This is a genomic window from Francisella sp. XLW-1 (genome assembly GCF_008711455.1).
GTDB classification, from domain to species: Bacteria; Pseudomonadota; Gammaproteobacteria; order Francisellales; family Francisellaceae; genus Francisella; species Francisella salimarina.
Genome location: NZ_VXKP01000005.1, coordinates 1 through 115,343, shown reverse-complemented (window position 1 = coordinate 115,343; position 115,343 = coordinate 1). Strand labels below are relative to the sequence as shown.

Genomic DNA, 115,343 nt, shown 5'->3' with positions numbered 1-115,343 from the left:
GTACCCTCAGCACCAACACCATCTTCTTCTCCTGCTTGTCCAGTTTCTAATGAACCAAGACATCCAAGCTCACCTTCAACTGATACACCACAAGCGTGAGCCATATCAGAAACAGTTTTTGTAACATTAACATTATACTCATAATCAGAAGGAGTTTTACCATCTGATTTTAATGAGCCATCCATCATTACAGATGAAAAACCTAATTGAATAGATCTTTGGCAAACAGATGGAGATGTACCATGATCTTGGTGCATACAAACTGGAATATGAGGATACTCTTCAATCGCTGCAAGAACTAAGTGTCTTATAAATGGAGCTCCTGCATACTTTCTTGCACCCGCAGAACCTTGTAGAATAACTGGTGAGTTAACTCTATCAGCAGCTTCCATAACAGCTCTTACTTGCTCAAGATTATTTACATTAAATGCTGGCAACCCATATCCATGCTCTGCAGCATGATCCAATAGTTGACGCAATGAAACTAAAGCCATGTTTATCTCCTTATCTTACTTGACCTGCAATTATTACTTTAATTTTATTTGTGCTTCCATGTACACCCATACTATCACCACTTGTTAAAACAAGAATGTCACCATCCTTGGCCAAGCCTCTGCTTTCCAACTCCATAGAAGCAGATCTATTGACATACAGCTTAGACATTCTAGTAGAGTCAAAATACAAAGGAACAACTCCTCTAAACAATGTCATTGCTCCTAATGTTGTAGCATTACGTGATAGTGCATAAATAGGTAAATCAGAATTTATACGTGACATCCAGCGTGAAGTATTCCCACCCTCTGTCAATACAATTAAACCTTTTGCTCCAATGTCATTGGCTATTTTAACAGCAGCGACTGATACAGCATGATCCACTCTATCACAATCAGCAATTTTTTGCTTTTTAGTAATATGCGTATACTTACTTCTTTCTGCAGACTCACAAATTCTTGACATTGCAGAAATAGTTTCAACAGGATACTTACCAACAGCTGTTTCAGCTGATAACATCACTGCATCAGTACCATCAAATACAGCATTTGCTACATCAGATGCTTCAGCACGAGTAGGAGATGAATTCTCAATCATTGACTCCATCATTTGAGTAGCTGTGATAGAACCCTTCTCATTTCTTCTGGCTGTACTAATAATTAATTTCTGTACAGTAGGGACATTTTCATCGCCGATTTCAACAGCTAAATCACCACGAGCCACCATCACAAGATCAGAAGCGTCAACAATGCCTTTGAGGTTATCTTCTAATACGGCTTCTGCTCGCTCGATTTTAGCAACCATTGCAGGCTTCCAACCAGCCTCATTAACAAGCTGGCGAGCATATTCCATATCTTTGCCATCTCTAACAAATGAAACAGCTAGAAAATCCACCTGAAGCATAGCTGCTACTTTGATATCTTGCTTATCTTTATCTGTTAAAGCTGGTGCAGTAAGTCCACCGCCTTTTTTGTTGATCCCTTTGTTATTAGAAACTTTACCGCCGATAACAACTTTTGTTACAGCTTTGTTACCTTTAACAGAATCAACTTCTAGAACAATTTTACCATCATCCACCAATAGTATATCGCCCTTCTTAACATCTTGAATAAGCTCTTTATAGTCAATACCAACTGTATTTTCATCACCATCTTCGATACCAAGATCTGCATCAAGTGTGAATTTTTGACCTTTCTTGATTATCACAGAACCATTCTTGAACTTCGATAGTCTTATTTTTGGACCTTGTAAGTCCGCTAAAATACCGACATAAGTATCTTGTTCTTTTGCAATTTGACGTATCAGATCAACTCTTTTACGATGATCTTCAGCAGATCCATGCGAAAAATTACATCTTACCGCATTAACACCTGCTTTAATCATCTCTGTCAACGCTTCTCTAGATTCACTAGCAGGACCAAGAGTAGCTAAAATTTTCGTTCTTCTCATATAAATAACCTACAGTTATATAGTTGCTTTCTCTTTCAATATTTCTACAGCAGGTAGTTTCTTACCTTCAAGAAACTCTAAAAATGCTCCACCAGCAGTTGATATATAAGACACTTTATCTTTAATATCAAATTTCTCAATCGCTGCGATAGTATCACCACCACCTGCAACAGAGAAAGCATCTGATTCAGCTATCGCTAATGATAGAGCTTTTGTACCTTCTGCAAAATTATCAAATTCAAACACTCCTACAGGACCATTCCATAGAATAGTGTTAGCAGATTTTAAAAGCTCTGCAATATTTCTTTCAGACTTCGGACCTATATCTAGTATCATTTCATCATCAGCAACATCAGCAACATCTTTAACTACTGCAACAGCATTTTCGCTAAACTCTTTGGCAACTCTTACATCTACCGGTACAGGTATGTTTACACCAAACTCTTTCGCTTTTGCCAAGATATCTTTAGCTTCACCAACTAGATCCTCTTCATATAGTGAATTACCAATATTAAATCCTTCAGCTTTTATGAAAGTGTTTGCAATACCTCCACCAACAATAAGAATCTCAACCTTATCAAGAAGATTGTGTAAAACAGATAACTTTGTTGAAACTTTAGATCCACCAACTATAGCAGCCATTGGTTTCTTAGGAGCCTTCAAAGCTTTTTCTAGTGCTTTGATTTCATTAGCCAAAAGTAGACCGGCACACGCTACAGGCACATACTTAGCTACTCCATAAGTCGATGCTTGAGCTCTATGAGCTGTAGCAAATGCATCCATAACAAACACATCACCAAGACTTGCTATTTTTTTTGATAGCTCATCGTCAGACTTTTTCTCACCTTTATTGAAACGTACATTATCGCACATAACAATTTCACCAGCTTTAGCATCAACACCATTTAGCCAATCTTTAGCAAATCTAACTGGTTTATTGATGATTTGGGATAATGCTTCAGCAACAGGTTCAAGTGAAAACTGAGAGTCATACTCGCCTTCTGTAGGGCGACCAAGATGTGACATTAAAATCACTGATCCACCTTGATCTAAAATATACTGAATAGTTGGAATAGCTGCCTCTATTCTGACTTTGCTTGTAACCTTGCCATCTTTGACAGGCACATTAAAGTCAACACGAACTAAGACTTTCTTGTTCTTAAGATCAACATCTTTTAATGTTAGAAAACTCATTTATACCACCTATAAGTGTTTACAGAGCTCCAAAGTACTCTACTACTCTTACCATTTGATTTGTATATGACATTTCATTGTCATACCAAGATACAACTTTAACTAGAGACTTATCTCCAAGTGAAGTAACTTTAGATTGAGTTGCATCAAATAATGATCCTTCAGAGATTCCTATGATATCACTAGATACTAACTCTTCTTCTGTATAGCCAAAAGATTCATTAGCAGCAGCTTTCATAGCAGCATTTACATCTTCAGCTGTTACACTCTTAGACACTACAGCAACTAATTCTGTTAATGACCCTGTAGGGACAGGAACACGTTGAGCAGCACCATCTAACTTACCTGCAAGATCAGGAATTACTAAACCAATAGCTTTAGCAGCACCAGTTGAGTTAGGTACAATATTTACAGCTGCAGCTCTTGCACGACGGAAATCATTTTTAGCATGAGGCGCGTCTAAAGTATTTTGGTCACCAGTGTAAGCATGAATAGTTGTCATAAATCCACTTTCAATTGTTGCCAAATCATGAAGACCTTTAGCCATAGGTGCTAAACAGTTAGTTGTACAAGAAGCAGCTGAGATAATTTTCTCATCTGCAGTTAATATATCATGGTTAACACCAAAAACTACTGTTGGCAAATCATTACCAGCAGGAGCTGAAATAACTACTTTTTTAGCACCAGCATCAATATGAGCTTGTGATTTTGCTTTTGATACATAAAAACCTGTACATTCTAATACTAGATCTACTTTCAATTCACCCCAAGGCAAATTAGCTGCATCTTTTTCAGCATATATTTTAATTTCTTTACCATCTACAACAATAGCATCATCTTTTGCAGTTGTAACAGCTGCTTTTGAAAATCTACCTTGAGCGGAATCATATTTTAATAAATGTGCTAACATTTTTGGATTTGTTAAATCATTGATCGCAACAATCTCTATACCAGCCTTGTCAAACATTTGACGAAAAGCTAAACGACCAATTCTACCGAAACCATTAATTGCAACTCTCATTTTAATCTCCTTAAGATATTATCTTTCGAAAGTTTATTACACATATTTAGCAACTATGTTGCTGATATTTTCTACAGTAAAACCGAAATGCTTAAATAAATCCTCAGCTGGCGCGGACTCACCGAAACTATAAATCCCTTTTACTTCACCACCAGCTTTAGGCATATACTTATACCATCCATCAGGCTGAGCCATCTCAACAAAAATCGCTGGAATATCATCTCTTATTACTGATTTTTTATACTCTTGAGTTTGAGTATCGAAAACGTCGACACATGGAATAGAAGCAACATTAACCTCCACCCCTTTGTCTTGATATTTTTTTGCTACTTTAATAGCTAACTCGACTTCTGAGCCAGTAGCTACAATAGTTAGTCTAGCATCGTTATTATTTCTGACTAAATATCCGCCTTTCACAATATCAGAAACTTGTTCTTTAGTCTGAACCACAGGCTCTAAACCTTGACGCGTTAGTACCATAACACTTGGAGTCTCATTAGACTTAACCGCTTCATTCCAAGCAACCATTGTTTCAATGGTATCTGCTGGTCTCCAAACATTTAAGTTTGGTATCAATCTTAAACTAGGAACGTGCTCAATAGGTTGATGAGTAGGACCATCTTCCCCTAACCCAATTGAATCATGTGACATCACATGCACAACAGGCTGTTTCATAAGAGCAGACATTCTAATAGCATTTCTAGAATAATCACTAAATACTAAGAATGTACCTCCGTATGGCTTTAAACCACCATATAAACTTAGACCGTTCATAATAGCAGCCATACCAAACTCTCTCACCCCATAAGAAAGATAGTTAGCTCCTTTATCAGTATTGTTCAGCCAAATTGACCCACTCCAATTAGTGTTATTTGATCCTGTTAAATCTGCTGAACCACCAAACATTTCTGGCATATTCTTACACAACACTTCTAAAGCCATCTGAGATGCTTTACGCGTAGCCACTTTTACAGGATTCGCTAATTGTGAAGCAATATATTGATTAACTTCTTGCTCAAGATTTGCAGGTAACTGTTTTTTCAATACTCTATCAAATTCTTCAAACTTAGGATTACTCTTATATAAATCCAATTGTTTCTGCCAATTTGCTTCTAAAGCTTGTCCTTTTTCTTTAGCATCCCAGAATTTGTATACATCATTAGGAATTTCAAAAGGAGCATAATTCCAATCAAGCTCTTTTGCAGCAGAGGTTCTTTCTTGCTCACTCAAAGGTGAGCCGTGTACAGAAGCAGTACCAGCCTTTTCTGGAGAGCCAAACCCAATAATCGTTTTACAACAAATCAAAGTTGGTTTGCTTTGTTCAGATTGTGCTTTAGCTATAGCTTTTTCAATAGCCTCAAAATTATGACCATCTACATCCTCAATCACATTCCAGCCGTAGGCTTTGAATCTCTCAACTGTATTATCAGTAAACCAACCTTTTGTATCCCCATCTATAGAAATACTATTATCATCCCAAAATGCTATTAGTTTATTTAGGCCTAAGGTACCAGCTAATGAGCAAGCTTCATGAGATACACCCTCCATTAGACACCCATCCCCTAAAAACACATAGGTATGATGATCTATTACTTTCAAGTCAGATGTATTGTATCTATCTGATAATAGTTTTTCTCCTAGTGCCATACCAACAGCATTAGCCACACCTTGCCCCAACGGTCCAGTTGTAGTCTCTACACCAGGCGCATAACCATATTCAGGATGTCCTGGAGTTTTAGAATGAAGCTGTCTAAAGTTTTTAATATCGTCTATATTCAAATCATAACCACTAAGATGCAGTAAAGAATATAAAAGCATAGAACCATGACCATTTGAAAGTACAAATCTATCACGATTCGTCCAGTTTGGATTTTGAGGATTGTGTTTAAGAAATTTGGTCCACAAAACTGTAGCGATATCCGCCATACCCATTGGCATACCAGGATGTCCTGACTTGGCTTTAAGTGTTGCATCGATAGATAGAAATCTTATAGCATTTGAAAATTCTCTAGGGATAGATAAAGACATTATTACTTGATCCTTTTACTGTATTGTCAATTTAAAAAAATATAACTAGTAAGATGATACAGTAGAGACTTTCATAAAACAAGAAATGTATATAGAATAGTATAACAATACGACAATGAAAATATAATGTATGAAAGGCAAACATAGCCAGGTAAATTATGGCATATATGCAAAGCAAAAAAGAGACTTAGAAAATATCAATATTGCTGTAGAAAATTTAAGCAACATTTCTAAACTTATAGCTAATACAACACACATATTTAACTGTTCATTCTCTTTTTTTGAAGAAAAAAATCATGCGTGCATTAAATATCACATAGACGGCTCACTTAAACTAATTTGCCAAGAATCACTCGAGCAATTTGACTACCCTATCTCCGTGTCAAACAGCATAATAATCACTGAGGATGATAGACTCGTACAAGACAGCTTACATGAACCGTTCATCTGTGAAAGCGCAATAATAGATTTACAAGATATTATCAAAGAAGAAATACTTTTAGAACTACCCATGGCGCCAAAAAAAGACTCTAGCTCTTGTAAAAAGACAAAAAAACATTCATACTATAGCGAGCAAGAAATTGTTACCGAAGAAAAAGTGAATCCTTTTGAGGTTCTCAAAAAGCTTAAGTAACACAGAATTTAAAATTAAATAAAAGAGGTTATCTAAAAATGGCTGTACAACAAAACAAAAAGAGCAGATCAAAAAGAGACATGAGAAGGTCTCACGATTCTTTAACAACTCCAACTCTATCTACTGATAAGTCTACAGGTGAACTGCACTTAAGACATCACGTTTCGCCAAATGGCTTTTATAAAGGTAAAAAAGTAGTAGATACAAAATCTGAAGACTAATATCATTCCAGTCAACCTTTAGAATCATCTCACACTATTACTTATGCCTTGGTTAGTGAGTATTTAGAAATATATCAATTAGCGACATAGGAAGTTTTATTTATTATGGGTTACAAAATATCTATAGATGCAATGGGTGGAGATAATGGTCTAAACACCACTATCCCAGCAGCTCTTGAAGCAGTTAAGAAAGACTCTAACTTACAAATAGTATTAGTCGGAGACCACCACAAGGTGAAAAGAGCTTTAGACAGATATTCAAAAGTCAAAAAAATAAAACTGCCAGTTTTACAAAGAATTGCCATTCATCATGCTAGCGAAACTGTCGGTATGGATGAGTCTCCATCAATTGCGGTAAGAAAGAAAAAAGATTCTTCAATGCGTGTAGCAATAAACCTTGTTAAAGATGGTACAGTGGGTGCATGTGTGAGTGCTGGTAATACAGGCGCATTAATGGCAACCTCCAAATTTGTCTTAAAAACTGTGAACGGTGTAGATCGCCCTGCTATAGTATATGCACTTCCAGCATTTAATAGAGAGACCAAACAGCTCAGCAAAACTTATATGTTAGACTTAGGTGCGAACGTGGTTTGCTCTTCTGAACAGCTTTTCCAATTCGCAATCATGGGCTCAATACTTGCTGCCAGCTCAAAAGGCTTAGCTGAACCCAGAGTATCTCTGCTAAATATTGGTGAAGAAGAGATGAAAGGCTTAGATAACATCAAAAATGCTTCAAAACTTTTACAGAGTTGTGATTTTATCAATTATCAAGGATATATTGAAGGAAAACATATTTTTGATGATAGTACAGATGTAATTGTATGTGATGGCTTTGTCGGCAATGTTTCCCTTAAAACAATGGAAGGTAGCTTAAGACTTATAGAATCATTAATTAAAAAATCGATTACAGAAACATCGCTACTTATGAAAATACCTGTAATCATGTCTCTACCTTTATTCAAAAAGATGAAAAAAGGAATGAACCTAGATAGTTTTAATGGCGCGTCATTATTAGGTTTAACGGGTATTGTCGTTAAAAGTCATGGTAGTGCAAGTGCTAATGCATTTGAAACTGCCATTTATGAAGCAATCAAAGAAATCAAACACAATATACCAAAAACAATTCAAGAATCATTAGAAAAAGTTCTTTAATCACATTCAATCATGATACAATATTTCAAGATAGTAGGCTTTCTTTGGATTGCTTGCAATAATAGTTTTTGTTACTAATCTAACTAAATAGGTATGACTATATAATGTTTTCGCAAATACTTGGTACAGGAAGTTACTTACCTGAAAAAATCTTAACCAATGAAGATATAAGTAAATTTGTTGATACTTCGGACGAATGGATTAAACAAAGAGTTGGTATAGAGAGACGCCATTGTGCAAATGAAAAAGAAACTACAAGTTTCATGGCAACTAAAGCTGCTGAAAAAGCTTTAGAGTCTGCTGAGATTAATGCTAATGACATCGATATGATAATAGTAGCAACGAGCACACCAGATTTTATTATGCCATCGACAGCATCAATGGTACACCAAAACTTAAAGATTGATCATTTTAACGTTAGATGTTTCGATATATCTGCAGCTTGCAGCGGGTTTGTATACGCACTTGACATAGCAAAACAATATGTAGAAACAGGAACATCAAAAAACATCCTAGTAATTGGCGCTGAGAAAATGACTCGTGTTCTTGACTGGAGTGACCGCTCTACCTGTGTACTTTTTGGTGATGGTGCTGGTGCTGTTGTTATCTCAACTAGTCATGAGAAGAAGATTTTATCATCTTTACTTTATACTGATGGTTCATGTCTAGATATGCTAAATGTGCCTAACAACCTTCCAACATCGAGGGGAGAAGCAATAAACATAGACCCATACTTAATCATGGAAGGAAATAAAGTTTTTAAATTTGCTGTTTCAAGACTTTCATCTCTTGCTGATGATTTAATTAAAGAAGCAGGGATACAGTCTAATGAAATTGACTGGTTAGTACCACATCAAGCAAACTATAGAATATTAAATTCAACTGCTAAGAAAATAGATATGCCTATGTCAAAAGTAGTTACAACACTTCAAGATCATGGTAATACATCGGCAGCATCAATACCTTTAGCACTAGACCATGCAGTCAGAACAAACCAAATTAAACCTGGCGAGACCATCATCTCAGAAGCATTTGGAGCTGGATTTGTCTGGGGTGGATTTATTGCAAAAATTTAATCTTTTTTTGAAAGTTACTTCAATATCATAAAGGAGAATTATTATGTCAAAAATAGCTGTGGTTTTCCCAGGTCAAGGCTCACAAAAACTAGGGATGCTTCAAGATTATTATGAAAAATTTGAAACGTTCAGAAGCATTATTGACGAAGCTAAAACACATTTAGGCTACGATCTATGGAATATCATCCAGAATGATGAGTCAACACTAAACAAAACTGAGTTTACTCAGCCAGCATTACTAGCTACAAGTTATGCTATATACAGAGTATTGAAAGAGCAAAATCCAGAACTCAAAGTAGAATATTTTGCTGGACACAGCCTAGGAGAGTACACTGCCCTTCTAGCAGCTGAATGCATCTCATATAAAGATGCCCTGCAGTTAGTATCAACTCGCGGAAAACTAATGCAAAATGCAGTAACTGATAAAGAATGTGCGATGAGTGCAGTCCTAGGACTATCAAATGAAGATGTTATAAGTAGCTGTGAAGAAGCTGCTGATGCTGGAGTTGTTGAAGCAGCTAATTTCAACTCAACTGGTCAGGTCGTAATATCTGGTGAAAAAGCTGCTGTTGAAAAAGCGAATATAATTGCAAAAGAAAAAGGTGCTAAAAGAGCACAAATTCTTGCTGTAAGCGTACCATCACACTGCTCACTTATGAAAAATGCTGCTGATAAGTTTGAGTCAGAGCTTGATAATGTAGAATTTAAAGAACCCACTACTGCTATAGTACAAAACTATGATGCAACATCACATGCAACTCCAACAGAGATAAAATCAGCCGTTGTTAAACAACTCTACAAGCCTGTACTTTGGACTCAATCAATAGAAGAGTTAGTTAAACTTGGCGTTACTGAAGTTATTGAATGCGGACCTAATAAAGTCTTGTCAGGACTAATAAAAAGAATCGATAAGTCATTAACTATCAAAGACACTAATAATGTTGATAGTTTAGAAAATATTTAAAAGGAGATTAACAATGTCTTTAAATGGTAAGATTGCTCTAGTTACGGGAGCTAGTAGAGGTATTGGTTTTGAAGTTGCTCAAGCACTAGCGACTAGAGGAGCTATGGTAATAGGCACAGCCACTAGCCAAGGCTCTGCAGAAAAGTTTGAAAATGAAATGAAAAACAAGGGTTTTCAAGCTAGAGGCCTAGTTTTAAATATCTCTGATATTGAGAGCATCAAAAACTTCTTTGCTGAAGTAAAAGCTGAAAAACTAGTTATAGATATACTAGTTAATAATGCAGGTATAACTAGAGATAATCTAATGATGAGAATGTCAGAGGATGAGTGGGAAGCAGTAATCAACACAAATTTAAGCTCAATTTTCCGCATGTCAAAAGAATGCGTCCGAGGCATGATGAAAAAAAGATGGGGTAGAATCATCTCAATTGGCTCTGTAGTAGGCTCAGCTGGTAACCCTGGACAAACAAACTATTGTGCTGCTAAAGCAGGTGTTATTGGTTTTTCAAAGTCATTAGCTTATGAAGTTGCTACACGCAATATCACAGTAAACGTTGTTGCACCTGGCTTTATCGCAACTGATATGACAGATAAGCTAACAGATGAACAAAAATCATTCATTTCAACTAAAATACCATCAGGTCAAATGGGTGAACCAAAAGATATCGCAACAACTGTTGCTTTCTTAGCTTCTGATGATGCAAAATACATAACAGGACAAACTATCCACGTAAATGGTGGGATGTATATGGCTTAAATTTTGCAAAGTTATTGCAAAACTGATTAAAAAATAATATCATTGGATTTGAATAGTAATTTTAATTTTTTCAAAACAAAAATAAGAAGGAAAAAAACATGAGCGCAAATGAAGTATATGCTAAAGTAAACTCTATTATCGTTGAGCAACTAGGTGTTAAAGAAGAAGATCTTAAACCAGAAGCTTCTTTCATCGATGACTTAGGTGCTGACTCTTTAGATACAGTTGAACTTGTAATGGCTCTGGAAGAAGAATTCGATACTGAAATTCCAGATGAAGATGCTGAGAAAATCAGAACTGTTAAAGATGTTTACGATTATATCGACTCTAAAGTAAACTAATCAAAATTAATCTCCAAGTCCGTACGATATATTCGTACTTTTTTCTAAATGAATATAAACAGGTTAATTTAAATTATGAAATCTAATCGTAGAGTAGTTGTTACTGGCCTTGGTATGGTAACACCTTTAGGAAATGATGTCCCTACAACTTGGGCTAATATTTTGGCTGGTAAGAGTGGTGTAGAAACATTAACCGGTTTCGATACACCTGCTCCAGATATTAGCGAATTTAAAGTTAGGTTTGCAGCAAGGATTAAGAACTTTGATGTAAATGCACTTGTAGGCAAGAAAGATGCCAAAAGAGTAGATCCTTTCTGCTACTATGGTATTGCTGCTGCTAATGAAGCTTTAAAAGATGCTGGTATTGATAAGGTATCTGAAGAAGATTCATATAAGTTTGGTGTTTGTGTCAGTTCTGGTATTGGTGGTATCGAAACATTAGAGACTACTAAATCTGTAATAGATACAAAAGGACCTTCTAAAATATCACCATTCTGTATTCCATCGTCTATTGTTAATATGCTATCTGGCATTATTTCAATAAATCATGGTTTACGTGGACCTAATGTTCCTATAGTTACAGCTTGTACAACTGGTACTCACAACATCGGTATGGCTGCAAGATTAATTGCTAGCGGTGATGCAGATGCTATGCTTGCTGGTGGTTCTGAGAAGGCTAGTAACGCTATAGGTATGGGTGGATTCGCTGCAGCTAGAGCATTATCAACTCGTAATGATGATCCTCAAGGTGCTTCTAGACCTTGGGATAGAGATAGAGATGGTTTTGTTCTAGGTGATGGTGCTGGTGTTGTTGTACTCGAAGAGTATGAAAAGGCTAAAGCACGTGGAGCTAAGATATATGCTGAAGTACTTGGCTTTGGTATGTCTGCTGATGGCTATCACATGACTATGCCATATGCTCCAGGACAAGAGAGATGTATACAAAACGCTTTGGCAGATGCTGGTCTTGAAAATGATCCTGATGCTATTGACTATGTAAATGCTCATGGCACCTCTACTCCTCTAGGCGACGTACAAGAATCTCAAGTTGCAGAAAAAATAATTGGTCAGTATAGAAAAGATCTTGTAATGAGCTCTACGAAGTCTATGACTGGACACTTGTTAGGTGCTGCCGGTGCAATTGAGTCAATATTCAGTGTACTATCGATAAAAGATCAAGTAGCTCCTCCTACAATTAACCTTCAGAACCTAGACGATGGTTGTAATTTAGATTATGCTGCTAATGCTGCTAAGAAAATGAAGATTGATTATGTACTTAATAACTCTTTTGGGTTCGGTGGTACAAATGGATCAGTTATTTTCAAAAAAGTTTAATTTAGAAGTTTCTGATTCCATATTATCATAAAGCCACATTTGTGGCTTTTTTTATTTATAAGGAAAATATCATGCAAATCCATATTATAGATTTGAAATATATCGTTAATGAAAATCAGGTAGCAAATATTAGGCCTCAACATAGAGAGTTTTTAGATATTGGATATGACAAAGGCATCCTTCTAGCTTCAGGACCCAAATCAGATAAGACTGGAGGTGTTATACTAGCTAAAGGCAGCATTGAGGAAATTAAAAAATTTATTAAAAATGATCCTTTTTATGTTAATAAAATCGCCGAGTATAACTTTAGTACTTTTGATGCTGTCAAGCATATAAAAGAATTAGCTAAGCAATAAAAGTACCATACATCATTTCCCTCTTTTTACCGAACCCTGTATCTTTCTTAACTTCAAAACCATATTTCTGAAGTAATTTTCTAATTTTTGATGCTGATGTAAAAGTTGCAAAGCTAGTTTGTTTTTTAGATACTTTTGCCATATCTACAAAAAATGATTCATCCCAAATACTACTATTTTTTGCAGGTGAAAATCCATCAAGAAACCAGGCATCTATTGTATCTAAATCATAAGTACCAATGTATTTTGCGTCATCAATAATCAATTTTAGAATTATATTATTAAATTTAAGTATATTTAACCCAGGTTTGGGGTCATAAGTACTCAAAAGTTTTTCATGCCCTGCTATACCATTTAGTGCTATAAATATCTCTTTTAAATCACATCGTGAAATAGGATATTTCTCAAATGAGATATATTCTAATTTAGCATTATTGGGAGCTAAGTTTTCCCAGAGATTCATAGTTAGAATAAAATTTAACCCACTACCAAAACCTGTTTCACAGATTCTAAAGATTTGATGATTCGTTAAATTCTTAAATCTATTCTCTAAATGATTATGCTCTAAATAGTTATATGTACTTTCACCAATGCCTGATGTACTAGAAAAATAAAAATCATCAAACAATTCTGATTTTGGAGTGTCATCTTGCCATATTATTTTTGTATACATATCTTAATTACTTTTAAATAAAGTCTGCTATCAATTAACAAGACTCCTATCTTGCTAAAAGCAACTACTTGTGCAAAAATAACCATTCTATATCTTCACAATATAAAATCAACATGGAAAGTGGAATAAATAATTCATCATCATTCAAGAATAAACTACTAATAACTTTTATATGTTACCTTTGTTACTTTTATACTGCCAATGTCGTTCTAGTAACAGGGGCTGTCATGAAACCCCTATCTGAATATTTTAATAATAGTAATATTGGCTTTGCATTCACATTTATCAACGTAGCAATGTGGTTTGCTATATTGATTATTGGTATTTTGATGAATAGATTCTCAATAAAACTATTATTAATAGCAGCTGTGGCTATTGGTGTAGTTTCATCACTAGTTACTGCTATTGCTCCATCAATGTTTACTCTTAAGGTGTTGCTAACTTGTGTAGGTATAACAGGTGGGCTATTTATGGCAATAGCAAGCTACATGATTGTACATATCTATAACGATCATAAGATTAGAGCAATGAATGTTATTTTTACAGATTTCTTCTTTAGTTTTGGTGGAGCTCTGATTCCAATTTTTGCAGCCTACCTGATCACACAAAATTTTCAATGGTATACCATTTATTCAATACTACAAATAACTGCTGTCATAATTTTGCTTCTAGTTATCTTTTCTGATTTCACAATACTAAACAGACATAAGACTGAAAGCGATGTTAAAACAAACCTAAGCTTTTCATCATGGAGTTTAAGTTTATACTGTATAGCTTTTGCTGCATTCTTGTTTCTACTAGCTCAATTAACTATGACTAGCTATGCTCAATCTTATTTCCAAGAAATATTAGGATGGGGTACTATTGATGCAAACAAACCTCTTTCATATTTCTGGACAGCTCAATGTGTCGGATTGTTTATAAGCCCACTTATAACAAGATTCGTACCTTTAAAATATATTCTACCAACATTTATGCTAGTTGGATTGGTAGCATTATCATGCATATTATATATCCCTGATATGAGCACAGTAATAAAAGCGGCTATAATATTTGGTTTATTTAATTGTTATATATATGCTGGTTTACTTGCTTATGGAACTTTCCAAATGGAAAATGCTCCTCCAACACTTATTACAACAATTCTTTTATTTGGTACAACAGGTACGGCTCTATCTACAACTACAGGCGCCTTTATAAACAAATATTTTGGACTCACTAGTGTGATGCATGCTGTAGTGATCTTTTATATAATATCTTTCATACTTGTAATCCTTGCTGTTTTATTCTCAAAAGAACAAAAAAATGCCTAAATGCAACTGCATTAACTATAAGTTTTTCTAATAAAAGATATAAATACTTTTAGTTATAAAATGGTAATCTGGTAGTGTATATTTATACAAAATTTATTTTTAAAGTAACGATAGAGAACCATGAAAAAACATTTTACTCAACCAATGATCCTAGGCGTGCTATTAGTAGCATTTCTTGCTAGCATAGCTTATTTTATAGCGAAAATTCCTGCAATTGAAGACCTTGGAATTAGCCCACTAATTATAGGGATTGTACTAGGTATGGCCCTAACTCACACACCTGCAAGTAAGATTATTCACAAATGGAAGGAAGGTATTGTATTTAGTGCAAAAAAAATCCTTAGATTTGCAATAGTCTTTTATGGTTTTAACCTAACTTTTCAATTAATTGCTTCTGTTGGTTTAGCGGGTCTTTCAGTATCAATAATTATGTTGGTTTCAACTTTGGTTATAGGTATTGTGCTAGGTACTAAGATATTTGGATTAGATAGAGATAGCTCTATTCTAGTAGCTGCCGGTAGTGCTGTATGTGGTGCTGCTGCTGTATTAGCTACTGAAGGGACTTTAAAATCAGAACCATATAAAGCTGCTATGGCTGTAGGTACAGTTGTATTATTCGGCACTACAGCAATGTTCTTATACCCTATTCTAATGAAAGCTGGTCTTTTAGGTCATATGACTGATGCTCAGTATGGTATTTTTGCTGGTGGTTCAATACATGAAGTAGCTCAAGTAGTAGCTGCCGGTAGTGCTGTAAGTGCTCATGCTGAAGAAGTTGCCGTAACGGTTAAAATGATTCGTGTAATGATGTTAGCCCCTATGCTAATCGTGATAGGTATATGGATAGCTAAGTCTGCGGCAACTGTGAGTGGAGTTAGTGGTTCAAAACCTGAAAAAGGATCAATCAAGAAAATCATTCCTTGGTTTGCTATTGGTTTTATAATAGTTGCAGGATTCAACTCTTTAGACTTACTACCAGTAACAGCAGTTAGTAGTATAAGAGTAGCTGACCAGTTTTTATTAGCTATGGCGATGACTGCTTTAGGACTTGAAACTCATGTATCTAAATTTATCCAAGCTGGAATAAAACCTTTAGTATTAGCGTTAATATTATTCGCATGGTTATTTTTCGGCGGCATAGCAATCACTTATGGTATTACTAGTATAATATAGCCTCTTATTTGACCAAAGCTATCCTATTTTGAAGCTAAATAATGTATCATATCTAAAAATAATAATCTGATAATTTTCACAAACAATGAAACCTATTCTTAATGCTGTAACAACTATTGCTAGAAAAGCAGGTAAAATTATTCTACAAGCTCAAAATGATCCTAGTACTATCCAAATTTCTCAAAAGTCTGATAATACAACAGTCTCAAATATTGATGTGGCCGTAGAAAATTTTATCATCGATAATATCAAAAAATCTGGATTTAATGACTATTTCATAACTGAAGAAAGTGGTGAGTTTGGTAATAAAGACAGCCGCTTCACATGGATTATAGATCCTATTGATGGTACTAATAACTTTGTCCATGGTTTACCACACTGCTGTATCTCAATAGCTGCTAAAAAAGATGGAGATATTGTCTTAGGTGTTATTTATAATCCATTCTTAGATTTAATGTTTTGTGCTTATAAAGGACAAGGCGCTCTACTTAATGGCAAGAAAATTAGAGTTGCACAAAGTCAAGACTTGGAGAAGGCTTTGATTTCAGCATCTCTAAAATATTCACGTAGAATATTCAAAGATACTTATGTTGCTGAACTTATCAAACTTCAACAAGTGATTTCTGGCTATAGATATTCTGGAAGTATAGCTATGGACATGGCTTACTTAGCGGCTGGTTATATCGATGGATTATGGGCTTGTGGTAGTGTCAAAATATGGGATTTAGCAGCTGGATATATAATCATGAAAGAAGCTGGTGCTATAGTTACTGATATTCATGGTACTAGCAATCTTGAATCTGGTCTAATCGTAGCAGGTAATAAAAAAGTCCAACCTAAGCTTATCAAAATTTTAGCAAAACATATCAAATAATGAATACCCGTGCTATTGCAGCTAAGTCAATTTTAGATATCATTGATAACAAATACTCTCTGTTAACTATAGAACATAAGCTTATTGAACATAATTTATCAGATAAAGATAAATCGTTCGTAAAACTATTATGTTATGAATTCTTTAGAAATTATTATTCTTTAGAGAATGTAGCTAGTTTATATTTAGCTGAAAAAACTAAGCTAAAAGCTAAGATACTAATAATGCTTGGTATCCTACAGATTTTTGAGATCAATCAACCTCATTATGCTAGCATTAATGAAACCGTAGCAGCTTGTAGAAATTTAAAGATACTATGGGCAAAAAAACTTGTTAATGGCGTACTAAGACAACTAGTTCGTGATTTAGAGGATATAACGCCGAATTACACAGAGCATAAAAACCATGATCTTGGGCCATGGCTTAATAATATACTTAAAGAACAATACCCTATTGATTATCAAAAAATTGCTAAAGCTGTAAACTCAAAAGCAGATATGTTTGTTCGCCTGAACGAAGCAAAAGAGCCTCAATATGTTATTGATTATTTTGATAAAAACAATATTAGCTATTCAAAAACTGAGCTAAAGAACTGCATCAAATTAGATAAAGCGATTGATGTTAGAAATAATACTCTTTTTCAACAAGGTTATTTTACTGTTCAGGATATATCTGCTCAGTATATGGGTCATATCATTAATCCACAATCTAATGATATTATACTGGATGCTTGTGCTGCTCCTGGTGGCAAAACAACTCATATCCTAGAATTAGCTCCACAAGCTAAAATTACAGCTATAGATATTATTGATAAACGTTTAGAATTACTTAAAGAAAATATAACAAGAATAGCCAAAAATAATCATGTAAATGTAATCAAGCATGATCTGACACAACCTCTAGCGGAACAGTATAACAAAATTATCCTAGATGCCCCATGTTCTGCTCTTGGCACACTTAAGAGAAATCCTGACATCAAAGTATTAAGAAAGCCTCAGGATATAAAATCTATACAAATACTCCAAGCTCAAATACTTGATAATCTATGGTGTAATAATCTACTGACTGGTGGCTATCTGCTATATATTACATGCTCAATATTACAACAAGAAAATCAGTTACAAATAAAGAATTTCTTATCAAAACATCAAGATGCTGAGATTGTAGAAATTAAAATTCTAGAAAATTATAAAACTGATTATGGTTATCAGATATTACCTACAGAAGATAAGGGTGATGGATTTTATTATTGTTTGATTAAGAAGATTTCTTCTTAGCTGCAATTCTCTCAGCTCCTTCCTTTGGAGATATAGATAATTTTAGTCTATTCAGTTTATATCTATTATCAAAGAAAATATCATCTATTCTATCATCAATAATAAATCCTAATGCTGTATAAAATGCTAGAGAGTGCATATCAGAACAATAGACATAAGCAGTATCTATATCATGATTCTCAAATAAGTACTTAACCATTGCTTCACCAAGACCTTTACCAAAAAAACTTGGTAGTACAGGAGAAAATAGTAACTCCTTATCTCTGATGCATGCAAAACCGACGTTTTCATCATCTACAACTTGAACAAAACACTTGGTTTCTGGTGTATTTAAATATTTTTCTTCTAAAATTTCTACTTCTTTATTTATCTCACTTGTTGTAAGAAATTGACAAGTTGTAGATATGCATTCTTTCCATATATATAGCATATCTTTGAAGTCTTTAGATGTCGCTTTTCTTATTTTCATAGTAATCCTTAGGCTATTTTATAAGTGATTCAATAAAAAGTATCTCACAACCTAACTTGTATATCAAAATATAAAGTTACGCTGTTATTAAATACTACCTAAAAAAAATCGATGAGTAAACTTTTTATCTAATGATAAATTATTAGGATGTGAACCAGGTTCTCCTTGAGGGACTTTTAAACCATGCTCACCATAAAAATCTATCCAATATTTCGATACTTCAATATCGTTAAGTGCTATATAGTTAAGGGTATGCTGAGCAAAGTATTTATCCCCACACACACTGTTAAAAGCTAAATGAATTAACTCTGAACAATAGAGTTTGTCTTTTATATTCGGTAAAAATAAATCATTATAAGCAAAGCCAATAAATTCACTAGCATTATTAACTACTTCTTGTAAAAACTCCTCTCTCTCAGATACGCGAGCTACTAGAGTTTTTTTATTTGAGTATTTAGATAATTTAGCTTGTATAACTCCTGCAACTGGAATAGCTTCTATAATATTTCCATTGCCTATATATAAAGCACAATGATAGTAACTATAACCACCAAATCCTTTAGATAAACTAGAAATATTTTTCTCAGCGTCATCTACTATGAAAACTACATCACCCATTTTTAAGTTATTAATCTTCATAACAAATTTTGCAAATCTTCTTCAAAAATAACCTCAACACCTAAATCTTGAGCTTTGGTAAGCTTACTTCCTGCATTATCACCACAAATAACCATATCAGTTTTTTTAGAGACACTTGAGGTAACTTTTGCACCCATTGATTTAAGAAGTTGTGTCAATTCTGTACGGTTATAGTTTTCAAAAGTTCCTGTAATAACAATAGTTTTATTTGTAAAACTCTCATTATGCGCTTGCTCAATTTTTTCTGGATTTTGGATACTAATAGAATTACCTAATAGTTCATCAACAATTTGTGCATTTAGGGAATCTTGCCAAAATGAAACAATATTTTTAGCAATAATTTCACCAATATCATTAATCTCTATTAATTGCTCAAATTTAGCTTCACGGAAGCTTTCTAAATTACCAAAATGATTGGCTAAAGCTTCTGATGACACCTCACCAACATCTTTAATCCCTATTGCAAAAATAAATCTTGCTAAACTTGGCTCTTTACTTTTTGTGATAGAATCTAAAACATTTTGCGATGATTTAGTACCCATTCTTTCTAAGCCTGTCAATTGCTCAAAATTGAGCTTATAAATATCCGCTGGGTACTTGATCAAATCTGCAGCAACAAGTTGCTCAATTAGTTTAGCTCCAAGCTTATCAATATCCATTGCTTTACGAGAGACAAAGTGCTTCAAACGCTCAGTAGTTTGAGCCTGACAATGCCACCCTCCTGTACAACGATATATAGCCTGATCGTTGATATTCTCAATTGCTGAATCACAAACTGGACAATTTGTTGGCATCTCAACCATCTGTGCATCAGGCTTACGGTATTGTGGTAAGCTTTTGACTACTTCTGGAATTACATCCCCTGCCCTACGTACAATGACTCTATCACCGACTCGGATATCTTTGCGTTTAATTTCATTGATATTATGCAAAGTTGCATTTGAAACTATTACACCACCAACCGCAACTGGCTTAAGTCTTGCAACTGGGGTAATTGCTCCTGTTCTACCAACTTGGAATTCTACATTTAGAACTTCTGACTCTACCTCTTCAGCTGGAAACTTATATGCTATAGCCCATTTAGGCCCTCTAGCAGTGTAGCCAATAGTATCCTGTAATTTAATGTTATTAACTTTAAAAACTAAACCATCAATATCATAAGCTAAATCAGCACGCTGATGACTCATCTTATGGTGATACCTCTCAACTTCTGAGAAGTTTTTTGCCAAAAACATATTGTCACTGATAGTAAAGCCGAAACTCTGTAATAGGTTCATAAGCTCAAATTGAGTTTCAGGATGTACAAAGTCTTTAGAAAAGTAGCCAATACCATAGCTATAAAGCTTAAGTGGTCGCTTTGCTACAACTTTTGAGTCAAGCATACGAATACTTCCAGCTGCTGCATTACGCGGATTTGCAAAAGTTTTATTCTCATGCGTTTGCATATACTCATTAAGAGATAAAAAACTTTGCTTATCTAAGATAATCTCACCACGAACCTCTAGTTCTTCTGGAGGACTTGAAGTATTTAGTTTAAGTGGGACATTGCGGATTGTTTTGACATTTTCGGATACTTTTTCACCCTGAATACCATCACCACGCGTAACTGCATAATCAAACTTACCATTTTTATAAAAGATACTAATAGCCAAGCCATCCATTTTAGGTTCACATTCAAGCTCAATGTCATACTCTATCTTGTCATAAAAATCACGCAATTCCTCTAGACTAAAAACATTTGCCAGAGATGTCATTTTCTTCTTATGCTTGATAGTCTCAAATCCTGCTAAAACATCACCTCCAACACGATCTAATACTGAGTTTAATGGTTTAAGCTCCGGATTATTATCAACTAAATCTTGTAATAATCGGAATAACTTATCGTAGTCTGAGTCAGTAATAACTGGCTTATCTATAGTATGATACAAATAGCTTTGTTCGCCTAGATACTCTGCAAGATCATCAATATATGATTTTAATTGTGCTTTAGTTAAAGTTTTATAGTCTGTAGAAATAAAATCACTCGGAGTCATTACAAGAAAAGTTTATCATAATTTTTTATAGTGATTATTTTATACTAATTTAGTAGCTTTTGCATAAGAGAAAGAACTCTATATTTGTGAGCTTTCTTATTTAATTTACTTAGGTAAATATAATAATGCTATCAAAAGATTGTATGATTTTTTGCAATATGTTATAAATCTGCATTACAAAAATAAGACTGTATACGATTTTGTAACGGTACTTATGATTTGTAAACAATATTGACCTTTTAAAAAGGCAATAATCACAGTTTTAGTTTAATTAAAAAATGGACTTGATTTATGCAACAGGTACCTAGATATGTCATTGTCGGCAACGGCAATGTAGCAGCACATATGTGCTATTATTTTAAATGCTTAAAACTAGATTTCAGACAATGGTCTCGAAATGAATCGTTAGATCAGCTTGATAAATTATTAGATAATGCAACTCATGTTTTAGTCTTAATCAAAGACTCTGAGATACAAAATTTTGTAGATAAATATCTCACAAATAGATCAAAAAGGCTAATAGTGATTCATTTCTCTGGTCTTTTGGATATCGAAAATGCTTATTCAGCACATCCTTTACAAAGCTTCCCCGATAAGAACTTATACTCTTTAGATGAGTACAAATCGATTGCATTTGTAACTTGTGATAGAGATATTGCATTTAGTGCGCTTTTACCTAAGCTACCTAACGCTAATTTTTGTATCGATAAAAGTCAAAAAGCGTATTATCACGCAATGTGTGTTTTAGCTAATAATGTAAGCACATTAATCTGGCAAAAATTCTATACTGAAATGCAAAATCGCTTTGGTATAAATCAAGAGTATCTAACACCATTTTTAGAAACCACTTTTAAAAATATCAAACACAATCATCATGCCCTATCAGGACCTATAGCTAGAGGGGATAAACTTACGCTACAAAAGGATCTCAATGCTTTAATTGATGATGATTTCTATGATGTTTTTAGAGCCATTGTTAATCAATTTTCAAACAAGGAGAAAAGATGAAATGAAATCAGTTTTAGGCTTCAAAAAAGCTAAAGCGAATCGAGAAAAAATCTCGATGGTAACTTGCTATGACTATACTTTAGCTAAAATCATAAGCTCAACAGATATAGATTGTATACTCGTTGGAGATAGTGGTGGTATGGTATTACTGGGTAAAAAAAATACTACCTATACAACTCTAGCTGATATACAGTTCATGACTCAAGCGGTAGCTAATGGTGCTACAGATAAATTCATAATCGCTGATTTGCCATTTATGAGTTATCGTCAATCATTAGAAACAACAATGCAGGCTGTAACAACCTTGATACAGTCAGGAGCTCATGCGGTTAAGCTTGAAGGTAGTTCAGGAAATTTAGATATTATCAAACATATCGTAGATTCTGGTGTTCCAGTAATGGGTCATATTGGTATGACTCCTCAATTTATAAATAGTTTTGGTGGTTTTAAAGTTCAAGGTAAAACTGAAGAAGCTGCTAAGCATTTACTAGAAGAAGCTAAGCTTCTTGAGCAAGCAGGATGTTTTGGGATAGTTCTAGAATGTATACCAACAAATATTGCTAAAAATATTACACAAAATTTAGATATCCCAACAATAGGTATTGGAGCTGGTAGTGATACTGATGGTCAGATTTTGGTTCTCCAAGATATGCTAGGTATGAATACTGACTTTCAACCAAAATTTGTCAAGAAATATATAAGCGCATCTGAGATATTTTCCGAGGCTATAAATACGTATGTTAAAGAGACGAAAGCTAATATTTTTCCAACTAAGGAGTATAGCTATGATTATTGCTAAAAATATTGAGCAATTTAATTTGCTAAGAGAAAGTTTCACTAAAGATCAAAAAATAGGCTTTGTCCCAACAATGGGTGCGTTACATAGTGGTCATATAAGCCTAATCAAAAAAGCTAAGTCAGAAAATGATGTGGCTATTGTCAGTATATTTGTAAATCCAACTCAATTTAATAATCCAAATGATTATCAAACATATCCAAACCAACTACAGCAAGATATACAAATATTAGAACCTCTTGATGTCGATATATTATTTAACCCTAGTGAAAAAGATATCTATCCCAATGGTAACCTATTGAGAATACAACCTGAGCTTGAAATTGCTAATATCCTAGAAGGTAAAGCTAGGCCTGGACATTTCAGTGGTATGCTAACTGTAGTACTAAAGCTATTACAAATCACTAAGCCTGATAATCTCTACTTAGGCGAAAAAGACTATCAACAAGTTATGCTAATCAAACAACTTGTTAAAGATTTTTTTATCAAAACAAAGGTTATAGTTTGCTCAACACAAAGAGAAGCAACAGGGCTTCCTCTTAGCTCTAGAAATAAAAATCTAACATCTGCTGACATGGAAATTGCTAATAAGGTATACGAAATACTTAGACAAGATAATTTCTCAGACTTAGAAGAACTAACTCATAAGATTAATTCTACTGGTGCAACAACAGAATACATTCAAAAAATTAATAACAGAATATTTTTGGCACTTTACATTGGTAAAGTACGTTTAATTGACAACTTCCTAAAGGAGACAGGACCATTATGTTAATTTCAGTTTTAAAATCAAAAATCTCATACGCTACTGTAACTGGCAAAGATTTATTTTATGTAGGTAGTATCACTATCGATAGTGAGATAATGAAACAAGCAAATATTATTGAAAATGAGAAAGTACAAGTAGTAAACTTAAACAACGGTGAGCGTCTTGAAACTTATGTAATCAAGGGCGAGCCAAATAGTAAAACTATCGCACTAAACGGTCCTGCTGCTAGAAGATGTGAAATAGGTGATCAACTGTTTATAATTAGTTATGCACAAATTGATCCTACTAGAGAAAATATAAAACCTAAGCTTGTTGATCTAAAAACTGGAGAATAATAAATGATAGTATGCATAGATATTGGTAACTCACATATTTTTGGTGGAGTATTTGTAGGAGATCAAATTAAGCACAACTTTCGCTACCCTTCTACTACTCCGTGTACCTCCGATACGCTAGGCATATTTCTGTTATCATTCTTTGAGAGAAAAAAACTTGATATTGAAGATATTGAAGCAGTTGTACTTTCATCTGTTGTTCCTCATTTAGAGTATTCTGTTAATTCTGCTTGTAAAAAATATCTAGGGATTACACCTATTGAGTTAAAACCTGGCATAAAAACAGGATTAAAACTTGATATCAAAAACCCTCTAGATTTAGGTGCAGATCGTGTTGCAAACTCAGTTGCAGCTATCTCTAACTTTCCATCTAAGAACATTATCATTGTTGATTTTGGTACTGCAACAACTATATGCGCTATCAAACAAAATAAATCTTATATAGGCGGTGCAATTCTACCTGGAATTAATCTATCAATGGATAGCCTATCGCAAAAAACTGCAAAACTATCAAATGTAACTATATCAAAACCTAGCTCTGCTTTAGGTAAGACAACTATATCTCAAATTCAATCTGGTCTTATATATGGTCAATTAGGAGCCATAAAAGAGATAATTAGTAGAATCTCTCAAGAGAATTTCTCAGATAAACCGCCCGTGCTAATCGCAACTGGAGGGTATGCTCACTTATTTGAGAAAGAACAATACTTTGATGTAATTATCTCAGATTTATTACTTCATGGACTTAGAATAATATGGCAAATGAATAAGTAATTTCTAAGTTATTAAGTGCTCAAGCTAACCAATTCGCTAATATTTGAATTTCTCTTAATATCTTTCTGAGCAATATCTCTTAAGCTACTTTGTTCAGAAATAATCGTTAATAGATGTTTCGCTCTGGTAATAGCTGTATACAAAAGTTGCTTACTTAGCGCTTCATTATTTTCTGCTGGAAGAATAATCACAATTTCATCAAACTCTGAACCTTGCGTCTTATGAATTGTCATGGCATAAACACTTTCATATTTTGGTAGCATATTTAGACTAAAAGCCGTAGCATCTTTACCATCAAAATATGCTCGAAGCTTACCAGTATCATCTGGCCAGATAATCCCTACATCTCCATTGAATAATCCCAATGAATAGCTATTTTGAGTTATCATAATTGGTTTACCCTTATAGCTAGAATCTATAGGTTTAGACATAAATTTCTCAATTTTCTGATTTAACTTATCTGTACCAATTTCTAAATTTTTATTAGCGACAAGTATTCTAAATTTATTTAGCTCGGTAAGAGCCTCTTTGTAGTCACGGCACTTTTCAAGCTGTGAATATCTCTTTGCATAATCTCTTAAATAAGTATCTAAATTCCTTATGCTATGAAAATTAATATTCTCATTTTGATGACTATCAATATTAATATCACCTTTTAGAACTGAGGCTGCAAGATTATTTATATATTGTTGTGAACGATAGTTTTTGATAAGTAATGTTGTATATGGCGTAATATCGCCATCTCTGTGGTGTGTAAAGTTTGCCAAAAGACTACCAGCCTCAACTGATGGTAACTGATTAGTATCACCTATCAAAATTAGCTTAGTATTATCAGCTACTGCTCTAATCAACTTAATAAAAATATTCATATCAAGCATCGAAGCTTCATCAACAATAATCACATCGTATGGTGCTTTTGACTGCTCGTTATATTTAACATAAGTAGAGTTTGGTCTTAAGCCTAAAAATCTATGTATAGTTTGAGCTTCTAGATTAGATAATCCTAAGTAACTATCATTGTCTACCCTTTTACTTAATACACTATTTAAGGATTCCGTCATTCTCTGGGCAGCCTTACCTGTTGGTGCTAAAAGAGCTATTCTTTGCTGATTTTGATTACTCATTTGTATAGCAAGCAAAAGCTTTGCGACTGTAGTTGTCTTACCTGTACCAGGTCCACCTGAGATAATACTAAAATTATAATTTAGACTTTTGATAACTGCTTGCTTTTGCAAGTCTATCTCATCAGTAGGTTCAAATAGCTTATCTACAACTTCTTCAATATAGTTATCTTGTTGAGTATTTTGGATTGTTCTTGATTTTATAAACTTTGCTATTTCAACCTCATAATTCCACAATCTTTTGATATATAAGGAATCATACTCTTTAGCAAAATATATAGGTAATTTATCATAATCTAAAGACTCTAAAATACTTACAATTTCATCAAAACTTGGCATTTTAAAGCCTACTTTAGCATCGCTTTGATTAGTTTGCTCTGAAGCAAAAATAGTTTTATTTGATATATCGGCTATCTTCAAACAGCTATGACCATGGCTATATACATGCATAAGCTTTATCAAAATATGGAAAAATGCATTTTCACTATATTTTAGAGATTCCGGATCAAGTCCGGAATGACAATTGTTTTTTGAGCTTTTAGGTAAGTTTTTAGCCAAATCAAACACTTCTTTAGCAAAGAAAAAATCTATAGCTCTAATATCTGCTAATTGCTCACAAGCTTGATGGAAAGTTTTATACATGATAGTCATCCCCATTAAATAGATTAGCAATTTTGTTAATAATCTCTAAAGTTGGTCTAGCTCGATAAACCCCACAACCATCTTTCATACCTCTAAGATAGAAATAATATACTCCACCAAAATGCTTTTCATAATTATAATTTTCAATGTTTTGTCGCAGGTACTTATTCAAGGCAACGCTATATATTAGATATTGTAAATCATAAAAGCTACTTTGATTTTTCTCACTCATAGCAGCTTGATTATAATCTTCTAATTTATCACCTAGATAATTTGACTTATAATCTGCCACATAAAATTTGCCATCATATTCAAAAATCAAATCAATAAAACCATGATGCATACCAAAAATCTTTTGACTAGCAAACTCATCATAATCAATACTTTGATTACGATATTCTTCTAAAATTTTGATAATATTTTTCTTATATAGTTTTTCATTTGTTATAGGAAAATAAAACTCCGCTTCTTTTAAGGTTTTTGTATTTGGAATATCTTTTAAACAAAAGCCTTTATCCTTGATATCAAACAAACCATATTGAATATCATTAGAACTAAAATCTGCAGTTTCTATAGAAGGTATAGACGCGACTAAACACTCTTCTAACCATACTTTAAGCTTATCAAAATCTTCTGCAGCAACTACTTTGTATCTATCCATTTGCTCTTTTAAAAGATTTTCATCTATCTTGCCTAGGCTAAAATCCGTACGCTCTAAAACATTATGCAAAATATTACCAATATCTGCTCCTTTGGGAGCTGTAAATCTAAACTCTAATTCCTGCTGAGATTTTTGAGCACTATCATCTTCTGACTCATCGTTTTCTTTTTCTAATGCAGTATTTTGAACTTTTGACTTGGATATTTTTGAGAAAGACAGCATCTCCCAATTATCATTTGCTAACTTGTTAATATCATTTGCTTTGAGGTTTTGTAAAGCATCATGGTCAAATTGGTCATTTGTAATTAAATTCTCACTTTCATAACAATGACTTGTAGCTACATCTATAAGCGAACTTTGATTATCATGTTTTGCTGTTATATTTTGGATTTTCTCTAACCAATCATCATCTTTTTGATAATCTAAGAATCTTGCTAGCGGACTTCTAAATGAAATATCGGATTTTTTATCTTGATATTTTGCAACTCCAATATAGCATCTATGCTCTGCACGTGTAACAGCCACATAAAATAGGCGCATTAATTCCTCTATAACTTCATTTTCTATTTGTGGTTTTATACTGTCATCTTTACCAATTTTATAGACTGTCTGTTTAATATTTTTATCATAGTATTTAGAGAAATCACTCGCCTCAAATTTCTTTTTGCTTACATAACTTGCAAATGGTATAAATACAACTGAGTACTCAAGCCCTTTTGAACCGTGAATTGTAATTATCTTAATTAGATTATCATCACTCTCTAATCTAAGTTCACCCTCACTTGTAGCTGTACTATTTAGCTGTTGGCGATACCATTTGATTAGCTGATTTGGGTGTTTATATTTATTCTCAGCCACTTTTATCAGCTCGGCTAAATGGAGAATATTTGTGATAACACGTTCTTTTGAATCCGATCTTTGAGTGAAATTCTGATGTATAATTTGCATAATAAATGCCATAAAACCATATTTATGCCATTGTTGTCTTAGAGATTTTGCTTTTTCTATCTCTTCATCCCATGCTGAGACATCATTTTCATCAATATAACTAATAAATTTATCAGCTCTACCACCAAGTAAACTAGTTGATAACGCTCTTTTTAGCATAGACTTATTTTCAAGATCGTTTATACCCTCCATAAGATCTAATATCTCCGTAGCCTCTTGGCTATGATAGACATTATCGCGCTGACTTAGATATACCGAGCTCAATTTCTTAGCTTGTAGAGCTTTTTGAATAACCTTTGCTTGCTTACCATTCTCTACCAAAATTGCGATATCACTTTCTACAACTTTTTTAGAGTTTAATAGCCTGACAATCTCATTAGCAGTCCATGCTGATAAATTATTATCAATATCACTTTTGTTATCATCTTCAGCCACTTGATAATAGAAATAATTTATTGGTTTAAGGTTATCATCAAAGTCTTTTGCTTTCTTATCAGCATTTGGTGATGCTTTGACAAGCTGATAGCCAATACCATCACTAAAGATATTAGCTCCAATTTGACCCTCCTCTTCTGGCTGATAATCTTGTTTATAAAAAAGTCTATTATAAGCCTTTATCATCTCACTAGTTGAACGCCAGTTAGTATCCATGCTCCACTGATTGTCATTAGAGCAACTATCTTTAGCCTTTAGATATGTGAAGATATCACCACCCCTAAAACCATAGATTGCCTGCTTTGGATCGCCTATCATTAGGAGCAGAAGATTGCTATCGTTCTGATCAGAGCTACTGTCATACTCGCGTAGGCGGGTATCTTTTAAATTTAATCCATTCGTAAGAAGATTCCCACCTTCGTGGGAATGACTACTATTCTTCAAAGGGTATATAGTATCCAAAATCTCATACTGCTCAGCATCGGTATCTTGAAACTCATCGATAAGAGCAACTGGATATTGATGTTGCAAAGTCTTGACTAAATCTGGTGACTTTTTGACACTATGACAAAGTTTAGTAATTAAATCATCGAAGTCTAAAACACCTTTTTGCTCTTTTGCTTTTATAAAATCTTGACGTATTTTTAGGCAAGCTTGTTTGATAAATTGGGCTGCATTTGCTTTCTTTATTTCTTCCTGTAAGTCTCTTAATTCTTTAATGCCAGTAAATATAGGCTTTACCCTAGCTCCTTTAATCTTATTACCATTTGTGATTATAGATATATTATCTGGAAATGGATCTTCATTATATAATCTCAACCATTCTAAAACTCTATGATACTCATCTACTCTCTTGCCCTGTGGCTCACCTTTTCCTAATTTAGATAAGAAATCATCTACGATATCATGATTATTTAAAAATAACTCCAGCTGTTGCTTTTTAAGTATTTTAAATTCATCTAAGCTTATAGCTTGCTTTGTTAATAGTTCATAACTAGACCTAACAACATTCCTTAGCTTATCCAAAAACTTGTCTGGAGTATGTAGCTTATAAGCCTCCAAATATTCAAAGTTTGTTTTGTTTTTATTGATATGTCTTCTAAAAAAATCCTCTACTACTTTTTGCAAAATATCTGAAGTATCGACCTCCATAGAGACATCCATCTCGATACCACTAGCAAATGCTTGCTCACTTAGGACTTTTTTACAAAACCCATGAATAGTAAATATAGCTGCTTCATCTATCTCAAGTAATGCTCGTTTTAGATGCTTATAATTTTCATCACCTTTTTGAATCAGAATATCTCGTCCTTTTATAGAAACTTTGACCTCTTTCCCTTCAGAAATATCCTCTAATACATCTCTAATCTTAGCTTCCACTCTACCGATAATCTCTTGGGTAGCATCTTTGGTAAAGGTCATTACAAGGATATCTTTGGGTAATAATCTATTTCCTAACCTCTGCTCAAGAAGTAAACGAATGTATAACTCTGTAATATTAAAAGTCTTACCAGTACCAGCACTAGCCTCGATAATATGGCGACCTTGTAAGGTTATTGTGTTTGCATCTAGATTAGTCATATTAACCAATTATAATTTTCAAAAAAGTCTTTGAGATATTTTAGCAAATTACTCCTTTAAAAATTTAAGAATATGAAATTAAAAAATATGAGTATAATACTAAACCAAAGAACCTGTTATATCGGACTTTGGATAAGGTAAATGCTTAATATTTTTAACAAAAGCTTTGGCATGATCTTTATCTAAAGTATCTAGATTTATAGAAACAGAGTTAAGCGGATTATTATAAATATTTATATAAACAGTATCGTTTGTTAGATCTTTGATACTAGTAAATACTGTATGATCATAATATGTTTTACCATCTATGTTTTCAGCTACTACACCTTTAGGTATATCAGCATTATGCAAGATGTGAGCTACTTTGTTTAGAGTACTTTCATCTTTGATATTATCATTATTAGAATAGTAGCCTAATACTGCTGTTCTAATAAACCTAGATGGTGGAGAGTAATCACCAGGCATACCCAACAGCCCATTGCCTTGACCTAGTGCATCCACAATTTTATAAGTATGGTTTGGCACTACATCATTCTCATTATAAAGTTTCATACGAGATACAGTCTTATTTGACAAGTTCAGATAGTTTCTAATATTTACTAAATGCCAATCATAAGTAGGAGCATTTGTCATAACTTTGAGGTCTAACTCTAACTGATAGAAATGAACTTCACCTTTGACATACTCTACAACTATCGCATTACCACTTTTATCTGATATCAAAAAGTGAAGTTCTGGAACCACTCCATTTACATCTGTAGACTTATCATTCCAAACTTTGATGTTTTCTAAACCTTTCTTAGCTTCATCAATACTATTATATTGACTTAAAATATAAGTTACTATTTCTAAAATTGAAGCGTAATTTTTATCACCTTTATCAACTCGTTGATACTGAGTAAAACCAGGTAGATAATTAGCACTGAGACTAAGCCCTTGATTATTTTGTCCATCAAGTATTACAAAATTATTTTTATCTATTGTCAAACCTATTCCTAATACAGAGTATTTAGATAAATATTGTTTTGCTGGCAGGTTTAGATCTTCAGGTGCAGTCAATGTATGTGAAGTACCCGCTGGAATATATGTTAGACTCCAATCCCAAGTGAAACCCCACTCCATCGTTCTACCAGCTATCACATCACCATCATTACCTTTGAGTGTTATCGCTGTACATGCCATCGCAGAACCTGCTAACACAGTTGAGAGCAACAGCACTGATTTCAAAAGTTTTTTCATTGTAAATTTCCTATATAAAAACTAATACTTACCCAAACAATTTAATCATAATTTTGCAAAAATTAAAATAAAATACAGTATAGGTAATGGAAGTATTAACAATTAGTCGGATCTTACTTTAAGAAGTCTACTAATAAATATAAAAAATAATGCTATAGCTGTACCACTGAATGTTTCTATCAAACGTAAACCAGTATTTAGAAAAGGTGAATAACTTGGCTGATACAATCCTAATGCAACAATTACTCCAGCATTTGCACTACTCATTTTGATAGCATTTTCAAGATTTAGAGTCGCTGTGATAAGAACACTAATTGCCACAGCCAAAATCATGACATAATAGTGATAACCCAAAATATATGTAAAAATAAATGCTGTGATACCACCTATTACAGAGCCCACAAGAATTTGAAAAGCTGCCAAGTAAGAATCTCTAATACTCAACTGTAAAATTGTAGAAACTGTAATCAGACACCAAAAACCACCAATTATCGACTGTCCTCCATGCAAGAGGTTTGACATATAAAAACCAAACAAAAAACATATACAAGCAGCGATTGCAATTTCAAAACTGATATAAATATCTTTATATAACTGAGATAAGGATAAATTTTTATTTATTTTCATTTATAACTCCTAAAGCATCAAGCCTTCTTTCTTTAATGCTCTTATAAACTCAGGACTTTGTTTTACTCGTTCAATAAGCTCTCTAATTTTATTACCTATTCGCACCTGTACTACTGGAATATACTTTTCATAACAATAGAAATACAATGTAAGTGAATAATCAACAATTGTACATTTATCGCCAAACATAAAGCTATTATCGCCAAGATTTGTTTCCACAATCTCCCAAAGCGATGAAACCTTATCAGCGAGCTCTTGTATTAGTTTATAATTCTTTTCTGCTTGGATAGATACCATTCTTAGCTTTGAATATGTTGGATGAAGTGTTGCATAATTAAACATCAATATTTGATAAAACTTTGCCTTTGCTTTACCTTCAAGAGTAGCAAACCATTCACAATGTTTTTCCATCAAATATAACGCTATAGCTGAACCTTCAGAAAGTACAAAACCCCTATTAACTAAAGCAGGAACTTGGTTCGTCGGCACAATATCTGAATAATTAATAACATTATCTCTTTGTATGAGCTTATACTTCAAATCTAAGCTTTCTAATAAAACTGTTATTGCTGTCGAGCTAGAGCCAGCAATTGAATATAGAATATATGGCTCTTTTAGTTCTGTTTGATCTGTCATTTTCTACCTATTAATTATTTCTCATTTATAACCTCAAAGAAATCTTGATATATTTGTAGACCCTCAAAGTCTTCTATCTTTGGATGCTCATTATAAAAAAGTTTGAAATAACTATTATTCTCTAATGCTTTGAAGCTGTGCTCTGAAGACTTTATCACGCCTTCCCAAGCTTGTTGCTTTTGCTTAGTTGTTTTTTCAACAAGATTTGCATCTTTTTTCTGATTTTCTTTTACATATTCCATTATAGCTTTGGCTAAATCTAAATGTACTAAACTTGGCTTAGATACTATCTTTTCTGCATTTGATAGATATTTTTCTAACAACTGTTTTGCACCTAAATGACTTATAGCAAAAGTATTAGCATCTGCTTGATTTTTGTCTTTATCAAAATAGACATAAGTAGCAGTGATATCTTGTTGCTCTGATAATGCCACTAATAGTGCTGTCAAATATAATTCAAATCGATGCTTAATACCAAAGGTTGAAGTTGTATATAACAAAACTTGATTATCTTTGATATGACAATTAGCCTCTAGCTCATATCCTAATACCTCTTGATGAAAATATTTAGACTCATAATTTGCTAAATTTGCCTTATCTAATAGCTTTTCAATACTCTCAACTTCTTTATTAATCTCATTTTCAGTAAGTACAGATTCTGGAAGCTTACCACTTAGCTTAGCTGTTTTTATGGTTAATTCTTTGTCTTTATTATTCTCAAGAGTGTTTAGTAAGTCTTGTTTAAATTTATGCTTATCTAAACTATTTATATCAAATGGCTCACTGTCTTCTAGCTCTGCAAAGTCATCCTCTAAATATAGTTCTAAGCCATAATTTGTATAAGCCTTGATAGGATCATCAAAAATTTTGACCAATTTAGAGATAGATAGTTGTTGTGGGAGCTTAGAAGCTATACACAAACTATCAAGATACCCACTTTCGCGGGTATAACTACTTATACAATTCCCCTTCGCTTCGTGAAGGGGTGGATTCCGTAAGTAAGACGGAGTAGTTTTAGTATAGTCATAAAATACCTTAGGCTCTGACTGTAACAACTTCAACCAAGCTTCATCATAACTTCTGTATTCATCAGCATAACATTTAGAACTAAAAGGATGTAATGGATATTCTTTGATATCAGCCTTTCCCCAGCCATAATTCAAATCCAAATAGCTAGTCAACTCTTTGAGTATTAGACTTGGTTGTTGCTCAACATTAGTCTTAACACTTCTACCAATATAACTAAGATACAAATAATCTCGTGCAGATGTAATAGCCTCTAGAAATAAATATCTATCATCATCTCGCTTAGTCCTATCGCCTTTAACTCTTCCAAGTCTTGCCATCAAATCAAAGCTAATCGCAGATTCTTGGCGTGGGAACTTACCATTATTTAAACCCAGCATCGCTATCACTCTAAAAGGAACATTACGCATTGGTGTCATTGAGCAGAATGTTACTTTACCATTTAGGAAATGGTTATTAATAATTGGTTCAGATAACTGTGAAATCAGACAATATCTAATTGTATACAAATCAATCTCTTCCGTTATCAATACATCTTTAGCTGTGGCGACTGTCTTTACGATTATATCTTTGATTTTCTTAGCGATATATTGCTCATCATTAGTTACATCAAAGACATCATCAAACATCTCCAAAAGATAGTCCTGCCATGCTTCTAAGCTTCTTGGTTTAAGCAACTCTTGAGAATATCTCTCAAGTAGCTCTAGCAACTCATACAAGCCACCAAGCTCGGCAATCTCACTACCTTCAATCACAGGTATAGTCATTAGCTTATCATCAATAATATGATTACTATCACTATAACTAAACCCAAACATCAATCTCTTAAGCCCCCAACTCCATGAGAAGGTTTGACCATTATTACTATGATGAATACATGACTCTTTTAACCAATAGCGAATAGTTTCTAATTGCTCATCGCTAATTTTGAACTTTTGCTGAATTGCTGGAACCGATAAATAGTCTAGTATCTTATTAACTTCAAAGTTACTCTCTGGTAATTGCAAAAGCTCAATAAAACTGGCAGCTAAAGGCTCTGAATCAAGTAGCGTTCTATCAGCTATAGAACAAGGGAGCTTTTTATCTGTTGGATATCTTGAGAACACACTATCAATATACGGTGAATAATCTTCAATATTTGGACACATTACCAAAATATCTCGAGGCTTAATGCTAGAATCTGCTTTAATCATATCCAAAAGCTTATCATGTAAAACCTGCACTTCTCTAAGTGGACTATGACATGAATTAATACTGATGCTTAAATCTTTTTGCTTAGCATGGTTTTGACAATCTAGTTCCAATAAATTTCGCTGTAGGCTCACTAGCTGTGTTTGATTATCATCAGCAAGTTTCTCAAAATCTAATGAATTTTTATCAAACTTTTCAAAAACTTCTAATTCTTGCTTTTCTTGATTCTCTAAAAGCTGATTAAAAAATTCTTTACCTTGTTGACCTAGATTTGCCAAAAGAGGTTGAAGCTCATAGTCATCACTATCTAACCAAGCTGAGATTTTACTTTTGTGTAAATCATACCAATACTCACTGCATGGATTAATATACAAAATATTAACATCAATATATTTAGCCAACTCAACTACAAAGCCAAGATTTTTGGGAGATATAGTATTAACCCCAAATATATAGATATCATTTGGTATATTTAGTTTTTCTAAGTTTTGTTGATTAAGCTTTTGGAGTGCTTCTGCTTGGACTTTGTATGGTGTTTCAGCGACATTTTCAACAAGCTTCTGCCAAAGTAGCATTTGCCAATCTTCATCACTCTCTGGTTTAGCAGGATTTATATACTCGCCCTGCTCCCATTTTTGCAACCACTCACTTCGATACGATATATATTTTGAAAAAGTCTCGGCTATTTTAACGGATAGTTGATATTTTTTAAGATCACTATTTTGATAATATTCTTGGAGCTTAGGATTATTGATACTATCTAAACCTCTAAAAATTCTCCAAGCTAGAATATCTTTTGTGTATGCTTTTTTATATTCTTGTTTTGCTGTGAGCTCATAGCAGATATCAAGTATATAACCATTTATCATGTCATATTTAAGATTCATGGCAATATTACGATATTGTGCTAATTGCATACTTAACCAATGTTGCATACCACGGCTACCAACTATTAGCTGTGTCGGTGTGAACAAATCTTTTTTTTCAACATCTAGAAGTTTAGATAAAACTTGAACCAGATACTCAAGCTTATTTGATGGATAGGTGTATAACGCCATATTTAACTAACAAGAATATTTATATTAGTTATTTTAGCAAATTGAGTAGGCAAAAAATTATTATTTCGGTTTGAAAAACTAAAAAGAATCTGCTCGAGCTTTTTCCCAAGATCTTGCAAAACTAGCTGGCATATTACCATCTATCAAACTATTCTCAGGAATAAAATCATACAAATCAATATATGATTTAATCTCATTTACAGATACACGCTTTTTGAGATTTTCTGGACCAATATCATTTGTAGATGTTAAGCCCATTGCTCCTACGATTTCTAAGCATGAGTTAATTGTAGCTTTATGGAAGTTATATACACGATACATCTTATCCTCTACTACCAACGCTTTTGCAAGACGCTCATTTTGGGTTGCTACACCAACTGGACAAGTATTATTATTACATTGGCGTGACTGAATACAGCCTACTGCCATCATCATCGCCCTAGCAGAATTACAAGTATCTGCTCCCATAGCAAATAATCTAACCATATCAAAACCAGTAGCTACTTTACTACTTGCAACAATACGAATCTCATCGCGTAAGCCACAACCAACCAAAGCATTATGCACAAATACTAAACTATCTTCTAACGGCATACCTATGTGATTAGAAAACTCTAAAGGTGCTGCACCAGTACCACCAGCGGCTCCATCCACAGTTATAAAATCAGGCTTGATACCTGTCTCAAGCATTGCCTTACATATAGCTAAGAACTCCACATGACTACCAATACAAAGCTTAAATCCTATTGGCTTACCATTTGATAAATCTCTTAATTGCTTTATAAAATGACAAAACTCAATTGGTGTTGAAAAAGCGCTATGTGCTGGTGGTGACAAGACATCTTTACCCATAGACACTCCTCTGATTTCAGCGATTTCTGGAGTTATCTTAGCAGCAGGTAACACACCTCCATGAGCAGGCTTAGCACCCTGAGACAGCTTAATCTCGATCATCTTAACACTATCTAAATTTGCCTTTTCAGCAAACTTCTCAGCAGAAAAGTTACCATCTTCGGTACGACAACCAAAATATCCTGTACCAATTTGAAAGACTATATCGCCACCTTGTAAGTGATACTTTGTCAAACCACCTTCACCTGTACAGTGACAAAACTCACCTAACTTAGCACCTTTGTTCAAAGCCATAATTGCATTAGCCGACAGTGCTCCAAAACTCATCGCTGATATATTTAGATGTGATGCCATATATGGTTGTTTACAATCAGAGCCACCAAATTTAACACGCGTTTCAACTTCATCCAAATGCTTCGGCACAAGCGAATGTGTTACCCACTCATAGCCAACTCTATCAATATCTTTTTCAGTACCAAATGCTACTGTATCATTAATACCCTTAGCACGACGATATATAGTTGACCTAGTTTCTCTACCAAATGGCTTTTCACTTTCATTATCCGCGATAAAATACTGCTGAATTTCAGGTCGAATAAACTCAAGTATAAAACGCATGTGCCCAACTATCGGGAAGTTTCTCAAGATAGCATGTTTTGTTTGCGTAGCATCATATACTGCGACAACTACCAAAACAGCTATAAAGCCTATACTGACCCATACTGATGCGTGGAGTAATGAAAGAGATAATAAAACTATTATCACAAAAACAGCAAAACCTACATACCACTTACGGCGCTCACTTATATGCATTATTTTAACCTTAAAACTTAATCAAAAAAATTTAATTCTAAAGCTAATTTAGCATGTATCTCTTAAAGTTAAAATCTCTAAGTTTAGATAACACTAGTATTTACCTTTAATTATCACAAATATTCAGCTAATTTCATGATATCATCTGCTTAATAAGCATTTAGCCAGGACACCATCATGAATAGAGATTTTTTCTTAATATTGTTTGCTCTTTCCAACCTTGTTATAGCATCGGTATTAATTAGATATTCAGAAGTTGGTCCAATTGCAAGTTTTGGCTATAGACTATTATTACCTTGTATATTCTTATACTCATTCTTAGCTATTACCAAAGATGAAGATAGGCTATCAAAGAAATCTATATACATTGCCGCATTAACTGGTCTATTCCTAGCTTTAGATCTAGCTTTTTATGGTATATCTTTGATTTATACATCAATAGCTGAAGCTAGCCTCTTAACAAATCTCTGTCCTTTTATTACTACTTTTATAGCCATTATATTTCTCAAAGAAAAAGTATCCCTTAAATATTATTTAGTTCTTCTAGTAGCATTTATTGGTTTATTACTTCTTATGAGTCAATCAGGTTTAAGCTCTCAGCACCTTTTAGGAAACTGGCTAGCTATCATATCTGCGGTGTTTTATGCACTCTTTATTATCTTTTCTAAAAAGCTACGAGATTCTTGCTCAACTTTTAGAATGATGTTTATAGCATCATTAAGTGGTTCAGCAACACTATTTATATTAGCTTTTATTTTCAATGAACAGATAATTCCGACAACTTTAAGTCGCGTTCTAATTTTATTAGCTATAGCTATATTTGGACACCTACTCGGAAATATTTTATACATAAGTCGTGTCAAATATATATCATTAGCTATGAGCTCTTTAGTTTTACTAGTTGGTCCAGTATTTGCCTTACTATATGGCTATATTTTGTTTAGAGAGACATTCTCAATACAGCAACTGCTTGGAATGTTTATAATCATACTATCAGTTTATTTAGGTAAAAAAGTGCTAGAAAAACAAGTAACTAAGTAGACTCTAAGAGAAAGAAAACTCTTTTATAACTATATCTATATTAGACACTTTTTTGATTGAATCATGTAAATCTCTTGATGAGTCATCTGGTCTAGTCTTAATTACAAAATTTAGATCACGAGATTTTTTATATAACTTATTGATAATACTCTTATTATAGTTGTTTTCTAGAAGTGTAACTTGATGCCCAACTTTAGTTTCTAGAGCATGCCAACGCTCAACTATATATTTTCTTACATTTTCTTTATATACTCTGTTTACCACATGGTTTAAGCTTACATCTTGAATAGTATTTCTATTATCAGATGTGTAATGATGTTTGATGACAGATAGTAAATCTTTAATTTCCTGATTTTCTACTAGAATGCTTTTTCTTATCATTTTATTTAACTCCCTCAATTTATAAAAGTGCAGTTTTATTACACTTTCAATATTAATCACTTTTTGCTGTAAAGGGAAGTAATATTGCACTATTTTTCAAAAAATTATTGAATTGCTGATTTTATATAAATATACTTAGGATTAGATTGTTGCACTTAGGATTAGAGATGTTTGATTACAAAACCGATCTAAAACCAGCCTTAAAAAGAATAGGCATGACACAAATAGAATTGGCAAAAAAACTTGGCAAAAGTGATAGATCTATTAAGGGTTGGGTTGCTGGTACTAACTGTCCCTCCTATGATGGACATATAGAGGTTATGAAGATACTTGGTCTCGAAGATAATTATTACCCTAATGATATATCTATAATGAGTGTAGCTAACGTACCAGTACTAAGTTATGTACAAGCAGGCGAATTTACTGAATCTCAAGAGAATATTGACCCAATTGACTATTTGCAAATATCAGATAGTCTTGTACCCAAAAACGGTTTTTCACTTAGAGTACAAGGCGAGAGCATGCTCTATGATTCTTCAGAATCTCAACTGCTTAGTCCTAAATATGCTAGATATACTCTTTACGAAGACGAGAATATTTTAGTTGACCCTAGCGAAATTAGTCCTCAAAATTTAGTTGATAAAATTGTAGTTGCTAGAAACTCCGACGGAGCCACAGTTAAATTACTATACAAAGATAATAACCGCTTATACTTGATGCCACTAAACTCAAAATTTCAAAATAATGATGAAATCAAATCACCAGCTGATGCGGTAATAATTGGTAGAGTTGTTAATTCTTTTAATGTTAGAAGTTTTTGATAAGGAATATAGCTAACTAAAACTGTGTTTCAAAACTCACTGAAAATAAAAGGCAATAAAACATAATTCGTCTACCCTTGAAAAAATAATTCTATTTTATATTTGATATAAAAATTTCTAGTTTTAAATAAACTATTGATTTTTGCTTTAATTTTCAACATACTTATAAGCCTTTTTCTAGAATAGTGATCTTTTAGAAAAAAAGGAATATTAAAATATCATACTTTAGCTGTAATTAGTAACAAATTTTTAATTTTTTGATTTCTTCATTTTTAAATCAATTTATCATTTATCATTTTCTTTGGATAATTAACCAAGGAAATAAAAATATGATTAGAAAAATACTATTTGTAGGGTCATTAACAGCTATAATAAGTTCAGCTTTTGCAGCCGATAGACTCAACATAGATATCCCAGACATAAAACAAATCATACCACCTCCTCCAACTCCTGGAACATTACTATATCAAAATGACATGAATATTTCTCACGCTAGTTTTTTTATCAAAAACACCAATAGATATAAACTAGCTCAATCAGATGCAAACTATTCTCCAGAAGGATTTGCTCAAGCTTTTGAAAAAGCTTTTGGTCATCAGATAAGTAAAAAAGAAACACCCGCAATATGGAAAATTCTAAATCAATTAGAAATAGCTGAGGGAGAGTTCACAAAACCAGCTAAATTATTCTATCATCGCACAAGACCTTTTGCGTATTTTCATGAAAAAGCATGTGTGGAAACAGATAATATTCATAGATCGTACCCTTCTGGGCATACAACTATAGGGTGGGCAATTGCTCTTACTTTAAGTGAGATAAACCCCTCAAGAACAAATCAAATCATGAAGAGAGGTTATGAATTTGGTCAAAGTCGAATTGTTTGTGGAGTTCATTATCCAAGCGATGTTAATGCAGGGTATTTAGTAGGAAGCATCATGTTCTCTCAACTACAAACAAGCCCAGAATTCCAACAAGAAATTAAACTTGCTAAAAAAGAAATCTCAAAAAATTAATGTAACTTAATTCAATAATACACCATAAAACAACACTAGGAGCATTTAAATATTATTTACGCATAGATGTTACAAGGAAAATACATGACTAATAATGGTGCCCGGGGCCGGACTCGAACCGGCACGGAGGTTAAGCTCCGAGGGATTTTAAGTCCCTTGTGTCTACCAATTTCACCACCCGGGCAGTTAGTGGAGGCTGAGGCCGGAATCGAACCGGCGTCCAAGGCTTTGCAGGCCTCTGCATAACCATTTTGCTACTCAGCCACACAAACCTAAGAGTATGGAGCGGGAAACGAGGCTCGAACTCGCGACCCCAACCTTGGCAAGGTTGTGCTCTACCACTGAGCTATTCCCGCTTTATAGGGTGATATATTACCTTATTTTCAAAAGTTGTCAATAGAGATATAGCTTTAATTTTCAAGAAATATTAGTTTTTAGTTCTGATTAACATCAAAACTAATCTTGAAGAGATTTTGAATATTATTTATAAGTTTGACATCAGGACTCTTACTCAAATCAACGTTACCACTATTCTTGATAGGATTATTTCTTTTTAGTGTCTTTGCATCACTAACCAGCATATTTAATAAAGCCATTTCATTAACTGGTTTATTCGCTTTCGCATGTATACTTATATTTTTAGGATTTTGTAAAAACATTGCAAATGATGATAGTACCTGCTGTAAAAACCTATCTTGTTGTTGTACAGCAAAAAGCTGTAACAATGCTCCATATGAGCCTAATATCTGCTGTGGCGTTGTATTAGGATCTTGATTTGCAAGTCTAGCAATTTTTTCAAGTAACCCATAGTTAGCAAATGTAACATCTACACTTTTCAAACATAATTCATTATCACAATCATATAAATCTTTTTGATCTTGAGCTCCGGCACCTAAATATGGTAATAAGCTTAATTTGTCATTTACTATAGCTTCAGCACTACCTTTTAGACTTGCTAATCCCTCTGCTTGTATATCAAAATTAGTATTATATTTATTATTCTTAAATTGACGATCTGAATTAATTTTTATATTGATATTATTAGTATCAAGTATTGAAAACACTTCTCTTATTGGTGACTTCTCTGGGAAAAAATCCTTCTGAAAATTAAGCTGAATTTTTGAATCCGCAGTATTAGATTGTACATAAGCATTATCCAAAGCCTTGCCAGTTCCATCAATAATTTCATTGATAGAACCACTATCTAGATCTATACCCTCAATTACAATATTATATTTACCATAATTATTAGTGCCTAGCTTACCGTCAAGGTTTAATACAAGCTCTCCTGGCTTATTGCCTAACTTACCATTTATATCAAGGACTGGATCTTGTTTATACTTTTTACCAAGATATTTACTTGTTACCTCTTTTAGAACTTCTGAGAAGTTTGCATCAAAACTAAGATTTTGTATCTTCGAATTCATACACTCTGTAACTAACGATGCTAAGAAGTCCATGTCAACTTCAGTACCAGATAAATCTATATCTTTTAATTTTGCATCTGCTTTTATAAATGTTTTTTTGCCAATGGTTGAGTTCAATACAAAATTAATAGTACTCTCATCGTAATCATAGTTAATGTCAAGATTATATATTCCTTGACCGACATCATTCATTATAATAGCAAATGGACCTTGATTATTTGCAAGATCTTTAGGGTCTGTCTTTGAGCTAACCACATTACTATTAGCAACCGCTGTTGCCAAATTTGCTACACTCAAGCCTTCTATTTTTATATGAAAACTATTCTTAACAGTCTCTCCTGCCTTCAGTCCCTCAAATATAGCTCTATTAATACTAATATTTGGATTTTTTGAATCACTACTTATAATCCAAATATCTGTTGCTACTAAATTACCATTTTTATCCTGCGAAACATTACCAACTGTTATTTTTGTTTGATATGCAAATAAAGAATCCAAGTTACTTATAAGCATCTCTTTATTATCAAACTTTTCTTGGCTAGTTAGTTTAGAGACCTGAGCATCTGTTGCAGCATATAAATTTGTTGCTATAAAAGTAGCCATACACAAAGATGTTAATAATATTTTTTTCTGCAAACGCATTATATGTCCTCTTTTTTTAAAAAATTTAGTTTAATCTACTCCCCTAAAAGTAAGCTGGAATTTATCTCATAGACCAGCAATTCTCTAAGGCTAATTTTATTATTTATATATTAGTCTTCAACAATCACAATATATTTTAGAAAACATTTTCAACAAATATACTATTTTTAGTACAACTAATAACAAAACTCTATATATTTACTTAAGTATTATTTATAATCTTTCTTTAGTATAACATTATGATATTAAACGCCTACCAAGTTTAATGGATTTATTAAAAAAATTACACTTATGAAAGATCTATCAAGATTAGATATCCCTAAAAAGCCTACAAAAGAAAATAACAAAGAGCCACAAAAACCTAGTGGCTCCAAGAGAAAGAAAATCGTAATCATAGCCGTAGCGTGCTTATTGGTAATAGCTGTAGCATCTAAACTCATAAACAAACACCTAAAAAAAGTAAAGGCTGAAGAAGAAAAATCAAAAGTAGAACTTCAAGCGGATCAAAACAGCGATTCAATAAAAGAGCAAGATAGCACAGAAGATAATACCAAAACCAATTCAACAAACAGTGATCAAAAGCCAGACTTTACTGAAAGTGGTAGTGGCGGAAAAATGGTGTTTACATTCTACAATAGCCTTAAACATGATAGTGTTGAGGTCGATGTTCAACCTGATGCACAAAGAGCTCAGTACAAATATAAATATATTTATCAAATTGCATCATTCAGAAATATGGATGAAACATCCTGGTATGTTAAAAAAATGAAAGAGGATGGTCTTAACCCACAATTCCAACGAGTAGGCAGTTGGATTAGAATGTATATAGGACCTTATGATAGCAAACGCGCGATGGCTCCGGATATAATCAAGCTTCAGAGAATTGGTTTAAATGGAGGTTTCCCACGCGAAATAAGTCGAACAAAAATTGAACCAAAAGATGCTCAGAAAGATTCTAAAAACAAATCTTCAGACAATTCGGAGGAATCATCAAGCAATAAGACTTCTAAAGACTAGGTTTAGAATTGATTCTTTAACTCTCTAAGCTTAACAAACATCTCCTTTCCTAATGAACACTCAGGCAAAGCTCGTAGTAAAGATTCATCATCAATTGATCTAATAAAAATATTAAGCTTACTCTCCTCTGCTAAATTTACAATTGGCTTATGTTCAGCCGCAAGCTCTGCAACTTGATTCCTATAATAGTTAAAAGCATCATCATTTGGCATTATACTAAGTGCAAAATCCAGATTATTTTGCCAATAATCATGAGCAGGATATGGTTTTATATCTTTATCTAAGTCAGAAATCTTGGCTAATGAGTCATATAACTGTTCCACATCTGCAGATGCTGCATGTACACCGCCAACTCCGGCATTAAATAAAGTATCTCCACAGAAAAGAGCCTTCTCTTTTTCAAACAAGAAGCATACATGATCATCAATATGTCCAGGAGTATACATTACCTTACAGTTTGTAAATCCAAAGTCTATAGAATCTCCCTCATCGACATAAACATCTGGCTTAAAGAGATCATTATCAGCATAAGCATATACTCTAGTACCTGGATAAATCTCAAGCAATTTCTTGACACCTGCAATATGATCACCATGCCTATGTGTAATAAGTATTGCCTCGAGCTTTAAATTATTTTGTTTGATAAAATCATCAAATATATCTGCTTTGAGAGGATCTATGACAATAGCATGACTATCATCATATAATAAATACTGATAATTTCTCAAACTATTATTCAAAAACCATCTTTTAACTTGCATTTAAACATACCTTTTAGTTATTTCGATAAATTAATTGTGTAGCTGAGATATCTATACCTGCCACATCGCCATTTTTTATAAAAAACTTACATAATATATGATGGTATCTTTCTAGTTGTGTAGTATTTAGCAAGTCCTTAATATGTCTTTCGATATAATCATAAGCCATTTTAAAACTATAATTATCTGACTTAATCGTCGCAAGCTCTAGCAACATAAGAATACTATCATAGTCATGATTAGCTCTATCAAGAACTTTCTCAGATAATTTAGCTATCGGAATGCTAAATGCGTTAGCATAAATTTTTAGCATCTCTGGCAAGATGTTGCCCCCTACTAACTGCTTTTTAGCAAATTTCTCAGCCAAAACAACTTCTTCAAAGTCAACAAGTTGTTCTAGGTACACCCTACTTATTGTATTAGTTGTTTCTGCCTTATTATAAATATCTGATAATTCATCAACATCTTTAGCTTTTCTTAGAGCTAAAACAATTAATTTCTCGCCAAGATCTTGCTTGAGATAAACATCATATTTCTCCAAGACTTTGAGTGCAAACACCGCATCCTCATCAGCTAAAGCAATATTTCCAGCCAGATTTGCAATATTAGGTAAGAATCTACAGTTATTTCTCTCCAAAAGTAAGCTTACTTTCGTGCGTGCTTCTGAAAATTTCTGAACCAGATAAAGCTTATAAACCTCAAAGAACTTATATACGATTGTGTCACCATTAATCTGCTTCAGAGCTTTGTCTAATTCTTTTATATCTTTGCTGTTAGCAATCATGCAAATTTTTCTAAAAAGCACATAATCCTTGAAAGATCTCGGAGAAATTTTAGCAATACTTGAAACGCTCAACTTATTAGTTATTCTATTATTTTCTAGAACCATATCAGCAAATAAATCTGCAAATCTTTCTTGCTTATTTACTGTAAACAAACCAATAAGCCAATTAAACAACAAATAAGGAAACTGAAAACTTAGTTTAATTATCCTAAAGCCAAAAACTAAGGCAAACAATAGTGCAAAAACGATAAATACAAAGGCAACTAAGTTTACTTTGATAGCTTTATCGGCCATCACTAACATAATATATCCATGATTTTTAGTCGCCCATATACCAATCAAGGTAGCTAGAGCAACAACTATTATAAGTTTTAAGACTCTTATCATTTATCACTTCCTTGTGCGCTTACATTAGTTTTAGTTAAACTTGATTCTTTTATCAAAAGCTTATTTTGTTGTTCAGATAGCTGATTAATAACTTTATCTAAACTACTATCTACATTATCTAAATTCTGAGAGTTAATGCTTTTGATATCTTTTTTAAGCTCTTTTGCATTGTTATCTTGTACAAAATATTGATTGATAATAGCAATAAGATTGTCTTTGGCCTTATCAATACTACCTTGATCGTTGCTATACATAGCACTCTGTAACTGTATCAATGAGTTATACAGATTACTTGAAACAACTTGCTTAGCTTGATTTGTAGCAACAAGAGTCTGATTCTCAGGAATATTCTGTATCTCAACTACTGAGTGCAAAAGCTTCATATAGTTACTTTGTGAAGAAGTATTAACATCAGCAGAAATATCTTCTGGAGTAATATATTTAAGCTTACTAAACTGCTGCTGGATAGAAATAAAATGTTTAATAACGTCACTTTTTGACAAAGTTTCCCCTAATGTATCTTTTATCTTTTGACGCTCACTAACACTTACAGTTGCAACTCCACTAGCCTCTATTTTATCAAATGCACTATCAACCAGCTCATTAGCCTTTTGAGCATCACCATCAAAGACTGCAACATCTTTAGCTAATACTAAGTAGTTAATAGCCGACTGAATATTTACTATACTCATCTGCAAATACAAGTCCTTAGTCGGAACTGCCACTTGATTACCTAAAGTAGTAACCTGCGACTGTGTCGCTTTAATATTTTGTGTTAAAAAATCATTTTGTTCGCCAAGGTCATTGATAGCTTCTTTTTGCTCAGTTTGTAAAGACTTAAGCGACTCAAGTTGATTTTGCAAACTAGCTAAAGCTTGATCATTAACACTAAGCTTGTTATCACTTCTTTCAAAATCAATAACAGAGTAGCTAGCTAAACCAAGGGCTACTAAAGATACAACTATGCTAATTTTAGACAAGATGTTAAACGAAGATTTATTTTTAATTGATTCTAATTTTTGAGCAACATTATCAGTAGCGTCATTCGCTTGCTCTTGCTGAATATTTTTTTCCTGTGACATTTTTTGCCTCTATATGTTCTCGTACTTTTTGACAGATATAATCATTGTCTAATCTTTCAAGACTCAAAGTATTTTCAAAGCCTTGTTCATTAACAAATTTTAGCATTTTTGGACTTGTTATGGTAACAATTGCAGCCTCAGGCGCTACTATTTGATCAAAAATCCTATTCAAAGACTTAAAAATATCGATACTTGTGGTGACAATAACATTAGGATTTATACCATCATCAATGAATTTTAAATACGCTTGACTAAGCGTAGCAACACTCTCAAAAACTCTCCGGTACGCTTCAAACTTATTGCATCTTGCTAGTTGAGATATTTCCCTTACAAGTAGTTCATTACCAGAAACCCCAGAGATAACCGCAAAACTATCATCATAAACATCTTCTTTCAAGATTAGCTTCAAAAGCTCTTGTGAACCATGATCATGTGGATATATAGCATCTAAACCATGTTTTTTTAGAGTTTTTGCGGTGCTTTGACCTACACTATAAATTTTTTTACCGTCGAACAATTCAGGATTATATTGAGCAAATAAGCTTTCTACAGCATATTTGCTAGTAAATATATAACTTGTATAGCTCAACACTGAACCTTCAACATCTATGTAATCAATATTAATACATGGTAGACTCGTAGCTGTATACCCTTTAGATCTTAGTAATTTTGAAAGCTTATCAGCATCATCTTTAGGTCTACAAACAAGTATTTTCATTTACTGGTTTTTTTGTGCAGTTGCATAGATATAGTCAAGCATTGACTTTAGACCATTAGCTCTCGTCGAGCTCAAATTATTGCCAAAACCAATTTCCTTAATAAAATTAGTATCTGAATTAAGTATATCTGATGAAGTTGCATCACTATATACTCTTAGTAGCATTCCAATCAACCCTGAAACAATCAATGCATCACTAGTAGCTATAAAATGTAACTTACCATCTTTTATACTGCTGTCGAACCAGACTTGGGATTGACAGCCTTTAACCAAATTCTCCTCAATTTTTTTATTTTGAGGAAACTCTGGTAATTGCTTACCCAGTGATATGACATAATCATACTTATCTTCCCAATCTTCAAAAAAAGATAACTCTTCAACTAATTCTTGCTGTCTTTGTATAACTTGATTTTCCATACTAACTATTACTTGCTTTAAATAATGATATTTTGAAACTTATGATATGTTATCACACACCAAAATTCATATAAACTTGATAAAACATCATATTTTCTCAAAAAAACTAAAAATACTGTTGACAGTATAACAAAACAGCCATATAATACCTCACAAGTTCCCCGATAGCTCAGTCGGTAGAGCAGTTGACTGTTAATCAATTGGTCGGCGGTTCAAGTCCGTCTCGGGGAGCCAAACAATTTCAAGAAAAATTTTCCATCATACTAAAAGTTTTTTACTTAGGGCTGTTTAGTAGTTTATATTTTTCTCCTCCTTTCTTATCTCTAAATTTATGAATTCTAGATGGCCCTAAGTGTGCTCAGAATTAAAACATCAGTTTTACTTATAACACAATTAATTTTTTTCAATTTCACTTATACTTAGAATAAGACTATAATCCCAGCATTAAAGTTTTAAAAAGTTTAATAGCATGATATTTTTAATATTTTTGACAACATTTCTTAGCTTAATATTTGCTATAACAAATAAGCATAAGCTAGCCACCACTCTTTTTCTTGTATCTTTAGGATTATTACTAGTAGTATTTATTCCTCATACAATTCGATATATAAATATTCAACTTTAAGGGGCTAGCTATGAAAGATAATATTTTAGATTTATTCGACTCTATAGCTATTATTGGTATAAGTGTTGTATTAGCAATGGCTTTTTATTATCAACTTTACTTCCAAGAACTGCCTTGTGCCTTATGTGTGTTCCAAAGAATGTCACTGAGCTTATTAACTTTTGGGTTACTACTAAACTTGTCGCATGGTAATAAATATAAGAACTATTTGTTCGTAACGTTAGTAGCGATCCTAAATGCAGCAATGGCAATGACACAAATACTTTTACATATTGTTCCTGGCACTGGAAATTATGGAGATGCTGTATTCTCACTACATATGTATACTTGGAATTTTATTGTAAGTATTATTTTCATAATATATGCGACTATTTGTGGATTCTTTACTCCAAATGAAGATAAAAAGAAAAGTTTAAGTCTATTCGCTAAAGTAGCAATATTCTTGATACTAGCTTTAACACTTGCTAATACAATAAATGTATTTGTTGAATGTGGACCACATCTTTGCCCATCTGATCCAGATAGTTATTGGTTGTTAAATTTATAAAAAATAATTGACATAAAATTTATTAAGTATAGAATATAAAATCCTTAAGCAAAATCATATCCAAAAATTTACAGACTTTGGTTTGATTGAGTCTTAATATATAAAGATTACTCTAGGTGATACTCCTTAGTTTTTTCATATCTCCTTAACTTCCTTCATCTAGAGTCAATTTTTATATTTTATAATTATTTTTTTGCTATAATTTAGCTCATATTTTTATTTTGAAATTTAGATAGTCATGAAAGCTACACATACCCTTATTGCTACTACAAAAGAGCTTCCTAAAGAGGCCGTACTTACTAGCCATCAATACATGCTAAAAGCTGGTTTGATAAAAAAACTTGCTTCAGGAATCTATACATGGATGCCTATAGGATTAAAAGTTCTACAGAAAATCCAGAATATAGTTCGTGAAGAGATGAATAAAGCTGGAGCAAGTGAGTTACTACTGCCAAGCGTACTACCTTCAGAGCTTTTACAAGAAACTCATCGCTGGGATAAATTTGGTCCTGAGCTTCTGAAGCTAAAAGATAGGCATGAAAGAGATTTTTGCTATGGCCCAACCCATGAAGAGCCTATTGTAGACATGGCTCGTGACACTATCAAGAGTTACAAACAATTACCTCTAAATCTTTATCAAATTCAAACAAAATTTAGGGATGAAATCCGCCCTCGTTTTGGTGTGATGCGTGCCCGTGAATTCATCATGAAAGATGCTTACTCATTTCATGAAAATAGTGAGTGTTTACATAACACTTATAACAAGATGTATGAAACTTATTGTAAAATTCTTGATAAAATTGGCTTAGCCTATCGTCCCGTCCGTGCAGATACTGGAGCAATTGGAGGTGATAACAGTCACGAATTCCAAGTATTAGCTAATGCTGGTGAAGATATTATATGTTATAGCAATGGCTCTGACTATGCCGCAAATATTGAGTTAGCAACATATGCGAAACCAGATTTAAGCACAAGAGCAGTTTCTGAGAATACTATAACAAAAATTCATACTCCAAATATTAAGACTATCGAAAAACTTTGTAGTGAACTTGATTTTGATATCAAAAAAACTATCAAAACTATGGTTATAAAAGATGCTAAAGGTAACTTCTTCGCTTTAGTTATCCGAGGAGATCATGAACTTAACGAGACAAAAATCAATAAGCTCGAACAAATTGTAGCACCATACACTCTTGCAACCAAAGATGAAATTTTCTCTATTTTTAATGCTAATCCAGGTTCATTAGGGATAGTTAACTGTCCTGTACAAATTATAGCTGATTATAGTGCAATGATGATTGAAGATATCTGTTGTGGCGCAAATGAAGATGACTATCATTTTACAAATGTGAATTGGGGTAGAGATATCACTAGTTATCAAATTGCCGATATTAGAAACGTAGTTACAGGAGATATATCTCCAGATAATAATGGAACTCTAGAGCTCACAAACGGTATCGAAGTTGGACATATTTTTGAGCTTGAAGATGTTTATTCAAAACCAATGAATGCCAATATAATTGGTCAAGATGGCAAGCCTAAGTCTATGCTTATGGGTTGCTATGGCTTTGGCGTATCGCGTGTAATGGCTGCTGCAATTGAACAGTCTCATGATGAAAATGGAATCATTTGGCCAGAGGCTATCGCTCCATATCAAGTAGCAATATTACCAATCAACTATAACAAATCTGAAAGTGTCAAACAAACAGCTGACAAACTCTATCAAGAGTTACTTGCAAAAGGAATAGATGTGATTTTAGATGATAGAGGCGCAAGACCTGGTGTGATGTTTGCAGATGCAGATCTTATCGGCTACTCTCATCATGTAGTTATTGGTGATAGACTTTTAGAGCAAGGTTTGATTGAGTATAAAAATCGCAAAACTCAAGAAAAACAAGAAATCACATTAGAGAAATTGTTCGATATTCTAGCCTAATTCTTTTCCATAAACCTTATCAAAACCATAAAACTTAGCATAAGCGTCGTTATTATAAGCATTTTCATCAGATGTGATATCATCTATAAAAGTTATTTGACTAAATTCAGGAATCATCGGTAAGATAGGATCAGAGATCTCATTTTGCTGATAATATGTAACCAAAGTATCTCTATACCTTTCAAACTTATATATTTCAAAATAAATAGTTGCCATTAATGCGAGTTGCATTACTAATAATACTAAAAATACCCAACTTAAAGAATTTAATCGTAGCCTTAACTTCAGAACAAAACTAGTACTATGATTATAAAATTGCTGCATCATTATTATAAAGAATACTGCATCATAAATTAATAAAACTCTTTGATTCAAATCATAAGACTTAGCCACAGGTGTCAATACAAATATTGAGGATGCAATTGCTACCCCATATATAAAAGAAGCTTTCCTAGTGATATTTTTGTTTGTGAAAATAAGAACTAAGAAAGTCAGCAGCATTAACATAGGCACAAGTGTATCCCCAGGTCTTGTTACAATTTGTGTAACTAAATTTATGAGCTGATTTAATACAGAAATATGCTCTCCTGCCGACATTGTGTTTAGTCTTACATAGTTACCAGGAGCTGCTATCAGAATTATACCTCCGACCACACAAGCTATAAAAAAATATATTATATTTTTGTTTATTTGATTTTGAGAAAGCTTTTGATTTAAAAAGTATGCCAAACACAAGATAATTGCGACACCAACAAATATCTCATTATATAAACCAATAAAAAAACCTGTGAATAAACTAAACCATATGTTCTGTTTATTTTTCACTACTGATATGTAATAAAAGACAGTTAACAGTGTTATACCCCAAAAATACTGTACTGCTGCTGTTTTCCATATGACATTAGCAATAAATCCTGTTTGATAAAAAAGGAAGATAAAAAAGAAAAAATATATTAAAAAGTCTTTCGAAAATAGTTCAACTTTTGTTTTAAATCTTACTATTTTATATGAATATAGTACAAATAGATAAAAGCATATCGAGTTAATCATATTGATCATAAATACTGATAAATGAATATATTTTTTACTCAAAAACAGATAAATTAATGCCTGTGCTGATATCCGCCCTGTCCAATGAATATAATTTGATGCAATACCGCGAAAGTATATAATGAAACCCTTATCAAGAGCATCAGTATAAGCTCTACCAAAATCATCAGCTCTTAAAGGCTGTAAATAGTTTATAACAAAGAAAAAAGCTATTATCAAAATAGCTATTATTACATTTGTACGTGAAATTTTCATCAATACTATAAATAATAAACCTTTTGAAGAAGTCTATATTATTTATCAAACTGAATAAAGCCTAAAACATCACAATTATAATGTGACAATTAGAATGATTAAGATAAAATATTTTCTTGATATAAAAAGCATCTATTGCCCTGCATAACTATGCTATTTTTTCTTTAATAGCTTTAATAAAGTTTTGTAGTTAAATATAATTAGGTGTATTTTAACAGTCTTACCCCATGGAGATTTTATGACAGAGATATCATCATTACTTAATAAGTCTCTTAGTTTCATCCAAAGAAACTTGATAGTTCTAGGTGTTGTACTTTTTTTCACAATACTCGGTTATGGATACTTCATAACACACTGGGCTGTTGACTCTGACTCTGTAATGGCAACATTCCGTTCATACAACTCTGATTGGATAGCTCATGGCAGACCAATAGATGCATTATATAATTATTTAAGTCTTGAGCAAGTGCTTCCTTTTTTTAATGACTTCATAGCAGTAAGTTTTATTTTTATCTCAGGTATTTTATGGCTTATAGTGATAGAGAATTGTCAAGTAAGACTATCTAAAACTCTATCTATAGTATTTGCATGTATTTTCATTATTTGCCCAATGTACTCATTCTTCTTGAGATTCACTCTTCAAAATATATTTACAGAATTCTCAATGTTGGTATGTGTGCTATCTGCCTACCATTTTTCTTCTTTTCTAAATACAAAGAAGTTTTTTAACCTTATATCTTCTATCATACTTTGCTCATTAGCTTTAATGAGTTATCAAACTTATGTCTCATATTTTATTACATCAGCTGTATTTATAGTTCTTCTTAGAACGATAGCAAACCCTAATGAAAAGTTTAATATTTTAGAATTAGTATATGGCGGTTTCATTCTAATAGTAGCTCTATTCATATATAAAATAGTTTGCTTTGCATCTTTTTTTATTACCCCTCAGTCAGATTATACTGAGCAATTTATTGGTTGGGGCAGTCAACCACTCACTTCAATCATTAGTGGCTGGAAAGTATACTTCCATTCATTATTATCGATGAACTTTAACTTCTTTATTTTATTAACAGTGTATTTTACACTACCTTTTCTAGTTATCATTAATATCTTAAAGAAAAGGATATCTGTTGCGTTACTTATTATAATATTTGTGCTATCGCCTTTCGCTCTGGTATTTGCACTAGGTAATGGAGTACCTTTAAGAACCTTACAAGCAGTGCCTTTGATGTTAGCAGGAATTTGGCTAATTTTTTATTACTCTTTTAGTAGCAAAGCTATAAAAACCATTATTACTACTACCATCATTATAAGTACACTTTTTAATGCTCAATATATCACTAGACTTTTCTACAGTGACGTAATGAGATTACAGTACGATAAAAACTTCGCAAACCGTATATACAACAACATACTTGATAAAACTGGAGATGCTATAGAAAGTAAACCTTTAGTTATAATCGGCAAGTATTACCATACACCGAAACCCTTTATCGTACATTTTGACTCGATTGGACCATCATTTTTTGATACAGACGCTGAGCAATCCGTGCGTCTACATGATTTTATGAGCTGGCTAGGTAATGACTATATTATGCCAAACCAAACCGAAGTCAATGAGGCTTATAAAGTCTCTGATCACATGCCAGCATATCCAAATACTGGCTACATAAAAGAAACTAAAGATTTAATAGTTTTAAAGTTAGCTGATAGGGTTATAGTAAATCCTTTACCTATTGATCTTAACCTTAAAAATCTTAATCAATTATCTTTATTGAAGATACAAAGTAATATTGAATTTATAAAGCAAGAAAATAATGGATTAAATATAAGCGGTTGGTCGTATATCAAAAACAAAGATGCTGCAAATACTAAAATATATATTCGTATAACAAATGACGATTCATCTAAAATATATCCAGTGAACATTAAACAAAGACCTGATATCTCGAGACTATATAACGATGCTTCAAACATACAAGACAGTGGTTGGAGTATTACTTTTACAGATAATCCTTTACAAAAAGATAGTCGCATTGATTTAATACTAGTCAATGGCTCAGAATATATCGAGACAAACATACCTAAAAAAATCCAACCAATTGCATTAAACTTAACTGAGTATAAAGAACTATCATATACCTCTCAAAGAAGCTATGTTGATACCTTATCTTATAATAACAACATATTGACAATAGCTGGCTGGGGATATATGAAACACAAAGATGCATTAAATACTAAAATATATGTCAAATTACATAGCTCTGATCATGATTATATATTTAAAGCTAATCTTACAAGCAAAAATAGTATTCAGGAATTATCAAGCGATACACTAAACGTCAAACAAAGTGGTTTCAGTCTCGTTAATAAGTATCCTTTATTAACTGGTAGGTATAGAATATTTTTAATATTGGTTAATCAAGATACTTATGTAATTGCTGACACAGGGCTATCTATTAACAATACGTAATCAGAAATGTAATAAAACTAGTATCTCATCTATAAGATTTTGAGATACATCAATACGATTATTTGATATTAAGATACCAATCATTTTATTAATAGAGAAGAAAACTGTATTATATGTAATAGCTAACTGTAAAAACTAAATACCTCATGAGTAATATTCAATATAGAAAGGATATAGATGGTCTTAGAGCATTTGCTGTATTATCAGTAGTTCTATTTCACCTTCAAATAAATTGGATTAAATCAGGGTTTCTTGGTGTAGATATATTTTTTGTAATTTCAGGCTATCTTATTACTTCAATAATTATTAAAAATATACATAGTAATTCATTTTCTATCAAAGGTTTTTATTTAAAAAGGATTAGAAGAATTTTACCAGCACTAATAGTTGTGTTATCCATCTCTACTTTTTTTGCCTGGTTAATATTTTTACCTCAAGATTTACTAAATTATTCTGAGTCTCTTATAAGTTCTATTAGCTCTTTAGCAAATATCTATTACTTCATAAAACTTAATTTTGGCTATTTTGGAGCTAGCCCACAGATTATACCTCTATTACACACATGGTCTCTTGGTATTGAGGAGCAGTTTTACCTGATTTATCCATTATTATTACTAGCTTTATTTAAGTTAAACTTTACTCAAAAGAAACTACTAATTTTTTCTATTATTTGTTTGATTATTTCTTGTATTTTTTTTCTATCTGGTGAGCTAAATGTTCATATTATAGACTCTCCTAGATGGTACTACTCTCCAACACATAGAGCTTTTGAATTGCTATTTGGGTGTTGTTTAGCTATTTTTTTATCAGTTCAAAACATAAGTAAAATAAAGTTAAATAATAAAATTATACTTGAGGTTTTATCAATAATCTCTGTATTGTTGATGGTTATACCTATCTTCTTTATCAATGTGAGATTTCCTAGTCTATGGACTATTACAACATGTCTCGGAGCTACTATATTTATTTATTGTGGTAATAACCATACTCCAATAGCAAATAAGATATTCTCATTAAAACCTTTTGTAGCTATAGGTCTTATCTCATACTCTTTATATTTGTGGCATTGGCCTATCATAGCCTATATAAACTATCTTAGTATAGAAAAAACTACTCTTGTTTGTGCTGTAATATTTACCATTAGCATATTATTAGCAACATTGACGTATATATTTATTGAAAAACCATTTCGATATAAGATTATTTTTAGTTTTAAAAAAAGTATTTTTATATTATGGATTATACCTTTGGTCATATCGATAAGCTTTTATGCAGCGTCTAAGCATCAAGGATTTGGTTTTAATAAGGAGGCAGTAAATTTAAATCTAAATTTTTATAGTAGTCAATCTTTAAATCTAGATCAGTGCAATACTGGTGAAAATTATAATCTAAATGAAATAAATAATAACTGCTTCTTTGGCGCAATTAATAAAGATCACACAGACATTTTAGTTCTAGGGGATTCTCATGCTATGGCATATGAGGGTATGATAAATGTTTGGTTAAAAAATTTAAAACTTAAAGGGTATATTTATACTAAATCACTAACTGGTGATCCTAAACTCTATAAATATATGATGTATAGTAGTTCATTTGACAAGAATACAGAGTATTACATACATAAGTTAAAACCCAGAGCAATCATTCTAGCTGGATATTGGAATTACGATACATATCTCAAAACTGATGCTTTCAAACAAATTGACAGCTCAGTAGCTAATTTCATTAAACAAGGAATAGTACCTATTATCATGTACGATGTATATGGAGGTCCAAAGTCAACATGTGGATTTACAAAATTAGATAAAATTCTTGGTAGAGAATGTTATAGCGTTATGGATAATAGAAATAACTTTATTAAAAAGCTAAAACATAAATACGGAGAAAAGCTCATTGTAATAGATCCTAATAAACTTATAGAAAAAAAAGATTCTAAAACCGAGCTTCTTACATCGATCGGTAGCACTCCTTTGTATACCGACAACACTCATCTGAATAACAATGGATCAACTCTATTGGGCAACCTTTACTTAGAGAGGTATGGTAACCCACTATCAATAATAAATACAAAGGCACAATCTTAATGAGCAATATAAAGTATAGAAAAGATATAGATGGATTAAGGGCTTTTGCGGTATTATCTGTAGTTCTATTTCATCTAAATATAAGTTGGATTAAATCTGGCTTTCTTGGTGTAGATATATTTTTTGTAATTTCTGGATATTTAATTACTGCTATAATTCTTAGAGATCTACAAAACAATTGTTTTTCTATCAAAAACTTTTACCTAAGAAGAATTAGAAGAATTCTACCTGCATTAATAGTTGTCTTAACTTTCTCTACTTTTTTTGCATGGCTTATATTACTACCGCAGGATTTAATAGACTACGCCGAATCACTTGTTAGTGCAATAGCATCCTTTTCTAATATCTATTTCTTTGTAAAACTTGATTTTGGCTACTTCGGTCAAAACTCGCAAATAATACCATTACTTCATACATGGTCTTTAGGTGTAGAAGAACAATTTTATATGATCTGGCCATTAATCTTAATACTACTATTTAAACTAAGATTTTCAACAAAAGTAAGACTTCTAGCCACTTCAATAATATTGCTAGTTATATCTTGCTTGATTTTCCTTTCTGGCGAATTTAATTTATATATTCTGAGCTCTGACAGATGGTATTACTTTCCAACCCATAGAGCATTCGAACTTTTATTTGGTTGCTGCTTAGCCATATACCTTAATAATTCAGCTACTTTAAACAATAACAAACTGACTCTTAATATACTCTCTGTAATAGGTGCTTTAATGATGATAGCACCTATATTTTTTATTAATGTGAGTTTCCCAAGTATTTGGACTATTACGGCATGTATTGGGGCGACTATTTATATATATTCTGGCGCAAATACTAATCATATACCTATTATAAATAGAATACTTTCTCTAAAACCTATTGTGGCTATAGGTCTTATCTCATATTCCTTATATTTATGGCATTGGCCTATTATTGCTTATGTTAACTATTTAAGCATCAATAAAACTGTCACTATATGTATCATAATTTTTACTATTAGTTTAGCCCTTGCTACATTAACGTATTTATTTGTAGAAAAACCCTTTAGGCATAAATATAAGTTTAGTTTTAATAAAAGCTTTATACTGCTATGGATAATACCTCTAATTTTGGCTTGCTGCTTATATATAGCCTCAACTAATAATAAATTTGGTTTTAATTCCTCAAACCTTATTGATCAAAATAAACTAACATATAACTATGGATTTAATAAAATCGATCAAAACAATTGTTTCCTTATGATTCAATCCTCTAGCTTCCAATCAAAACAACTCCCTAATAAGAATATCTGTTCAATAGGAAGTCCTAAAGCTAAAAATACTAATTTTCTGTTGGTAGGTGACTCTCATGCAAGATCTGAAATACCTATGATAACTACTTGGCTTGATAACATAAGCCAGAAAGCTTACGTTGTAACCCAAAAATCTACTCCATTCTTACCGACTTTCAAAAATATTGTTGAATATGTTTCTGTTACTGATAGAAACAAGGCCATTGCTAATTTGATAAAATCAAAAAAATATAAATATGTTATTCTTGCTGGTGAATGGTCAAATGCACTATACTCTAGTTCAATTGATTCAATACAAGATTCCATTAAATTAGTAATAGATAATGGTAGTATACCTATACTTATTTTAGATACTCCAACACTTAATATTGATGTAACTAATCTTTGTCCATTAGAAAAAAATAAACTACCATTTATTTTTGGAGAAAATTCATGTAAGTTGAATATCGAGTTTGTCAAACAACAACAGTTGGTATTTTCTAATCTTGTTGAAAAACTCAAAAAGGAATTTCCAAAATTAGTAATTATTGATCCTAAAAAAGCGATCTGTGATGACAGTTACTGCAATATTGAAATAAATAGTATTCCAATCTATGCCGACTCAAATCATCTTAACTATATAGGTTCAAAACTATTAGGAAAACAATATTTAAAAATGCATGGTAACCCGCTTGAATTTACCCAAAAACACTAATATACGGCATCATTTAATATATTTTTCGCACAAAACTCTTCTTGATAAATACATTTCTATTATATACTGTAAATATGCTAATAATTTATAACGAATAATATGATTAAAGCTAAGTCTTATATTGATACTTCCCCTTCTGTCTATGGCAGATTCGCAACATTAGCGGCAGAACATAAAGCCCTTAACTTTACTCAGGGAGCTCCTGCATTTGATACTCCTGAATGGTTAATTGATAGGGCTAACTTTCATATGCAACATGCAAAAAATCAATACTCCCCAATACCAGGTACTATTACATTGCGTAATGCCATAATAACGAAAACTAAAAAATGCTATGATGCAGAGATAGGTATTGAAAATGTGGCTATTACAGCAGGAGCCCAAGAAGGCTTATTTACTTTAATATCTGCTTATATCGGACAAGGTGATGAAGTTATCATGTTTGATCCAGTTTTTGATACGTATGTTGGAGCTACAAAACTTAATCAAGGTAAATGCGTAAGACTGAAACTACTAGCAGATGGTAGAATTGATATCCCAGCTATTGCAAATGCAATTACAGATAGAACAAAACTTATTATCTTAAACTCGCCTCATAATCCTATGGGTACTGTGATATCAGAAGATGAATTCAAGGAAATTGCTAAAATAGTTAAAAATAAAAATCTTTTAGTAATTTCTGATGAGGTTTATGAACATATTTACGCAGGTGAAAACTTCACTAGTGCCATACAAATAGCTGAACTTAGAGATAAGCTCATAGTTCTTCAATCCTTAGGCAAAACTTATAATGTTACTGGATGGCGTCAAGGTGTAGCTATTGCTCCAGCTGAAGTTATAAAAAATATCTTAGCAGTAAAGCAATTTGCAACCTTCTCAGCAGTGCATCCATTACAGTTAGCATTAGCAGAAGGTATAATTGAACACCCTGAGTATTATGAAGATCTCAATAAACTGTATAAAAGACAGAATCAGCTTTTAAGAGAAAATCTGGAAGGAACTAGGTTTAAAGTTCTTGAATGGCATGGCTCTCCATTCCAGATGTTAGACTATAGTGATATTAGTAATGAGTTTGATGAAGATTTTGCCTCTAATTTGATCAAAGAATATGGCATTGGCCTAGTTCCAATATCGTCATTATTTGAAAAACCACAAAATGGACTACTAAGACTTTGCTTCGCTAAAAAAGATGATGAGATAATTAAAGGCGCAAAAATTCTTGCAAAGATATAAAAGTTTTTACTTCTTTAATGACAAATACTAGTCGTACTTGATATTTCCTTCAATAATTTGCACTTCTGCCGAAGACCTCATAGAATTTCCATTTTTACCATATTTGATAGCCAAGCTGGTACTTGTGTCAGATATTTTCTTTATATTTATTTTAATGGTATCTCTCGGATCATTTGGGTTTATACCCTCTAAAGTTGCTGTTTCATTAGTCTTCTTGTTAACAACAAGATTATAAGGAGCACCGCTAGTAGAAGTATAAGTTTCCCCTGCTTTTATTGATTGATATGCAGAACTATAAACTTTGTCAAAACTATATGGCATATTTACAATGTAATAACCCTCTACATATTTTATACCATTATTATTTTCGACGGTTGAACAGCCGGTAACAAAAGCAAATATAAGTATAGATAATAGAGCATAATTTCTTAGTTTTATAATTTTCATAATTTCCTCATATAGGTATCAAAATAAATTAGGATTATTATGTTATTGTGCTATTTATTTGTCAACAAATTATATTTTGTATATAGCATTTTATTCTTAACGATTATGAAAAATACTGCTAAACTCTCAGAAGATATCCTAACTCCGAATAAGGAACATATATGTCAAAACTAAAAGTTAGCATAATTCAATCAGATATTATTTGGGATGATAAGCAAGCAAATTATAGAACTATCGAGAATAAGATTGCAGATATCCATAAAGAAACTGACCTTGTAGTACTTTGTGAAATGTTTAACACTGGTTTTATAATGAATCCTACTAATGAGGCTAGCTCTGAAGAAGATATTATCGAATGGATGTATAATCAAGTAAAAGGTAAAAACTATGCAATTGTAGGTAGTGCTGCAACTTTTACAGAAAATAAAATTGCCAATAGACTTTACTTTGTAACTCCTGACAAGCAAGTTTTTACTTATGACAAGAATCATCTTTTCATACATGCTGGAGAAGATAAAAAATATACTAGCGGCAATAATCGTCAAATTATTAACTACAAAGGTTTCAACATATTGCTAACAGTGTGTTTTGATTTAAGATTCCCTGTATTTAATTGTAATAATAATGAATATGATGTACTACTAAATGTTGCTTGTTGGCCAGAATCTCGTCGTGAGCATTGGAAGTCATTACTAAAAGCAAGAGCAATAGAAAATCAAGCTTATGTTATCGCTTGTAATAGAGTTGGAAATGATCCTAACTTTAGCTATTCTGGAGATAGTATGATTATTGACTATAATGGAGATGTTTTAGCTCATGAAGAATATAAAGAAACTATACTAACAGCAACTTTAGATAAGAACAAACAACAAGAACATCGTGATAAGTTTAATTTTCTTGCATCACAAGATAAGTTTACTCTTCACCTCTAATCGACTTAGCAAGGTTTTGTAAAACAGCGTTGACGAATTTATATCCCTCTTCTGTCCCCATACTATAACAAATTTCAACATATTCTTTTATAATAACTTGATATGGATTTTCTAGACACTCTATCAATTCTGCTATAGCGACTTGAAGTACTGCATAATCAACATAATTTATAGACTCAACACCATTTTTTGAATTATCTTGTATATAGCCATCTATAGTATCTTGATTTTCTCTAACTGCATCTATTAATCTATAAAAAAGATCCCAGTCAGTATAGTGTCTCTCTGCATTATCTGCATAATATTGAGTTTTTAGTTCAGAAAATGTATGATCTGCAACCTTTTTTTGGTACAAAGCCTGCACAGTATATAAACGAGCGTTATTTCTAGCTCTAGCAGTAGTTTTCATAATTGTTATATAGATATAATTTATTAGGGAATTTTATGGTTCTAGATTATACATTATTAACAATAATATATATAGTTCTTATGAGTGATTAGTACTTTAAATTATAAGTTTTAGATATCATTATTATCCGATCTATTATAAAATGATTTTTGATTAAAACTACTTCTTGTAACTAGTGAGACTATTATGAAATTTAAGATTATATGTTTAATAGGAATAGTATTTATCCTTAACTCTTGCGTAAATAATACTAACCCTCAAGATGTTGGATTTGTAAAAACTCCCTATACTTCTGGAAATGTTTCTTTAACACTTAAAAAAGGTGTAACAACCAAAGATGAAGTCATAAATGCTTTTGGCTCTCCTAATATAGTTACTCAAAACGCAAATGGAGAATCAGTCTGGACATATCAGACAAATGCAACTGTAGAGAATAATGCGTCTAGAGATGGTTTTTTGACTCTACTGATAACCGGCGAAAATACACAAGAATCAGGATTCATGCAATCACAAAAAACTATGACTATAATTATCACATTCAAGGATAATATTGTCTCTAACTATAAATCATTATCAACTAACTTCTAGATGAGGCTTTTATAATATGCGTAAGAAATTTAGTCTTTTAGTTTACTTAGTTGTTTTAGCTTTATCAGGATGTATATCATCAGGACCACAGCAACCAAATTTAACACCTCTTCAAATTCAACTTATGCAAACAAAAGTTTTTAATGTTGATTTACGAACAGCTTTTGATGCTACAGTTACTGTTATGCAAAATCTCGGTTATATCATCCAAGATGCTAACTTCAATACCGGCATTATTACAGCTAAAAGTACTGAAAATGCTAATGGCTGGGGGCAATCTGAATATACTGAAGCTACAGCATTTATTCAACCTTATAGACAATCAACCAAAGACTCTAGCATTAGAATTAACTTTGTAGTTTATCAATCAACCCCTGATCCTAATCAAGGAGCTGCTCCAATAAACACTTCTTATGCTATCTTGGACCCTCAAGCATACGAAAATGCTTTTGCAAAAATCCAGCAACAAATCTTTGTACAAACAGGTATTTCTCCAGTATTAAGTCAACCTATTCAAAAAGTCTCTTAAATAGTTTTCTCTTTGGACTGTATTTTTGTCAAAAAATTTAGTTTAATACTTCTCAAACTATCATAGATGAATAAATTATGAGTAAATGGTGGCAAGAAATTGATCTAAAAGATATGAGTAAAGAGCAATGGGAATCCATTTGCGATAGATGTGGCCTTTGCTGTTTAAATAAGCTTCAAGATGATGAAACTGATGATGTCTACTATACAAAAGTTAGCTGTAAGCTTTTAGATATCGGAAAATGCCAATGCAGCATGTATGAAAAAAGAAAGCAGATTGTGCCTGACTGTATAAACCTAACATATAAACAACTTAAAAATCATGCCCATAAATGGCTACCTAATAGTTGTAGCTATAAGCTTTTACTACAAAATAAAGACCTACCTGACTGGCATCATTTAAACACGGGCTCAACTGATGAGATGCACAAACAAAAAAAATCTGCTAAGCATTTTGCTATTTCTGAATATGAGTTAGATGTTGATGAATATTTAGAAGACTTTATCATAAAAATAGATAACTGATTTTTAGTTTCTGATATATAATTCCTTACTCTTTACTAATTGGGCATTGTATGTCTGATTTATTCGAAATTAATCTTTTTTATGAAAAGATAATTAGTGATTATCTTAACAATGGGTTCTGCGTTATGGATAACTGGCTAACTAATGATGAAACTATTCAACTACGCAAAGAGCTTAATCATTTTTATGATGCTGATTGCTTTAAAAAATCCGCAATAGGTAATCGCTTGAATGAAAACTTAGAAAGATCAATACGTAATGACTTTATTTTTTGGTTAGATGAAACAAAACATGCCGCAACATTCTTTAAAAAGATAAATAGTTTTATTGACTACCTTAATAAAACGTGTTTTGCCGGAATTGTAACAAAGGAGTTTCACTACGCAGCTTATCCTAAAGGATCATTCTATAAAAAACATATCGATACCTTTCAAAATGATGATCGAAGAACGATATCTATAGTCTGCTATCTTAATGAAATTTGGAATGAATCTTTCGGTGGAGAGTTAAAACTATATCTTAATAATCAAACATTACAAATATTTCCAACTAATGGAAAAATAGTTCTCTTTGATAGCAAAACCATTGAACATGAAGTGTTACCTGTACTTACGAAAAATAAAAGACTTAGCATTACTGGATGGTTAAAAACCAATTAAATCGTATACTTAACACACAAACTTCTTGGCTAATTTGCACTACCACGTAATACTATTTTTGCAAAAATAGTCTCATATACGTTATAATGATTTAATTTTTAAATTATAAATCTTAAATAATGAATAATCTTTTAAAGTCTAAATTACTTATAATTTTAGCTATTTTCTCTTATTTTCTATTTTTGAATTTTTGCCAACCATTGGCTATGGATGATTTTTGGCGTGCTATTAATGATACTCTAGTAAATGGTACTTTTTTTCATTTTCTAATCCAAGATTATACAGGCTGGACGGGTAGAATATCTGCTCAAGCTTTAGTATATGCACTATTTTCAAAAAAATACTTAACATTATCATTGCTAACTATAAATACTATAAGCTCAATATCCATGAGCTTATTTATAATATTTATCTTTAAAATTGTGACTAGAAACAAGTATAGTCTAGCATCAAAAGATTTTATTATATATTCATTCTTCTTTGCTTTAATGTTCACATGGACAGGTTTCATAGGTCAAGTAATATGGAAAACTGCTGCTATACAATACTTATGGGGATATACAATCCTTATTGTTTTGTATTATTATTTAATAATCGAAAATAAAAGCTTCTACTTAATTAGCTTGTTAGGAGGCCTATTTATAGGCCTATATAATGAGCAGTTTGTTGCAGTACTACTCTTATTTTGTTTAGCATATTTTATTGAGAGAAAAATAAATAACAAAACTATAAACAAAGGGATTCTGTTTTTCTTGACAGGTCTTTTGATTGGAGGGGCTATTTTAATAGCTGCTCCAGGTAATTACGTTAGAATGGATCAAATGTCGAATGACCAAAACATTTCTCTTTTAAATCAGCTTCTTTACTTCATTCATATATTCAAATACAATTTATGGCCTCATACGATGATTATTGTATGGCTATTTATCCTATACTTTATTTTAGCCATTACTAATCAAAAGAACTCAAAAATTAGCGTATTGATATACTCACTAACATTAATTATATCAATTTTTATAATGGCTCCTCTTGCGACTAGTTACGGCTTACAGATTAGGCTAATGTTGATATACTACATAATCTTTTTTATTGCAGTGATGCAACAATTTTATGACAATCAGAGCATAGCAGTTACAACTATCTATAAAGCCTTCAAGAAAATTCATATCCTTTTTCTGATAGGTTTATTAATTATCATGGGAGTTATGGGAAGTGCATATTACTCAATTTATAAGTTTAATCAAAATAGACAAAAGCTTATTACAGAATTGCACAACAAAAATATAGAAAATATTACTATACCAACGTTCGAGCTTCATGGAGAAGCTCAACCATATGGTATAACTTTTGAAGCGATAACATGTGATAGCAATAACACAAATAACCAAGCTTTCGCAGCATTCTATGGCTTTAAAACAGTTAAAGCTGAAGATTGTTAATTAATAAAATAAATCACTGCTCCAAGCACAACCAACATAATAGCGAATAATGTTTGTAAGATTTTATCATTAAGTCTTTTTTTAAGTTTAGTAGCTATTAACATCGCAATTACACTACCAATTATAAACATACCAGCCACATACCAACTCATATGCTCTTCTTCGTAATGCGATATAAACCCAGATATAGATACAACAAATATTACTAATAAAGAAGTATTTATAGCTCTTTTAATTGGCATAGCTGTTATAAATACCAACGCAGGCACTATCAAAAATCCACCACCAACTCCAAAGAATCCAGTCAAAGTACCAACAATTGCACCACTTACTAATAATGCAGTAATACACTTCGGAGCGATACTCTCACATATTGATTTCTCAGCACCAGACATAACTTTTGCTTTTATCAAACTCCAAATACCTATTGTAATCATAAGTATAGAGAAGCTAATCATTAACACCTTGTCTGATAAGCCTTGAGATACATAACTGCCAATTGGAGCAAACATAACTCCTGTAGTAATCATTATTGCAGCAGCTAAATAACTAATATCATGTTGCTTATAGTTAACTACAAGACCAAAAATAGCTGTAAAGCCTACTACAAGAAGAGAAATAGGAACCGCAGTATGAAAGTCTAAGCCTACACCATAAGTGAGTAATGGAACAGCTAATATAGATCCACCACCACCAGTTAAGCCTAAAGCAATTCCACAAATAAATCCAAATATAATCAAAAACATATTACTCTTCTTCTATACCACATTTTAGGTTAGCTGGAACTGCGATATCTATATAATTTGGTGGAGGTAGTTTTAAATCATCCATTATCTTCGCGTACTCTTCTGGCGAGTTTACTTGTAGTCTTGGATTATTTCTTTTTTCCTCCGCAACACTACTACTAGTAACACCATTATAATCATGACCTGGATAAATAATTGTACTACCTGGTAAAGTCATAAGTTTAGTCATAATACTCTCATATGCAGCATAAGAATCACCATTTTGGAAATCAGTTCTACCCGAACCTCTAATTAGCAAAGTATCTCCAGTGAAAAGCATATTCTCTGTTATAAAACAGTAAGAGTCATCTGTATGGCCTGGTGTATATATTGCCTTAATCTGATAATTACCAAATGTTAGTATATCTCCATCAAATACTTTTTTAGTAGCACATTGAGCTGCACTCTCACCACCAAGTACTATATCACAGCCTGTTTCTTTTCTTAAAATACCCGCTGCTGTTACATGATCTGCATGAACATGCGTATCTACAGCATAAATCAATTTAAGATCAAGTTCTCTCAATAGTTTTAAATACTGTTGAACATTAAATCTTACAGGATCTATTATTATAGTTTCCCTAGTTTGCTCACAACCTAAAATATAAGTATAGGTATAAGTATCTCTATCAATTAGTTGTCTAAAAATCATAGTTCCTCCTAGATATATTATCTGTTCTAGTTTGTTTGAGTTATTGAAATACGACGCTCGCCTGTAATACGCTCAATAGTGCCATAATAATTAGAAATCATAGCATAACCACCTGCAATATTATAAACATCATAGCCATGATGTTGTAACATTAGAGTTACATTATATGATCTTTGACCTGACTGACAATGTACATATACCGGCTTAGTTTTATCAAGCTCTGACAATCTATTTCTAATCTCAGACATTGGTATATTTTTAGCACCTGCTAACATACCCTTAGATATCTCACCAAATTCTCTAACATCAATAATTTGAGCATTCTCAGCTAAAAGCTTTTCAACATCAGTAAATAGAACCTGTTTAAAATCTCCATTTAAAAGATTATTAGCAACATAACCAGTATGGTTAACTACATCTTTACCTGTTGAATATGGAGGAGCATAACATAACTCAAGATCTTGAAGATCTTCTACTGTCATACCCGCTTTGATAGCTGTTGCAAACACATCCGCCCTCTTATCAACTATACCTTTACCAATTGTCTGAGCACCTAGAAGTTTACCTGTGTTACTCTCAAACAATATTTTTGTAAATACATTTTGAGCATTAGGCATGATACTTACTCTATCAAATGGTGCTGTATATGCTACCTGATAATCGATATCTAAATTATGAAACTTAATCCAAGCTTCGTTTAAACCTGTTGCTGCGCCAGTATAGTCAAATATCTGAATGATTGATGAAGCAATATAGCCTTTGTTTACAATTTTTCTACCATTTATATGATCTGCAATCAAGCGACCTTGCTTATTAGCTGGTCCTGCTAACGGCAAATTAAAATCTTGACCTGTAAGAGCATTTTTAACCAATATAGCATCGCCTGCTGCATAAATATTTTTATCTGATGTTTGATAATTCTCATTAACAAGTATATGACCACTTTTAGCTAGATCAATACCTACATTTTTTAGAAATGCAGTGTCAGGAGCCACACCAATAGCCAAAACTACTAGATCCGACTTAACTTCTTTACCAGATTCAAGTAGAACCTTATCAGATTCAAAACCGACTACTTTTTCAGATAACATCAAATTTATATCATGGTCTAATAACTCTTTTTCTAGGTATTTGACCATTTCATAGTCAAATGGACGCATAATTTGGTTAGCCATCTCAACTATAGTTACATTAAAGCCTCTTTCTTTAAGATTTTCTGCAACCTCAATACCAATGAAGCCTGCTCCTATAACTGTCACGTCTTTGACAGATTTTTCACTATCAAAAACAGCTTTATGGATTTTTTTGACATCGACAACATTTCTTAATATGAAGTGATTGATTGTCTCAAGACCCTTAAAAGGAGGAACTATCGGCTTAGCACCTACAGCTAACACTAGCTTATCATAACTTTCAGTATACTCTTCTCCAGTTATGTTGTTTATAACAGTTACAGTTTTGTTTGATTTATCAACACTAACAACTTCCGAATTTGTACGAGCCTCAATATTATATCTTGTATCAAACTTTTCAGGCGTCATTAAGATTAATTTTTCAGCTGGTTCGATATGCCCACCTAAATGATAAGGTAAACCACAGTTAGAAAATGATACGTGTGGTCCTTTTTCAAACATTACTATCTCTGCTTTATCATCAAGCCTTCTTAGCCTTGCAGCTGCTGATGCACCTGCAGCAACACCACCAACTATGAGATATTTTTTAGCCATTACTGAGCTCCTCTAGAAATATTATATAAAGTGTTATTTTCTTTTATTATATGGTAAAAATTCTAACATAACTGCTAAACCACATGTGCCTGTTAACCCAGCAAATAAAAGTCCTGCACCAAAGAATCCACTCAAAATTGCGAAGTATTGTGATACTGTAAACGAAAGCACTACACCCAACAATACCATAAAACCAACTATTATCTGTACTTGACGCATTATTGGTAGAGGTTCTTTAACATTTTTTTTTGTAGGTTGTTTGTGTTGTTTCCAAGCATTCAAGCCACCTTCTAACAAATATACTGCTTTTGCATTTAGATCTTTTACTTTAGTTGCTGCCTGATTAGTTCTGTTACCAGACTGACAGTGAAGTACTACAATCTCATCAGGTTTAATATCTGCATCATATATTTCATCAACTGTTATATTTTCAGCACAATCAATACACTCTCTGTTATGTTCACCTGTTGTTCTGATATCTATTAATCTTACTTTTTCTTTTTCTTGTAATTCCAAAAAGTCTTTAACTGAAATATTTTTTACTTTACTCATATTTGCTCTCCTTTATATTATTAAGCTACTTCTAATTTAGTTATTACTAATATTTTATTCAAATTTTTTAATTGTTATCATCACCACAATATATGCCATATAACGCTTCTAATATTTTAGTTACTGCAGGGTCATTTAAACTATAAAAAACTGTTTGTGATTCTTTCCTAGTCTTAACAAGTCCCTCTTTCCTCAAAACAGACAAATGCTGAGAAAATGCTGACTGACTAAGATCAGAAAACTCCGCTAACTGCCCAACACTCATTTCATGTCTTAGTAATAAACAAAGTATCAAAAGTCTAGATTCATGAGATATTGCTCTTAATAAAGACGAAGCTTTGTTTGCATTATCTTTCATTTGTATCAAATCCATAGTTATGATCAATGTTTGTTAATTTCTAGCTATATATTAGCAAATTCTAATTTAGTAATCAATGATATAATTCAGTATATAGAAAATAATTAGCTTGATTTTTTCTTGGTAAAGAAAATACTACTTACGAAACTAATTACTATTATCAATACGATAATAAGTAAACCACTATTAAACTTATGCCATTCATTATGAATACTAGTATCATATAGCCATCTTGAATAAGGCGAAGATTGATTAAAATAGTGTACAACCCTTGTTTCACCAATGATATATCCCGTCAATGGTTGTATAATCATTCCATTAAATAGATAAGCAAATGTTAGCACTAATGAATTAGCTAATGGTCTTATTGAAAACTCTTTGAACAGTAGCTGAATTTCTTGGAATGCTAGCATAGCTCCTCCACACCCAACACCATACAGAAAATTAAACAAGAAAGCCATTTCAAATCCCAAACTTCTATTTGGCCATCTTATATACATAATTAAACAAAGAAAAATGAGTGTAATCAAACTAAAACATATAGCTGTAAGTCTATTATTTTGGTATCTTGATACCAAAAATCCAGCAATAATTCCTCCTGTTGCAACTCCTATTGGTACCAAACCATTCATCATGATAGCTGTATCATGAGGTACACCAAACACCTTCATTTCATAGGTGACATTATATAGATCTGCAAATGTCAAAATTGATCCAAACAAACCTGTAAAGTAAAATGATGCTAACCAAAAATTTCGTTTTGAAAGAATACTCCATATTCTAGATATTACTGGTTGTTGTAGATCACTGTCACTCGTAGTTCTTGTCTTATGAGGTAACAAGATACTAAGACCAATAGTACAGATAATAAACATTACTGCAAGAATATCAAAAACATAAGTATATGAATATTGACTCAAAGCCTTACCTGCAAATAGTGCCAACATACCTGCAAAAATGTTAGCAATACTCTGACTCAAGGATGAAAAAAATGCAAATTGATGATCTGAAAAATTAGTCTGCACAACATAAAGCACTCCTACAAATGTACACCCCAAACCCAAACCAAGCATTATCCTTGCAACTACCAGTAGCTCAAATACGGTAGTGTGTGCAAACAAAAGTGCGCCCAAAGCAGATACAAATGCTGAACTACTAAGCAATAATTTAGGTGATAACTTATTTATTAATACCCCAGCACACACTTGAGAAAGAGCAAATACTACAAAAAAAACTCCTGATAATATTGACAGATTAGTATCTGTCAAATGATTATCCAATCTTATTGATAACGCATAAGTCCCAAATAATACAGCTGAAAAAACACTCATTGTAAAAAACAACTCTGTAATAGCCCAACGCGTATAATTTATAGCTCTCATAGATATTCTCCTTAGGTACAAACCTACAAACAAATAATTAAAAATATGCCATCTACAAATAAGATACTACACTATTTATAATTATTGATTTAACGTTTTGTAATGTGAATTAGTTAATAATCGTAATTAATGAACTTTGCTTCCATATATATATGTAGCATCAATTAAACGATCATCTCCTAAAGAAATAACTGAGAATAAGTAGTCTTGAAGATTATATGCAGATTCAAGTCTATATTTAAGTAGAGAATTATTGTCAGTATTAATAACTATAAAATCAGCTTCTTTACCTTTTTCTAAGCTGCCAATTTTATCGCCTAAATCTAGCGCTTTTGCACTACCTAGAGTAGAAGAGAACAGGCGTATCAAAGTTTCAAGTTTATAGGAGTTTAATAATGCAGCCTTATAAGCATCATCCATTACACGAAGCATACTTAGAGTATTACCTGCTGCCCAGTCAGTAGCTAATGTTAGCTTGATATCTTTTTCAATGGCCGTTTTGTAGTCAAAATGACCGCTGCCAAGGAAGTTATTACTAGTTGGGCAACTTGCTATAACAACACCTTGATCTTTCATTCTATTCCATTCACTATCTGACAAGTGGATACAGTGTCCTAAAATAGTTTTATCCGTAATTAATGAATAGTTCTCATAAACATTTAGATAATCCTTAGCATTTGGATACATCGCTAAAGTATCTTTGATTTCATTTAAATTTTCGCTTAAATGTGTTTGTACATAAACATCTTTATGCGATTGCATGAACTCTTTGCATAAGTTAAGAGTTTCATCATCACAGCTAAGAGCAAATCTTGGGGTAAGAGCGTAACTAGCACGTCCTCTATTATGCCACTTATTACAAAGCTTCTCAGAGATTTTCATACTGGTTTGAGCATCTGTAATTATTTCTTTATTACCTTGAGTCATAATAGTATTTCCAAGCACTACTCTCATATTATATTTTTGAGCTATTTCAAAAACTATATCTGTACCGTCATAAGCACTTGGAGCGTATCCACATATAGTTGTAGTTCCACTCTTAAATAATTCTTTGAAAAGTATATCAAACTCCTTATGAGCTAAAGAGCTACTGTTAAAGCTAGCTTCACTTGGAAAAATATATCCATCTAACCACTCTAAAAGCTTTTCGCCATAGGCACCTACAGCTTTTGTTTGAGTTGTATGCATATGTGTATCGATAAGTCCTGGCATAATTAATTTACCAGAGTAGTCTATCAACTTATCATTCTCACCTATGTTAATCTTATGAAAATCGTTAACCTCAGTTATCAAACCATTTTCTACAACAACTGCACCATCTCTTAGAAATGTATAGTCTTTTGAATCAGAAAATAAGTTGTCAACCTTATGACCTAATAGTGACTGAAGCGTTGCATTTTTGTTGAATGTAAAGATACTTGCACGATATATTTTTTTCATAATTATTATCCTCTTGTTGATTTATCGTTATTTAAACTAAATAAATCCATTCGGGTCAATTGAGGATTATATAACCAGCAGATAAGCACCGGGCCTAATTGAATTATCTAACCAAATAGACAAACACCATGATTATATTTATATGAAATTGAGAAGTCAATTATTTTAAAAAAAATTTTTAGATTTCTTATTAGCCATAAGTACTAATCTCACCTTTATCAACTACCTTTGAAATATTGTAACCATTATCAAATATAACCAAGTTCGCTATATATCCGGACTTTATCTTCCCTAATAAACTCCCTAAATTAATCGATTCTGCTGCATAAGTGGACGCCATTCTTAGTGCCTCATCAAGAGGTATAAAAGTATTCTCAACTGTATTTTTAACCGCACCCATCATTGTCAAAGCAGATCCGCCCAAAGTCCCATCAGCTGTAGTTAGCTTACCATTTTTGTGATAGACAACCGCACCTTCAAAGACAAATTCTTCCATATCTGTACCTGCTGGAGCTGCTGCATCTGTTACAAGGATTAATTTTTCTTTGAGTAACTTCTTAGCAACTTCTAATGATGAATAGTCTAAGTGAAACCCATCAGCGATGATTCCAGCATATACATTTGATGAGTTTAGGACTGCACCTATAGCACCAGGATTTCTACCTTGATATCCACTCATAGCATTATACAAATGTGTTGCCATAGTTATACCTGATTCAATGCCATTAAATGCTTCTTCATAAGTTGCATTTGTATGACCCAAAGAAACAGTTATTCCAGCATTAGCTAGTTTCTTGATAGTGGATGAATCACAAACTTCTGGAGCCAGGGTCAGAATTTTCACACAATCAGCATACTCTATTATTGTATCTATAATTTTAGAATCAGGTCCTCTAACATGATCAATATTATGAACCCCTTTTTTAGTTCTGCTAATATAGGGACCCTCAAGATGAAGACCTGGAATATTATATTGATATTTATCTTTATAATCCCTCACCAATTTCAATGCTTTTAAGATATTTTCATCAGAAGTTGTAATCAATGTTGGCAGCACTGTTGTTGCCCCATATTTCTTTGAAGACTCAAATATGCCTTTTAGACAATCCTCACTGACATCATCATTTAGAAGAAACCCTCCAAAACCATTTACTTGCAGGTCAATGAATCCTGGTGCAATATTCTCACCTTTTAAGTCTATAATTTCATAATCTGAATAATCCTTTATATTAGAATTATGGATTATATCTTGAATAGTTTGGCCATTCATAACAACAGAATGATTATCCAATATTTCTAGTCCACTATATATTTTACAATTTGTGAGGATTTTCATCTACTTCTCCCTATATCTAATAAAAAACATTTGCTCAATAGCAATAAAATAACTGAACCATTTTCTTATACAATCTCTAAAAGACTTTCCTAAACTCTTCGGCATAATAAACCTTCTGATCTTTTAACTGATCCAATTTATTCGATAAATCTAACACCATAAAAACATCTTCGGGCACATCATATTCACACTTTATTTTATATGTTGTAGTAGACTTAAAACCAAATTTTGGATAATAACTAGGGTGCCCTAAAACAAATATTGCATCAATACTATTTACTCTAGCTTCTTTTATCATCATCTCTATAAGCTTAGTACCTATCCCCTTATGTTGATATTCAGGTGCGACAGACATTGGAGCCAATCCATATATTTTTAGATTAGTAGATTTTTCCGTTGTCATTTTTGAAAGAATTGCTTGACCTATTATATTGCCGTTATCAGTCTCAACAACTAAAGATATTAGACTTTGATGGTCAGTATGTAAAAGTCTAACTAATCTCTCTTCATCTTTGGTATCAAATGCTTCAGATATTAGGTTATATATCTGTTCTTGATCCTTTAAAGTTTCATATCTTATTTTTACGTGCATACCCTAATCTCCAATAACTAGATCACGCGTTGAACGAATTTCTAAATTTAGAAATTTACCAGATTTTTTAAACTTACCAAATACTGCAAACTTTGCTCTCTTACCTTTATCAAAATCAAGATACTTAATCTGACTAGGTACCACAAATATTGAAAACCTAGAGTCTTGATCTGCCTTAAAAAACAATTTTTTACTTTCTCCAATATCAGATAATGTAATCCCCGCAATACCATAGATCAAGCAGTGTTTGTTGTTAAGTACATTAGTATCGATAGAATCTAAATCAAGGATATTAATAGTTAAAATATCTTGTCTTGAATACTCTCTAATACGATTTTCCGTAAGTTGCTGCTTCTTTTGTGGCATCAGATTAAGCTCTTCTTCTTTGTTAAGCTTGCCATCATTCTCTAGTTTAGTAACAAGATTTATACATTTTTCTAAATTCTTATTTACTAAAAAATTCAACTTACTCATGTCTTTTTTTGAATCACTTAAAACTAATTCTTTAATTTTTTCATCCTGAATTGGCTTAGCAACCCTTGGACAGAGCTCATCATGTTTTTGGTCTGCCACAAAAGCAAAGTATGGTTCTTGATCAGCTTTACGTACTATTTTTAGTTTAGCTTTGCCACAATCTGGACAAAAAATATTATCAAAATGGAGTTTGCTGTTATACTCACTAGCTTTTATGAACCCTCTTTTATATCTAGCTATTTTCACTTTTTATCCCTAAATCTTTTCAAAAAGAATATCTGATATTGGATGATCGAGGTTCTGACCTCGCTTTTCAAATTTTGTCAAAGGTCGCCATTCTGGTCGCGGTGCGAATCCATCATATAGATTTTTGTATTTATCATCATTTTCAAGAAGTTCTAAAACTTCCTCTGCGTATGGTAACCAATCACTAGCATAATGAAACACACCACCTATTTTGAGTTTTTTAGCAAATAAATCAACATTTGATTGATTCACTAATCTTCGTTTATTATGCTTTTTCTTATGCCATGGATCTGGAAAATATATCTGCATTCCTGACAAAGAATCATCAGATATCATATTTTCTAATATTTCTACAGCATCATGACTCATAACTAAAAGATTAGATATGTTTTGATGCTCAATTTCATAGAGAATATTACCAACTCCTGCTTTGTGAACTTCAATCCCTAAATAATTTTTTTTAGGATTTTCTAGAGCCATTTGTACTAATGATCCACCCATTCCAAAACCTATCTCTAATACTACATCATTAGAATTTTTAAAGATTTCAGAGAAGTCTAAACTTTTATTTTGATCATATTCAACCATATATTTAGATGCATAATCATCAAGGGCTTGTTGCTGCTTTTTTGTCACTCTGCCAGCTCTTTGGACATAACTTTTTATCTGGCGTAAACTTTCTTTAGAATTATCACTCATTTTTCTAGATTTATTGCAATTTTATTACTACTATTCTATCGCAAGTAAAACAAAAATAAGAGTATAACTGTGCTAATCTTTTTAACAATTCTAGCTTTACAAGTAAGTTGTCTTGTATTACCTGGTCCTGACTTCTTTGTAACCATAAGCAACTCTATCAAATTTGGACATAGATCAGGAATATATACCGCATTTGGCGTTGCTAGTGGAATTCTTCTAAATACTTTTATAGTCTACTGGTTTGGTTCATTCCTCCTTTATAAACAGCCATTACTGTTCAAAGCATTAATACTTCTAGGTGTCATTTATCTTGCGTACATAGCATATAACTTATACAAGAATATTTTTACAAAACAACAATTAAACCCTAATGCAAATGAGCATATAAAAAACCTTGATAATTTTGATAAGCCTACTAACATTAAACTTTTCTTGAACGGTGCTTTCACAAATCTTGCTAATGCTAAGGTACTGGTTTTCTTTAGCTCGATGCTTAGTTTAGTTGCTCAACTTCCAAGCTTTGGCAAAATTGCTGTCTGGATTGCTATAGCTCTAAGTACATTTATTTGGTTCGCAATTGTTGCTACTTTCTTTGGTAACAATAAACTTAGGCAAGTGTTTTTTAGAAACATCAAAAAAATTGAATTTGTGTCTGCTATTTTTATAACTATTTTTGTAGTAATTATATTAATTGAGCTTTTTTAGAATAGAACTTTACTCCAACCTAACTTTTCTCTTAGAGTATCATAGTAATTATAATCTTTAGTATGCAAGACAGTGACTTTTTTCTGCGCTTTTTGAATAGTTACTTTCTGATGTGATCTTAAAATAGTATCATGTCTACCATCAATGCTTAAAACAGGTTCTGGGTCATTGTAATCTGTTATATAAATATCTATAACACTTGTATCTGATATAACCAAAGGTCTACTATTTAATGAATGAGAGCATACTGGCACCAAAACCACACTACTTTGATTAGGATTCAAAATAGGTCCACCGGCTGACATTGCATGTGCTGTTGAGCCTGTTGGTGTAGCAACAATAAGTCCATCACCTCTTTGATCAAAAGCATATCGACCATCTATATAGACCTTCAAACCAAACATCAACCCCCTACTAGAAGTTATAGCAATTTCATTTAATGCGATAGACGCCTCTAGAGGTGCACGTAAATTATCATCAACACGACATTTCAGCATACTCATTTTGGTAACTGAACTGTCCCCTTTTAATATAGCATCAAGGTCTCTTCTTAAGGCATTATTATCTGCAGCAAGAGTTGTTAAAAAACCAAGCTTACCCTTATTTACACCAATAACAGGAATATTGCTATATAATGCTAAAACTCTAGATGCTTTAAGAAAATTACCATCTCCACCAACAACGATAGCAACATCACATACCAAAGCTATCTCTTTTAAGCTTGCGGTTGTAATATTTTCCAAAGTCGTATCAGATGCAGTTTCATCCTCTACCACCACATCTAGATTTTGTTGCTGTAAATAAGCATGTAGGATCTCTACTGTTTGACTTACTTCTTCTTTATAATGCTTACCGATAATAGCAACTCTACTATATTTATAGATCATACTCATATATTTAAACTGACATTAACTGTGATTATACCAAAATACCTACTAGCACCGAAAATCTTTAACCCAATATTTATAATACTAATAGGTTAACGTACAATAGCCATCAAATATAAGTTGCTCAAATCTGTTAATATATTTAAAATAAAGTATAAGATTAGTAAATTTCGATTGAACAGATGGACAAAGTGAATAAACTTACGAGTATAATTATACCTGTAAAAGATGAATCAGAAGGTATTGATCACCTTTTTAATAGATTAATGCCAATTTTAAATCAACTGCCAACTAATTATGAACTAGTATTTATAAATGATGGAAGTAATGATAACACCTTAGAGCTTCTTCTAGAAAAACAAAAAAGCATTCCAGAAATTGCTATCGTTGATTTATCCCGTAACTTTGGTAAAGAAGCTGCATTATTCGCCGGTTTTGCCAACTGTAAAGGTGATGCTGCTATTTCTATTGATGCAGATCTACAAGATCCACCCGAACTTATTCTAGAGATGGTTGAGCACTGGCTAAATGGCTATGAGGTTGTAACTGCCGTTAGAGAAAATCGTGACACAGACACTTCAACGAAGAAGCATACAGCAGGACTTTTCTATACTGTAATGAACAAGATCAGTGAAACTAAACTTACTCCTAACGCCGGAGACTATAGACTGTTAAATAGAGCTGCTATTAACGCTTTTCTTGAGCTTAAAGAAAAAGTACGTTTTAACAAAGGTCTTCTTACATGGATAGGCTTCAAAGAGAAAATCGTTTACCATGCAAGGGAAGAAAGAGTTGCTGGACAGACTAAATGGAACTACTGGAAACTATTTAAATTCTCTATAGATGGTATTACAAGCTTCAGCCGTGCACCATTAGAAATATGGTCTTATATTGGTGTTTTTGTTGCTTTTATGAGCTTTTTGTACGGCTCATTCTTTATATTAAAATCTCTTATTTTTGGTATAGATGTTCCCGGCTACCCATCTCTAATAACTTTTATACTATTCTTTAGTGGATTACAGATGATTGGTATAGGAATGTTAGGAAGTTATATTGGCAGAATATTTATAGAAACAAAACATCGACCTTTATATATAGTGCGTGAAGTGCACAGATCTGAAAAATAATTCTCTTTTAAGCTTTTAATCTAATACCTTTATCTAACAAATACCAACAAGCATAATACAAAATAAATGTAAAAATCACTATTGCTCCAAATGCATAATATGGATTAACTGTAGAAACTCCCAAAAATCCAAATCTCACAAAATCAACTATATAAAATAATGGGTTACATGATGAGATGAAGTGCCAAAATCCTGTAAGATTGTTTATGTTATAGAACACTCCTCCTAGATATATTAGTGGAGTCAGAATAAATGTAGGGAATATCGTAGTATCATCAAACTTTTGTGAAAATATTGCATTTATCAGTCCACCAAGTGAAAATAATGCTCCACAAAAAACAAACCCAGCCAAAACAAGAGGTAAATTATGTATAGCACTGAAACCACCTAACAAGAATGCTGCAATACTAACAAATATACCAACCAAAAAGCCTCTAAAGATTCCACCAGAGATATATCCAAGCACAATCACATGATTACTAACAGGTGATACTAATAGTTCCTCTATAGCTTTACTAAAGCGAATTCCAAAAAAAGAACTTACTACATTACCGTAAGAGTTCTGAATCACTGCCATTATTATCAAGCCAGGTGTAATATACTGCATATAAGTAATACCGTCATCCATCATACCTATACGTGAGCCTACAACCTTACCAAATATCAAAAAATATAAAATTATCGTTATAACTGACGGTAGTAATGTTTGTGGCCAAATTCTAAAAACTCTTTTACACTCACGATCCAAAATTGTGATATATGTTATCCAAAAATCTCTTAAACTCATAAATTCACCTACTTATTTCTTGCTACTTCTATAAATAGCTTCTCTAATTTTGCCTCTTTTGATCGCACATCTAAAACATCTAAACTATATTTGCTCGTTAATTCTGCAAATATATTATTAAGTACAACCCCCTTAGTAACTTCAACTTCAATTGTATAATCATCTATTCGCTTGACTTCACCAAGATCTAGTTTCAAATCATGCTGACACTTTTCTTTAAGATCAAAAATATAAGTATGCTTATCGGCTGACTTTAAAAAAGTCTTCATATCAGTATTGACACATAATTTACCTTTATGAATTAGTGCTATATGCTTACACATTGACTCAGCCTCTTCTAAATAATGTGTTGTAAGAATAATTGTCAAACCTTCTTTGTGAAACTCTGAAATCATCTCCCACAGCGAATTTCTAAGCTCGACATCAACACCAGCCGTTGGCTCATCAAGTATAAGAAGCTTAGGTTTATGTATAAGAGCTCGAACAACCATTAATCGTCTTTTCATACCTCCAGATAGAAATCTAACCTGAGTATTTCTTTTATCATAAAGGTCTACTTTTTTTAGTAACTCTTCTGCATAAGGGATCGCTTCTTTTTTAGAGATGCCAAAAAAGCCTGCTTGGGTAACAAGGATATCCATTGGCTTCTCAAAGATATTTAGATTAATCTCTTGAGCCATCACACCTAGATGCTTTCTCGCTTGGATATAATCCTTATCAATATCATATCCAAAAATTTTTATTTGCCCAGAAGTTTTGTTTACAAGTGATGATATCATCCCTAGAGTTGTTGATTTACCAGCACCGTTAGGTCCTAAAAGAGCAAAGAAATCTCCTTTTTTCACCTCAAAACTAATATCATCAACTGCCTTTAAGCCGCCCTTATAAACTTTGGTAAGATTTTTTATTTCTAATGCGTTTTGACTATCCATAATAATTAATTATTTAGAAAAATATCTGCATATTATAGCACTTCAGAATTTTTTTTTGGAAACTTATAAGACAAACTCTAGAAATAAAAAATTATAATTTTCTCAGCTTAATAATAGCGTTTTCATCCGCATAATCAGGTCTACTACCATCTAAACCTTGAGCTAAAAGGTAATAATCGTTAACTGGCGTACTGGTACAGTTACCATCCATATCGCACTTAGAACTCTCATTTGTCTCATCAATTATTAAAGATGTAGATGCCGAAGCATACCAAGGATTATTCATCTTAATCACCGCCACTTCTCTATCTTCATTTACTGAAATCACAGGGAAAGTAGCTTGACCCGAACCATCACATGATACTACTACTTTTTGCTTACTAGAAATACTTAGAACCTTACAGTTTGGATCTATTGACGAAGCATTACCAAAGTATAATTCATCAGCAAGACCATCACTGACTTGCACTTCGAAATTTGCAGCCGCACATCCTAGAAATGGTACAAATAATATACTAGCTACAGCCACTTTCTTTAGAATATTTTTTCTCATTAATAACTCCTTTATATTTTATATTAAATTTAAACACTTAAACAATTAAGCATATCAATCATATATTATAATTTAATATTAATCATTTAATAGGTGTTTTTTGAAGTTCCTGAAATAAATAATAGAGATATTACAAACCATTAATGTGAAAAATTCTAAAATAGCATCATCAATATACTAAAACCAACAACTACTATAAATATTGGTCGCACTAATTTTGAACCTTTAAGTATAACCATTCTCGAACCAACAATCCCACCAAAGAAACTACCAACAGCCATTAACAATCCAAATGCTATATTTACCTGACCAGATAAAGCAAATACAGCTAAAGAAAATAGATTACTTTTTAGGTTAAGAACTTTCGCGTATCCTGATGCCTGTAAAAATGTATAACCAAGAAAAAAAACTATAGCGATAATCCAAAAATTACCTGTTCCGGGACCAAAAAAGCCATCATAAGCACCCAGTATAAAACCAAATACTGTAAAAAAAGTCACCTCTGACATTCTTTTTTTACCTTGATTAACACCTAAGTTTTTATTCAAAACACTAAAGATAAAAATAACTATCAAAAGAATCGGAACCAAAGTATTCATAAAATCATTATGAATAACCAAGGTTAATATAGTGCCCAAACAAGCACCAACAAATCCTGCAATAAGTCCTCTTAGAACTGTTTTGATGCTAATCAAACCACTTTTATAATATTTCAACACCGCCATGGCTGTACCAATACTAGCTTGAAACTTATTTGTACCTAGTACTGTTACAATTGGCAAACCTGTCATACTTAGAGCTGGTATACTTATCAACCCCCCACCTCCAGCTATAGCATCAATGAAACTTGCCAAAAAACCCATAGATACAACAAATAGACATAAAATATAAAAATGCTCTACAAAAAAATGTTCCACTAGCTGCTACCTTTTAATATGAATCGCTAACCATAAAGTTGGATTATTTGTATAAGTAACCCAATGCTTAGTATTTTTAGGGATAAATAAATGCTCTCCTTCATCCAAAATATAATCATTATTATCTAACCTAAGCTTTGCCATACCCTTAAGAACAACAACCCACTCATCATGACTCTGGATATACGGTTCATCTATAGGCGTAACCTGTCCATAAGATACAATCTTTTCTATATGAATACTATTATCTTTAAAGAGATCTATAAAAACCTCTTTTTCAGAGATTATGGGGTCAATATTATACAAATTAAGTTTATCACTATCTTTTTTCATCAAATTTATATTTATGATCCTAAGTTTTTATATTTTTTATCGACTAAATAACCTTATTTATCAGCATCTTTTATGTATATATCAAGCTTAGGATACTCAATCCTTATATTATTATCTTTTAAAGCATCTAGGATCTTAAGCCTCAAATCACTCAATAAATATATCTTCACAGTTCTAAGACAATATGCTCTAACTGCTATCTCCATACTATACTCATCATAGCTAGTTAATAAGAATTCAGGAGCTGGGGTTTTAAATATTCTTTTTTCTGATTCCACGACTTGTTTACAGACCTCTATAACTCTTTGGGGATTTTGAGCATAAGAAATTTTTAATGGTAAGACTAACCTAGATGTAGGATCTAATGTCTCATTAGAAACCACATTAGTTATCATGACGTTATTAGGAACTATCAATGAATTATTATCAAAAGTCAAAACCTCTGTCGCTCTAATACTAATTTTTTTAACAACTCCGATCTCATTATTAACATTAACCCAGTCGCCTATTTTTACAGGTCTTTCGATAAGCATAACCAAACCTGCAAAGAAATTTTTAACTAGATCTTGCATGGCAAAACCGAGACCAACTGACAAACCAGAAATAATGAATGTAATAGCTGTATTACTTATTCCTAAAGACTTAATAAACAAGAAAATTGCAATAACTACAAAAATATACTTAATAATCGATAAAATTGCTTCACGAGTGCCTAAGTCCATGTTTGTATATGGAAATACTCTTTTATTAGCAACTAGAATAATAAACCTATAGATAAAAAATGCAACTATAATGACTAATATTGACTTCATTAGTGTAATAAGTGGAATTAATTGTAATCCTAAAATATCACCACCTTCATAAAAAAAAGTATTCCATATATCTTCTAATCTCTCAGACTGGATATTTAAACATAAAGGCAAAATAATCAAAAATATTACTATAGAGAGAATAAATATTAAATTTTTTATCCAATACCTTACTCCAGCTCGCTTAACCCCTCCGATAGCCGTCTCAGCAAGACTACGAATAACTACTACCCTAGTTTTATTACACATCAACATATCAACAATAATTACAGATACTTTATAAAAAACATAAATATATAATGATCCATATAAAATCTGATACATATCAAATCCTGCAGACATCCCAAAATTTGGATAACCTCCAAGAGTCATCATTAAGATACTAAACAACAATGTCCCCAACATGAGGTACCTAACTAAATGTACCACTCTCATATCTGACTTATTAGAAGTTGTAACCTTACCTAGTTTTATAAAAATACATACTATTGGTATCAACATTACCAACATAAAAAAGAAGACCAAAATTAATGCCTCCTCTCTAGAGAGTATTGACGTCAAGCTACCTCTTGTAAAGCTGACTAAGTTTGATCTGAATATGTACATAATCATACCAAAAGTAGAATAAGCAATTATAAACAAAGTCTTTAATAACTTAGATATGTAGATCTGTGCAAAATTTTCTAAAATAAATATCAAAAAAGCATAAATACCAACAACTTGGGATACTATGGTCATAACATAATAAGTATCCGATGAAATTATTTCTAAATACCTAAATAAATGCCCTATACCAAGAACAACCAACGGATACAACACTGCACTAAAAAGTAAGAAATAAATACCATTAAGCTTACGAGTTGCCTTAAATAGTTTCTTTTTTGTCTTCAATTTAGGGTTCTGAAACAAACACTTATCGAGAGAGAAAACTGTCTTTGAAAAAAAATACATTCCCAATAGAATAAGGAAAAACACAATATCTTTAATTACTTGAGTAATATTATCCCAGAATGTATGAAATGCAAAATACCATGCTTGTGGCTTCCAAAGAACATTATTCTTTTCAAACCTAAATTGATTGCGCAAATATGTTCTTATACTTGATATATGTTTTAGGGCATTTTCTATGTTCAGATGTACCTCTTTCAAAAGTACTAGCTCGTTTAATATCAACGCCCTCTTTCGAGTATACTCTTTTAGCTTAACATTTAGGTATTTGTTATTTTCAACTCTCTCATTTATAAACTCCGAAAACTGCTCATTTTGATATTTGCCATCAATAAATCTCAGAATACTATCAACTCTTTCAAGTCGAGTATTTAGTTCAGCAATATGCTTACTTATAAAAGATCTGTCTTTAAGAAGCTTACTTCTTTGATACGATAGTGTTTGCTCATTGTTAGATTCTTTGGAGTTATAAATAGACTCTGCAAATAAATTAATCTGTGATATTTTTTGATTTAGCTGTCCATCTTTGTTAAGCGTATTTGCTTGAAGATACCCTAAACTCATCAGTAAAATCAGAAAGCAACAAATAAATCTATTCATAAAAAATAAAAAAACTATAAGGTATTAATTCATAGTAACACAAAAGTACGCCTTAAAAGAATTTACAAAACTAAAATTTAAAAATCTCACAGGTATTTTTGTAGGTTTGCTTAGCAACCACATCAGAAGATATTTCTTTAAGATCCGCCAAAAACTGAGCCACATATTTAACATACTCTGGATAGTTTGGTTTACCGCGCAAAGGTACTGGGGTTAGATAAGGTGCATCCGTTTCAATCAATATTCTATCTAGTGGCAACCTTTTGGCAGTTTCTTGAATATCCTTTGCATTTTTGAAGGTTAAGATACCAGAAAATGATATATACATACCCATATCAATAGCTTTTTTAGCCATATCATAATCTTCCGTAAAACAATGCAGTATACCTCCACATTTCTCTACGTTTTCGCTTTTTAGTATATCCAAGGTATCTTGTTTTGCAGATCTAGTATGTATTATGACTGGTTTATTTACTTCATTTGCTGCTTGCATGTGATTTACAAACTTTTCTACTTGAGCTTCTCTAGTGTCACTACCATTATAGTAGTAGTCTAAACCAGTCTCACCGATAGCAACACATTTATCATGTAGCGAACGCGCTATTATATCATCCACAGTTGGCTGATATGTATCAAGCTCACTAGGATGAACTCCTACAGAATGGTAAATATTATTAAAATTTTCTGTAATTCTCTCTATATCAGCAATTTCATCCCATGCAACAGCTATTGAAACAATTTTTTCAACACCAGCACTTTTTGCATTATTAATAACCTGCTCGAGGCTTATGTTTTCTAGTTTCAAATAATTTAGATGACAATGCGAATCTACTATCATAAAACAGTTTTATAATTTATCAAATGATGTGAGGTATTATAACAATTTAAAGATAAAAGAGACATCTTACTTCTTATTTTCCAAGCTCTATCTTATTCCCAAACCTAATCAAACACATCTGACATGCTATATTTGTTTTATGATCAAGACCAATCACAAGAGACTTTTAAATTGTAAGTTTATAGATATAAGACTACAATTAAATAGTAATTTAACAGTTAATTAAAAGAGATTTTTAAATTTGGATTACACATTTTAACTTTTAAAACTATTATCATATCACTAAAAACAAAATTAGCTGATTTTTAATTAATATTAGGAGAGTTATGTCTACAGATAAACAAATTGAGTTACAAAAAGAAATGGGGCCCAACTGGTTTGCCTCAGTAATGGGTACTGGCATTATCGCAAATGCTGCTGTCGGACTACCTCTTATTGGGAAGAGTTTAACAGGTTTTGCAACTATTATTTGGCTTATTGCATTTGCTATGCTTATCTTTATGACTATTTTTAAAAGTTACCAAACAATAACTAAACCACAAATTATCAAACGTCAATTCAATGATCCAGTAATGTCGCAATTTTTTGGTGCTCCCCCTATGGCTTTTTTGACCATAGCTGGTGGTACATTGCTACTAGGACCTAACCTTTTTGGTCAACAGTTAGCTCTAGATATTGCATGGCCACTTTTTTGGATTGGTACTATTAGTGGTATTATTACTGCTGTTGTTATCCCATATCGTTTATTTACATACAATGAGGTACATGCAGATGCTGCATTTGGTGGCTGGCTAATGCCTGTTGTCCCACCAATGGTATCGGCAACTATTGGCTCAATGTTCCTTAAATATATGCAACATGGCGAAGCACAACAAACATTGCTCTATGGTATGTATGCTTGCTTTGGTCTTAGTCTAATAGCTTCACTTATTATTATAACTCTAATTTGGAATCGCTTAGCTCACTCTGGCACTTCAGGTAGTGCAAGAGTCCCGACATTATGGATTATACTAGGTCCATTAGGTCAATCAATTACAGCTGCAGGATGTTTGGGTACTGCAGCTGTGTTTACAGTTAGTGAGCCTATTGCGACAGGTATGAATGTCATGGCTATTCTTTATGGTGTACCAGTTTGGGGGTTTGCTATGCTGTGGTTCTTCATAGCTACTTTGCTTACTTTAAGAGCATTACAAAGAAAAATGCCATTTGCATTAACATGGTGGGCATTTACATTCCCGGTTGGTACATGTGTTACAGGTACTACACAACTATCTCTACATACAGGTTTAACCTTCTTTCAGTTTGCAGCAATAAGTTCTTTTGTTGTTTTATTATTTGCATGGACTACAGCGGCTGTAGGCACAATTAGAGGCGTAAAAAACGGTAAATTACTCCACAATCCGACTTCTGTTGTTCATATCAAAGCGAAGAAGAAATAAGAGAATCAAAGTGTATTCTCCTTTATATTATCCATTCTCAAAATTATCCATACTACTAAAATAATCTGAGCTAATGCTGCTGTAACAACCACATGATAATATGTTTGCGTAAAGACATTTAGGAATCTATCTAACCAATGATGACTAATATCGTATCTATAATATAAGTCATAAGTTATAGTAAATATAGTTAGGGCAAATGCCGATGAAATCATATTTCCTGAACTTTTGAGTGTATTGACACTATCTAACTTATTTTTATCCGCTACAGTATACATTACTGCATTTGATGATGTCTGATATAAACCTAACACAAATCCATACCCCATAGCGACTGCACAGAATGTAATATAATTATAGTGAATATCAAACAAAATTGAGAGTAACATCACTGAAGATACACCTAGCAAACCTAACACCATACATATTCTATAACCATAGAAATAAACTATATGTTTAGCAGTCTTTTTAGAAAAAATAGTACCAATCATCAAACATACGGACATAATAGATATGTATATAGTATTCAAGTGGCTAAGATGATATAAGACAACAGGCCAAGCAAAAAACACCCAGTAAGTTGTTAGTCTACACAAAAAATTTGAAACAAAGGCTATCGTAAAATTTTTATTACTAAAGATACTTAAATCAATTATTGGATTTCTGATTTTTTTGTATGTAATCGCATATAAAGATATCGATACAACTACACATATAGCAATATATATCTTAATTGACAAGTCAATCTCTTTTAAGAGAATCTCACTTAGTACAAAAAGTGCTGATATTGAAAAACCTAACAGACAAAGACCAACAAAGTCGATTCTCTGCTTTTGATTATTTGATATTTGTTTGGGGAAATATTTATATATAGCCACAACTGCAAAGCAGGCAAATGGCACCTGCATCACAAATGCCAAACGCCATGACTCTGGTGATATAGACGCAAAGATACCTCCTATAATCTGTCCAGATATAGCCATTATCAAAGTATAGTTAGATAATGAAGCCGTTCCCTCAAGCATATTCTCCGAAAGTTTTAAGTAAGCAAGCATTGCTACAGGCGCTGAAAATGCTGCAAATAAGCCCTGAATTGCTCTGAATGCAAAAAGTTGAGTATCAGTCATCGCTAATCCAGATAGCAATGAAAATAATCCAAAACCAGATGCTGCAAACATTAATGTATATCTAAAGCCAATCTTCTCAGCCATCCATGAACTAAGAGGCAGAAACATACCCATAACAATCATATAAATACTGATACCCGTCTTTAGAAATTCAGGTGTAGTATGAAGGCTTTCTGCTATCTTAGGTAAGATATTATTCATAACAGTTGTATCAATAAGATCCATACCCATAATAGTTATGATCGCAATTACTACAATATTAAAGTTAGGTTTTTTCATACACTAATTCTCTTTTGTATATAAAATTTATGAGATAGGAACATTATGAGAGTACAAGTTGATTACTTACAATAAGATGGTGCCGGAGGCCGGACTCGAACCGGCACTCTGTTGCCAGAACCGGATTTTGAATCCGGCGCGTCTACCAATTTCACCACTCCGGCAAGAGTAGCTGGTTATATATTACAGATCTTCAGGCCAATTATCAATCATTGTACCTAAAGATAAACCAAGTTCAGACAATTTGTCTTTGATCTCTGTCAATGACTTCTTACCAAAGTTTGGTGCTTTAAGAAGCTCATTTTCTGTTTTTTGTACAAGTTCACCGATTAATCTAATATTAACTGCTTTTAGGCAGTTTGAAGATCTAGCTGTAAGGTTTAACTCCTCAACATGCTTCAGTAAAACAGGGTTTATATCTTTAGTAGGATCTTCTACAAAAATCCCTTTGTTTATTTCTTCAACATCAACTATATTTCTCAATTGATTTTGAATTTTTGTTGCTGCTAGTCTTAGAGCTTCTTCACAGTTAATATTACCATTTGTCTTAATATTAAGCTCAAGCTTATCCAAATCTGTACGTCTACCTACACGAGCATCTTTAATCTCATACTCACAGAAAGATACCGGAGAAAAAGTAGCATCCAGAAGAAATTCTCCATCCTTGAAGTTTTCTTCAGCTTGTCTATAGCCAACACCTTTCTCCACTTTAGCTTCAATCTTGAGTTTCTTGCCACCATTATAGCTACATATAAATACTTCTTCTGTAATTGTTAAACCTTCAGATAGTTTAGCTTCTTCTGAAAAAACTTCTTCTTCTGAACCTGATAATTCAAAAGTAATAGTTCCAGACTCAATATCATCTGCTAAAGTCACAGGCAAAGCTTTCACATTCAAAATGATATCTGCAACAGTCTCATCACAAGGGATTACATCCTCAAGAGAAGTAATCTTACCATCATTAATTTTAACACTAGTAACACATGCGCCATAGATAGAATACAACATAGTCTGTTTAAGCGCATAACCAAGTGTATAACCAACGCCTCTTTCTAGAGCCTCAAAAGAAAACTTAGTAGCATTTTTTGCATATTCATCAATTTTAATATTAGTAGGATGTAGTAAATTTTCCAATGCCATAGCAGTATAAAACCTAGTTATAATTTTATTAGATATAATTTAATTCCAAAGATTATAGCATACAAATACAAAATTTTAATAGCTTAATTATAACTTCTTGATTTTGTTTATGCTCTCTAGCTTCATTTTTATCTTAGATTCAAAACCAGCATTCGTAGGATTATAAAAAGCTTGACTAATATTTTTTGGCAAGTATTGCTGCACTACATAGGCGTTCGGATAATTATGTGGATATAAGTAGTTACTATCTTTGTAGTTCTTTAGATGCTGAGGAACTTCAATATTGCCCAAACTTTTAACAATCTGTTGGGCATCTGCTAGCGCCTTGTAGCAAGCATTACTTTTGGGTGCCACTGTTAAATATATAGCTGCCTGCGACAAAACCAACCTCCCCTCTGGCATACCTAACTTTTCATAAGCATTCCAAGCATCTATGGCGACTCTCAAAGCTTGAGGATCAGCATTACCGATATCTTCAGATGCTATACAGAGCATTCTTCTTGCGATAACTAGAGGATCAGCCCCATTATCTAACATTACACTCAGCCAAAATATAGCCGCATCAGGATCAGTACCTCTGACAGACTTGTGAAAGGCTGATAGTTGCTCATAGAACTCTTTACCCTCACGGTGAAAATCTCTTGATGCCTCGCCTACTGCTTGATCAAAAAGATCGCTATCAAGATGAATATTGCTAGTTCTATCACTAATCAAAAACATCCTCTCAAGCAAATTTAAAATTTTACGACAATCACCTTCACTATAGTTGTGTATAGCATTGTATAAATCACCATCAATTTCAAAAGAATGTTTTGCCAATGATTCATCCTTGGTTATAGCTCTTTGAATAAGCTTACGGGTATCTGAGATACTCAGCCTTTTCAATCGTAAAATAAATACTCGCGAAACTAGAGCATTATTTAAGTAATATGTTGGATTTTCAGTAGTTGCTCCAATTAAAATAATTTTGCCAGACTCAACATAAGGTAAAAGTAAATCCTGCTGTGATTTATTAAATCGATGAATTTCATCTAAAAATAATACAAAACTACCTAAATGTTGATTATCTGCGATTAATTTTTTAATATCTTTAACACCAGAATCAACTGCAGATAGCTCAAAAAACTCTAACTGTTTAGAACTAGCTATAATTTTAGCTAAGGTAGTTTTACCAACACCTGGTTTTCCACATAGTATCAGCGAGCAAACCCCATCTCCAGCCAAAATTTTTCTTAATGATCCATTTTTTGATAATATATGCTCCTGACCTATCACCTCCTCAATACTCTGAGGTCTTAATCGAGCTGCCAATGGAACATACTTCATATAAATAAATCCTTTTTTGATTTTAACTAAATCTTTTTATTGTCTAATCTATAACAATCTTGTACTTACGCTTAACAAGCTCATAAAGCATACCTTCACGCACTGCACCATTAGACAACTTCATTTCAGAAATTCCAAGACAGTCAAAAATAGCATACAAAATCGCCACACCACCAGCCAAAACGCTCTCTCTATCTTCTCTCAAGCCCTCAAAACGAATATGCTCAACCTCTCGTTTATCCATCATCATTGTAATCAAATCATTAAGAAAATCCTTAGTAATAGTAGAGCATCCTGTAATTTCTTGGCAAACACCAACAACTGATGTAATTGTCCCAGAAGAGCCTAATACAGTACTCCAACCAACTTTTTTGTACTTGCGCAAAACAGGTAAGAGAATTTCTCTAGCCCTATCAGTAGCTGCGTAAAAGTTAGCAAAATCAAGCTTCTCATTACTAAAGTGATCTTTTTGCATACCTACACAGCCCATATCTAAACTACGAGCAATTAATATCTTATCACCTCTTCCAATTACAAGCTCGGTGGAACCTCCTCCGATATCTATAACTAATGTTTTTTGCTTTGCATCATGATTATCTCTAGCCCCAACATACACCAGACGGGCCTCTTCCGGACCAGAAATAATCTTAATTTTAGCCCCTAAGGCTTTATCTAATTTCTTTTTAAAACCTTTTATATTATTTTTAGCCTTTCTAAGAGTATATGTACCTACTGCTTTTACATGCTCAACTTTATATTTTTGAATTTCTTGAGCAAAAAACCCCAAACACTCAATAGCTCTTTCTTGAGCATCTTTACTAATTGTTAAGTTATTATTAAGACCTGCTCTTAGCTGAACTTTTTGCTTTTGTTTTGATAATGTAACAACCTCACCATCAGGCTTGATTTCACTTATCAGCATATGAAAACTATTTGAACCTAAATCTACCGTTGCGACTATCTTTGACATACAAAACAAAAGCTTATTTTTATAACTATCCCCATTATAAAAAAATATCTGTAAAATAGCTAAAAAAATTTGTCTAAGAAGTTTTTTTGTTTATAATAACTAACAATTAGTTTAACTTCTTATAAAATTATCAAAATACAGCAGAAGCTTCTGCTTAATTCAGTTTTAGAATCAAAAAACTTAAAGGAAAATCAAAGCATGTCAAAATGTATCGATATATTAGATAGCCAGTTCGAAAGCGAAGTATTAAATAGTGATACTCCAGTATTATTAGATTTTTGGGCTCCTTGGTGTGGTCCTTGTAAGATGCTTTCTCCAATACTAGAGCAAGTTGCTGAGCATTATGGTGACAAAGTTAAAGTATGCAAAATAAATATCGATGACAACAAAGAAACAGCAATGAAATTTGGTGTGCGTGGCGTACCTACTCTTATGGTTTTCAAAGATGGCGAAAACAAAGAAACTAAAGTTGGTGTAGTACAAAAAACTCAATTAATCTCAATCGTAGACAAATATCTATAATTAGTTAGATCAATATTATTTTTTTATAAATAGAGAATCAAATGAACTTAAATGAATTAAAGTATAAATCTGTTAATGAGCTAATGGATATAGCTCAAAGTCTAGATCTTGAATCACTTCGTGCAAGAAAACAAGAGCTTATCTTCTCAATTCTTAAATATCATGCAGATAAGGGTGAAGATATATATGGCGAAGGTATCTTAGAGGTTCTACAAGATGGCTACGGCTTCTTGAGATCTTCTGATAGCTCATATTTTGCATCTCCAGATGATATCTATGTTTCACCTGCCTTTATCAGAAAGCTAAATCTAAGAACTGGTGATAGTATTGTTGGTAAGATTCGCCCACCTCGTGATAATGAAAAATACTTTGCAGTAAAGCATATTGACAGTGTTAACTTTGATTCACCAGAATTAGCTAGGAAAAAAATCTTATTTGAAAACTTAACTCCTGAGTATGCTAAAGAAAGGCTAACTATGGAAATAGGGAATGGTTCAAATGAAGATATTACAGCAAGAGTCATCGACTTAGCTGCTCCATTTGGTAAAGGTCAGCGTGGTCTAATTGTTGCCCCACCAAAAACTGGTAAAACAATTATGATGCAAAATATCGCAACATCAATTGCTAAGAACCATCCTGAATGTAATCTAATCATGCTACTGATCGATGAGCGTCCTGAGGAAGTTACAGAAATGCAACGCTCAGTGCGTGGTGAAGTAGTAGCATCTACTTTCGATGAGCCTGCAGCTCGTCATGTCCAATTAGCTGAAATCGTAATCGAAAAAGCTAAGAGATTAGTAGAACACAAACAAGATGTAGTAATTCTACTTGACTCAATCACAAGACTTGCACGTGCTTATAACACTGTATCACCAGCTTCTGGTCGTGTACTATCTGGTGGTGTAGAGGCGAATGCTCTGCAAAAGCCTAAGAGATTCTTTGGTGCTGCGCGTAATACTGCTGAAGGTGGTAGCTTGACAATCATTGCAACAGCTCTTGTAGAGACTGGCTCTAAGATGGATGAGGTTATTTTTGAGGAATTCAAAGGTACTGGTAACATGGAACTTCATCTTGATCGTAAGATTGCAGAGCGTCGCGTATTCCCTGCTATTAGTTTTGATAGATCTGGTACGCGTAGAGAAGAGCTTCTTACAACTCCTGAAGAACTACAAAAACTTTGGGTACTACGCAAGATTCTTGGTGGTATGGAAGATGTTCAGGCTATGGAATTCCTAACTGAAAAAATGAAAGGTTCACTAACTAATGAAGAGTTCTTCGAGACTATGAAAAGAGGCGCTATTTAAACCTAGGTCAATTTTTTATCTATCAAACTTATTTTATCTTTTTATCATTCTTAGAAATCAAATTCCATAAGATTAAATTCAAATAGAAATTTATTATTAGCTAGTATTAGTGAATACTATTAATCAAATCGACACAACACTGATTTAGTTCCTTAGCTGACTCTTCAGTAGTAGCCTCTGTATAGCATCTTAACTCCGGTGCATTACCTGACGGTCTAAGGTGGACAATATCTTGATTAGTCATAGTTACTCTAACACCATCTGTAGTATCGATATTTTCAATACTATTTTTACCATCAAAATGCTCACATATAAGCTTATCTAAAAGGTCTGACTCGCCAGCTAATATTGATTCCATGATTTCTTGGCTTTTTTCGGTGGCAAAATCATCAATCTTACTACTTGCTGTATATCGAGATGGTAAATCAAATAAAAGCTCTGAGACTGTTTTATTAGCATTAATAGATAGCATCATCACAGCAAGCATAGGTATCACCGCATCTCTTGTAGCTAATGCTTTTAGAACTTTGCCATCTCTTGATATATCACTAGCTAATAGAAATCCACCATTTGCTTCATATCCAACTACAGCATTTTGATTATTAGTAAGTAGCTCATTCATTGCAGCAATTACATATGGTGAGCCTATCTTAGTTCTAATCACATTATTAAAATAACCTATCTTTTCTGCTACAGTATTACTACTTACTGGTGTCGCGATAACATCAGCTTGAAGATATTTAGCTGTCAATACACCTAGAATATCGCCTTTTAACCAGTTACCATACTCATCACTAACCAGAGGCCTATCAGCATCGCCATCTGTTGATACAATACTATCAATTTCATACTCATTAGCCCACTGTTTTGCAAGCTTCACATCTTCTTGACGAATTGCTTCGGTATCTACTGATACAAATCTCTCTGAGAATCCTAGTAAGATAATCTTAGCACCTAGCTTTTCAAGAATTTCTTTAACTATCTTACGCCCTACAGATGAATGCTCATACAATCCAATAGTCTTACCCGACAAGCAATTTCGCGGGAAGAAATCTAAATATCTATCCACATACTGTACATGTGCTTGATTACAGATTTTTGGTAGTTCTACTTTTTGCAAAAACATCGCATTTTCATCAAAAGTATTATCATTAACCGTAATCGCTTGGCTTACAATCATTTCTTCATCCTCTTTGAGAACTTCGCCATAAGGAGTATTAAACTTGATACCATTTCTATCTTCTGGGATATGACTACCTGTAACCATAACTGATGGTATTTGATTAGTTATACCATATAGCATCACAGCTGGAGATGGGATCTCTCCACAGTACACTGGTTCATAGCCACTATCTTTGACTGCCTTAATCACAGCCTTAGTTATCCTAGGGCTACTATCACGCAGATCATGAGCTATAGCAACCTTTGAACCTTTGGTTATTGAGTACTTCTGCTCCAAAAACTGAATAAAAGCCTTAGTATATAGCCAACAAATTTTATCAGTCATTGCTACAACCAAGCCTCTAACCCCACTAGTACCGAACTTCACACCACTAGAGTTAATAACATCTTTTATAACTACTTTTTCCACACAAATCTCCCGAAATAATCTTATATACTTATAAATTTAGTTTTTCTTATAATAGTTTAACAGTCGACCTTTCAGTATTTCTAGTATTTTGGTGACATACTTAGTCGAAATACACAAATAATTTGCCTTGATACCATTTAGCTCTAGAGCTTTAATCGTTTCTTGGTTAATAATCTTTTTACTCTGCAAATTACTAGTACTAACCCCACCTACCAACATATTAATTATACATTTATTTAAATATGTATACGAAAGCCTATTTACAAGCAAGAATCTCACAAAAATCTCATAATCGGCAGCAATCTTAAAATCTAAACGGTAGACTCCATATTTCTGATAAATAGCTTTTTTGACAAAAAGTGTCGGATGCGGTGGCATAATTCCAAACTTCAATCTATTTGGAGTAAAACGCTTAGCTGAGTAATAGCGCAGGATCTTGCCATCATCATTAACAAATTTCAAATCTGCAAAAAGCATATCTTTATCATTCTGCCTAAACGTGCTCACAATATTGTCTATAACATCACTATTACTATAGCAATCATCACTATTTAAAATACCAATGATATCCCCAGTTGCTAAAGCGATACCTTTATTCATAGCATCATAGATACCATCATCTGATTCGCTCACCACTTTTGATAGTTTAGACTGATACTTTGCTAATATATCCAAAGTGCCATCATAACTACCACCATCAACTATTATATATTCAATATCCTGATAGCTTTGTGAAATTACTGACTGAATTGTCTTTTCAATAGTCTCTGCAGAATTGTAACAAACTGTAATTATCGATACTTTCAAACTATCAACCTTCTAAAATATTTTTATAAATCTCTAACTGCTTAGCTATTATATAGTCATTTTGATATTGCTTTGCAGTATTTTTTGCATTTTGACTCATTAGCTCATAGTTACTATAGTCGTAAGAGTTTTGTATAGTTCTTTGTAAGTCATTTTTTGTAGTTATGAAGCCATTTTCTCTATTTTTGATAAAATCTCTACGCGTACCAATATCAAAACCAATAACAGGAACGCCAAAACTCATAGCCTCTATTATCGTCAAGCCAAATGTTTCATACAGTAGCGCTGGTTGGATTAGATACTTCGATTGTGAAATCAAAGATAGCGTCTCTTCCCTAGTACATTTCCCCTTAAAAATAATATTTTTAGATGAGTATTTATTAATTATCTCATCACTATCGGGACTATCGCCAACCACTGTCAACACAAACTTATCATCTAGAGATCTCCATGTATCTAAAAGCTCAAATATGCCTTTGGATTCTTCAAGCCTACCTACATAAATATAGTTTTGTTTAGTCTTTTGAGTATGCTGATCTACAGCCAAAGAGATACTATTTGGTTTGAGGATAATTTTATGGTTTGAAATACCAAGCTCTTTGACCTTTTGCCTTTGAAAATCAGTCAACACGAAATAATAATCAATATTCTTAAACATTTTGAAGAGCTTATAAAAACTAAATGCGACCTGAGCAACTAAGCTTTGTAATCGCGATTTCCTGTAGCACTTATTTTTTATACCAAAAATAGGCAATTTACTTTTGGTACATAATTCACATGCACCAAAGCCATCTCTATACAAAATACCAGATATACACCATAGTCTGTAATTGTGAAGTGTATGAACCACTTTAGCACCAGACTTTTTTGCAGCCTTAAAGACACTTGGTGTCAACAATGGAAAAAAATTATGCACATGAACTATATCAATATTGTTATCTCTAACTATCTTTTTAATATTTCGATAATGCTTGCGTGAAAACCATATTCCAAATAATAAGCTAAATTTGCTAATATCATCATTAGAAACCTGATATGCCAAAACATTATCTTCGCCATGTAATTCTCGCAAAGACTTCAACTCATTATCATAAACTATATCTTCGCCACCAATATTATTTGACTGATAGCGGTTATGGACAATCAAAATTTTCATAAATAAGCCTCAACTTGCTCAATATCCTTTGCATTTAGAGAGAATTTCTCTACACCAGTGATAAGCTCATGATATTTATCTGAGCTAATTGCTTGGATTAATGAAGTTAGTTCATCAACATTTTGTGGGTCTATCCAATAGCCATTTATATTATCTTTGACAATATCTCTAGCTCCACAGTTTTGACTAATAATCACAGGCAAACCGAAATAAAACGCCTCTTCAACTACTAATCCCCATGGTTCAACCAAGCTAGGTAGCACAAAAACATCATGACTAAGAAATTCATTTTTAAGTTTCTTATTCTCAATAGCCGATTTAAACACAATGTTATCATTAGCGATTTTTTGTAAATATTCCCTCTGTTCTCCCTCACCAATTATTGTTAGGCTATAACCTTTTAGGCTATTAAATACCTGAACTAATATTTTTAAATTTTTGATCGCGGATAATCTTCCAACATAAAGAAATTTTTTGTGATATTCTCTTACTTCTTTATTGAAGCTTGGTTTATTGATAATACCAACACCTTTTGTAATTCTTATATCACCACGATATCCAAGTTTTAGTAATAATTCTCGATGAAGAGTACCAGATGCAAAAACTGTAGCTATTCGCGATAGAAATATTTTTTTTATTAATGCTTGTATTCCTGTAGCCTTACTTTCATTAATAGTTGACTCAAGAGCTAGACAATTTTTGTTTTTACGATTAGCAAATATAACATACCAAAACTCACGCAAATCCCAACCACTTACTAATATTCTTTTATATTGAATACTTTTTAAGATACTTCTTAATCTTTTGATATTTGCTGAAGAGTTTCGCTGTTGTAAGTTGCCTGAGAATAAAACCTGATACTCAAAAGATACATTATCTAAACCAACAAAATCATCTGCTCTTTTTTCATTTGTATTCGAGGCTAAGAAAACAACAAAGATATTTAGCTTCTTAGCTAACTGATTATACAAGTTAACCTTATAAAAAGCTGGAATGTGAGTGACTATGACATAATCATACATGATATTTATCTTGCCTTTAATTAAATCTATATCTAACTATATGATATAACAATACTAGCTTTTAGTAACCCCTAAAGTAACTGCGTAGCTTAACTAACAGCGAAATAATATAACTCTTGATTACAGGCAGATACGAAAGATTATAAGATTTATTTATTTGAAACTTTTCTTTGAGAATCTTATTCAAGTTTTGTGACGATATACCATCAAGATCATACTTAGAAATAGTCATATCTAGATATTTAGACTTTTTACCAAGCTTAAAGTACTGCATTGTAAAATCTTGATCTGCACATATCTTGTATTTAAGGTTGTATTTTATTGCTTTATCTAGCCTATAAAAAGTAGATTGATGGCACAACATCATTCCTAGCGCCATATCTCTCAAATTTAGTTCAGGTTTGTATTTTAGAATTTTATGACCAATATCAGTATTTCCATAAATGACAGCAGTATCTTGAGAAAATTTGCGCTCAAATACTTTCTGTAAAACATCATTAGAATAAAAACTATCTCCTGCATTCATAAAATTTAGCCATTGTCCTTTAGCTAGTGCAATACCTTTATTCATAGCATCATAAATACCTTGATCTGGCTCACTGATATACTTAGTAATTTTATCTTGATATTTTTTGATAACATTAAGTGTACCATCAGTAGAACCGCCATCAACTATAACATACTCAACATTTGAATATGTCTGGTTTAATACGCTTAAAATAGTCTCTTCTAGAAGCTTTTTGGCATTATATACAACTGTTATAACTGTAACCAAAGGATAATTAGCTTTTTGAATTTGAGAATTTGACAAGGATAGCTCCTAAGATATATTAGTGACTTTTCTTACCTAGTTTTTCACTAAGCTTGTAGCCTATATGTCTGAATATTCTAACATACTCATTGTGTCTTCTAATCATATTATCTGAAGTATATTTGACATAAAACTTATATATAAAAATATGCCACAGATCAAAAATATTCTTTCTTGGCTTGCCGCCAACAATATCATAAAACTCATTCATATAACCGCTTAGATCATGGCTCTTGTTAGTTTCATGATGTCTAAAGCCCGAAACATTACTATTACATATATGTAAATTTGCATGTTTTGCAAACTCGTGCCACATAAAGAAGTCGCCAGCTAGTTTATACTCAGCAAACTTTTTCATATCCATTTTATCTTGTAATGCTTTTGTCCAGAAAGTTGACTCTTGTTGTATCGATGGCAAACTCGTACCATGGATACCTTTTAGTATTCTCTTTCTCGATGGCACAAGTGGTAACATTGAGTTTTCAATAATACCATCCTTGTTGTACCAGGTATTTTTAGCATTTATCCACTGTGCTTTTTCGCCGTGTTTTTTCATCTCAGCAGCTATCGCTTTAAAGGCATTTGGTAGATAAAAATCATCCGAATTTATATAAGCAACTATATCACCAGTTACTATCGACAATCCCTTTGATAAAGCATCATACATGCCTTCATCTTTCTCACATATAAACTTGATATCAAGACTATTACAAAATATGTCTAATTCGCCTTTGTTATGCTTATCTACATACTTTTGGATAATATCACAAGTGCTATCTTTTGACTTACCATCTACTAGAATATATTCGATATCAAAGTCTCCTCTTTGAGTGATTACACTCAAGATAGTCTCTTCAATATATTTCTCAGAATTGTATGATACTGTTACTATAGAAAATTTCATTCATTACCTTTTTTATGCTTTAATCTTTCCAATTTTAATATTATTATCTTTACCCACAACTCCAGCCTCAAATCTAACACCTATTTCAGATGCAATTAGTTCGCTATCAAAACGAGCATCACTAATATCAAAAAACTTCACGTACACAGTATAATGTCCTTGAAATACATCACACTTAAAATTATTAACAATACTATATTTATCCAAATATTTAACATTTTCAATTAGATTATTATCCGAATATGAATCAAAAGTTGAAATAGTTTTACCAGTAACATCTTCAGCAAGAAATTTAACTTTTATTTTTTCAAAATCACGTTGAAAAGTAACATTTAATGACAAAACATAGTCTGATCCTGTTTCCAAGAAGGTCGTAGGAGAACCTTCATGATCATAAATACCTACACAATTTGTCAGTAAATCAACTTTATAATTTGGGTCGACAATACTAGTAGTAGAAGTAGATTCCTTCTCTTCAGACTCCTTCTCATCACCTAGAGCTCTAATCTCTTTAAGAGCACTCTCTTGATCAGCACTAAATAATGCCTTTTGATAATAGTGAGCAACCTGCTTAGGATCTCCATCAAGAAGTAAGCCTCTCTCATGAATAAAAACCGCTCGACTACAGAATTCCAACATCAGAGAAATGTTATGAGAAACAAAAATTACCGTTGTTCCTCCTTTAAGCAACTGCTTAATTTTAATAAAACACTTATTCTGAAAAATTGCATCACCAACAGCTAAAACTTCATCCACTATAAGTATATCTGGTTTAACAGCTGTAGAAATTCCAAACCCGAGTCTTGCCGCCATACCACTACTATAGCTCTTAACTGGTTGATATATATAATCTCCTATATCAGCGAAATCAGTAATCTGCTTGATAGTTTCATCTCGTTCAGAGCCTTCAATCTTATTAAGATCTAAACTGAACATAATATTTTGCATGCCCGTAAGTTCTGGGTTTATATTTCCACCTAGCTCAAGCATAGCATTTATATTGCCTCTGACATTAATCCTCCCAGAGGATGGTGTAACAACCCCTGCAATCATCTTTAACAAAGTTGATTTACCAGCTCCATTTAAACCAAATAACCCAAGAACCTCTCCTTTTTTTATTTCTAGATTAATATCTTTGAGAGCACAAAAATCCTTATAATACTTTTTCCTTGTAATACTAAAAGCTTCTTTAACACGATCTCTAGCAGAATCATAAATTTTATAGTTCTTCGACACATTTTGTAATTTTATTACAATATCTTTTTTCATTTAAATAACATCTCCAAAATGCGGTGTTAATCTTTTGAAAACTAACGCACCAAAAAATAATATTGACAAAGTAATTACTAAAAATATTATAGTTGATACTGGCTGCTGCCAAAACCAAACTTTCTCAATAAATATATTACGAAAGCCCTGAATAATATATGCCATAGGATTAAAATCTAGTATAAATCTAAATCTTTCTGGAACTTTCTCTGGAGACCAAAATACTGGTGTAAACCAAAATCCGAACTGTACAATCAACCCAACAACTTCGGAAACATCTCTAACAAAAACCCTAAGTGCAGATGTCAACCAGCCCAACCCTAAAAGTAATACGATAGTACATAACATATAATAAGGCAACTGTAACCAATATAAATCAGGAAATCTACCAGATAATACAAATACTACTATTAGAAAACACAAGAGTATCAAGTGTATAATAATACATGACAATATACTAACCAAAGGGAGAATATTAACGCTAAATGAAACTTTCTTAACCAAAAACTGGTTTTTAATCAAAGACTCGCACGCTTTACTAAAAGCTTCTGAGAAAAAGAACCAAGGAATCATTCCAGTTAAAAGAAAAAGAATAAAAGAAGTATTTTCAGATGTAGAACCACCTGGTCTTATACCATATGAAAATACTATCCATATAACTAGTATAAAAACTGCGGGTCTTATCACAGCCCAGACTATACCTAAATATGATCCAAGATAAGCCTCTTTGAAGTCGTTATATGCCAAAATCATTAACAACTTTCTATTATTTATCAAATGTTTAATAAATCTATAAAATTCTTTCAAATATCTCACGCTAAACGAATACCAAAGTCCTACACAAACACATACTTAATTATATCAAAACTTTTAAAAGTTAGCACTCTCATTTCTAATGAAGTGAAAAAGTATAAAGCTAGATAATATCATTACAACCATAAATATTTATCGGTCCGATAACAACCTTCCAACAAGCTGCCTAATCACTCCATTTTCTTACATAATATAGTTCATTAAATAAGAGTACAATATCAAGCATATTAAAAACATTATCCGATCTAAGAAATCATCTAGATTTACTTAGTTATTAATAAACTTATATCTATAGCATATTTGAATAATATTTTTTTTTAATATCCCTTGCCTAAATGTATTTATAATATTACTTCTTCTATATATCTCTAAAGTTTAGCTGTAAGAATCTTGTATTCACTAGTTTATCGCAAAAATAAACTAAGATATTTATATTTTTCTAATGGATTACCATATCTTTTCAAATATATATCTCCAATCATATAAGAGCCATAATCATTTAGGTGAGCATTGTTAAGTCCATAATAATCCATCTGCATACCATCAAGATAAAGTATTACACCATCAATCTGATTAGAGCAATAGCCATTTTTGCATATAACTTTTTTAGGGTCTATCACTATCAAGTTTTTATACTTTTCTTGTAATGAATTTATATACTTAAGCTCGATACTTTGTGATGCTAGAATATCAGACAAAGGTCTACCACATCCATCTATTCCCAACCATTTATCAACCCTCGTCATTCCACAAGCAGGAGCCATCCCTTTGAGTGAAGGCCAGTCCAACAAAATAACAGGCTGAATATTTCTCTTTTCAAGCATACTTACTATTTTGTCCATAAAAAATAAAGCTTTGTTATCTTTTGGAAGCTTGGCATGAACAGTATATGAATTCCACCAACCGGCTAGTACAAAATACTTAGGATGTGTCTTATCCAACAATACTTCGATATACTTTTCGACTTTCTTATCTTGGATCATATTATAAACAGCTAGCTGAGTCCCACCGGCTACAAGCGTAGTCATATTCAAATCAGCTGTCCATTTACTTATCATTGGTGCTGCAACTTTTGCATGCGAGTCACCAAATATTACAACATCATAGTGATGTTTAATTAAAGAGCTAAGCTCAGCTGTATTCTTATATCCTTGATCTTGCCAAATACTGTCATACTTAAGCTTATGCTTTGATTGCCACTCTGGATATTCATAAACAAAAGATCCATCTTCATGCTGAGAAACAATTTTAAAGTCTCCTATTGCTTTATTAAATCCAAAATTTGGAATATATTTGGTGCTTAATGCAAAAGCAATAGCGACAATCATGGGCAATAACCATAATAAGCCAAGAGTTTTTAGTATAGAAAATTTATATTTAAATCTTAATGGTTTCTCAACAAGATAATATGAACAAATAGATAAAGCAAAACTTAATAACAATATGACAATTTTTACAACTGTAGTTTTCTCTATACTCAAATAGTTGACATACGCAATAATTGGCCAATGCCATAGATATAAAGAATAAGATATAAGCCCTACAGCTACAACAATATTAATTGAGAAAAATTTATTTACCAATGGTAATTCTATAGCAGAAAAGCCAGCATAAATATATAAAGCAGCGCCAATACAAACTACCAACATCCAACAACTTGGATATTGAACATCTATAAATAATATTGGCACTAGCATAAGTATTAGAGCTATCACGCTCAACATATTCGCAAAAACACTAGTTTGTATAGGCTTTCTATTTAAACCGTAAACAGAAACTAAACAACCTACTAAAAGCTCAAATACTCTTGTGGTAGGGAAGTAATAATATGATTGAGCACTTTTATAGAAGAAAAAGTATAAAGAAAATGAAAAAAGTAGCAGAGTAACTACTAACATTTTAGATTTTACACCGAAGCTTTCGTTTTGCTTCCATGAGATGCCTAAATACAAATATCAACATTACTGGCCAAAAGAAATAAAATTGCTCCTCAATGCCTAGTGACCATGTATGTAATAAAGGAATTATAGATGCATCTGAAGCAAAATAGCCAAATGATAAAGAGTTATAAAAGTATATATTAGAGACCGATGCTAATGCACTCACCATTGTTTTAGCATACTGTCTCAGCTCTGCTGGTAACAGCACCAACCACGCGAAGAAGCTAGAAAATACTAGAACTGCGATCAATGCTGGTAGAATCCTTCTAGCTCTCCTTAAGTAAAAATTTTTAAGAGAAAAACGTCCTTCTTGAAGATCTCTGATAATTATTGAAGTTATAAGATACCCTGATATTACAAAAAAAATGTCTACACCCAAAAAGCCTGATTTAAAAAAGCTTATATCCAAATGAAAAAATATTACTGACAATACTGCTAATGCTCTTAAACCATCTATATCTTTTCTGTACTTTATATGACTCAATGTATTAATCTCAAAGTTGCACTTATAAATAATAATACTACATAAAATAATTGTTTCATTTCATTTTTAAAATAATTATCTATCTTATCTCTTTAGCTTCTCAAAAATATTGTAAAGCCCACTTACTTTAACAAACTTTATAATCAGTGATTTGATACTATTATCATTAACTTGCTTTTCAAGAAACTCAATATACTCACTACATTCTCTAATAGTCTCATTATCTCTTTTTTTAAATCTTGCAAAACTCTCTACAGTAACTTCAAAATCTCTTATTGAGAATTCTTTTAACACTTCTGACATAAAATTTGGTGTAGTAGCACCTACACTTTCACTTAATGTATTAGCGAATGAGTAAAGAAATTTATCTCTGTACTCCTCACCAAATATATAGCTAAAATCTACACAACCATGCAAAAACATAATTAGCTGTGCTTGCTCATCCGCGCCACTCCATATACCACCATCATTCATCCTATATACAGACATGATTTTATCTATATATTTTATTGAACCAAATTTTGAAAATACCAACAACATATATACATCATTACGTTTAACAGATGAGTATTTAGCAAGGTATTCATTAATCTGACTTTTATGTGCATCATATCTAAAAACTAAAGATGTTGTATGCAAATAAGCGGAATCAATAAAATCATCAAATTTATAACTATCTTTCTTATTACTAAAATCTACAAATAATCTATCAGTCAACTCTCCATTGATTAAAAATCTGGTATTATGACCACAACCCATGAATTCAGGATTCTGTTCCAAAAAATCAACTTGCTGCTGTAATTTAGTAGAATCTGTCCAATAATCATCTCCTTCACACAATGCTATATATTTACCTCTGACGACGGGTAAAATAAAGTCTCTTATAGGCAAAGCCCCTTTTGAGTATTGATTTTGTTGTTGATAAACTAATCTAATAATATTTGGATATTGCTCAAGATAACTATTAAGTATTTCTGTAGTTCTATCAGTCGAGCAATCATCACTTATGATTATTTCAAATGGAAAATCTGTTTGTTGAGATAAAAAACCTTCTAAAGCCTTTTCAATATATTTCTCTTGATTATATGCAGTGCAACAAACACTCAATATTGGTTTATTATTTTGCCAATGTGATAATATTTGACTCTCACTTCTTAATTTAGACATTACTTATAAAACTTAGATAACTATATGCTAGACATTATAATCATAAATACAATAAGATTAAATAACTCGCTAGTATTACTCTATACGCCATTTATATTTTTTATTTTTTCATAAAGTTTGTTTTTTAGATAACCTTCTCCAAACTCTATATTAATATTATTTTCCTGGATATACCTATTAAGCTTACTGAGGTCTAAAATATATTTATCTTGTTTCTGTATAATTATAGTGTTAGCCTTTTTGTTAAGAAGATTTTCAAAAGTTTCTATAATCTCTAAAATCTTATATCTATATGGATTAGCAAGATCAATAGTAGAACATAGGGCACCATTTGCCAAATATGAATCAACAAACTTCCTAACATCTTCTATCTCAATAACATATCTATATGCATCTGAATATACACTCATTATATTATTACTTTTAATAGCATGATAAATATAATTTATTAGAGTATTATGCAGTTTTAGATTTCCAAATAGTTGTGGAAGCCTAATAATAAAATATTTATTTGAAAGCTTCTTTATAATGCTTTCCATCTGTATTTTATGAGCATAATATGAGTTTTTAGGATAATTTTCAGCTGATAATGCACAACTACTAAAATATACAAACTTTTTATCAGAATTATCTTTGAGTATAGTTTCGAGAAGTTTTTTTTCTCTATCAAATTCTTTTTGATCAGTACAGCTAGAATTAGAGACTCCGCTAGCAAAAATAACGATACTATCATTGTCTCGGTAATTATGAAATACTTGAGCTAACTGACCTCCTCCGACTACCACGATGTACCATCCTTATAGACTGTTACATACTTATAGCCATTCTTATTTACAACAGCTGGCGTTATTCTCTCTAAAGCATGCATGAAACTGCCATCATATGGAAGAGGCTCTGGCTGTATCACTATATCCTTTTCCAACTCAAACATATCTTTGATGGCATCAACCCTTGCCCAAAACATATTTCCTAATGGGAACAACGGAGTCTCATTTACTTCTGATAGTCCTAGAATAGCACCTAACTCATCGATATATGACTTATTATCTCCCATATCCATAAAATGCCTATCCTCAGCAAAAACAAGACCCACTTTCTCATTTTCAAACAAACTTAGAACAGAGTTTGCTATAGTTTGAGAACCTACTAGATTATCTAATAGATACTTTCTCCATCTATCTCCTAAATTATTTGCAACACCTACAGATTTCTTACTATGGAAATGACCAATAACATCATATTTGCGATTAAATATCTTATTTTTAAGATCAAATATCATTGGCGCAACATCACGACCAATATTTTCAACTTTTATAACTTCTATATTATTAGCACCACTATCTTTAAACATCTCTTTAATGCTCAAAGCATCTTCATCTCCAATAGTTGTAATATACAGATCATACCCTGGGAGATTTTTAAAATATTGATTAAATTCCTCAGCCAAATCAACATAATACAGATGTAGATGCACTGCAAGCTTGCCACTATATTTTGTCTCAAAATCAAATGGCGTCTTGTGGCACTCATGTGTAGAATTAACATTATTTTTTATAGCTTCATATAATGGAACTTTATTGTATGAATCATTTTCTAGAGCCCATTTATAGGTTGAAAAGCCAGCACACGGATTTGGAGTCAGACGATATAATCCTTTACGTTGACTTAGTATGTAGTGATAAACAGACTGAACATAACAAAACTCATAGTTATCTTCTAACTCAGAAAGCTTAATATATTCACGATCAAAATATTTTGATTTTTCAATATTTGCTAAAATATTCTGATTTTCAGCATTATATTTTTCGCAAATATCTATCTGCTCAATTAAAAAATCAACATATTTACCAAAATCAAGATGTTGCTTGACTATTTTTGAGTTATGAGTGTCCTCAACGGTAGCTTTTTTTAGATATTTAGCAATCTCATATCCAAGCTGGTGAGTGTCTAAATAATCTACAATTATTGCCTTTGCATTATGTTTCTCAAGAAATTCTACAGATCCAGACGCTCCTCTAAAACATGCTACAGGAACATTAGCTTCAAGAGCATCAACCACTACATTTGGAAAAGGATCCATTCTAGAAGTTAAACAAAACATATCCGCTATAGATAGAATACTATCTAAATTCTGTTGATGACCTAAAAATACAAAGTCATCTTCTAGCCCCAAACTCTTAACTTCTCTTTTTAATAAAAATGAAAATGAACAATCTGATTCCTTAAGTCCACTCCCAACCCAAACAAACTTACATTTACCATCATAGTATTTCTTTATATATTTTGAAAGGTATATGAACAAATCCACACCTTTCCTAATATGAACAGAACCTGCCGCAACAATTATTTTGTAGTCGTTCCTATCTTGAACATCTATCTTCTTTAATATCTGCTCGACACTATCTGGACTACCATAGCTACTAGGTATGTATGGAAGTTTACCTTGAGGTTGTATAACAATATTTGACGGCTCATTAAAAATCATAGCGGCCTTGGCTAACTGCTCCATTATTGAAGTTTTGATAATTTCAGCTGGAACTATAACTCTATCAGCCTCAATAATTGTATCTAACATTATCTTTGCCGACTCAACATAACCTGCAAATTCATGAATTAATGATAAAGTTGGTAGCTTTAGGTCACTAGCACTACTTAGAACCGAATAAGTTGTTACTGAATTACCAATAACAGCCTTTATTGAGAAATCTTTGCTAACCTCTTTTAAAATCTTTAATGATGTACTTTTAGTACTCTCAGCTAACTCTTCTATCAGTAAGACACAATCTTTTTTAAAATCATCATGTATTTCAGCTTTGTCCATCACATAATGGATAAGATTAAACTTCTCACTTAGAGACATACCTATATTAAGTCCTAAAAGAGGTGCTCCAGTCGCTGACGACTGATGAGAGATTAGTATTATAGTTTCTTTACTTTCATCAAATGCTTTTGATCCTGCTAGAAACCCCTGTCTAATAAGCTCAGACTCACTTCTCGGTCTAAACTTACGATAGACTTTACTGACAACTTCTCTTCTAGCGCTTCCTATTGGAAACATCTTAGACAAAACAGACTTATTCATTTTCAATAATCACCTTAAAAAATATCAGCAGGCTTCACTGTATTATAAGTAAAACCTAATAATTTCTAAATATTCTCTCAAAATCTCAAAAGTGTTTCCAGCACAACTCTTTCTCGTATTGTATTTATGTCTACTATAGCATGATATTACTAGTCAAATAAAAGCAATATATAATAGTATTAACAACGTATTAAATCTAATTTCTTATTAATATAGCTGTCCACAACTATAATAGTTTTACCATCAGCAATATTACATGCTGAAATAGTATCAAAATCGTTTTGAGATACCCACTGTGCTGATTTACCATAATCTATATACCCATAACCATCACTAGGTTTGCTATTTGCACCGTATAGCAAAGGAACTCCGTTAATAGCATATATTAGCATTCCCGTCCAGTTCTTATTACCAGGATAAGGATATTTTTTTATATACATTTCTAATTCAGTATTATATATCTCTTTTGGTATATATAATACTGAATTTCTTTTAGTTAAATTATGCTGTTGCATATATTTATATAAATAATTTCTAAAGCCATATAAAGTACTCTTACCATTCAATAATGGCGTATAACTTTGATAATAGTTTGGTAGTCGTATGCTCAATTGAGAATTACTAAAAACTGCTAAATAGCTATGAGAAGCTAGTAACAGTAATGTCACAAATAAGATGTTATAAGGCATTCTGCCTTTAGAATTATTATATTGGTTAATTAGCATATATATAACAAGCATACTTAATATTGAATTATAACCAATTTCGAAATACATTATATCTGCAGTACTTAACTCTTTATTCGAAGATACTACAAAACCTAAAACCATAAGTGTTAAAAAAGCCGGCAAAAAAAAATAAAACCTTTTATTTTTTCTAAACAAAGCACTCTGAATAAATATTATAAAAAGTAGTATATAAGATTCACATAATCTAAAAGATGGATGAATAAAGTATGATATATATTGCTCGATGATCTGTAGTAAGGTTAAACTCTCTTGAATTACTTCTCCTCCTGCAACTCCAACTAAAAGTTTCTGGAAAAAATAGAAAAATATTAACCAAATAATACCTGTAACATAAACATATTTATTTCTGTAATGATTGAATAAAAGCAAAAAACCTATAAATGAAGCATACATAAAGCCAGTTGACACTTTTCCTATAGAAATAGTAATAATTAAAATGCTTATTACAACAAATGATTTAAATGTGTATTCACTATTAGAAACTTTTTCAATAGTAAAACCAAAGCTCAATAGAAGCAAAACAGAAGTAAACCACAAGCCTTCGGAACCAACAGCATTTCCCCACATATCATTAAACAAATATATCAGTATCAGAAGAGATAATAACAGAGCTATAATACTATTTTTTCTAAAAATTGAAGTTACAAAAACTAAGATACTAGATAAGTATAAAGATATTTTAAAACAAAAAAATAAACCATAACTATCATAAGGCTGAACTCCTACAAGACAAACAATGATAGCATCTATATAATGGCTCAATGCATGATATATAGTAATAGGCGTATTATTCTCAGCAATACTAGGATAACCAAAATTAAGTATACTTTGAATAAGTGACACATGAAATGCTGTATCTCTATGCCAAAGACCCGATTCCGCATTTAATAATGGATAAAAAGGATCATAACTACCTGGCTTCATCCAAAATAACATAATTGATTTTGTAAATACAATTAAAACAAACACAATAAAGATAGAAGTTACAATATCAACATAGCCGACATTCAACCTATCTTTAAAAAAATCTCTCACAAACAATTTAACCATAAATAGGAATAAAATTAAAAAAGCTAATGCAGCAAATAAAACTCTAAGATAGCTAAATTGTTGAAAATTTTGCTCTGTATATATAAAAATCCATAAATAGTAAATTACAAATGATATGGTTGCAATGGAACGAATATCTACTCTCAAATATTTATCAGGTATATTGCTAATTTTATTTAACATTTTTTAGAACTCATATAGTCAAACAAATGTCTACAAATATGGCGAATATCTTTTTTAGTCAAATCATAATACAAAGGTAATCTAACCAATCTTTCACTATCTTTCGTGGTATAAATATCATTACCATTAAATGATGTATACTTTTCACCAAATGGTGATGAGTGTAATGGCACATAGTGAAATACAGCCATAATTCCATTATCCTTTAGATAATCTATAAGGTTTGTTCTTTCTTCCAATGATTTTGTCCTTATATAAAACATATGGGCATTATGCTTACATTCGCTTGGTACTTTAGGTAAAGAAATATAACCTTTTTCTTCTAGCTCTTTTAACTCTTTAGCATATTCATCCCATAGAACAATTCGTTTATCATTAATTTCATCAGCCATCTTTAACTGAGAGTATAAATAAGCAGCATTTATATCACTCGGCAAATAAGAACTACCCATATCTACCCAAGTATACTTATCGACTTGCCCTCGTAAAAACTTACTTCTATCTGTACCTTTTTCTCTAATTATCTCCGCTCTCTCTACAAAATCAGGATTATTTATAATAATAGCTCCTCCCTCACCCATAGAATAATTCTTAGTTTCATGAAAACTAAAACAACCAATATCCCCTATAGTTCCCAAGGCTATACCCTTGTATGTTGACATAACTCCTTGTGCAGCATCTTCTACTACATATAAACCATACCTATTTGCAATTTCCATAATAGTATCCATCTCACATGCCACTCCAGCATAGTGTACAGGGACTATTGCTTTTGTTTTACGCGTTATAGCAGACTCAATCTTTGCTTCATCAATATTCATCGTATCTGAGCGAATATCTACAAAAACCACCTTAGCCCCTCTCCATATAAAGGCGTTTGCAGTAGATACAAAAGTATATGATGGCATAATAACCTCATCACCCTCTTGAATACCTATGAGTATAGCTGCCATCTCTAGAGCATGAGTACATGAGGTCGTTAATAATGCTTTTTTACATTCAAATTTATCTTCGAACCATTGATTACATTTTTTAGTGAAAATACCATCACCAGAGACCTTTTCTGTGTTAAAAGACTCTTTTATAGTATCTATAGTATTATCCACTATACAAGGTTTGTTAAATGGTATCATTGGGAATTCCTATGTTATTAAACTACTTTAAAAAATAAGAGTGTTTCCTTTATAAAAAAATAATAATAAAAGCAAAACTCCTGAAACAAGATGAAATACAAGTATACAGTAACAAAAAATCTTTTTGAAGCATAGCTTTTGTGCCATCAGAAATCTTGTGCAATAAATAAAAAGTATAAAGTTAGCAGCTATTGCTCCCCAAAAATAATTACCAGCACTATAATTTGGCCACTCTGCTAACAAAGCCACCATTAATGTTGCAATCAAAACAGTGCCCCAAGCAATCTTTACATATATATCTTTTTTTATTTGATTAAAATAAATCACCGATACCGCTAGAGGAAATGCAAATGAAAGCAAACATGATAGCCATATATGAGTCGAATACAAATTCCAAACCAAAAATGGCGCAAAAATTGTTTTTGATGGGTGTATAAAAGTATCATTGTTTATATATGTATAATAATACTGAAACATTAATAGCAGCGAAGATACCAATATAATAATAATAGCTTTTGTTATGCTACATTTCTTTTCTGATGACTTTATTGATAATAAAATTGTATAAATAACTAAACATGGAATAAACGCTAGTACAAAATTGGGCTTTGCTAATATACTTACTGCAATAAGGATTAAAATAATAATGAAATTAACATTATTAGTATAAATTTTTCTAATAGAATAATCGAATAACAATAAATAAAATGGCATTGCTAAAATTAAAGTGCTATTATGCCATTGGTTAGGTGATATACCACCCAAGTATATATGAACATATCCTCTTGAGTTACTGTAAAAACTAACTATAGGCATTACAAACATCATTGTAATGCTTATTATTACCAAAAATAAATCTTGATCCTTATGTTTATTACCAAAGGATATAATTCGATATGTTATTAGATATTTCATTATTATAAGAAATGATAGCAACATAATGCTAACATATGCCAATGTATCGTAACTGCTTGACATAAAGGAACATAGATATACTAGCACATACCAAAAGCTATAAACAGGAAATCCATTAGTTTTTTCAAACTTTAATATAAGTGAGGTATGATCAGGAATATCACTTACTCCATGAGGATTAGAGGACCATACTTGCAAATAATACGAATCATAAAATATTAATAAACAAATACAGAATAAAAAAAAAGTTGATATTAATAAATATTTATTTTTCACTCTTATCCCCCACAGAGGTATTAAATATAAAAACTCTCATTATATTATATGATACCAAAGCTGATAATCCGATAACAATAATCTGAGCAACATACACATTTATATCAAATGTGCTGACTGCCATATGAAGGGAACAAAGATTAAAGCATAGTAAAAATATATAAAATAATAGATATTTTGTGACTAGCCTCACGCTATATTTTCTAGTTTTAAAAACAAATGATTTATTCATGACTAAGCTAACAACGACTCCTAATATAAAAGCTATAGTGCTAGCAACTAGATAATTAGCATCCAATAATATAAATATTACAAAGATCAGATATGCAAATAAGTTATATACAACAGCTATAATACAAAACTTGATAAAAGATGCGTATTTACGAATAAAGTCACAAACCATGCTTACTATCCAGCACATACAGAGGTCTTTTTCTACTTTCATCAAAGTTTCTCCATAGATATTCACCAATAATACCAAGTGTGAGCATCTGAACCCCAGATGTAAATAATATAACTACCATGATAGATGACCAACCAGGGTTTGCTCCAAACAATATTTTCTGTAAGATAATATATATAGCCATTATGACGCATATGATACAATCAACTATACCTATAATAGAAATAGCTCTGATTGGCACATATGAAAATGCCAGTAGTGAATCAACTACGAGTTTTATTTTTTTTGAAAGTGTCCAGCCAGATTTACCAATATCTCTTGAGCGCCGAGTATAGTGAATTTCAGCTCGTTTAAAACCTAACCAAAGCACCTGTGCAAATAATGATGTGTTTTTCTCTTCTATGCTTGTTAGTACTTCTATGACTTGTTTATCCGCCAGAAAACAGTCAAAGCCACCCTTTGGCATATCTTTTATGGCAAACTTTCGCATTAACTTATAATATACTTTTGAAAAAAGTTTTTGCGACCATTTTTCATCTCTTGATTCTCTAATGGCAAGCACTACTTTATTTCCTTGTTTATACTTTTCAACCATTTCTACTAGCAAGCTAGGAGGATCTTGTAAATCTGCCGATATGACAGCAGCACAATCACCAGATATATGTTCTAACCCAGCATATATTGCCACATGTTGACCAAAATTTCTCGAGAGCTTAATAACTTTTACATTATTATCTATTTCTCGCAATTTCATAGCCTCTTGATATGAGTTATCCTTACAGCCATCATCGACAAATATTATTTCATAGTTATCTAAATATGGGATTACTTCTTCTTTTAGCTTTGAATAAGTGATAGGTATATTTTTTTCATTTTGATACAGTGGTATCACTATAGATAGTTTCATACTTAACCTTCACTCTCTAGATACTTAGCTTCTAAATTTAACAAACCTTTACTCCTTTGTTTTATTATCTTTGCTGGAGATCCAGCATAAATACACCAAGGCTTTGTATCTTTTAAAATAAGTGACATAGCACCTACAGAAGTTCCTTCAGCAAGTATTACTCCTGGCATAATAGTAGAGCCTGCCCCGACTATAGTATGTTTTTTTATTATAATGGCTTTTTTATATTCGTTTTTGTACTTCATGGGCACGGTTGAGTTTGTCATCATGTCACCGCTATAGTCATCTGACTGTGTAAAAACCATTACACCATAGGCGATAGTAGTAAAATCCTCAAAAACTATACCCTCAGTGCCTCCAGCGACCAAACACTTAGGGGTAATATGGACATTACGACCTATTTTAATATTGCCTGAGACTACGCAAAAGTCATCTATCCTAGAGTTGTCACCAATCTCTATTTGCTCATGATTATATATACTGGCTTTATCACTGATTTTTACATTCTTACCTAGTGATTTAAAACCAAACGTTGCTAACTGAATTTCTGAATAATATGCCACAATTAGCCTCCACTATAAATAAAATTCAATAGTTTCTTTAAACATTTTCTCAAAGTCTTGTGATGGTTTCCAACCTAGCTGGTTCTGAATCTTACTATTATCTATAGCATATCTCCAGTCATGTCCTTTTCTATCTTCGACAA

Annotated in this window: 108 protein-coding genes and 5 tRNA genes (1 of these 113 running past the window's edge); 40 read left to right on the top strand and 73 right to left on the bottom strand. The window is 32.3% G+C overall.

Features of this window, described 5'->3' with window-relative positions; all coding sequences use genetic code 11:
• The 5 genes in view from fba to tkt are tightly spaced (at most 36 nt apart) and all read right to left on the bottom strand, a layout consistent with a single transcriptional unit that may run on beyond the window.
• Positions 1-494: the start of a class II fructose-bisphosphate aldolase gene (fba, locus tag F3D59_RS08815; RefSeq protein WP_013922760.1), read on the bottom strand. It extends 571 nt beyond the left edge of the window; the window shows 494 of its 1,065 coding nt (coding positions 1-494); its start codon is at positions 492-494; its stop codon lies off the left edge, out of view.
• Positions 495-504: 10 nt separating this feature from the next.
• Positions 505-1,941, bottom strand: coding sequence for a pyruvate kinase (gene pyk / locus F3D59_RS08810; protein ID WP_013922759.1), 1,437 nt, complete (start codon positions 1,939-1,941; stop codon positions 505-507).
• 15 nt (positions 1,942-1,956) lie between these two features.
• On the bottom strand, positions 1,957-3,135 hold the full coding sequence (locus F3D59_RS08805) for a phosphoglycerate kinase (protein WP_150464583.1): 1,179 nt from the start codon (positions 3,133-3,135) through the stop codon (positions 1,957-1,959).
• A gap of 19 nt (positions 3,136-3,154) precedes the next feature.
• Positions 3,155-4,156 carry a type I glyceraldehyde-3-phosphate dehydrogenase gene (gap, locus tag F3D59_RS08800; RefSeq protein WP_150464582.1) on the bottom strand — a complete coding sequence of 334 codons (1,002 nt, stop codon included), beginning with the start codon at positions 4,154-4,156 and terminating at the stop codon, positions 3,155-3,157.
• A 36-nt stretch (positions 4,157-4,192) separates the two neighbouring features.
• Positions 4,193-6,184 carry a transketolase gene (gene tkt, locus F3D59_RS08795; protein ID WP_150464581.1) on the bottom strand — a complete coding sequence of 664 codons (1,992 nt, stop codon included), beginning with the start codon at positions 6,182-6,184 and terminating at the stop codon, positions 4,193-4,195.
• 130 nt (positions 6,185-6,314) lie between these two features.
• Here tkt and F3D59_RS08790 point away from each other — a divergent pair, with 130 nt between their 5' ends.
• From F3D59_RS08790 to F3D59_RS08750, 9 genes are all read left to right on the top strand, one after another.
• Complete coding sequence (locus F3D59_RS08790; RefSeq protein WP_150464580.1) at positions 6,315-6,818, top strand: YceD family protein; 504 nt, start codon at positions 6,315-6,317, stop codon at positions 6,816-6,818.
• Between the two features lie 38 nt (positions 6,819-6,856).
• Positions 6,857-7,039 (top strand): 50S ribosomal protein L32, encoded by a 183-nt coding sequence (gene rpmF, locus F3D59_RS08785; protein ID WP_013922754.1) that lies wholly within the window; start codon positions 6,857-6,859, stop codon positions 7,037-7,039.
• 105 nt (positions 7,040-7,144) lie between these two features.
• Positions 7,145-8,191 (top strand): phosphate acyltransferase PlsX, encoded by a 1,047-nt coding sequence (plsX, locus tag F3D59_RS08780; protein WP_150464579.1) that lies wholly within the window; start codon positions 7,145-7,147, stop codon positions 8,189-8,191.
• Positions 8,192-8,295: 104 nt separating this feature from the next.
• Positions 8,296-9,267, top strand: a complete 972-nt coding sequence (locus tag F3D59_RS08775) for a beta-ketoacyl-ACP synthase III (RefSeq protein WP_146420611.1) — start codon at positions 8,296-8,298, stop codon at positions 9,265-9,267.
• A gap of 43 nt (positions 9,268-9,310) precedes the next feature.
• Positions 9,311-10,231, top strand: a complete 921-nt coding sequence (gene fabD, locus F3D59_RS08770; protein ID WP_150464578.1) for an ACP S-malonyltransferase — start codon at positions 9,311-9,313, stop codon at positions 10,229-10,231.
• Positions 10,232-10,244: 13 nt separating this feature from the next.
• Entirely contained in the window at positions 10,245-10,988 is a 744-nt protein-coding gene (gene fabG / locus F3D59_RS08765) for a 3-oxoacyl-ACP reductase FabG (protein WP_149368562.1), read from the top strand.
• 98 nt (positions 10,989-11,086) lie between these two features.
• The gene (acpP, locus tag F3D59_RS08760) at positions 11,087-11,329 is read left to right on the top strand and encodes an acyl carrier protein (RefSeq protein WP_004287370.1); all 243 of its coding nucleotides are present in this window, start codon (positions 11,087-11,089) and stop codon (positions 11,327-11,329) included.
• 75 nt (positions 11,330-11,404) lie between these two features.
• Positions 11,405-12,664, top strand: a complete 1,260-nt coding sequence (fabF, locus tag F3D59_RS08755) for a beta-ketoacyl-ACP synthase II (protein ID WP_149368563.1) — start codon at positions 11,405-11,407, stop codon at positions 12,662-12,664.
• 71 nt (positions 12,665-12,735) lie between these two features.
• The gene (locus F3D59_RS08750) at positions 12,736-13,020 is read left to right on the top strand and encodes a YciI family protein (RefSeq protein WP_150464577.1); all 285 of its coding nucleotides are present in this window, start codon (positions 12,736-12,738) and stop codon (positions 13,018-13,020) included.
• Here F3D59_RS08750 and mnmD read toward each other — a convergent pair.
• Complete coding sequence (gene mnmD, locus F3D59_RS08745) at positions 13,010-13,693, bottom strand: tRNA (5-methylaminomethyl-2-thiouridine)(34)-methyltransferase MnmD (protein ID WP_150464576.1); 684 nt, start codon at positions 13,691-13,693, stop codon at positions 13,010-13,012. The genes F3D59_RS08750 and mnmD overlap by 11 nt on opposite strands.
• Before the next feature lie 113 nt (positions 13,694-13,806).
• Here mnmD and tsgA point away from each other — a divergent pair, with 113 nt between their 5' ends.
• The 4 genes from tsgA to rsmB all read left to right on the top strand — a co-directional run bounded on the left by tsgA (position 13,807) and on the right by rsmB (position 18,330).
• Positions 13,807-15,006: an MFS transporter TsgA gene (gene tsgA, locus F3D59_RS08740; protein ID WP_150464575.1), complete on the top strand. Its 1,200-nt coding sequence runs from the start codon at positions 13,807-13,809 to the stop codon at positions 15,004-15,006.
• Between the two features lie 120 nt (positions 15,007-15,126).
• Positions 15,127-16,179: a YeiH family protein gene (locus F3D59_RS08735; protein ID WP_150464574.1), complete on the top strand. Its 1,053-nt coding sequence runs from the start codon at positions 15,127-15,129 to the stop codon at positions 16,177-16,179.
• An 85-nt stretch (positions 16,180-16,264) separates the two neighbouring features.
• A complete protein-coding gene (locus tag F3D59_RS08730) occupies positions 16,265-17,053 on the top strand; it encodes an inositol monophosphatase family protein (protein WP_013922744.1) in 789 nt (262 codons plus the stop codon).
• A complete protein-coding gene (gene rsmB, locus F3D59_RS08725) occupies positions 17,053-18,330 on the top strand; it encodes a 16S rRNA (cytosine(967)-C(5))-methyltransferase RsmB (RefSeq protein WP_150464573.1) in 1,278 nt (425 codons plus the stop codon). Before F3D59_RS08730 ends, rsmB begins: the two co-directional genes overlap by 1 nt.
• On the opposite strand, the gene F3D59_RS08720 is transcribed toward rsmB, so the two are convergent.
• From F3D59_RS08720 to ligA, 3 genes are all read right to left on the bottom strand, one after another.
• On the bottom strand, positions 18,311-18,799 hold the full coding sequence (locus tag F3D59_RS08720) for a GNAT family N-acetyltransferase (RefSeq protein WP_149368569.1): 489 nt from the start codon (positions 18,797-18,799) through the stop codon (positions 18,311-18,313). The two genes, rsmB and F3D59_RS08720, sit on opposite strands and share 20 nt — an antisense overlap.
• 87 nt (positions 18,800-18,886) lie before the next feature.
• Entirely contained in the window at positions 18,887-19,438 is a 552-nt protein-coding gene (locus tag F3D59_RS08715) for a YiiX/YebB-like N1pC/P60 family cysteine hydrolase (RefSeq protein ID WP_150464572.1), read from the bottom strand.
• Positions 19,435-21,471 (bottom strand): NAD-dependent DNA ligase LigA, encoded by a 2,037-nt coding sequence (gene ligA, locus F3D59_RS08710; protein WP_150464571.1) that lies wholly within the window; start codon positions 21,469-21,471, stop codon positions 19,435-19,437. The genes F3D59_RS08715 and ligA overlap by 4 nt, the downstream gene beginning before the upstream one ends.
• A gap of 291 nt (positions 21,472-21,762) precedes the next feature.
• Here ligA and panG point away from each other — a divergent pair, with 291 nt between their 5' ends.
• From panG to F3D59_RS08685, 5 genes are read left to right on the top strand one after another with little or no spacing between them, the layout of a single operon-like run.
• The gene (gene panG, locus F3D59_RS08705) at positions 21,763-22,479 is read left to right on the top strand and encodes a 2-dehydropantoate 2-reductase PanG (RefSeq protein WP_150464570.1); all 717 of its coding nucleotides are present in this window, start codon (positions 21,763-21,765) and stop codon (positions 22,477-22,479) included.
• Between the two features lies 1 nt (position 22,480).
• The gene (panB, locus tag F3D59_RS08700; protein WP_150464569.1) at positions 22,481-23,278 is read left to right on the top strand and encodes a 3-methyl-2-oxobutanoate hydroxymethyltransferase; all 798 of its coding nucleotides are present in this window, start codon (positions 22,481-22,483) and stop codon (positions 23,276-23,278) included.
• On the top strand, positions 23,265-24,050 hold the full coding sequence (panC, locus tag F3D59_RS08695; RefSeq protein WP_150464568.1) for a pantoate--beta-alanine ligase: 786 nt from the start codon (positions 23,265-23,267) through the stop codon (positions 24,048-24,050). Before panB ends, panC begins: the two co-directional genes overlap by 14 nt.
• Positions 24,044-24,379, top strand: coding sequence for an aspartate 1-decarboxylase (panD, locus tag F3D59_RS08690; protein ID WP_012280696.1), 336 nt, complete (start codon positions 24,044-24,046; stop codon positions 24,377-24,379). The genes panC and panD overlap by 7 nt, the downstream gene beginning before the upstream one ends.
• A gap of 3 nt (positions 24,380-24,382) precedes the next feature.
• Positions 24,383-25,153, top strand: coding sequence for a type III pantothenate kinase (locus F3D59_RS08685; RefSeq protein WP_150464567.1), 771 nt, complete (start codon positions 24,383-24,385; stop codon positions 25,151-25,153).
• An 11-nt stretch (positions 25,154-25,164) separates the two neighbouring features.
• Here the strand turns inward: F3D59_RS08685 and recD are convergent, their stop codons facing one another.
• The 7 genes from recD to F3D59_RS08650 all read right to left on the bottom strand — a co-directional run bounded on the left by recD (position 25,165) and on the right by F3D59_RS08650 (position 37,983).
• Positions 25,165-26,916, bottom strand: coding sequence for an exodeoxyribonuclease V subunit alpha (gene recD, locus F3D59_RS08680; RefSeq protein ID WP_150464566.1), 1,752 nt, complete (start codon positions 26,914-26,916; stop codon positions 25,165-25,167).
• Positions 26,909-30,541, bottom strand: coding sequence for an exodeoxyribonuclease V subunit beta (recB, locus tag F3D59_RS08675; RefSeq protein WP_150464565.1), 3,633 nt, complete (start codon positions 30,539-30,541; stop codon positions 26,909-26,911). The genes recD and recB overlap by 8 nt, the downstream gene beginning before the upstream one ends.
• Positions 30,542-30,640: 99 nt before the next feature.
• Positions 30,641-31,780 carry a choloylglycine hydrolase family protein gene (locus tag F3D59_RS08670; RefSeq protein WP_150464564.1) on the bottom strand — a complete coding sequence of 380 codons (1,140 nt, stop codon included), beginning with the start codon at positions 31,778-31,780 and terminating at the stop codon, positions 30,641-30,643.
• 102 nt (positions 31,781-31,882) lie between these two features.
• Positions 31,883-32,407 carry an FUSC family protein gene (locus F3D59_RS08665; RefSeq protein ID WP_150464563.1) on the bottom strand — a complete coding sequence of 175 codons (525 nt, stop codon included), beginning with the start codon at positions 32,405-32,407 and terminating at the stop codon, positions 31,883-31,885.
• A 9-nt stretch (positions 32,408-32,416) separates the two neighbouring features.
• Positions 32,417-33,043, bottom strand: a complete 627-nt coding sequence (locus tag F3D59_RS08660; RefSeq protein ID WP_150464562.1) for a glutathione S-transferase family protein — start codon at positions 33,041-33,043, stop codon at positions 32,417-32,419.
• A 14-nt stretch (positions 33,044-33,057) separates the two neighbouring features.
• Positions 33,058-36,318 (bottom strand): exodeoxyribonuclease V subunit gamma, encoded by a 3,261-nt coding sequence (gene recC / locus F3D59_RS08655; RefSeq protein ID WP_150464561.1) that lies wholly within the window; start codon positions 36,316-36,318, stop codon positions 33,058-33,060.
• A 78-nt stretch (positions 36,319-36,396) separates the two neighbouring features.
• Positions 36,397-37,983: an FMN-binding glutamate synthase family protein gene (locus tag F3D59_RS08650; protein WP_150464560.1), complete on the bottom strand. Its 1,587-nt coding sequence runs from the start codon at positions 37,981-37,983 to the stop codon at positions 36,397-36,399.
• A gap of 177 nt (positions 37,984-38,160) precedes the next feature.
• Here F3D59_RS08650 and F3D59_RS08645 point away from each other — a divergent pair, with 177 nt between their 5' ends.
• Entirely contained in the window at positions 38,161-39,024 is an 864-nt protein-coding gene (locus F3D59_RS08645) for a DMT family transporter (RefSeq protein ID WP_150464559.1), read from the top strand.
• 3 nt (positions 39,025-39,027) lie between these two features.
• Here the strand turns inward: F3D59_RS08645 and F3D59_RS08640 are convergent, their stop codons facing one another.
• Positions 39,028-39,405: a normocyte binding protein 2b gene (locus tag F3D59_RS08640; RefSeq protein WP_150464558.1), complete on the bottom strand. Its 378-nt coding sequence runs from the start codon at positions 39,403-39,405 to the stop codon at positions 39,028-39,030.
• A gap of 167 nt (positions 39,406-39,572) precedes the next feature.
• Here F3D59_RS08640 and F3D59_RS08635 point away from each other — a divergent pair, with 167 nt between their 5' ends.
• A complete protein-coding gene (locus F3D59_RS08635) occupies positions 39,573-40,226 on the top strand; it encodes a LexA family protein (protein WP_150464557.1) in 654 nt (217 codons plus the stop codon).
• 329 nt (positions 40,227-40,555) lie between these two features.
• Positions 40,556-41,239 (top strand): acid phosphatase, encoded by a 684-nt coding sequence (locus tag F3D59_RS08630; RefSeq protein ID WP_150464556.1) that lies wholly within the window; start codon positions 40,556-40,558, stop codon positions 41,237-41,239.
• A 95-nt stretch (positions 41,240-41,334) separates the two neighbouring features.
• On the opposite strand, the gene F3D59_RS08625 is transcribed toward F3D59_RS08630, so the two are convergent.
• The 4 genes from F3D59_RS08625 to F3D59_RS08610 form a co-directional block, all read right to left on the bottom strand.
• Positions 41,335-41,423: transfer RNA gene (locus F3D59_RS08625), tRNA-Leu, on the bottom strand.
• Positions 41,424-41,429: 6 nt separating this feature from the next.
• Positions 41,430-41,503: transfer RNA gene (locus F3D59_RS08620), tRNA-Cys, on the bottom strand.
• Between the two features lie 17 nt (positions 41,504-41,520).
• Positions 41,521-41,595 (bottom strand) — tRNA-Gly (locus F3D59_RS08615).
• A gap of 78 nt (positions 41,596-41,673) precedes the next feature.
• Positions 41,674-43,308 carry a hypothetical protein gene (locus tag F3D59_RS08610; RefSeq protein WP_150464555.1) on the bottom strand — a complete coding sequence of 545 codons (1,635 nt, stop codon included), beginning with the start codon at positions 43,306-43,308 and terminating at the stop codon, positions 41,674-41,676.
• A 291-nt stretch (positions 43,309-43,599) separates the two neighbouring features.
• Between F3D59_RS08610 and F3D59_RS08605 the strand changes: the two genes are divergently transcribed.
• On the top strand, positions 43,600-44,325 hold the full coding sequence (locus F3D59_RS08605) for an SPOR domain-containing protein (RefSeq protein WP_150464554.1): 726 nt from the start codon (positions 43,600-43,602) through the stop codon (positions 44,323-44,325).
• A gap of 2 nt (positions 44,326-44,327) precedes the next feature.
• Here the strand turns inward: F3D59_RS08605 and F3D59_RS08600 are convergent, their stop codons facing one another.
• The 5 genes from F3D59_RS08600 to F3D59_RS08580 are packed head-to-tail and all read right to left on the bottom strand — an operon-like array spanning position 44,328 to position 48,474.
• Positions 44,328-45,086 carry an MBL fold metallo-hydrolase gene (locus F3D59_RS08600; RefSeq protein ID WP_150464553.1) on the bottom strand — a complete coding sequence of 253 codons (759 nt, stop codon included), beginning with the start codon at positions 45,084-45,086 and terminating at the stop codon, positions 44,328-44,330.
• Positions 45,087-45,099: 13 nt separating this feature from the next.
• Positions 45,100-46,257 carry a heme biosynthesis protein HemY gene (locus tag F3D59_RS08595; protein ID WP_150464552.1) on the bottom strand — a complete coding sequence of 386 codons (1,158 nt, stop codon included), beginning with the start codon at positions 46,255-46,257 and terminating at the stop codon, positions 45,100-45,102.
• Complete coding sequence (locus F3D59_RS08590) at positions 46,254-47,339, bottom strand: hypothetical protein (RefSeq protein ID WP_150464551.1); 1,086 nt, start codon at positions 47,337-47,339, stop codon at positions 46,254-46,256. Before F3D59_RS08590 ends, F3D59_RS08595 begins: the two co-directional genes overlap by 4 nt.
• Positions 47,299-48,057 (bottom strand): uroporphyrinogen-III synthase, encoded by a 759-nt coding sequence (locus F3D59_RS08585; protein WP_150464550.1) that lies wholly within the window; start codon positions 48,055-48,057, stop codon positions 47,299-47,301. The genes F3D59_RS08590 and F3D59_RS08585 overlap by 41 nt, the downstream gene beginning before the upstream one ends.
• Positions 48,058-48,474 (bottom strand): SufE family protein, encoded by a 417-nt coding sequence (locus F3D59_RS08580; protein ID WP_150464549.1) that lies wholly within the window; start codon positions 48,472-48,474, stop codon positions 48,058-48,060.
• Between the two features lie 158 nt (positions 48,475-48,632).
• Here F3D59_RS08580 and F3D59_RS08575 point away from each other — a divergent pair.
• The 3 genes from F3D59_RS08575 (at position 48,633) to F3D59_RS08565 (ending at position 51,582) form a co-directional block, all read left to right on the top strand.
• A tRNA-Asn gene (locus F3D59_RS08575) sits at positions 48,633-48,708 on the top strand.
• A 401-nt stretch (positions 48,709-49,109) separates the two neighbouring features.
• A complete protein-coding gene (locus F3D59_RS08570; protein WP_150464548.1) occupies positions 49,110-49,646 on the top strand; it encodes a disulfide bond formation protein B in 537 nt (178 codons plus the stop codon).
• 238 nt (positions 49,647-49,884) lie between these two features.
• Complete coding sequence (locus tag F3D59_RS08565; RefSeq protein ID WP_150464547.1) at positions 49,885-51,582, top strand: proline--tRNA ligase; 1,698 nt, start codon at positions 49,885-49,887, stop codon at positions 51,580-51,582.
• Here the strand turns inward: F3D59_RS08565 and F3D59_RS08560 are convergent.
• Positions 51,574-52,887, bottom strand: coding sequence for a DUF6056 family protein (locus tag F3D59_RS08560; protein ID WP_150464546.1), 1,314 nt, complete (start codon positions 52,885-52,887; stop codon positions 51,574-51,576). The two genes, F3D59_RS08565 and F3D59_RS08560, sit on opposite strands and share 9 nt — an antisense overlap.
• 238 nt (positions 52,888-53,125) lie before the next feature.
• On the opposite strand from F3D59_RS08560, the gene F3D59_RS08555 reads away from it, so the two are divergent.
• The 4 genes from F3D59_RS08555 to F3D59_RS08540 all read left to right on the top strand — a co-directional run bounded on the left by F3D59_RS08555 (position 53,126) and on the right by F3D59_RS08540 (position 60,662).
• Positions 53,126-55,363 (top strand): glucosyltransferase domain-containing protein, encoded by a 2,238-nt coding sequence (locus tag F3D59_RS08555; protein ID WP_150464545.1) that lies wholly within the window; start codon positions 53,126-53,128, stop codon positions 55,361-55,363.
• 146 nt (positions 55,364-55,509) lie between these two features.
• The gene (locus F3D59_RS08550; protein WP_150464544.1) at positions 55,510-57,447 is read left to right on the top strand and encodes an acyltransferase family protein; all 1,938 of its coding nucleotides are present in this window, start codon (positions 55,510-55,512) and stop codon (positions 57,445-57,447) included.
• Entirely contained in the window at positions 57,447-59,429 is a 1,983-nt protein-coding gene (locus tag F3D59_RS08545; protein WP_150464543.1) for an acyltransferase family protein, read from the top strand. The genes F3D59_RS08550 and F3D59_RS08545 overlap by 1 nt, the downstream gene beginning before the upstream one ends.
• A gap of 99 nt (positions 59,430-59,528) precedes the next feature.
• The gene (locus F3D59_RS08540; RefSeq protein ID WP_150464542.1) at positions 59,529-60,662 is read left to right on the top strand and encodes an aminotransferase class I/II-fold pyridoxal phosphate-dependent enzyme; all 1,134 of its coding nucleotides are present in this window, start codon (positions 59,529-59,531) and stop codon (positions 60,660-60,662) included.
• 27 nt (positions 60,663-60,689) lie between these two features.
• On the opposite strand, the gene F3D59_RS08535 is transcribed toward F3D59_RS08540, so the two are convergent.
• Positions 60,690-61,109, bottom strand: a complete 420-nt coding sequence (locus tag F3D59_RS08535; RefSeq protein WP_150464541.1) for a DUF3568 family protein — start codon at positions 61,107-61,109, stop codon at positions 60,690-60,692.
• 161 nt (positions 61,110-61,270) lie between these two features.
• Between F3D59_RS08535 and F3D59_RS08530 the strand changes: the two genes are divergently transcribed.
• Positions 61,271-62,041 carry an amidohydrolase gene (locus F3D59_RS08530; protein ID WP_150464540.1) on the top strand — a complete coding sequence of 257 codons (771 nt, stop codon included), beginning with the start codon at positions 61,271-61,273 and terminating at the stop codon, positions 62,039-62,041.
• Here the strand turns inward: F3D59_RS08530 and nusB are convergent.
• Positions 62,025-62,450 carry a transcription antitermination factor NusB gene (gene nusB, locus F3D59_RS08525; RefSeq protein ID WP_150464539.1) on the bottom strand — a complete coding sequence of 142 codons (426 nt, stop codon included), beginning with the start codon at positions 62,448-62,450 and terminating at the stop codon, positions 62,025-62,027. The two genes, F3D59_RS08530 and nusB, sit on opposite strands and share 17 nt — an antisense overlap.
• Positions 62,451-62,636: 186 nt before the next feature.
• Between nusB and F3D59_RS08520 the strand changes: the two genes are divergently transcribed.
• The 5 genes from F3D59_RS08520 to F3D59_RS08500 all read left to right on the top strand — a co-directional run bounded on the left by F3D59_RS08520 (position 62,637) and on the right by F3D59_RS08500 (position 66,189).
• Positions 62,637-63,038 (top strand): hypothetical protein, encoded by a 402-nt coding sequence (locus F3D59_RS08520; RefSeq protein ID WP_150464538.1) that lies wholly within the window; start codon positions 62,637-62,639, stop codon positions 63,036-63,038.
• Between the two features lie 16 nt (positions 63,039-63,054).
• Positions 63,055-63,567 carry a hypothetical protein gene (locus tag F3D59_RS08515; RefSeq protein WP_150464537.1) on the top strand — a complete coding sequence of 171 codons (513 nt, stop codon included), beginning with the start codon at positions 63,055-63,057 and terminating at the stop codon, positions 63,565-63,567.
• A gap of 77 nt (positions 63,568-63,644) precedes the next feature.
• Positions 63,645-64,091 carry a YcgN family cysteine cluster protein gene (locus tag F3D59_RS08510; RefSeq protein WP_013922700.1) on the top strand — a complete coding sequence of 149 codons (447 nt, stop codon included), beginning with the start codon at positions 63,645-63,647 and terminating at the stop codon, positions 64,089-64,091.
• 50 nt (positions 64,092-64,141) lie between these two features.
• Positions 64,142-64,750, top strand: coding sequence for a 2OG-Fe(II) oxygenase (locus tag F3D59_RS08505; RefSeq protein WP_150464536.1), 609 nt, complete (start codon positions 64,142-64,144; stop codon positions 64,748-64,750).
• Between the two features lie 119 nt (positions 64,751-64,869).
• A complete protein-coding gene (locus F3D59_RS08500; RefSeq protein WP_224721180.1) occupies positions 64,870-66,189 on the top strand; it encodes a DUF6056 family protein in 1,320 nt (439 codons plus the stop codon).
• Here the strand turns inward: F3D59_RS08500 and F3D59_RS08495 are convergent.
• The 11 genes from F3D59_RS08495 to trmB form a co-directional block, all read right to left on the bottom strand.
• Positions 66,186-66,935, bottom strand: coding sequence for a sulfite exporter TauE/SafE family protein (locus F3D59_RS08495; RefSeq protein WP_150464535.1), 750 nt, complete (start codon positions 66,933-66,935; stop codon positions 66,186-66,188). The two genes, F3D59_RS08500 and F3D59_RS08495, sit on opposite strands and share 4 nt — an antisense overlap.
• Position 66,936: 1 nt before the next feature.
• Positions 66,937-67,626: an MBL fold metallo-hydrolase gene (locus tag F3D59_RS08490; protein ID WP_012280662.1), complete on the bottom strand. Its 690-nt coding sequence runs from the start codon at positions 67,624-67,626 to the stop codon at positions 66,937-66,939.
• Between the two features lie 26 nt (positions 67,627-67,652).
• Positions 67,653-69,353, bottom strand: coding sequence for an FAD-dependent oxidoreductase (locus tag F3D59_RS08485; protein WP_150464534.1), 1,701 nt, complete (start codon positions 69,351-69,353; stop codon positions 67,653-67,655).
• A 33-nt stretch (positions 69,354-69,386) separates the two neighbouring features.
• Positions 69,387-69,905 (bottom strand): rhodanese-like domain-containing protein, encoded by a 519-nt coding sequence (locus F3D59_RS08480; RefSeq protein WP_150464533.1) that lies wholly within the window; start codon positions 69,903-69,905, stop codon positions 69,387-69,389.
• A 67-nt stretch (positions 69,906-69,972) separates the two neighbouring features.
• Positions 69,973-70,278 (bottom strand): ArsR/SmtB family transcription factor, encoded by a 306-nt coding sequence (locus F3D59_RS08475; protein WP_150464532.1) that lies wholly within the window; start codon positions 70,276-70,278, stop codon positions 69,973-69,975.
• Between the two features lie 89 nt (positions 70,279-70,367).
• Entirely contained in the window at positions 70,368-71,645 is a 1,278-nt protein-coding gene (locus tag F3D59_RS08470) for an MFS transporter (protein ID WP_150464531.1), read from the bottom strand.
• A 126-nt stretch (positions 71,646-71,771) separates the two neighbouring features.
• Positions 71,772-73,085 (bottom strand): guanine deaminase, encoded by a 1,314-nt coding sequence (guaD, locus tag F3D59_RS08465; protein ID WP_150464530.1) that lies wholly within the window; start codon positions 73,083-73,085, stop codon positions 71,772-71,774.
• A 190-nt stretch (positions 73,086-73,275) separates the two neighbouring features.
• Positions 73,276-74,421, bottom strand: a complete 1,146-nt coding sequence (gene nagA / locus F3D59_RS08460; RefSeq protein ID WP_150464529.1) for an N-acetylglucosamine-6-phosphate deacetylase — start codon at positions 74,419-74,421, stop codon at positions 73,276-73,278.
• Between the two features lie 76 nt (positions 74,422-74,497).
• The gene (locus F3D59_RS08455; protein WP_150464528.1) at positions 74,498-75,013 is read right to left on the bottom strand and encodes a GNAT family N-acetyltransferase; all 516 of its coding nucleotides are present in this window, start codon (positions 75,011-75,013) and stop codon (positions 74,498-74,500) included.
• A 3-nt stretch (positions 75,014-75,016) separates the two neighbouring features.
• Positions 75,017-75,733: a hypothetical protein gene (locus tag F3D59_RS08450; protein ID WP_150464527.1), complete on the bottom strand. Its 717-nt coding sequence runs from the start codon at positions 75,731-75,733 to the stop codon at positions 75,017-75,019.
• Positions 75,734-75,742: 9 nt separating this feature from the next.
• Positions 75,743-76,432 (bottom strand): tRNA (guanosine(46)-N7)-methyltransferase TrmB, encoded by a 690-nt coding sequence (trmB, locus tag F3D59_RS08445; RefSeq protein WP_150464526.1) that lies wholly within the window; start codon positions 76,430-76,432, stop codon positions 75,743-75,745.
• A 69-nt stretch (positions 76,433-76,501) separates the two neighbouring features.
• Here trmB and F3D59_RS08440 point away from each other — a divergent pair, with 69 nt between their 5' ends.
• Positions 76,502-77,137: a LysE family translocator gene (locus F3D59_RS08440; protein WP_146420677.1), complete on the top strand. Its 636-nt coding sequence runs from the start codon at positions 76,502-76,504 to the stop codon at positions 77,135-77,137.
• Here F3D59_RS08440 and F3D59_RS08435 read toward each other — a convergent pair.
• Entirely contained in the window at positions 77,134-78,024 is an 891-nt protein-coding gene (locus F3D59_RS08435) for an NAD(+)/NADH kinase (protein ID WP_150464525.1), read from the bottom strand. The two genes, F3D59_RS08440 and F3D59_RS08435, sit on opposite strands and share 4 nt — an antisense overlap.
• 182 nt (positions 78,025-78,206) lie before the next feature.
• On the opposite strand from F3D59_RS08435, the gene F3D59_RS08430 reads away from it, so the two are divergent.
• Complete coding sequence (locus tag F3D59_RS08430; RefSeq protein ID WP_013922683.1) at positions 78,207-79,151, top strand: glycosyltransferase family 2 protein; 945 nt, start codon at positions 78,207-78,209, stop codon at positions 79,149-79,151.
• Positions 79,152-79,158: 7 nt separating this feature from the next.
• Here the strand turns inward: F3D59_RS08430 and F3D59_RS08425 are convergent, their stop codons facing one another.
• From F3D59_RS08425 to F3D59_RS08395, 7 genes are all read right to left on the bottom strand, one after another.
• Positions 79,159-79,938, bottom strand: a complete 780-nt coding sequence (locus F3D59_RS08425; RefSeq protein ID WP_013922682.1) for an ABC transporter permease — start codon at positions 79,936-79,938, stop codon at positions 79,159-79,161.
• 8 nt (positions 79,939-79,946) lie between these two features.
• Positions 79,947-80,870: an ABC transporter ATP-binding protein gene (locus tag F3D59_RS08420; protein WP_150464524.1), complete on the bottom strand. Its 924-nt coding sequence runs from the start codon at positions 80,868-80,870 to the stop codon at positions 79,947-79,949.
• 91 nt (positions 80,871-80,961) lie between these two features.
• Positions 80,962-81,423, bottom strand: a complete 462-nt coding sequence (locus tag F3D59_RS08415) for a hypothetical protein (protein WP_150464523.1) — start codon at positions 81,421-81,423, stop codon at positions 80,962-80,964.
• A gap of 155 nt (positions 81,424-81,578) precedes the next feature.
• Entirely contained in the window at positions 81,579-82,340 is a 762-nt protein-coding gene (locus F3D59_RS08410) for a TSUP family transporter (protein WP_191092462.1), read from the bottom strand.
• Positions 82,341-82,346: 6 nt separating this feature from the next.
• The gene (locus F3D59_RS08405) at positions 82,347-82,673 is read right to left on the bottom strand and encodes a cupin domain-containing protein (RefSeq protein WP_150464522.1); all 327 of its coding nucleotides are present in this window, start codon (positions 82,671-82,673) and stop codon (positions 82,347-82,349) included.
• Positions 82,674-82,726: 53 nt separating this feature from the next.
• Positions 82,727-85,030 carry a mechanosensitive ion channel family protein gene (locus tag F3D59_RS08400; RefSeq protein ID WP_150464521.1) on the bottom strand — a complete coding sequence of 768 codons (2,304 nt, stop codon included), beginning with the start codon at positions 85,028-85,030 and terminating at the stop codon, positions 82,727-82,729.
• Between the two features lie 70 nt (positions 85,031-85,100).
• Positions 85,101-85,868: a TatD family hydrolase gene (locus F3D59_RS08395; RefSeq protein ID WP_150464520.1), complete on the bottom strand. Its 768-nt coding sequence runs from the start codon at positions 85,866-85,868 to the stop codon at positions 85,101-85,103.
• Positions 85,869-86,194: 326 nt separating this feature from the next.
• Here F3D59_RS08395 and F3D59_RS08390 point away from each other — a divergent pair, with 326 nt between their 5' ends.
• Positions 86,195-87,307, top strand: a complete 1,113-nt coding sequence (locus tag F3D59_RS08390; protein ID WP_146420685.1) for a TDT family transporter — start codon at positions 86,195-86,197, stop codon at positions 87,305-87,307.
• Positions 87,308-87,312: 5 nt separating this feature from the next.
• Here the strand turns inward: F3D59_RS08390 and F3D59_RS08385 are convergent, their stop codons facing one another.
• The 5 genes from F3D59_RS08385 to F3D59_RS08365 all read right to left on the bottom strand — a co-directional run bounded on the left by F3D59_RS08385 (position 87,313) and on the right by F3D59_RS08365 (position 92,149).
• The gene (locus F3D59_RS08385; RefSeq protein WP_150464519.1) at positions 87,313-88,713 is read right to left on the bottom strand and encodes an MFS transporter; all 1,401 of its coding nucleotides are present in this window, start codon (positions 88,711-88,713) and stop codon (positions 87,313-87,315) included.
• 77 nt (positions 88,714-88,790) lie between these two features.
• A tRNA-Leu gene (locus F3D59_RS08380) sits at positions 88,791-88,877 on the bottom strand.
• A gap of 19 nt (positions 88,878-88,896) precedes the next feature.
• A complete protein-coding gene (locus F3D59_RS08375; RefSeq protein WP_150464518.1) occupies positions 88,897-89,853 on the bottom strand; it encodes a DNA-directed RNA polymerase subunit alpha in 957 nt (318 codons plus the stop codon).
• Positions 89,854-89,940: 87 nt separating this feature from the next.
• Positions 89,941-91,179 carry an AAA family ATPase gene (locus tag F3D59_RS08370; protein WP_150464517.1) on the bottom strand — a complete coding sequence of 413 codons (1,239 nt, stop codon included), beginning with the start codon at positions 91,177-91,179 and terminating at the stop codon, positions 89,941-89,943.
• 43 nt (positions 91,180-91,222) lie between these two features.
• Complete coding sequence (locus F3D59_RS08365) at positions 91,223-92,149, bottom strand: Ppx/GppA phosphatase family protein (RefSeq protein ID WP_150464516.1); 927 nt, start codon at positions 92,147-92,149, stop codon at positions 91,223-91,225.
• Between the two features lie 198 nt (positions 92,150-92,347).
• On the opposite strand from F3D59_RS08365, the gene trxA reads away from it, so the two are divergent.
• Complete coding sequence (gene trxA / locus F3D59_RS08360) at positions 92,348-92,671, top strand: thioredoxin (RefSeq protein ID WP_150464515.1); 324 nt, start codon at positions 92,348-92,350, stop codon at positions 92,669-92,671.
• A 41-nt stretch (positions 92,672-92,712) separates the two neighbouring features.
• Entirely contained in the window at positions 92,713-93,975 is a 1,263-nt protein-coding gene (gene rho / locus F3D59_RS08355) for a transcription termination factor Rho (RefSeq protein WP_004287296.1), read from the top strand.
• Positions 93,976-94,081: 106 nt separating this feature from the next.
• Here rho and F3D59_RS08350 read toward each other — a convergent pair whose 3' ends face one another.
• The 20 genes from F3D59_RS08350 to F3D59_RS08255 all read right to left on the bottom strand — a co-directional run.
• On the bottom strand, positions 94,082-95,566 hold the full coding sequence (locus F3D59_RS08350) for a phosphomannomutase (protein ID WP_150464514.1): 1,485 nt from the start codon (positions 95,564-95,566) through the stop codon (positions 94,082-94,084).
• Between the two features lie 36 nt (positions 95,567-95,602).
• Positions 95,603-96,373 (bottom strand): glycosyltransferase family 2 protein, encoded by a 771-nt coding sequence (locus tag F3D59_RS08345; protein ID WP_149368618.1) that lies wholly within the window; start codon positions 96,371-96,373, stop codon positions 95,603-95,605.
• A 4-nt stretch (positions 96,374-96,377) separates the two neighbouring features.
• Positions 96,378-97,529, bottom strand: coding sequence for a glycosyltransferase family 4 protein (locus F3D59_RS08340; RefSeq protein WP_149368619.1), 1,152 nt, complete (start codon positions 97,527-97,529; stop codon positions 96,378-96,380).
• Positions 97,526-98,551, bottom strand: coding sequence for a glycosyltransferase (locus F3D59_RS08335; protein WP_150464513.1), 1,026 nt, complete (start codon positions 98,549-98,551; stop codon positions 97,526-97,528). The genes F3D59_RS08340 and F3D59_RS08335 overlap by 4 nt, the downstream gene beginning before the upstream one ends.
• A gap of 61 nt (positions 98,552-98,612) precedes the next feature.
• A complete protein-coding gene (locus F3D59_RS08330) occupies positions 98,613-99,362 on the bottom strand; it encodes a glycosyltransferase family 2 protein (protein WP_150464512.1) in 750 nt (249 codons plus the stop codon).
• Positions 99,363-99,381: 19 nt separating this feature from the next.
• Positions 99,382-100,266 (bottom strand): glycosyltransferase, encoded by an 885-nt coding sequence (locus F3D59_RS08325; protein WP_150464511.1) that lies wholly within the window; start codon positions 100,264-100,266, stop codon positions 99,382-99,384.
• Between the two features lie 12 nt (positions 100,267-100,278).
• The gene (locus F3D59_RS08320; RefSeq protein ID WP_150464510.1) at positions 100,279-101,535 is read right to left on the bottom strand and encodes a polysaccharide ABC transporter ATP-binding protein; all 1,257 of its coding nucleotides are present in this window, start codon (positions 101,533-101,535) and stop codon (positions 100,279-100,281) included.
• The gene (locus F3D59_RS08315) at positions 101,536-102,288 is read right to left on the bottom strand and encodes an ABC transporter permease (RefSeq protein WP_150464509.1); all 753 of its coding nucleotides are present in this window, start codon (positions 102,286-102,288) and stop codon (positions 101,536-101,538) included. It lies immediately after the preceding gene.
• Between the two features lie 464 nt (positions 102,289-102,752).
• Positions 102,753-104,246, bottom strand: a complete 1,494-nt coding sequence (locus F3D59_RS08310; protein ID WP_150464508.1) for an acyltransferase family protein — start codon at positions 104,244-104,246, stop codon at positions 102,753-102,755.
• Between the two features lies 1 nt (position 104,247).
• A complete protein-coding gene (locus tag F3D59_RS08305) occupies positions 104,248-104,772 on the bottom strand; it encodes an acyltransferase family protein (RefSeq protein WP_191092461.1) in 525 nt (174 codons plus the stop codon).
• 84 nt (positions 104,773-104,856) lie between these two features.
• Positions 104,857-105,939: a glycosyltransferase family 2 protein gene (locus F3D59_RS08300; RefSeq protein WP_150464506.1), complete on the bottom strand. Its 1,083-nt coding sequence runs from the start codon at positions 105,937-105,939 to the stop codon at positions 104,857-104,859.
• A gap of 80 nt (positions 105,940-106,019) precedes the next feature.
• A complete protein-coding gene (locus tag F3D59_RS08295; RefSeq protein WP_150464505.1) occupies positions 106,020-106,724 on the bottom strand; it encodes an NAD(P)-dependent oxidoreductase in 705 nt (234 codons plus the stop codon).
• Positions 106,718-109,021 (bottom strand): rhamnan synthesis F family protein, encoded by a 2,304-nt coding sequence (locus F3D59_RS08290; RefSeq protein ID WP_150464504.1) that lies wholly within the window; start codon positions 109,019-109,021, stop codon positions 106,718-106,720. The genes F3D59_RS08295 and F3D59_RS08290 overlap by 7 nt, the downstream gene beginning before the upstream one ends.
• 179 nt (positions 109,022-109,200) lie before the next feature.
• On the bottom strand, positions 109,201-111,003 hold the full coding sequence (locus F3D59_RS08285; RefSeq protein ID WP_150464503.1) for a hypothetical protein: 1,803 nt from the start codon (positions 111,001-111,003) through the stop codon (positions 109,201-109,203).
• Positions 110,997-112,136 (bottom strand): dTDP-4-amino-4,6-dideoxygalactose transaminase, encoded by a 1,140-nt coding sequence (gene rffA, locus F3D59_RS08280; protein WP_150464502.1) that lies wholly within the window; start codon positions 112,134-112,136, stop codon positions 110,997-110,999. The genes F3D59_RS08285 and rffA overlap by 7 nt, the downstream gene beginning before the upstream one ends.
• 27 nt (positions 112,137-112,163) lie before the next feature.
• A complete protein-coding gene (locus F3D59_RS08275; RefSeq protein ID WP_150464501.1) occupies positions 112,164-113,051 on the bottom strand; it encodes a hypothetical protein in 888 nt (295 codons plus the stop codon).
• Positions 113,052-113,316: 265 nt separating this feature from the next.
• Positions 113,317-113,748 (bottom strand): GtrA family protein, encoded by a 432-nt coding sequence (locus F3D59_RS08270; RefSeq protein WP_191092460.1) that lies wholly within the window; start codon positions 113,746-113,748, stop codon positions 113,317-113,319.
• On the bottom strand, positions 113,720-114,637 hold the full coding sequence (locus F3D59_RS08265; protein ID WP_150464499.1) for a glycosyltransferase family 2 protein: 918 nt from the start codon (positions 114,635-114,637) through the stop codon (positions 113,720-113,722). Before F3D59_RS08265 ends, F3D59_RS08270 begins: the two co-directional genes overlap by 29 nt.
• Positions 114,638-114,639: 2 nt before the next feature.
• A complete protein-coding gene (locus tag F3D59_RS08260; protein ID WP_150464498.1) occupies positions 114,640-115,200 on the bottom strand; it encodes an acyltransferase in 561 nt (186 codons plus the stop codon).
• Between the two features lie 12 nt (positions 115,201-115,212).
• Positions 115,213-115,343: GDP-mannose 4,6-dehydratase (locus tag F3D59_RS08255; RefSeq protein ID WP_191092459.1), on the bottom strand; the 131-nt coding region annotated here is incomplete at its 5' end.

Excerpts from the sequence above, each read along its gene's own strand:
- rpmF (WP_013922754.1), top strand. The coding sequence starts at position 6,857 with ATGGCTGTACAACAAAACAAAAAGAGCAGATCAAAAAGAGACATGAGA.
- plsX (WP_150464579.1), top strand. The coding sequence starts at position 7,145 with ATGGGTTACAAAATATCTATAGATGCAATGGGTGGAGATAATGGTCTA.
- F3D59_RS08640 (WP_150464558.1), bottom strand. The coding sequence starts at position 39,405 with ATGATAAGAAAAAGCATTCTAGTAGAAAATCAGGAAATTAAAGATTTA.
- F3D59_RS08395 (WP_150464520.1), bottom strand. The coding sequence starts at position 85,868 with ATGATAGTAGATTCGCATTGTCATCTAAATTATTTGAAACTAGAAAAC.
- F3D59_RS08270 (WP_191092460.1), bottom strand. The coding sequence starts at position 113,748 with ATGTGCTGGATAGTAAGCATGGTTTGTGACTTTATTCGTAAATACGCA.
- panB (WP_150464569.1), top strand. The coding sequence starts at position 22,481 with ATGAAATCAGTTTTAGGCTTCAAAAAAGCTAAAGCGAATCGAGAAAAA.
- F3D59_RS08320 (WP_150464510.1), bottom strand. The coding sequence starts at position 101,535 with ATGAAAAAAGATATTGTAATAAAATTACAAAATGTGTCGAAGAACTAT.
- F3D59_RS08540 (WP_150464542.1), top strand. The coding sequence starts at position 59,529 with ATGATTAAAGCTAAGTCTTATATTGATACTTCCCCTTCTGTCTATGGC.
- F3D59_RS08605 (WP_150464554.1), top strand. The coding sequence starts at position 43,600 with ATGAAAGATCTATCAAGATTAGATATCCCTAAAAAGCCTACAAAAGAA.
- F3D59_RS08720 (WP_149368569.1), bottom strand. The coding sequence starts at position 18,799 with ATGAAAATAAGAAAAGCGACATCTAAAGACTTCAAAGATATGCTATAT.
- recD (WP_150464566.1), bottom strand. The coding sequence starts at position 26,916 with ATGTATAAAACTTTCCATCAAGCTTGTGAGCAATTAGCAGATATTAGA.
- nusB (WP_150464539.1), bottom strand. The coding sequence starts at position 62,450 with ATGAAAACTACTGCTAGAGCTAGAAATAACGCTCGTTTATATACTGTG.
- F3D59_RS08430 (WP_013922683.1), top strand. The coding sequence starts at position 78,207 with ATGGACAAAGTGAATAAACTTACGAGTATAATTATACCTGTAAAAGAT.
- F3D59_RS08630 (WP_150464556.1), top strand. The coding sequence starts at position 40,556 with ATGATTAGAAAAATACTATTTGTAGGGTCATTAACAGCTATAATAAGT.
- tsgA (WP_150464575.1), top strand. The coding sequence starts at position 13,807 with ATGGAAAGTGGAATAAATAATTCATCATCATTCAAGAATAAACTACTA.
- F3D59_RS08400 (WP_150464521.1), bottom strand. The coding sequence starts at position 85,030 with ATGAATAGATTTATTTGTTGCTTTCTGATTTTACTGATGAGTTTAGGG.
- F3D59_RS08485 (WP_150464534.1), bottom strand. The coding sequence starts at position 69,353 with ATGGCTAAAAAATATCTCATAGTTGGTGGTGTTGCTGCAGGTGCATCA.
- F3D59_RS08665 (WP_150464563.1), bottom strand. The coding sequence starts at position 32,407 with ATGAAAATAAATAAAAATTTATCCTTATCTCAGTTATATAAAGATATT.
- F3D59_RS08470 (WP_150464531.1), bottom strand. The coding sequence starts at position 71,645 with ATGAGAGCTATAAATTATACGCGTTGGGCTATTACAGAGTTGTTTTTT.
- F3D59_RS08515 (WP_150464537.1), top strand. The coding sequence starts at position 63,055 with ATGCGTAAGAAATTTAGTCTTTTAGTTTACTTAGTTGTTTTAGCTTTA.
- F3D59_RS08310 (WP_150464508.1), bottom strand. The coding sequence starts at position 104,246 with ATGTTAGTAGTTACTCTGCTACTTTTTTCATTTTCTTTATACTTTTTC.
- mnmD (WP_150464576.1), bottom strand. The coding sequence starts at position 13,693 with ATGTATACAAAAATAATATGGCAAGATGACACTCCAAAATCAGAATTG.
- recC (WP_150464561.1), bottom strand. The coding sequence starts at position 36,318 with ATGGCGTTATACACCTATCCATCAAATAAGCTTGAGTATCTGGTTCAA.
- trxA (WP_150464515.1), top strand. The coding sequence starts at position 92,348 with ATGTCAAAATGTATCGATATATTAGATAGCCAGTTCGAAAGCGAAGTA.
- F3D59_RS08790 (WP_150464580.1), top strand. The coding sequence starts at position 6,315 with ATGAAAGGCAAACATAGCCAGGTAAATTATGGCATATATGCAAAGCAA.
- F3D59_RS08480 (WP_150464533.1), bottom strand. The coding sequence starts at position 69,905 with ATGAGTAAAGTAAAAAATATTTCAGTTAAAGACTTTTTGGAATTACAA.
- F3D59_RS08560 (WP_150464546.1), bottom strand. The coding sequence starts at position 52,887 with ATGAAAATTTCACGTACAAATGTAATAATAGCTATTTTGATAATAGCT.
- F3D59_RS08545 (WP_150464543.1), top strand. The coding sequence starts at position 57,447 with ATGAGCAATATAAAGTATAGAAAAGATATAGATGGATTAAGGGCTTTT.
- F3D59_RS08425 (WP_013922682.1), bottom strand. The coding sequence starts at position 79,938 with ATGAGTTTAAGAGATTTTTGGATAACATATATCACAATTTTGGATCGT.
- recB (WP_150464565.1), bottom strand. The coding sequence starts at position 30,541 with ATGACTAATCTAGATGCAAACACAATAACCTTACAAGGTCGCCATATT.
- panD (WP_012280696.1), top strand. The coding sequence starts at position 24,044 with ATGTTAATTTCAGTTTTAAAATCAAAAATCTCATACGCTACTGTAACT.
- F3D59_RS08415 (WP_150464523.1), bottom strand. The coding sequence starts at position 81,423 with ATGAGAAAAAATATTCTAAAGAAAGTGGCTGTAGCTAGTATATTATTT.
- F3D59_RS08285 (WP_150464503.1), bottom strand. The coding sequence starts at position 111,003 with ATGTTAAATAAAATTAGCAATATACCTGATAAATATTTGAGAGTAGAT.
- fabG (WP_149368562.1), top strand. The coding sequence starts at position 10,245 with ATGTCTTTAAATGGTAAGATTGCTCTAGTTACGGGAGCTAGTAGAGGT.
- panC (WP_150464568.1), top strand. The coding sequence starts at position 23,265 with ATGATTATTGCTAAAAATATTGAGCAATTTAATTTGCTAAGAGAAAGT.
- F3D59_RS08335 (WP_150464513.1), bottom strand. The coding sequence starts at position 98,551 with ATGTATGATTATGTCATAGTCACTCACATTCCAGCTTTTTATAAGGTT.
- F3D59_RS08390 (WP_146420685.1), top strand. The coding sequence starts at position 86,195 with ATGTCTACAGATAAACAAATTGAGTTACAAAAAGAAATGGGGCCCAAC.
- gap (WP_150464582.1), bottom strand. The coding sequence starts at position 4,156 with ATGAGAGTTGCAATTAATGGTTTCGGTAGAATTGGTCGTTTAGCTTTT.
- F3D59_RS08340 (WP_149368619.1), bottom strand. The coding sequence starts at position 97,529 with ATGAAAATTTTGATTGTCCATAACCGCTATCAGTCAAATAATATTGGT.
- F3D59_RS08420 (WP_150464524.1), bottom strand. The coding sequence starts at position 80,870 with ATGGATAGTCAAAACGCATTAGAAATAAAAAATCTTACCAAAGTTTAT.
- rffA (WP_150464502.1), bottom strand. The coding sequence starts at position 112,136 with ATGATACCATTTAACAAACCTTGTATAGTGGATAATACTATAGATACT.
- F3D59_RS08580 (WP_150464549.1), bottom strand. The coding sequence starts at position 48,474 with ATGGAAAATCAAGTTATACAAAGACAGCAAGAATTAGTTGAAGAGTTA.
- F3D59_RS08550 (WP_150464544.1), top strand. The coding sequence starts at position 55,510 with ATGAGTAATATTCAATATAGAAAGGATATAGATGGTCTTAGAGCATTT.
- F3D59_RS08275 (WP_150464501.1), bottom strand. The coding sequence starts at position 113,051 with ATGAAATATCTAATAACATATCGAATTATATCCTTTGGTAATAAACAT.
- F3D59_RS08645 (WP_150464559.1), top strand. The coding sequence starts at position 38,161 with ATGAATAGAGATTTTTTCTTAATATTGTTTGCTCTTTCCAACCTTGTT.
- F3D59_RS08715 (WP_150464572.1), bottom strand. The coding sequence starts at position 19,438 with ATGAAGATTAATAACTTAAAAATGGGTGATGTAGTTTTCATAGTAGAT.
- F3D59_RS08585 (WP_150464550.1), bottom strand. The coding sequence starts at position 48,057 with ATGAAAATACTTGTTTGTAGACCTAAAGATGATGCTGATAAGCTTTCA.
- F3D59_RS08455 (WP_150464528.1), bottom strand. The coding sequence starts at position 75,013 with ATGCACGTAAAAATAAGATATGAAACTTTAAAGGATCAAGAACAGATA.
- F3D59_RS08365 (WP_150464516.1), bottom strand. The coding sequence starts at position 92,149 with ATGTCAAAGATAGTCGCAACGGTAGATTTAGGTTCAAATAGTTTTCAT.
- F3D59_RS08325 (WP_150464511.1), bottom strand. The coding sequence starts at position 100,266 with ATGAAATTTTCTATAGTAACAGTATCATACAATTCTGAGAAATATATT.
- F3D59_RS08315 (WP_150464509.1), bottom strand. The coding sequence starts at position 102,288 with ATGATTTTGGCATATAACGACTTCAAAGAGGCTTATCTTGGATCATAT.
- F3D59_RS08370 (WP_150464517.1), bottom strand. The coding sequence starts at position 91,179 with ATGAAGTATGTTCCATTGGCAGCTCGATTAAGACCTCAGAGTATTGAG.
- pyk (WP_013922759.1), bottom strand. The coding sequence starts at position 1,941 with ATGAGAAGAACGAAAATTTTAGCTACTCTTGGTCCTGCTAGTGAATCT.
- F3D59_RS08685 (WP_150464567.1), top strand. The coding sequence starts at position 24,383 with ATGATAGTATGCATAGATATTGGTAACTCACATATTTTTGGTGGAGTA.
- panG (WP_150464570.1), top strand. The coding sequence starts at position 21,763 with ATGCAACAGGTACCTAGATATGTCATTGTCGGCAACGGCAATGTAGCA.
- F3D59_RS08555 (WP_150464545.1), top strand. The coding sequence starts at position 53,126 with ATGACAGAGATATCATCATTACTTAATAAGTCTCTTAGTTTCATCCAA.
- F3D59_RS08300 (WP_150464506.1), bottom strand. The coding sequence starts at position 105,939 with ATGTCTAAATTAAGAAGTGAGAGTCAAATATTATCACATTGGCAAAAT.
- F3D59_RS08505 (WP_150464536.1), top strand. The coding sequence starts at position 64,142 with ATGTCTGATTTATTCGAAATTAATCTTTTTTATGAAAAGATAATTAGT.
- F3D59_RS08650 (WP_150464560.1), bottom strand. The coding sequence starts at position 37,983 with ATGCATATAAGTGAGCGCCGTAAGTGGTATGTAGGTTTTGCTGTTTTT.
- F3D59_RS08775 (WP_146420611.1), top strand. The coding sequence starts at position 8,296 with ATGTTTTCGCAAATACTTGGTACAGGAAGTTACTTACCTGAAAAAATC.
- rho (WP_004287296.1), top strand. The coding sequence starts at position 92,713 with ATGAACTTAAATGAATTAAAGTATAAATCTGTTAATGAGCTAATGGAT.
- F3D59_RS08290 (WP_150464504.1), bottom strand. The coding sequence starts at position 109,021 with ATGAATAAGTCTGTTTTGTCTAAGATGTTTCCAATAGGAAGCGCTAGA.
- guaD (WP_150464530.1), bottom strand. The coding sequence starts at position 73,085 with ATGAAAAAAATATATCGTGCAAGTATCTTTACATTCAACAAAAATGCA.
- F3D59_RS08265 (WP_150464499.1), bottom strand. The coding sequence starts at position 114,637 with ATGAAACTATCTATAGTGATACCACTGTATCAAAATGAAAAAAATATA.
- fabF (WP_149368563.1), top strand. The coding sequence starts at position 11,405 with ATGAAATCTAATCGTAGAGTAGTTGTTACTGGCCTTGGTATGGTAACA.
- F3D59_RS08490 (WP_012280662.1), bottom strand. The coding sequence starts at position 67,626 with ATGATTTTTAGACAACTAATTGATAGAGATACTTATACCTATACTTAT.
- F3D59_RS08610 (WP_150464555.1), bottom strand. The coding sequence starts at position 43,308 with ATGCGTTTGCAGAAAAAAATATTATTAACATCTTTGTGTATGGCTACT.
- F3D59_RS08475 (WP_150464532.1), bottom strand. The coding sequence starts at position 70,278 with ATGGATTTGATACAAATGAAAGATAATGCAAACAAAGCTTCGTCTTTA.
- nagA (WP_150464529.1), bottom strand. The coding sequence starts at position 74,421 with ATGAAAATCCTCACAAATTGTAAAATATATAGTGGACTAGAAATATTG.
- F3D59_RS08735 (WP_150464574.1), top strand. The coding sequence starts at position 15,127 with ATGAAAAAACATTTTACTCAACCAATGATCCTAGGCGTGCTATTAGTA.
- F3D59_RS08500 (WP_224721180.1), top strand. The coding sequence starts at position 64,870 with ATGAATAATCTTTTAAAGTCTAAATTACTTATAATTTTAGCTATTTTC.
- fabD (WP_150464578.1), top strand. The coding sequence starts at position 9,311 with ATGTCAAAAATAGCTGTGGTTTTCCCAGGTCAAGGCTCACAAAAACTA.
- ligA (WP_150464571.1), bottom strand. The coding sequence starts at position 21,471 with ATGACTCCGAGTGATTTTATTTCTACAGACTATAAAACTTTAACTAAA.
- F3D59_RS08730 (WP_013922744.1), top strand. The coding sequence starts at position 16,265 with ATGAAACCTATTCTTAATGCTGTAACAACTATTGCTAGAAAAGCAGGT.
- F3D59_RS08565 (WP_150464547.1), top strand. The coding sequence starts at position 49,885 with ATGAAAGCTACACATACCCTTATTGCTACTACAAAAGAGCTTCCTAAA.
- F3D59_RS08520 (WP_150464538.1), top strand. The coding sequence starts at position 62,637 with ATGAAATTTAAGATTATATGTTTAATAGGAATAGTATTTATCCTTAAC.
- F3D59_RS08510 (WP_013922700.1), top strand. The coding sequence starts at position 63,645 with ATGAGTAAATGGTGGCAAGAAATTGATCTAAAAGATATGAGTAAAGAG.
- F3D59_RS08405 (WP_150464522.1), bottom strand. The coding sequence starts at position 82,673 with ATGAAAAAAGATAGTGATAAACTTAATTTGTATAATATTGACCCCATA.
- F3D59_RS08600 (WP_150464553.1), bottom strand. The coding sequence starts at position 45,086 with ATGCAAGTTAAAAGATGGTTTTTGAATAATAGTTTGAGAAATTATCAG.
- F3D59_RS08635 (WP_150464557.1), top strand. The coding sequence starts at position 39,573 with ATGTTTGATTACAAAACCGATCTAAAACCAGCCTTAAAAAGAATAGGC.
- trmB (WP_150464526.1), bottom strand. The coding sequence starts at position 76,432 with ATGAGTGATAATTCTAAAGAAAGTTTACGCCAGATAAAAAGTTATGTC.
- F3D59_RS08660 (WP_150464562.1), bottom strand. The coding sequence starts at position 33,043 with ATGACAGATCAAACAGAACTAAAAGAGCCATATATTCTATATTCAATT.
- F3D59_RS08570 (WP_150464548.1), top strand. The coding sequence starts at position 49,110 with ATGAAAGATAATATTTTAGATTTATTCGACTCTATAGCTATTATTGGT.
- tkt (WP_150464581.1), bottom strand. The coding sequence starts at position 6,184 with ATGTCTTTATCTATCCCTAGAGAATTTTCAAATGCTATAAGATTTCTA.
- F3D59_RS08375 (WP_150464518.1), bottom strand. The coding sequence starts at position 89,853 with ATGGCATTGGAAAATTTACTACATCCTACTAATATTAAAATTGATGAA.
- F3D59_RS08670 (WP_150464564.1), bottom strand. The coding sequence starts at position 31,780 with ATGAAAAAACTTTTGAAATCAGTGCTGTTGCTCTCAACTGTGTTAGCA.
- F3D59_RS08385 (WP_150464519.1), bottom strand. The coding sequence starts at position 88,713 with ATGAAAAAACCTAACTTTAATATTGTAGTAATTGCGATCATAACTATT.
- F3D59_RS08805 (WP_150464583.1), bottom strand. The coding sequence starts at position 3,135 with ATGAGTTTTCTAACATTAAAAGATGTTGATCTTAAGAACAAGAAAGTC.
- F3D59_RS08590 (WP_150464551.1), bottom strand. The coding sequence starts at position 47,339 with ATGTCACAGGAAAAAAATATTCAGCAAGAGCAAGCGAATGACGCTACT.
- F3D59_RS08530 (WP_150464540.1), top strand. The coding sequence starts at position 61,271 with ATGTCAAAACTAAAAGTTAGCATAATTCAATCAGATATTATTTGGGAT.
- F3D59_RS08535 (WP_150464541.1), bottom strand. The coding sequence starts at position 61,109 with ATGAAAATTATAAAACTAAGAAATTATGCTCTATTATCTATACTTATA.
- F3D59_RS08750 (WP_150464577.1), top strand. The coding sequence starts at position 12,736 with ATGCAAATCCATATTATAGATTTGAAATATATCGTTAATGAAAATCAG.
- F3D59_RS08595 (WP_150464552.1), bottom strand. The coding sequence starts at position 46,257 with ATGATAAGAGTCTTAAAACTTATAATAGTTGTTGCTCTAGCTACCTTG.
- F3D59_RS08495 (WP_150464535.1), bottom strand. The coding sequence starts at position 66,935 with ATGTTTTTGATTATATTTGGATTTATTTGTGGAATTGCTTTAGGCTTA.
- rsmB (WP_150464573.1), top strand. The coding sequence starts at position 17,053 with ATGAATACCCGTGCTATTGCAGCTAAGTCAATTTTAGATATCATTGAT.
- acpP (WP_004287370.1), top strand. The coding sequence starts at position 11,087 with ATGAGCGCAAATGAAGTATATGCTAAAGTAAACTCTATTATCGTTGAG.
- F3D59_RS08435 (WP_150464525.1), bottom strand. The coding sequence starts at position 78,024 with ATGATCTATAAATATAGTAGAGTTGCTATTATCGGTAAGCATTATAAA.